This is a genomic window from Methylomonas sp. MgM2 (assembly GCF_054172045.1).
Map to the genome: position 1 here is coordinate 1 of NZ_JBSYXO010000013.1, position 115,343 is coordinate 115,343.

Annotated in this window: 100 protein-coding genes, 1 pseudogene and 1 CRISPR repeat array (1 of these 102 running past the window's edge); of the genes and pseudogenes, 23 read left to right on the plus strand and 78 right to left on the minus strand. The window is 51.9% G+C overall.

The window, feature by feature from the left end:
• A pseudogene (locus ACW73I_RS11400) lies at positions 1-484 on the plus strand (hypothetical protein); the annotation flags it as partial.
• 205 nt (positions 485-689) lie between these two features.
• On the opposite strand, the gene ACW73I_RS11405 reads toward ACW73I_RS11400, so the two are convergent.
• Positions 690-851, minus strand: coding sequence for a LysR family transcriptional regulator (locus tag ACW73I_RS11405; RefSeq protein WP_458029464.1), 162 nt, complete (start codon positions 849-851; stop codon positions 690-692).
• 169 nt (positions 852-1,020) lie between these two features.
• On the opposite strand from ACW73I_RS11405, the gene ACW73I_RS11410 reads away from it, so the two are divergent.
• Genes ACW73I_RS11410 through ACW73I_RS11420 form a run of 3 tightly spaced genes read left to right on the plus strand, consistent with a single transcriptional unit; the run spans position 1,021 to position 3,732 of the window.
• Positions 1,021-2,235 (plus strand): cytochrome-c peroxidase, encoded by a 1,215-nt coding sequence (locus ACW73I_RS11410; protein ID WP_458029465.1) that lies wholly within the window; start codon positions 1,021-1,023, stop codon positions 2,233-2,235.
• Positions 2,228-3,304 carry a metallophosphoesterase gene (locus tag ACW73I_RS11415; protein WP_458029466.1) on the plus strand — a complete coding sequence of 359 codons (1,077 nt, stop codon included), beginning with the start codon at positions 2,228-2,230 and terminating at the stop codon, positions 3,302-3,304. The genes ACW73I_RS11410 and ACW73I_RS11415 overlap by 8 nt, the downstream gene beginning before the upstream one ends.
• Before the next feature lie 17 nt (positions 3,305-3,321).
• A complete protein-coding gene (locus tag ACW73I_RS11420; protein ID WP_458029467.1) occupies positions 3,322-3,732 on the plus strand; it encodes a cytochrome C in 411 nt (136 codons plus the stop codon).
• A gap of 389 nt (positions 3,733-4,121) precedes the next feature.
• Here the strand turns inward: ACW73I_RS11420 and ACW73I_RS11425 are convergent, their stop codons facing one another.
• From ACW73I_RS11425 to ACW73I_RS11435, 3 genes are all read right to left on the minus strand, one after another.
• Positions 4,122-4,865, minus strand: coding sequence for a ParA family protein (locus ACW73I_RS11425; protein WP_458029468.1), 744 nt, complete (start codon positions 4,863-4,865; stop codon positions 4,122-4,124).
• Between the two features lie 8 nt (positions 4,866-4,873).
• Positions 4,874-6,406 carry a CHAD domain-containing protein gene (locus tag ACW73I_RS11430; RefSeq protein ID WP_458029470.1) on the minus strand — a complete coding sequence of 511 codons (1,533 nt, stop codon included), beginning with the start codon at positions 6,404-6,406 and terminating at the stop codon, positions 4,874-4,876.
• 231 nt (positions 6,407-6,637) lie between these two features.
• A complete protein-coding gene (locus tag ACW73I_RS11435) occupies positions 6,638-7,891 on the minus strand; it encodes a glutamate-5-semialdehyde dehydrogenase (protein WP_458029471.1) in 1,254 nt (417 codons plus the stop codon).
• A 661-nt stretch (positions 7,892-8,552) separates the two neighbouring features.
• Here ACW73I_RS11435 and ACW73I_RS11440 point away from each other — a divergent pair.
• On the plus strand, positions 8,553-10,232 hold the full coding sequence (locus ACW73I_RS11440; protein WP_458029472.1) for a hypothetical protein: 1,680 nt from the start codon (positions 8,553-8,555) through the stop codon (positions 10,230-10,232).
• Between the two features lie 149 nt (positions 10,233-10,381).
• Here ACW73I_RS11440 and ACW73I_RS11445 read toward each other — a convergent pair whose 3' ends face one another.
• Both ACW73I_RS11445 and ACW73I_RS11450 read right to left on the minus strand, forming a co-directional pair.
• On the minus strand, positions 10,382-10,651 hold the full coding sequence (locus ACW73I_RS11445; protein WP_458029473.1) for a hypothetical protein: 270 nt from the start codon (positions 10,649-10,651) through the stop codon (positions 10,382-10,384).
• A 24-nt stretch (positions 10,652-10,675) separates the two neighbouring features.
• A complete protein-coding gene (locus ACW73I_RS11450; RefSeq protein WP_458029474.1) occupies positions 10,676-10,804 on the minus strand; it encodes a hypothetical protein in 129 nt (42 codons plus the stop codon).
• A gap of 6 nt (positions 10,805-10,810) precedes the next feature.
• Here ACW73I_RS11450 and mfd point away from each other — a divergent pair, with 6 nt between their 5' ends.
• Positions 10,811-14,254 carry a transcription-repair coupling factor gene (gene mfd / locus ACW73I_RS11455; RefSeq protein ID WP_458029475.1) on the plus strand — a complete coding sequence of 1,148 codons (3,444 nt, stop codon included), beginning with the start codon at positions 10,811-10,813 and terminating at the stop codon, positions 14,252-14,254.
• Positions 14,255-14,328: 74 nt separating this feature from the next.
• On the opposite strand, the gene ACW73I_RS11460 is transcribed toward mfd, so the two are convergent.
• The gene (locus tag ACW73I_RS11460) at positions 14,329-15,207 is read right to left on the minus strand and encodes a hypothetical protein (protein WP_458029476.1); all 879 of its coding nucleotides are present in this window, start codon (positions 15,205-15,207) and stop codon (positions 14,329-14,331) included.
• A 654-nt stretch (positions 15,208-15,861) separates the two neighbouring features.
• On the opposite strand from ACW73I_RS11460, the gene ACW73I_RS11465 reads away from it, so the two are divergent.
• Positions 15,862-16,491, plus strand: a complete 630-nt coding sequence (locus ACW73I_RS11465) for a PEP-CTERM sorting domain-containing protein (RefSeq protein WP_458029477.1) — start codon at positions 15,862-15,864, stop codon at positions 16,489-16,491.
• A 123-nt stretch (positions 16,492-16,614) separates the two neighbouring features.
• Positions 16,615-17,145, plus strand: a complete 531-nt coding sequence (locus ACW73I_RS11470) for a hypothetical protein (protein ID WP_458029478.1) — start codon at positions 16,615-16,617, stop codon at positions 17,143-17,145.
• A 124-nt stretch (positions 17,146-17,269) separates the two neighbouring features.
• Here the strand turns inward: ACW73I_RS11470 and ACW73I_RS11475 are convergent, their stop codons facing one another.
• Positions 17,270-17,686, minus strand: a complete 417-nt coding sequence (locus ACW73I_RS11475; protein WP_458029479.1) for a hypothetical protein — start codon at positions 17,684-17,686, stop codon at positions 17,270-17,272.
• An 89-nt stretch (positions 17,687-17,775) separates the two neighbouring features.
• The gene (locus ACW73I_RS11480) at positions 17,776-22,053 is read right to left on the minus strand and encodes an Ig-like domain-containing protein (protein WP_458029480.1); all 4,278 of its coding nucleotides are present in this window, start codon (positions 22,051-22,053) and stop codon (positions 17,776-17,778) included.
• Positions 22,054-22,664: 611 nt separating this feature from the next.
• On the opposite strand from ACW73I_RS11480, the gene ACW73I_RS11485 reads away from it, so the two are divergent.
• Positions 22,665-22,967, plus strand: coding sequence for a hypothetical protein (locus ACW73I_RS11485; protein WP_458029482.1), 303 nt, complete (start codon positions 22,665-22,667; stop codon positions 22,965-22,967).
• Positions 22,968-23,210: 243 nt separating this feature from the next.
• Here ACW73I_RS11485 and ACW73I_RS11490 read toward each other — a convergent pair whose 3' ends face one another.
• The 8 genes from ACW73I_RS11490 to ACW73I_RS11525 all read right to left on the minus strand — a co-directional run bounded on the left by ACW73I_RS11490 (position 23,211) and on the right by ACW73I_RS11525 (position 30,669).
• Entirely contained in the window at positions 23,211-23,834 is a 624-nt protein-coding gene (locus ACW73I_RS11490) for an inorganic pyrophosphatase (protein WP_458029483.1), read from the minus strand.
• Between the two features lie 165 nt (positions 23,835-23,999).
• Positions 24,000-25,172 carry a molybdenum ABC transporter ATP-binding protein gene (locus tag ACW73I_RS11495; RefSeq protein WP_458029484.1) on the minus strand — a complete coding sequence of 391 codons (1,173 nt, stop codon included), beginning with the start codon at positions 25,170-25,172 and terminating at the stop codon, positions 24,000-24,002.
• Between the two features lie 85 nt (positions 25,173-25,257).
• Positions 25,258-25,686, minus strand: a complete 429-nt coding sequence (locus ACW73I_RS11500; protein WP_458029485.1) for a TOBE domain-containing protein — start codon at positions 25,684-25,686, stop codon at positions 25,258-25,260.
• 27 nt (positions 25,687-25,713) lie between these two features.
• Positions 25,714-26,787 carry a molybdenum ABC transporter ATP-binding protein gene (gene modC, locus ACW73I_RS11505; protein ID WP_458029577.1) on the minus strand — a complete coding sequence of 358 codons (1,074 nt, stop codon included), beginning with the start codon at positions 26,785-26,787 and terminating at the stop codon, positions 25,714-25,716.
• Positions 26,787-27,473 (minus strand): molybdate ABC transporter permease subunit, encoded by a 687-nt coding sequence (modB, locus tag ACW73I_RS11510; RefSeq protein ID WP_458029486.1) that lies wholly within the window; start codon positions 27,471-27,473, stop codon positions 26,787-26,789. Before modB ends, modC begins: the two co-directional genes overlap by 1 nt.
• 3 nt (positions 27,474-27,476) lie before the next feature.
• Positions 27,477-28,241 (minus strand): molybdate ABC transporter substrate-binding protein, encoded by a 765-nt coding sequence (modA, locus tag ACW73I_RS11515; protein WP_458029487.1) that lies wholly within the window; start codon positions 28,239-28,241, stop codon positions 27,477-27,479.
• 59 nt (positions 28,242-28,300) lie between these two features.
• On the minus strand, positions 28,301-29,149 hold the full coding sequence (locus ACW73I_RS11520) for a sulfite exporter TauE/SafE family protein (RefSeq protein ID WP_458029488.1): 849 nt from the start codon (positions 29,147-29,149) through the stop codon (positions 28,301-28,303).
• A 32-nt stretch (positions 29,150-29,181) separates the two neighbouring features.
• Positions 29,182-30,669: an alginate export family protein gene (locus ACW73I_RS11525; RefSeq protein ID WP_458029489.1), complete on the minus strand. Its 1,488-nt coding sequence runs from the start codon at positions 30,667-30,669 to the stop codon at positions 29,182-29,184.
• A 268-nt stretch (positions 30,670-30,937) separates the two neighbouring features.
• Between ACW73I_RS11525 and ACW73I_RS11530 the strand changes: the two genes are divergently transcribed.
• On the plus strand, positions 30,938-31,828 hold the full coding sequence (locus ACW73I_RS11530) for a TOBE domain-containing protein (protein WP_458029490.1): 891 nt from the start codon (positions 30,938-30,940) through the stop codon (positions 31,826-31,828).
• 194 nt (positions 31,829-32,022) lie between these two features.
• Here the strand turns inward: ACW73I_RS11530 and ACW73I_RS11535 are convergent, their stop codons facing one another.
• The 16 genes from ACW73I_RS11535 to ACW73I_RS11610 all read right to left on the minus strand — a co-directional run bounded on the left by ACW73I_RS11535 (position 32,023) and on the right by ACW73I_RS11610 (position 50,759).
• Positions 32,023-32,310 carry a hypothetical protein gene (locus ACW73I_RS11535; protein ID WP_458029491.1) on the minus strand — a complete coding sequence of 96 codons (288 nt, stop codon included), beginning with the start codon at positions 32,308-32,310 and terminating at the stop codon, positions 32,023-32,025.
• 262 nt (positions 32,311-32,572) lie between these two features.
• Entirely contained in the window at positions 32,573-35,611 is a 3,039-nt protein-coding gene (locus ACW73I_RS11540; RefSeq protein ID WP_458029492.1) for an efflux RND transporter permease subunit, read from the minus strand.
• A complete protein-coding gene (locus ACW73I_RS11545) occupies positions 35,608-36,702 on the minus strand; it encodes an efflux RND transporter periplasmic adaptor subunit (protein WP_458029493.1) in 1,095 nt (364 codons plus the stop codon). Before ACW73I_RS11545 ends, ACW73I_RS11540 begins: the two co-directional genes overlap by 4 nt.
• Before the next feature lie 51 nt (positions 36,703-36,753).
• The gene (locus ACW73I_RS11550) at positions 36,754-37,482 is read right to left on the minus strand and encodes an esterase family protein (protein ID WP_458029494.1); all 729 of its coding nucleotides are present in this window, start codon (positions 37,480-37,482) and stop codon (positions 36,754-36,756) included.
• Between the two features lie 2 nt (positions 37,483-37,484).
• Positions 37,485-38,372, minus strand: coding sequence for an acetylxylan esterase (locus ACW73I_RS11555; RefSeq protein ID WP_458029495.1), 888 nt, complete (start codon positions 38,370-38,372; stop codon positions 37,485-37,487).
• Between the two features lie 190 nt (positions 38,373-38,562).
• Positions 38,563-38,868, minus strand: coding sequence for an integration host factor subunit beta (locus tag ACW73I_RS11560; protein ID WP_458029496.1), 306 nt, complete (start codon positions 38,866-38,868; stop codon positions 38,563-38,565).
• Positions 38,869-38,927: 59 nt separating this feature from the next.
• Positions 38,928-40,589, minus strand: coding sequence for a 30S ribosomal protein S1 (gene rpsA / locus ACW73I_RS11565; protein WP_458029497.1), 1,662 nt, complete (start codon positions 40,587-40,589; stop codon positions 38,928-38,930).
• 90 nt (positions 40,590-40,679) lie between these two features.
• Complete coding sequence (gene cmk / locus ACW73I_RS11570) at positions 40,680-41,342, minus strand: (d)CMP kinase (protein ID WP_458029498.1); 663 nt, start codon at positions 41,340-41,342, stop codon at positions 40,680-40,682.
• A 2-nt stretch (positions 41,343-41,344) separates the two neighbouring features.
• Positions 41,345-42,661: a 3-phosphoshikimate 1-carboxyvinyltransferase gene (aroA, locus tag ACW73I_RS11575; RefSeq protein WP_458029500.1), complete on the minus strand. Its 1,317-nt coding sequence runs from the start codon at positions 42,659-42,661 to the stop codon at positions 41,345-41,347.
• 10 nt (positions 42,662-42,671) lie between these two features.
• Positions 42,672-43,550 carry a prephenate dehydrogenase gene (locus ACW73I_RS11580; RefSeq protein WP_458029578.1) on the minus strand — a complete coding sequence of 293 codons (879 nt, stop codon included), beginning with the start codon at positions 43,548-43,550 and terminating at the stop codon, positions 42,672-42,674.
• Positions 43,543-44,646, minus strand: coding sequence for a histidinol-phosphate transaminase (gene hisC, locus ACW73I_RS11585; RefSeq protein ID WP_458029501.1), 1,104 nt, complete (start codon positions 44,644-44,646; stop codon positions 43,543-43,545). The genes ACW73I_RS11580 and hisC overlap by 8 nt, the downstream gene beginning before the upstream one ends.
• Before the next feature lie 6 nt (positions 44,647-44,652).
• Entirely contained in the window at positions 44,653-45,738 is a 1,086-nt protein-coding gene (pheA, locus tag ACW73I_RS11590; RefSeq protein ID WP_458029502.1) for a prephenate dehydratase, read from the minus strand.
• Positions 45,739-45,744: 6 nt separating this feature from the next.
• Positions 45,745-46,824, minus strand: a complete 1,080-nt coding sequence (gene serC, locus ACW73I_RS11595) for a 3-phosphoserine/phosphohydroxythreonine transaminase (protein ID WP_458029503.1) — start codon at positions 46,822-46,824, stop codon at positions 45,745-45,747.
• Positions 46,824-49,412: a DNA gyrase subunit A gene (gyrA, locus tag ACW73I_RS11600; RefSeq protein WP_458029504.1), complete on the minus strand. Its 2,589-nt coding sequence runs from the start codon at positions 49,410-49,412 to the stop codon at positions 46,824-46,826. Before gyrA ends, serC begins: the two co-directional genes overlap by 1 nt.
• A gap of 123 nt (positions 49,413-49,535) precedes the next feature.
• Complete coding sequence (locus ACW73I_RS11605; protein WP_458029505.1) at positions 49,536-50,255, minus strand: dienelactone hydrolase family protein; 720 nt, start codon at positions 50,253-50,255, stop codon at positions 49,536-49,538.
• 15 nt (positions 50,256-50,270) lie between these two features.
• Positions 50,271-50,759: a low molecular weight protein-tyrosine-phosphatase gene (locus ACW73I_RS11610; RefSeq protein WP_458029506.1), complete on the minus strand. Its 489-nt coding sequence runs from the start codon at positions 50,757-50,759 to the stop codon at positions 50,271-50,273.
• A gap of 522 nt (positions 50,760-51,281) precedes the next feature.
• On the opposite strand from ACW73I_RS11610, the gene ACW73I_RS11615 reads away from it, so the two are divergent.
• Together ACW73I_RS11615 and ACW73I_RS11620 are read left to right on the plus strand one after the other, a co-directional pair.
• Positions 51,282-52,373 (plus strand): trypsin-like serine protease, encoded by a 1,092-nt coding sequence (locus ACW73I_RS11615; protein WP_458029507.1) that lies wholly within the window; start codon positions 51,282-51,284, stop codon positions 52,371-52,373.
• Between the two features lie 349 nt (positions 52,374-52,722).
• Positions 52,723-54,426 carry a methyl-accepting chemotaxis protein gene (locus tag ACW73I_RS11620; RefSeq protein WP_458029509.1) on the plus strand — a complete coding sequence of 568 codons (1,704 nt, stop codon included), beginning with the start codon at positions 52,723-52,725 and terminating at the stop codon, positions 54,424-54,426.
• A gap of 139 nt (positions 54,427-54,565) precedes the next feature.
• Here ACW73I_RS11620 and ACW73I_RS11625 read toward each other — a convergent pair whose 3' ends face one another.
• The 8 genes from ACW73I_RS11625 to ACW73I_RS11660 all read right to left on the minus strand — a co-directional run bounded on the left by ACW73I_RS11625 (position 54,566) and on the right by ACW73I_RS11660 (position 62,033).
• Positions 54,566-55,765: an NAD(P)/FAD-dependent oxidoreductase gene (locus ACW73I_RS11625; protein ID WP_458029510.1), complete on the minus strand. Its 1,200-nt coding sequence runs from the start codon at positions 55,763-55,765 to the stop codon at positions 54,566-54,568.
• Positions 55,766-55,800: 35 nt separating this feature from the next.
• The gene (gene bamE, locus ACW73I_RS11630) at positions 55,801-56,211 is read right to left on the minus strand and encodes an outer membrane protein assembly factor BamE domain-containing protein (RefSeq protein ID WP_458029511.1); all 411 of its coding nucleotides are present in this window, start codon (positions 56,209-56,211) and stop codon (positions 55,801-55,803) included.
• An 87-nt stretch (positions 56,212-56,298) separates the two neighbouring features.
• Positions 56,299-57,033 (minus strand): beta-ketoacyl synthase chain length factor, encoded by a 735-nt coding sequence (locus ACW73I_RS11635; protein ID WP_458029512.1) that lies wholly within the window; start codon positions 57,031-57,033, stop codon positions 56,299-56,301.
• Positions 57,033-58,235, minus strand: coding sequence for a beta-ketoacyl-ACP synthase (locus ACW73I_RS11640; RefSeq protein ID WP_458029513.1), 1,203 nt, complete (start codon positions 58,233-58,235; stop codon positions 57,033-57,035). Before ACW73I_RS11640 ends, ACW73I_RS11635 begins: the two co-directional genes overlap by 1 nt.
• Positions 58,232-60,529, minus strand: coding sequence for an MMPL family transporter (locus tag ACW73I_RS11645; RefSeq protein WP_458029514.1), 2,298 nt, complete (start codon positions 60,527-60,529; stop codon positions 58,232-58,234). Before ACW73I_RS11645 ends, ACW73I_RS11640 begins: the two co-directional genes overlap by 4 nt.
• 3 nt (positions 60,530-60,532) lie before the next feature.
• A complete protein-coding gene (locus ACW73I_RS11650; protein WP_458029516.1) occupies positions 60,533-61,153 on the minus strand; it encodes a LolA family protein in 621 nt (206 codons plus the stop codon).
• Positions 61,150-61,773 (minus strand): hypothetical protein, encoded by a 624-nt coding sequence (locus ACW73I_RS11655; RefSeq protein WP_458029517.1) that lies wholly within the window; start codon positions 61,771-61,773, stop codon positions 61,150-61,152. The genes ACW73I_RS11650 and ACW73I_RS11655 overlap by 4 nt, the downstream gene beginning before the upstream one ends.
• The gene (locus ACW73I_RS11660) at positions 61,770-62,033 is read right to left on the minus strand and encodes a phosphopantetheine-binding protein (protein ID WP_458029518.1); all 264 of its coding nucleotides are present in this window, start codon (positions 62,031-62,033) and stop codon (positions 61,770-61,772) included. The genes ACW73I_RS11655 and ACW73I_RS11660 overlap by 4 nt, the downstream gene beginning before the upstream one ends.
• Before the next feature lie 132 nt (positions 62,034-62,165).
• Here ACW73I_RS11660 and ACW73I_RS11665 point away from each other — a divergent pair, with 132 nt between their 5' ends.
• The 6 genes from ACW73I_RS11665 (at position 62,166) to ACW73I_RS11690 (ending at position 67,358) form a co-directional block, all read left to right on the plus strand.
• Positions 62,166-62,666, plus strand: a complete 501-nt coding sequence (locus ACW73I_RS11665; protein WP_458029520.1) for a methyltransferase family protein — start codon at positions 62,166-62,168, stop codon at positions 62,664-62,666.
• Between the two features lie 84 nt (positions 62,667-62,750).
• Entirely contained in the window at positions 62,751-62,993 is a 243-nt protein-coding gene (locus ACW73I_RS11670; protein WP_458029521.1) for an acyl carrier protein, read from the plus strand.
• Positions 62,990-64,258, plus strand: a complete 1,269-nt coding sequence (locus ACW73I_RS11675) for a hypothetical protein (protein ID WP_458029522.1) — start codon at positions 62,990-62,992, stop codon at positions 64,256-64,258. Before ACW73I_RS11670 ends, ACW73I_RS11675 begins: the two co-directional genes overlap by 4 nt.
• A 3-nt stretch (positions 64,259-64,261) precedes the next feature.
• Complete coding sequence (locus ACW73I_RS11680) at positions 64,262-65,695, plus strand: AMP-binding protein (protein WP_458029523.1); 1,434 nt, start codon at positions 64,262-64,264, stop codon at positions 65,693-65,695.
• Between the two features lie 76 nt (positions 65,696-65,771).
• The gene (locus ACW73I_RS11685; protein WP_458029524.1) at positions 65,772-66,887 is read left to right on the plus strand and encodes an acyl-CoA dehydrogenase family protein; all 1,116 of its coding nucleotides are present in this window, start codon (positions 65,772-65,774) and stop codon (positions 66,885-66,887) included.
• Positions 66,888-66,980: 93 nt separating this feature from the next.
• Positions 66,981-67,358 (plus strand): rhodanese-like domain-containing protein, encoded by a 378-nt coding sequence (locus tag ACW73I_RS11690; protein WP_458029525.1) that lies wholly within the window; start codon positions 66,981-66,983, stop codon positions 67,356-67,358.
• Positions 67,359-67,389: 31 nt separating this feature from the next.
• Here the strand turns inward: ACW73I_RS11690 and ACW73I_RS11695 are convergent, their stop codons facing one another.
• From ACW73I_RS11695 to ACW73I_RS11715, 5 genes are read right to left on the minus strand one after another with little or no spacing between them, the layout of a single operon-like run.
• A complete protein-coding gene (locus ACW73I_RS11695) occupies positions 67,390-68,136 on the minus strand; it encodes a DUF2182 domain-containing protein (protein ID WP_458029526.1) in 747 nt (248 codons plus the stop codon).
• 7 nt (positions 68,137-68,143) lie between these two features.
• Entirely contained in the window at positions 68,144-68,755 is a 612-nt protein-coding gene (locus ACW73I_RS11700) for a DUF1326 domain-containing protein (RefSeq protein ID WP_458029527.1), read from the minus strand.
• The gene (locus ACW73I_RS11705) at positions 68,755-69,489 is read right to left on the minus strand and encodes an SDR family NAD(P)-dependent oxidoreductase (protein ID WP_458029529.1); all 735 of its coding nucleotides are present in this window, start codon (positions 69,487-69,489) and stop codon (positions 68,755-68,757) included. Before ACW73I_RS11705 ends, ACW73I_RS11700 begins: the two co-directional genes overlap by 1 nt.
• Positions 69,489-70,067 (minus strand): beta-class carbonic anhydrase, encoded by a 579-nt coding sequence (locus ACW73I_RS11710; RefSeq protein WP_458029531.1) that lies wholly within the window; start codon positions 70,065-70,067, stop codon positions 69,489-69,491. Before ACW73I_RS11710 ends, ACW73I_RS11705 begins: the two co-directional genes overlap by 1 nt.
• A 10-nt stretch (positions 70,068-70,077) precedes the next feature.
• Complete coding sequence (locus ACW73I_RS11715; RefSeq protein ID WP_458029533.1) at positions 70,078-70,731, minus strand: DUF938 domain-containing protein; 654 nt, start codon at positions 70,729-70,731, stop codon at positions 70,078-70,080.
• Between the two features lie 186 nt (positions 70,732-70,917).
• On the opposite strand from ACW73I_RS11715, the gene ACW73I_RS11720 reads away from it, so the two are divergent.
• The gene (locus ACW73I_RS11720; RefSeq protein ID WP_458029535.1) at positions 70,918-72,501 is read left to right on the plus strand and encodes a sigma 54-interacting transcriptional regulator; all 1,584 of its coding nucleotides are present in this window, start codon (positions 70,918-70,920) and stop codon (positions 72,499-72,501) included.
• A gap of 191 nt (positions 72,502-72,692) precedes the next feature.
• On the opposite strand, the gene ACW73I_RS11725 is transcribed toward ACW73I_RS11720, so the two are convergent.
• The 7 genes from ACW73I_RS11725 to ACW73I_RS11755 all read right to left on the minus strand — a co-directional run bounded on the left by ACW73I_RS11725 (position 72,693) and on the right by ACW73I_RS11755 (position 81,523).
• A complete protein-coding gene (locus ACW73I_RS11725) occupies positions 72,693-73,130 on the minus strand; it encodes a type IV pilin protein (RefSeq protein WP_458029537.1) in 438 nt (145 codons plus the stop codon).
• A gap of 22 nt (positions 73,131-73,152) precedes the next feature.
• The gene (locus ACW73I_RS11730) at positions 73,153-77,022 is read right to left on the minus strand and encodes a pilus assembly protein (RefSeq protein WP_458029538.1); all 3,870 of its coding nucleotides are present in this window, start codon (positions 77,020-77,022) and stop codon (positions 73,153-73,155) included.
• 184 nt (positions 77,023-77,206) lie between these two features.
• Complete coding sequence (locus ACW73I_RS11735) at positions 77,207-77,803, minus strand: pilus assembly PilX family protein (protein WP_458029539.1); 597 nt, start codon at positions 77,801-77,803, stop codon at positions 77,207-77,209.
• Entirely contained in the window at positions 77,800-79,083 is a 1,284-nt protein-coding gene (locus tag ACW73I_RS11740) for a PilW family protein (protein ID WP_458029540.1), read from the minus strand. Before ACW73I_RS11740 ends, ACW73I_RS11735 begins: the two co-directional genes overlap by 4 nt.
• Positions 79,080-79,532, minus strand: coding sequence for a type IV pilus modification protein PilV (gene pilV / locus ACW73I_RS11745; protein WP_458029541.1), 453 nt, complete (start codon positions 79,530-79,532; stop codon positions 79,080-79,082). Before pilV ends, ACW73I_RS11740 begins: the two co-directional genes overlap by 4 nt.
• Positions 79,526-80,065: a GspH/FimT family pseudopilin gene (locus tag ACW73I_RS11750; RefSeq protein ID WP_458029542.1), complete on the minus strand. Its 540-nt coding sequence runs from the start codon at positions 80,063-80,065 to the stop codon at positions 79,526-79,528. The genes pilV and ACW73I_RS11750 overlap by 7 nt, the downstream gene beginning before the upstream one ends.
• A 594-nt stretch (positions 80,066-80,659) precedes the next feature.
• Entirely contained in the window at positions 80,660-81,523 is an 864-nt protein-coding gene (locus ACW73I_RS11755; protein WP_458029543.1) for a PEP-CTERM sorting domain-containing protein, read from the minus strand.
• Positions 81,524-81,878: 355 nt separating this feature from the next.
• Here ACW73I_RS11755 and ACW73I_RS11760 point away from each other — a divergent pair, with 355 nt between their 5' ends.
• On the plus strand, positions 81,879-82,169 hold the full coding sequence (locus tag ACW73I_RS11760; RefSeq protein WP_458029544.1) for a hypothetical protein: 291 nt from the start codon (positions 81,879-81,881) through the stop codon (positions 82,167-82,169).
• A gap of 271 nt (positions 82,170-82,440) precedes the next feature.
• Here the strand turns inward: ACW73I_RS11760 and ACW73I_RS11765 are convergent, their stop codons facing one another.
• The 25 genes from ACW73I_RS11765 to ACW73I_RS11885 all read right to left on the minus strand — a co-directional run bounded on the left by ACW73I_RS11765 (position 82,441) and on the right by ACW73I_RS11885 (position 111,777).
• Complete coding sequence (locus ACW73I_RS11765; protein ID WP_458029545.1) at positions 82,441-83,757, minus strand: NAD(P)/FAD-dependent oxidoreductase; 1,317 nt, start codon at positions 83,755-83,757, stop codon at positions 82,441-82,443.
• The gene (locus ACW73I_RS11770; protein WP_458029546.1) at positions 83,747-84,322 is read right to left on the minus strand and encodes a hypothetical protein; all 576 of its coding nucleotides are present in this window, start codon (positions 84,320-84,322) and stop codon (positions 83,747-83,749) included. The genes ACW73I_RS11765 and ACW73I_RS11770 overlap by 11 nt, the downstream gene beginning before the upstream one ends.
• Before the next feature lie 73 nt (positions 84,323-84,395).
• Positions 84,396-85,352: a sulfite exporter TauE/SafE family protein gene (locus ACW73I_RS11775; protein WP_458029547.1), complete on the minus strand. Its 957-nt coding sequence runs from the start codon at positions 85,350-85,352 to the stop codon at positions 84,396-84,398.
• Entirely contained in the window at positions 85,342-85,758 is a 417-nt protein-coding gene (locus tag ACW73I_RS11780; protein ID WP_458029548.1) for an acyl-CoA thioesterase, read from the minus strand. The genes ACW73I_RS11775 and ACW73I_RS11780 overlap by 11 nt, the downstream gene beginning before the upstream one ends.
• Before the next feature lie 8 nt (positions 85,759-85,766).
• Positions 85,767-86,726, minus strand: a complete 960-nt coding sequence (locus tag ACW73I_RS11785; RefSeq protein WP_458029549.1) for an LpxL/LpxP family acyltransferase — start codon at positions 86,724-86,726, stop codon at positions 85,767-85,769.
• Positions 86,723-87,466 (minus strand): glycosyltransferase family 2 protein, encoded by a 744-nt coding sequence (locus tag ACW73I_RS11790; protein ID WP_458029550.1) that lies wholly within the window; start codon positions 87,464-87,466, stop codon positions 86,723-86,725. Before ACW73I_RS11790 ends, ACW73I_RS11785 begins: the two co-directional genes overlap by 4 nt.
• On the minus strand, positions 87,450-87,821 hold the full coding sequence (locus ACW73I_RS11795; RefSeq protein WP_458029551.1) for an ApeI family dehydratase: 372 nt from the start codon (positions 87,819-87,821) through the stop codon (positions 87,450-87,452). Before ACW73I_RS11795 ends, ACW73I_RS11790 begins: the two co-directional genes overlap by 17 nt.
• Positions 87,822-87,826: 5 nt before the next feature.
• Positions 87,827-88,408, minus strand: a complete 582-nt coding sequence (locus ACW73I_RS11800) for a hypothetical protein (RefSeq protein WP_458029552.1) — start codon at positions 88,406-88,408, stop codon at positions 87,827-87,829.
• A gap of 6 nt (positions 88,409-88,414) precedes the next feature.
• Positions 88,415-88,663, minus strand: coding sequence for an acyl carrier protein (locus ACW73I_RS11805; protein ID WP_458029553.1), 249 nt, complete (start codon positions 88,661-88,663; stop codon positions 88,415-88,417).
• The gene (locus ACW73I_RS11810) at positions 88,660-88,929 is read right to left on the minus strand and encodes a phosphopantetheine-binding protein (RefSeq protein WP_458029554.1); all 270 of its coding nucleotides are present in this window, start codon (positions 88,927-88,929) and stop codon (positions 88,660-88,662) included. Before ACW73I_RS11810 ends, ACW73I_RS11805 begins: the two co-directional genes overlap by 4 nt.
• Complete coding sequence (locus ACW73I_RS11815; protein ID WP_458029555.1) at positions 88,916-89,695, minus strand: lysophospholipid acyltransferase family protein; 780 nt, start codon at positions 89,693-89,695, stop codon at positions 88,916-88,918. The genes ACW73I_RS11810 and ACW73I_RS11815 overlap by 14 nt, the downstream gene beginning before the upstream one ends.
• Positions 89,685-90,443 carry a beta-ketoacyl synthase chain length factor gene (locus tag ACW73I_RS11820; protein ID WP_458029556.1) on the minus strand — a complete coding sequence of 253 codons (759 nt, stop codon included), beginning with the start codon at positions 90,441-90,443 and terminating at the stop codon, positions 89,685-89,687. The genes ACW73I_RS11815 and ACW73I_RS11820 overlap by 11 nt, the downstream gene beginning before the upstream one ends.
• A 13-nt stretch (positions 90,444-90,456) precedes the next feature.
• Positions 90,457-91,692 carry a beta-ketoacyl-ACP synthase gene (locus ACW73I_RS11825; protein ID WP_458029557.1) on the minus strand — a complete coding sequence of 412 codons (1,236 nt, stop codon included), beginning with the start codon at positions 91,690-91,692 and terminating at the stop codon, positions 90,457-90,459.
• Positions 91,686-92,414, minus strand: coding sequence for a 3-oxoacyl-ACP reductase FabG (gene fabG, locus ACW73I_RS11830; protein ID WP_458029558.1), 729 nt, complete (start codon positions 92,412-92,414; stop codon positions 91,686-91,688). The genes ACW73I_RS11825 and fabG overlap by 7 nt, the downstream gene beginning before the upstream one ends.
• Positions 92,411-92,902 carry an ApeP family dehydratase gene (locus ACW73I_RS11835; RefSeq protein WP_458029559.1) on the minus strand — a complete coding sequence of 164 codons (492 nt, stop codon included), beginning with the start codon at positions 92,900-92,902 and terminating at the stop codon, positions 92,411-92,413. The genes fabG and ACW73I_RS11835 overlap by 4 nt, the downstream gene beginning before the upstream one ends.
• Positions 92,874-94,037 (minus strand): beta-ketoacyl-ACP synthase, encoded by a 1,164-nt coding sequence (locus ACW73I_RS11840; protein ID WP_458029560.1) that lies wholly within the window; start codon positions 94,035-94,037, stop codon positions 92,874-92,876. Before ACW73I_RS11840 ends, ACW73I_RS11835 begins: the two co-directional genes overlap by 29 nt.
• 498 nt (positions 94,038-94,535) lie before the next feature.
• Positions 94,536-98,827: direct repeats of the CRISPR family, unit length 28 nt; unit sequence TTTCTAAGCCGCCTGTGCGGCGGCGGAC.
• Between the two features lie 132 nt (positions 98,828-98,959).
• Positions 98,960-99,598: a type I-F CRISPR-associated endoribonuclease Cas6/Csy4 gene (gene cas6f / locus ACW73I_RS11845; protein WP_458029561.1), complete on the minus strand. Its 639-nt coding sequence runs from the start codon at positions 99,596-99,598 to the stop codon at positions 98,960-98,962.
• A 12-nt stretch (positions 99,599-99,610) separates the two neighbouring features.
• Entirely contained in the window at positions 99,611-100,639 is a 1,029-nt protein-coding gene (cas5fv, locus tag ACW73I_RS11850; RefSeq protein ID WP_458029563.1) for a type I-Fv CRISPR-associated protein Cas5fv, read from the minus strand.
• 9 nt (positions 100,640-100,648) lie between these two features.
• Positions 100,649-101,638: a type I-Fv CRISPR-associated protein Cas7fv gene (gene cas7fv, locus ACW73I_RS11855; RefSeq protein WP_458029565.1), complete on the minus strand. Its 990-nt coding sequence runs from the start codon at positions 101,636-101,638 to the stop codon at positions 100,649-100,651.
• A gap of 2 nt (positions 101,639-101,640) precedes the next feature.
• The gene (locus ACW73I_RS11860; protein WP_458029567.1) at positions 101,641-104,568 is read right to left on the minus strand and encodes a CRISPR-associated endonuclease Cas3''; all 2,928 of its coding nucleotides are present in this window, start codon (positions 104,566-104,568) and stop codon (positions 101,641-101,643) included.
• 52 nt (positions 104,569-104,620) lie between these two features.
• The gene (cas1f, locus tag ACW73I_RS11865) at positions 104,621-105,595 is read right to left on the minus strand and encodes a type I-F CRISPR-associated endonuclease Cas1f (RefSeq protein WP_458029568.1); all 975 of its coding nucleotides are present in this window, start codon (positions 105,593-105,595) and stop codon (positions 104,621-104,623) included.
• Between the two features lie 250 nt (positions 105,596-105,845).
• Complete coding sequence (gene glgC / locus ACW73I_RS11870) at positions 105,846-107,111, minus strand: glucose-1-phosphate adenylyltransferase (RefSeq protein ID WP_458029569.1); 1,266 nt, start codon at positions 107,109-107,111, stop codon at positions 105,846-105,848.
• 121 nt (positions 107,112-107,232) lie between these two features.
• Positions 107,233-107,706 (minus strand): discoidin domain-containing protein, encoded by a 474-nt coding sequence (locus ACW73I_RS11875; protein WP_458029570.1) that lies wholly within the window; start codon positions 107,704-107,706, stop codon positions 107,233-107,235.
• Positions 107,707-107,981: 275 nt separating this feature from the next.
• Positions 107,982-109,877, minus strand: a complete 1,896-nt coding sequence (locus ACW73I_RS11880; protein ID WP_458029571.1) for a transketolase C-terminal domain-containing protein — start codon at positions 109,875-109,877, stop codon at positions 107,982-107,984.
• Positions 109,878-110,559: 682 nt separating this feature from the next.
• Positions 110,560-111,777 (minus strand): NAD(P)/FAD-dependent oxidoreductase, encoded by a 1,218-nt coding sequence (locus tag ACW73I_RS11885; RefSeq protein ID WP_458029572.1) that lies wholly within the window; start codon positions 111,775-111,777, stop codon positions 110,560-110,562.
• A gap of 79 nt (positions 111,778-111,856) precedes the next feature.
• Between ACW73I_RS11885 and ACW73I_RS11890 the strand changes: the two genes are divergently transcribed.
• The 3 genes in view from ACW73I_RS11890 to ACW73I_RS11900 are tightly spaced (at most 15 nt apart) and all read left to right on the plus strand, a layout consistent with a single transcriptional unit that may run on beyond the window.
• The gene (locus ACW73I_RS11890; protein ID WP_458029573.1) at positions 111,857-113,176 is read left to right on the plus strand and encodes an AMP-binding protein; all 1,320 of its coding nucleotides are present in this window, start codon (positions 111,857-111,859) and stop codon (positions 113,174-113,176) included.
• The gene (locus ACW73I_RS11895) at positions 113,173-114,783 is read left to right on the plus strand and encodes a phytoene desaturase family protein (protein WP_458029574.1); all 1,611 of its coding nucleotides are present in this window, start codon (positions 113,173-113,175) and stop codon (positions 114,781-114,783) included. The genes ACW73I_RS11890 and ACW73I_RS11895 overlap by 4 nt, the downstream gene beginning before the upstream one ends.
• 15 nt (positions 114,784-114,798) lie before the next feature.
• Positions 114,799-115,343: the 5' portion of a hypothetical protein gene (locus ACW73I_RS11900; protein WP_458029575.1), read on the plus strand. The gene runs 229 nt beyond the window's last position; 545 of the gene's 774 nt are visible here — the first part of the coding sequence; its start codon is at positions 114,799-114,801; its stop codon lies beyond the right edge, outside the window.

Genomic DNA, 115,343 nt, shown 5'->3' on the forward strand with positions numbered 1-115,343 from the left:
TCTGCACGCTCTGGTTTGGGTATGGGATGGGCAAGAAGAAAACGCGCGCTGCTGGCATTTGTTGGTACGTCGTGAAGCCGGCGCCGAGACGATATCGCACTATTGCTTATCCAATGCGCCGCAGGATACACCCTGGCAAGAGCTGGCGCGGGTTCAGGCGCAGCGCTTCTTCATCGAGCACAGTTTTCGCGAAGCCAAAAGTGAATGCGGTATGGCTGACTACCAGGTTCGCCGCTGGGACGCTTGGCATCACCATATGGCCTTGGTGATGCTCGGAACCTTGTTTCTGGTCAAACAGAAAAAGGCGGGGCGCCAACAGTGGCCCATGCTGTCATTCAACGATTTAGTGACGGCACTGGAACATCTGCTGCTTCGGCGCCAACTCACCGCCGAGGAATTGGCGGACATTATCAGCAAGCGCCATTATGTGAGGCGCAAGACCAAGGAATCTCACTCCAGGCGGTCTAGGGTGGCTCTGGAATGAATCTGACAAAGTAGAACTAAGCGTTGTTCGGATTATGCGTCAATACCAAACGACTCGGCGCTGCGTCTTCTCGGACGACAATACGGGAAAAAATTAATGCCCGGCCGGCTCATACCGTTTGCCGTAAGGTTCCAGTCGGAGGCGCGCATCCCGGTCATCTTCGCTACCGCTCAGCCGGCAAATTTGCAAAGCCTGTAGGCGTAAACTATAAGCTTTTATTTTGACGCTCGAAAATCATTACAGTTAGCCTACCCTCTAACATGTTAACCTGTGTACCTAGAGTCGGTTGGCTAACGTGACGTTCTGCAACGGCTAGCGCAAAATCGTATCGCTGGGTTATTGCTATCAGATATAGCAGATAACCCAAGCTCGCGTTCGGAGCAGTCTGTTGATTTTATCGTTTGATCTAACCGACTTCGACAAGCATGATGATGTAGGATTGGTTATTCGGACAACGCTTATATTCGAATCCGCTGTTTAGTCTAATCCCGATCCCGAGTCGGTAATCAAAAAACGCCTGAAAAAGGAGGTGTCTTATGCGCCGCTTACTCTTATTCACGTTGGCTGCCATAGGCTTGGCAGCTTGCGACCAATCAAGCAACAATCAACAGACCAATGCGGCCGAATCGGCGGTGCCGCCGCCTGCGACGTCGCCGGAACTGACAGCAGCGGCTGAGACCGACCCATTGCTAGGCCTCCCCGCCGTGCCTCAGCCGGCCGACAATCCACAAACGCCGGCCAAAATTGCCTTGGGCGACAAACTGTTTCACGACCGGCGGTTTTCCGTCGACGGCACTATCAGCTGCGCATCCTGTCACGACGACGACCGGGGCTTTACCGATAATCTAACGGTTTCGGTCGGCCACAACGGTTTGACCGGTACCCGCAATGCACCTACCGTCATCAATGCGGCGTTCTATAAATCGCAATTTTGGGACGGTCGGGAGCCGGACTTGGAAAGCCAGTCCAAGCAGCCATTCGTGAATCCGGTGGAAGGCGGCTTGGCCAATCATGACCCGATTCTGGAAATCGTGCGCAGCGACCCGGACTATCAGGCCGCATTCAAAGAGGTGTTTGCCGTGGCAGGGGATCAGCTCAACATCGATCACATAGCCAAAGCCATCGCCAGTTTCGAGCGCAGCATTGTGGCCGGCAATTCGGCCTTCGATCGTTATTATTTTAACGGTGATCAAGCGGCGTTGACCGAGCAGCAAAAACGCGGATTTAATTTGTTTTTAGGACAAGGCCGCTGCGTGTCTTGCCACACGATAGAACAAGATCATGCCTTGTTTACCGACAGCCGCTTCCATAATATCGGCGTTGGCATCACTGCGATTCAAGACGATATCCCGCGTCTGGCCCAGGCATTTTTGCAGGCAAAAGCCAAAGGCGGCGAGGTCGATCAAATGGTTTTAAGCGATAAAAAATCCTCGGAACTGGGCCGCTTTGCCGTCACCGATCGCTTCGACGACCTAGGCGCCTTCAAAACCCCGACTTTGCGCAATATCGCATTGACGGCGCCGTATATGCACGACGGTAGTCTGAAGACCTTGAAAGAAGTCGTCATACATTACAACAACGGCGGCGTGACGCCGGCCGGTGCCAAGGTCAACGATTTTTTGAGCGGCGGCATTCGTCCGCTTAATATGACCGACGCTCAAGTCGATGATCTGGTGGCCTTTTTACAGGCATTGACCAGTCAGCAATACATTCAACAGGCCGCATTGGCCGCGGGAGGCAGCCATGAGTAACACCCATTTCAGTCGGCGCAATTTCTTGAAATCCGGCGGCGCGTTGGCCTTAAGCTCGGCCTTACCGGTCAGCCTGGTGGAATTGGCTTTCGCCGAAACCGATCAAAACTTCACGTTCGCCTATATTTCCGACGCCCATATCCAACACATCAAAGGCAATCGATTCGTCAGAAATTGGGACAGAGGCTTGATCCGCGCGGTAGCCGAGGCTAACTTGCTGACGCCGAAACCGGACTTCGTGATGTTCGGCGGCGACTTGGCCCAACTCGGCAGCAAGGAAGAACTGGATCACGGCGCGGAAATCCTGTCGGGCTTGAAGCATCCGCTCAAATACGTGATGGGCGAGCACGATTATTATCTGGACTTGGGCGAATATTGGGAAAATCTGTTCGGGCCGCAGTATTACAGCTTCGATCACAAAGGCGTGCATTTCATCGTGTTGAACAGCATCCGCACCTACGACGATTGGACTTACAAGCGTTGGCCGACGCCGGAACAGCGCATGTTGGAGATGGCCGGTTTGGATAATCCCAACGGTTCGCCGTTCATGGTGGGCGACGAGCAGCGCCAATGGCTGAAAGCCGATTTGGATAAAGTGGACAAGGCCACGCCTATCGTGGTGTTCTCGCACTCCCCTTTGCAAAAAATCTTTAAGGGCTGGAATTTCTGGACCGAAGACGCCGATGAAATTCAAGCCTTGCTGAAGCCGTATCAGAAAGTCTCCGTGCTCTACGGCCATGTGCATCAGATTCAATACAATCAGATCGGCAACATCAGCTTCAACTCGGTCATGGCGACCGCCTGGCCGTGGCCGTATCCGCAAGCTTATGCCCAGGCCGAACAATATCTACCGAAACTGACGGTGCCGATGAACCGGGCCGATCCGTTCTTCGAACGCGACGCGACCGGCTGGCAGTTCATCAACCTGGCCAACGGCGATATCGATGTCAACTTTACGCTTTATAACAACAAAGACCGGGTAGTTCGTTTTAACAAACTCAAAAAGCGCCCCGAGGATACCGAATATCAGGACGAAAGCGCACGCATCAATCCGCAACGCCACTATTGACCAGACCGGAGACGACCATGACACCTTTCAAAACATTGACGAGAACGCTGTTGGCTTGCGGACTGACTGCTGCGATCACTGCGGCGCACGCGGATGAATTCACCGCGGAAGACGAACAGCGCTGGCAACAACAATTCATGGACGTGGTCAAACAAGGCCGTGAGCTATGGACCAGTCCGGAACTGGGCAGCAACGGGGTAGCCTGCGCTCAATGCCATCCGAACGCCGCCAATACCCATCCGGAGACCTATCCGAAATTCCAGAAACAAATCGGCAAAGTGGTTCCGCTGTGGGAAATGATCAATTGGTGTTTGCGCAATCCTTTGGAAGGCCAAGCCCTGGCCGCCGATGATCCGAGGATGATCGCGATTCAGGCCTATGTCACTCACGAGCGGCGCGGAGTGAAGCTGGAGCCTGGAAAGCATTGAAACATTCGACCCGGCCAGCCCTGCGATTACGGCTGATTTAGACCATTTCACACCTGCATTCCATAGAACCCGGGAGGTCTCGGGCTCTTTAGAAGTCGGACCTGATGAGGTCGGACTGTGCGAAGTCCATCAGGGCCAGCGGCCGTTTAAACTCACCCAAAGACCGGATATACGGGCGCAATATTTTTTTATGTCTCTTTCTTGCGATACGAGGCGGACCATAAATGCCCCCCTTAGCCGTGCCGGACCGCGGCGTCGTTGACCGCCGGTAAACTGGCTCCGTATAAGCTAGGCAAGATCGATTACCAGCGCTAGCGCGCATGCGATTGAAGAACGGGTTGAATGGGAATTGATGGTTAAGCCTTATAATATCGCAAGTAAGCGCTGAGTTAAGCTAACGCCGATTCAATCTCCATCCATAGTCCTCGATAAGCATCGATAGAACGGCTTCGTTTGACGAAACCGCCGAGGGGCTTGCGCTCTAAGCCCATGCGTTCGATATCGCTGGCATAAGGGATCACGGTCGCCAACAGCTCGGGATGTTCGTCGGTCAGCGCGGCCATGATGTCGCGGTGCATCTTTTTACGGCGATCGGCCATCGAGAAGAAAGGCAATAATTTCAGCTTGTGCAATTTATTTTCGTTGATGAATTTTTTCAATTGTTGCAGCGTACGCAGCGATAGCGTGGTCGGAATGACGGGCGAGAGCAACACATCGGCGGCTTCGAACACCGCTTCTGACAATAAGGAGATATTCGGCGGGCAATCCAAAAATATCAAATCGTATTCTTTGCTGAGCGGCTTCAGCAGCTTTTGCAGGCGCCGGGTAGGATGTTTGCGCGCATCCAACACCAAATCCAGATTACGGAAAGAGAAATCGGCCGGCAACATGTCCAGGTTGTTGAAATCGGTGCCCTTGATCAAGTCATCCAGCTCGCGTTCGCCGGCAATCAGCTGTTTGCCGCCGCCCTTGATCTTGGGCTTGATGCGGAAATAATAGCTGCTGGCTCCTTGCGGGTCCAAATCCCAAAGCAAGGTTTTATAGCCTTTTTCCGCCGCCAAATGCGCCAGATTGACCGCGGTCGATGTTTTTCCGACTCCGCCCTTGATATTGTATGCTGCGATAACCGTCATGCTCTCCCCTACTCCTTGTTGGCAAACAAGGCGTGAAACAACACGCCGTTCGCCGGCTTTTTGAATTGCGCGAAACTGCCGGCGAAATGCCGCCGCGCCTGCTCGCGTTTCTGATGCAGATTCTGCATCAATATCCCCATCGAAATAAAGGTTTCGGCCGGCGTTCGTTCTTCGGCCATTTCCTCGGCAAACTTTTTCAAGGTTTGTTCCTGAACCTGATAATCCTGAAAATCCCCGAGGATGTTTTGGAAATTTTTCAATGCCTTGATCAATTTGCCGATTTTCTTTTCCGGATACAGATTCTGGAAAAACTCCATCAAGTAACGCAGCTTCTTACAGGTTTTACGAAGTTCGTGCAAGGCTTCGGGCGGCGTATCGTCGGTAATGGCCTCTCCCTGTTTCAACACCCGCTGATAGAGCCGCAAAATCCGTTTATCCGCGACTTGCTTGATCGGCAGCGCTGCGTTCGTTTCATCAGGCGTTACCGCAATCGGTTCGTTCAAATAACTTTCCCATTGCCGCATACCGGATACGTAGTCGGACGAATTCAACTTTGCCGCCAATTCCCGGTAAATCTTATGTTGTTTACGCTGAAGAAAACGATATAAGGGATCCAGACTATTACGCATATCGGCAGGCAAACTGCGCTGATATTCAGGGAAGTTCAAAAGATACACATCCAGATCGCGCGCTTCGCCGGTGATTTGGCCAAGCCAGGCAAAAAATGGTTTGTATTGCGCGGTAACCCGCCCGGGCAAGATGTTTTTCAATTGGCTTAAACCCGAGCGCGTTCTCCTGACGGCCACTCTGAAATCATGTAAAAACTCACTGTCGATATCGTCTTTGGTGCCGCCCTCATTCGATCGCATCGTCCGCGACAAGGTGCGGTAAATGGTTCTGCAGGCGACATCCGCCCGCATCCCCGGTTCCAGATCGATATTCAATTTCGACGAATAGTCTTTGGGTTTACGGCCATGCAATTGCAAAGCGCTTTCCAAAAGCGATTCTTCGACCCGATTGAGTGCCAGTTTATGTTCGAATAATTGCCTAAGATGTTTGGCGGCCTTGTCGTAACCTCTGATGGACTGTATCCGCACGCGCGTCGGCAAGCTTTCGTAATCCTCTATCAATAAACGCGCCGTGGTTTTTTGTTCCTCATTCAGAACATTGACGCAATAGGCCTGACAGGGTATCGATGCCATCGACATCAAGGCGCGCATTTCCAATAGCGAAGCCAATTTGTTTTTGATCATTTCGTCGCTGAATTGATCGGCAAATTCCGGAACTTTCGGTAAGTCGGCCGTTACGATCACCCCTGCACCATGTAAATCAATCAGGCATAACCGAGAAATCGATTTGGAATAATCGAATTCACACAGAAGGCCGGCATTGAACAGCCGCCAATCGAAGCTGTCGTAAAATTCCCTCAAAAAAGCTTGCTTGGACACGACTTGCAATGCTGTTGTGTTTTCCAATTCAGCGATAAAGAGTTCCGCTTTGAGGTCCTCAGGCAACTGAAAATGTAATTTAGTCTGAAGCATGAGATGGTTTACGGGCTCCCTGAGTAGGGTCGTTATGATTCTCAAGATGCAAGCACGCCCGATTGTCCGGCATAATCGATTGCATCGTCTTAATCAAGGATACACTAATTGGCAGGCTTGAATTGTTACACGGCCGGAAACAGACATGCGCATCTTCGCATGCGCCATATCGGTCGCGGCCGGCTGCTCCGCCACTTACTTTCGGCATCGGCAAGGCGACCGCTTTGCGCTCTATTTCCTTAAATGGCCGTTGCCGTAGGCCACCCACTTATAAGTAGTCAGCTCATCCGGACCGACCGGGCCGCGGGCATGCAGCTTGTCGGTGCTGATGCCGACCACCGAACCCAAACCGTAATCGCCGCCGCCCGACAAACGGGTCGATGCATTGATCAACACCGACGCCGAATCGACTTGCTGCTCGAATGTCTGCGCCAGTTTCAAGCTTCGGGTGACGATGGCGTCGGTATGCCCGGAACCGTAATGGTTGATATGCTCTATCGCCACGGCGATGCCGTCGACTACCTTGACCGACAACACCGACGCCAAGTATTCGGTGTGCCAGTCTTGCTCTGTGGCCGGCCGGATACCGGGCAATACGGCTTGTGTCCGTTCGCAGCCGCGCAATTCGATCCGCTCGGCCTCGAATGCCGCGCGCAGCAGCGGCAACATTTGTTCGGCGCACTGTTCGTCGACCAAGAGCGTTTCCAGCGCGTTGCAAACCTGCACGCTTTGGCATTTTGAGTTGACCGCCAACTCGACGGCCTGCTTGGGATCGGCATCCTCGGCGATATAGAGATGGCAAATGCCGTCGTAATGCTTGATCACCGGAATGCGGGTGCCTTCGGCGATGCGTTTGATCAAATCCTTGCCGCCGCGCGGAATCAATACGTCCACATAATCGTCCATCTTCAGCAATTCGCCGACGGCTTCGTGGCCCGGCGTGCGGATGATCTGTATCGCATGTTCAGGAAGTCCCGCGGCGACGGCGCCGTCTATCATCGCGTCCGCCAAGCACATATTGGTTTGCAAGGCCTCGCTTCCTCCTCGCAGGATGACGGCGTTGCCGCTCTTGATGCAAACGCCGGCGGCGTCGGTCGTGACGTTGGGACGCGATTCGTAAATGATGCCGACGACACCCAATGGCACCGACTTTTTGTAAACCTGCAGACCGTTCGGATTGGTATGACCTTGCAGCACGCGATTCAAAGGATCAGGACGCCCGGCCACCTTTCCGAGCCTGGACCGCATGTACTGAAAAACTTTATCGTCGATGGTTAAACGCTTGACTATCGCGTCCGCTAATCCGGCCTGCCGCGCTTGTTCGACTTCCTCCGCGTTCACGGACAACACCGTTTGTTTGGCCGATTCAAGCGACTCGGCCATATAGGCAAGCGCACGGTTACGTTGCGCTTCGGTGGTTGATGCTAATTGGCGCGCAGCCAGGCGGCCTTGTTTGGCAATGGTTTGGACCGAACTGATATCCATGATTTCGCTATAGTCTTATTGGAACGGAAAAAGGGTAACAACAAATCGCAAGCCGTACAAACTGAGTCCGGGTGTTGAATGATTACTGAACGCTTTGCGGGGCGGCTCGGAATCGATTGCGGCAAAATCCATTCGAATAACGGTTGAAACAAACCGTTGCTATCGTTGATTTCAACCGATACCTATTTACTTTCGCCGAAACCGCCGGAGGACGTCTCTTTATGCCGTTGATATTCCTAATATATATTCGGAAAACAATGTTGGCACGAGAATCGCTTTCACTGGACCGTACGCTATCGAAAAATAGCGACTGGTATCTTCATCTCAGGGGGGCCTCATCATGGTTATAGACTTTTTACTGGTCGGCGTATTCGGCGCATTGGTCGCTTACGCTTATGTGTTCGTCAAAGATTTCATGGATAAACACTATTGAGCGCGCAGGCCGGCGAAAGAAAGCGCCGATCCGAATGCTATTCAAGTGCCCCTCAATTAGCTTGGGGGGCATCCCGTCGTTCTTCCCTCATCGCCGATACCAGCGTATTCACGCACTCAAAATAGGGTTGCCATCTCTAAAAAATCGGGATTCAATAGCGCCTCCGCAATCTCGGAATTCGTACCGATCGTTCCCCACGCCTATCATCCTGGAAATCGGAGGACAGCGATGCAGACCGGCAACACTTCCAACATAAACATCTTCCTTGGCGCCGTCTTAATTTTATCGATCTCGCTGCTCAACGCTTGCCGGCCCACGCACGAGGACATTAAAGAGCCGGAACCGGTTCCGGTGTTCGACAACCTAGGCGCGCACCATTATCCGATATCGACGCAGAGCCGTAACGCGCAACGTTATTTCGATCAAGGACTGATTTTGGCTTTCGGCTTCAATCACGCGGAAGCGGCCCGCTCGTTTCGGCAAGCTTACCGTATAGATCCGGATTGCGCGCTGTGTTATTGGGGCGAGGCTTTGGTGCTGGGCCCCAACATCAATGCACCGATGGAACCGTCCGCAATCCCAACGGCCTTGGCTTCGATACGTCAGGCCGGGCTGCTGGCCGAATCGGCGACGGACAAAGAACGCGCCCTGATCGAAGCCTTGGCGACGCGTTATGCGGACCCGGCGACGGCGGACCGTAAAAAGCTGGATGCGGCCTACGCCGACGCGATGGGTGAGGTATTTCGGCGTTATCCCGAGGATGCGGTGATCGCATCCTTATACGCCGAGGCACTGATGGATTTGCATCCCTGGGATTTCTGGAGCAAGGACGGCCAAGCGCGGCCCTGGACTTCCGAGATCGTCTCGGTTTTGGAACACGCGCTGCAACGCGATGCCGACAATCCGCTTGCAAACCACCTCTACATTCATGCGCTGGAAGCCTCGCCTGTTGCCGAAAAAGCCCTGGCCAGCGCCGAGCGTTTACCTAAGCTGGTGCCGGGTTCCGGGCATCTGGTACACATGCCCGCCCATATCTACATTCGAACCGGGCGTTATCGAGATGCGATCCTGGCCAATCAACACGCGGTCGAAGTCGACCACCGCTATTTGGACCATCATCCCGCCGAAAGCATTTACACCCTGGCCTACGTACCGCACAACCATCATTTCCTGTGGGCCGCCGCGATCAAGACCGGGCGCAAGGCCTTGTCAACGCAGGCCGCCGCGCACACCGCGTCCGAAATCAAGCCGGAACTACTGCGCGACTCGGCGTTCGGCGGCACCATGCAGCATTTCCTGTTGCTTCCGCTCTATACCAAGGCCTTGTTCGGCGATTGGGACGCCGTGCTGAACGAAACGCCGCCCGCCGCCGATTTGGTTTATCCGACAGCAATCCGGCATTACGCGCGCGGCTTGGCCTGGCTCAGAAAAGGCCGTACCGCCGAAGCCCAAGCCGAACTCGACAGCCTGGAGCAAGCCATCGACGATCCGGCCGTCGCCGATCTGAAGGTATTCGACCTGAATCCGGTCAAACAGCTACTCGAAATCGGCGCGAACATCCTGCGAGGCGAATTGGCGGCGCAACAAGGGGATTTCGACCGAGCGATCGCCTTTCTGCAACAAGCCGCCACACTTGAAGACCGGCTGAACTATACCGAACCCAAAGATTGGTATCTGCCGCCGCGCCAGGTGCTAGGTGCGGTGCTGTTGCAAGCGGGGAAGGCGCGCGAAGCCGAACAAGTCTATCTTCAAGACCTGCGTTATCACCCGCAAAACGGCTGGTCCTTGTTCGGCCTGATGCAAAGCCTCGACGCAATGGGCAAAACGCAGGAGGCGGAAAGCGTCCGTCGACAATTCGACGACGTTTGGGCCGAAGCCGATGTCACGCTGATTGCTTCGCGGTTTTAGGAAATTGCCGGACAGGTCGGGCCGAATGCGATGAAGCCCGACAGATTGACTTTGCGGGCTTCGCTCCCTATGCCCAAGCTAGATTTTGACTTCTACGACACCCTGTTTAGGGGAAAAGCAACTCGACGATCACCCGCTTTCGCGGCCGATCAAACCGGTTCGACATCGACAATTTCGCCGTCGCCCCCCAATTTCAAGCGCAAGCGGCCGTAACACGGTTTTTGGTCGCACTGGCAACCGGAACCTTCCATGATGCTTTCAAGGAAAGTCACATAGATCAGCAGACTATCGGGTTGTCGTTCGAGGACTTCGTAGCGGATCGAGTCGTCGATGATCCAGCCGTTTTGCGTGCAAAAGGCACTGAGCTCCTTACACTTAAGCAATAGCTTGCTGATGGCGATATCCTCGGACATGGGCATATTCGACTCGGTATTTCGGCTTATTCAGGGATGCGGCACGCAAACGCCGGCCGCCCGGTAGATCGTAGAACCGCCGGACAAACCCGGTTCCGCCAACCTTGGTCCGGCAACGGCAAGCATCGGGTTATAATAAGCCATTTTTCGTCTAGCCATAAACCCATGCAGACCTCGCTTTTTGATCCACCGATTCCGCAAACAAACGAAAGGCCGATTTACTGGAGCGGTCTAACCGGCTGCGGCGATTCGCTGGCACTGGCCAACGCCATCGCTCAAGAAAAACGCCTGCTGGTGATCGTCACGCCGGACACGCAGACCGCACTGCGCTTGGAACACGAACTCAGCTTTTTTCTGGACGGCGCCTACCCTATCCTGCAATTCCCGGACTGGGAAACCCTGCCCTACGACGTTTTTTCGCCGCTGCCGGAAATCATCTCCGAGCGGATACGCACGCTGGCGTTGCTGCCGGCAACCAAACGCGGCGCATTGATCGTGCCGGTTTCGACCTTGATGCAGCGCCTGGCGCCGCGTGAACATATCCTGGCCTACAGCTTTGCGATAGAAGTCGGCGGCAGCTTGAGCCTGGAACTGACGCGCGCCCGATTGGAAGCGGTCGGTTACCAATGCGTGTCGCAGGTTTACCAGCATGGCGAATTCGCCGTCCGCGGATCGATTCTGGATTTGTTTCCGATGGGCAGCAAACAGCCCTACCGCATCGAATTGTTCGACGACGACGTGGAATCGATACGCAGCTTCGACCCCGATACGCAAATGTCGCTGGAGAAGATGGACAAAGTCGAGTTGTTTCCGGCCCGCGAATTTCCGTTTTCCGACGACGCCATCAAACATTTCCGCCAATCCTTTCGCGAGCAATTCCCCGACGCATCGCCGAAAAACCCGCTGTATTTGGACGTCACCAAGCAAATCGCGCCGGCCGGCATAGAATATTATTTACCGCTGTTCGTCGACCACACCGAATCGCTGTTCGCCTATTTGCCGCAATCGGCTTTGTTCGTACTGCCGGCCAAATTCGTGGAGAACGCGCAGCGCTACTTCAACGAGGCCGAAGAGCGCTATCAGCAGCGCAAATACGACGTGGACCGTCCCTTATTGCCGCCCGCCCGCTTGTTCCTGTCGGCAACCGAAATTCAAGAGCATACCGCCGGTTTCGATCGTATCGTGTTGGATAATGACGCCGAGGATGCCGACCGTTTCGCCTGCAAAGCGCTACCGGAGCTTGCGATAGACAATAGACTGAAAGAACCCGCCCAGCATTTGCGCCGGTTTATCGAAGGTTTCGACGGTAAGATTCTGTTCGTGGCCGAAACCGCCGGCCACCGCGAGGGCCTGATCGAAAGGTTGAAAAGCATCAAACTCAAGCTCAAACAAATTTCCAGCTGGCCGGAGTTTCTGCAAGGCGATCAGTCCCCCTGCATCGTCGTCGCACCGATGGATCAGGGCTTGTGGCTGGAACATCAGCAAATCGCTATCGTCACCGAAAGCCAGCTCAGCGGCGCCAAGGCTCAACAGCGCCGGCGCCGGCGTTTGTCGGCCGCGCGCGAACTTGAAAACGTGTTCAACAACCTGGACGAACTCGACATCGGTTCGCCGGTAGTGCATCAGGAACACGGGGTCGGCCGCTACCAGGGCTTGCAAATGCTCAACGTCGGCGGCATAGACGCCGAGTTTTTGATGCTGGAATACGCCGGCGGCGACAAGATTTACGTGCCGGTGGCCTCGTTGCATCTGATCGGACGCTATAGCGGCGTCAGCGCCGAAAACGCGCCACTGCATAAGCTCGGCACCGAACAATGGAGCAAGGCCAAGAAAAAAGCCATGGAACGGGCGCGCGACGTCGCGGCGGAATTGTTGGACGTGCACGCCAAGCGCGCCGCCCGGCAGGGCTTTGCCTTCGACGTCGAAAACAGCGAATACGAAGCCTTCGCCGCAGCCTTTCCGTTCGAGGAAACGCCGGACCAGCTCAGCGCGATCGACGCAATATTGCACGACATGGCGGCAACGCAACCCATGGACCGGGTGGTGTGCGGCGACGTCGGCTTCGGCAAGACCGAAGTGGCCATGCGCGCCGCTTTCGTCGCGGTGCAAAGCGGCAAACAGGTGGCGGTGCTGGTACCGACCACCTTGCTGGCACAACAGCATTACCAAAATTTCCGCGACCGTTTCGCCGATTGGCCGGTGCGGGTCGAAGTGATGTCGCGTTTCGTCACCGCCAAACAGCAAAAGAGCGTCGCCGATGAATTGGCCGACGGCAAGGTCGATATCATCATCGGCACGCATAAATTGCTTTCGAAAGACATTCGGTATCAAGCTTTGGGCTTGGTGATCATCGACGAAGAACACCGTTTCGGCGTAAGCCAAAAGGAACATTTCAAGAAACTGCGTTACGAACTGGATCTGCTGACGCTGACCGCAACGCCGATTCCCCGCACATTGAATATGGCGATGTCCGGCCTCAGGGACATTTCGATTATCGCAACCCCGCCGCCGAACCGCCATGCCATCAAGACCTTCGTCACCGAATGGATAGACTCGCAGGTCCAAGAAGCTTGCCAGCGCGAAATCAAGCGCGGCGGCCAGGTGTTCTTCCTGCATAACGACGTCAAGACCATGGACAAGATGGCCCGCGAACTGGAAGGCTTGGTGCCCGAGGCGCGCATCCAGATCGCTCACGGCCAGATGGCAGAACGCGAACTGGAGCAAATCATGCTGGATTTTTACCATCAGCGCTTCAACCTGCTGGTGGCAACGACCATCATCGAGAGCGGCATCGACATTCCCAGCGCCAACACCATCGTCATCAATCGCGCCGACAAGTTGGGCCTGGCGCAATTGCATCAGTTGCGCGGCCGGGTCGGGCGTTCGCACCACAGGGCCTATGCCTATTGCATCGTGCCGCCCAAATCGCTGATGACCAAGGACGCCGTCAAGCGGCTGGAGGCCTTCGAAACCTCGGGCGAACTCGGCGCCGGCTTCATGCTGTCCTCGCACGACATGGAAATCCGCGGCGCCGGCGAGTTATTGGGCGACGAGCAAAGCGGCCAGATCCAGGAAATCGGCTTTACTCTTTATACCGAACTGCTGGAACGGGCTGTCAAAGCGTTGAAATCCGGCAAGCAGCCGGAGCTGGACGCGCCGCTGGATTTGGGGCCGGAAGTCGACTTGCAAGTCGCCGCGCTGATTCCGGAAGATTACCTCCCGGACATTCACGCCCGTTTGGTGCTGTACAAACGCATCGCCAGCGCCGAACACGAAGACGATTTGCGCAAGCTCAAGATCGAAATGATAGACCGCTTCGGCCTGCTGCCGGACCCGGTCAAGGCTCTGTTCGCGATTACCGAGTTGAAACAGCAGGCGGCAAACTTGGGCATCAAGAAAATCGAAAGCCACAGCGGCGGCGGACGTATCGTCTTCAGCGCCAACCCGCAGATCGACACCGCCGAATTGATCAGGATGATCCAAAGTCAGTCGCAGGTCTACAAGTTCGACGGCGCCGACAAACTGAGGTTTAGCTATACCTTCAAAGACATGGAAGACAAGGTGGCGTTTTTGCAGAAGCTGCTGGTTCGCTTGGAATCGAAAACGTGATTACTTTGTTCCGGCTGTTATCCGTTGGGACGGGCAAGTAACGCCCGCCCCGCAAGACGATCGATCGGCTGCGTTCAGTCCTCTAATGGTGGCGCAGCGCCGTGTAAACTTATCCGAAAATTGTCGAAGTGAGCCTTGTAATCATCCCGAGTGCTGTCCGGGCCGGTCGTTTGGTCGCCGTCCGGGCGCGCATAAACCACCAGGGCGCCGCGTGAAAGAATGTTAGATTCACTCGGTGCCGGAACCGCCCCTAAGAAGTGCTGGTCGATGAAATACGAAGTGGTTCGATGTTCGAAATCGATTAACATGGCAACGTGATACCACTTGTTGAAGTGAATACGCTTATGAAATGCCGCTGGAGAGCCGGGAGCCGCATTGAAGGGGAACGCTTCGACGATCCCTGCAGAAGACAACCCAACTTCGCCTAGGGTTTCGCCATCACCGGAGCGCGCGGCAATGGTCAGGGAGAAGAATTCGCCGAGAGTCTTTGGCGCATCCGTCTCCAACAACAAGTCGGCGTCGATGCGCGCCATTTTGTTATCTTCAGTCAGCGTTTGATCGACCGGTTTCCGGTATGAGCCGACGGCATCGTAGGGACTAGTGATGCCATCCGAACCGATCAAATCCTCGCCGCGGACTTCAACGGATTGACGAAAGCGCCGGTGATCCCCCCTGGCTTCGTTACGGGTAATTATCGCCGCCGAAGGATTCAAGAATGGCGGAATGGCGGTCGACCACCCATCCAGTCCCAACAGCTCATCGCCGGCTTGGAATGTCGGGCGCTCGAAGCCGGTTTGATAGACCGTTTCATCCGCACGCGCAGTCTTGATTACGTCGGCGGTTATGCCAACGATCGCGAGCGCAATGGCAGCCAAGCCGACATAATGATTTTTTTGAGTAAACATTCCAACGATAGCCGCTCCATCGCGTCGAGTATTTATATTTGGTTTCATAGCAGCCTCCGCATTTGATAATGTGCCCGCTATTCATAACGAGCCAGTTTTACCTGCTTGATTTGATTTTTTCCTTTCACCTCTCTAATAAGAACATAACTTGTAACCCGAGTTGACCTGCAACATGCCTGGCTGAATTTCGTTCAGGCGGCCCCTTCTCCTTGTCGAGTTGACCTACAACCGGAAACGGTTTGCGTTGATAGTAAAATAGATTCATCGTGGGGAAAGCCATGTAAGTATCCTGTATTCGACTTTTATCTTGGATTCTTAGGCAATTGCTTACTCGACTCTTGACTGCCGCAACATAGGCAATTCCGCCGTCTATCTACCATAAAAAGTCATTCGCCTCAATATTATTTATATATGCCGAATTTTCGTTTTCTGCTTATTCCAGCTTACGGCAATCCAAACTTAACCGGATTGCTAAGGATATCCGGCCACCTTGAATCGCTAGCGTGCTTGCAGACGTTGCAGATGAGCTTGGAAATTAGTTTTTTATAGGTTAGACCTCGCGAACAACCGGTCTAGAGCTAGCCTTATACAAAAGCCGCCAAATGTGTCTAGCGGCCCAGAACAGGCGATTTTTTGCATGACCGACAAATCCGCTTCTGCTACACTCCGCTCGCCATCGTTCATCCATTCGAGGAGATAGCCATGCACAAGCCGCTGTTGCCCCTGCTGTTTCTTACCCTTGCCCTGTCCGGGCGAATCGTCCAAGCGGATACGCCCGCCTACATAGACATAGGCGGCAACGATAACCCGCCTATTCATCTGTTCGCCGAAAACGGCGACGCCGGCGACGTCTACTCAGCCCAGGCGATAACCGGCGCCTACCAAGGTTTTGCCGGCAACCTGGACGTCGACGACACCGCCGACGCCTTCCTGTTTTACTTCGCGGGCGGCGACTTCGGTGCAACCGGCCTTTTTTATCCAGGCGACCCCATCTCGCCGGAAGCCTTGTTTTTCGCGCTGTTCTATCCACCTGATCCCATTCTCCCAACCGATCCCATCGCGCCGATTGCGACCGCCGACGCCAACGGCTTATTATCGGTACTGAACCTGGCGGCTGGCAATTACATCATCGAAGCCGCGCTAAGCCCCGCTTTCGACCCGCCGTTTACGATCCAACTAATCGGCCCGACCACTGCCCAGCCGATCACGGTGACCGCGCCGACCTCGGTGCCGGAACCTGCTACCTGGACGTTAATTGCATTAGGAATATTGGGATGGCGGTGGGGCACAAATCGCTGTCATAATCCGCAGGCCTTTATGACCGCTAGTTAGGTTCAACTCGACCGAGTGACCGGGTTGACTGAAAAGAAAGGGATATTATTGCGGCGGCTATCTTGACAATCATCCGCACCGCAGCCAGACTCAGGCCTCAGAATAATTATAAGGAGGTGTATTATGCGACTGATTTACTCGATCATCATCGGCCTATCGTCTTTGCTGAGCGCAAACGGCAACGCCGCAAGCAACGACCAATTCGAACCGGGCGATACGGTTTTAACCAATTGCCGGCAAATTTATACTAAAGGAACTGTCATCGCCAAAGTCGATGACGGCTATACCATCCATTTCCCCAAAAAAAGCGGCCCCATCAATTGCCCGCCGTTCCGCTGGCACTCCGAGTTTGTCCTACCCTTTCAATCTGTGCCCGAATATCATTTGCAGTTTTTTGGCGGGTTTAAACGCGACTTGGTGTTCCGGGTCGGCGAACCGGTTACCTTACAATTCGAAGCCGACAAGCGCATCATTAAAAACAAAAGCATCGTAAACATCGAGGCCAAAATTACCGATATCAGCAGCAACGGCGCAATCGCTGTCGAACTGTTAAGTAACGATCCTGAGTCTGCCGCGATGTTTTGGAAAATGGTGGGCAACAACTATGTCGACTTGCGTCATGATGCGCTGGAAGCCGAGCGCGATAAACGTTAGCCGAGCTCTTTTGTCAACACGAATATTTTGATATTTGCCCATGACCCTGCTAGCCATAGTCTTATACATTCGAGCGTTTTTTCTGCAATACGACTCCACGTAAATGGTAGGATTACGCCCGCTGTCACTTGGCTGTGCGCTTTTCAACACGCAATGTTATCGAGTAATCTTTTTCTGAGAACGATTCACCTTCCACTCTTTGCGGACTTAGTGAAACTAAAGTCAACTGATGATCCATTACGATTTTGGACCTAGGTTCCTCGGTAGTGCTTAACACGACCGACTTTGGATTTCGATGAGCATCAATCACTTCAAGTTCTATTCGACCGTTGCCAGGCAATGTACAAAACGCATTAACCGGGCAACGCGAATCTTCCAGAACCGCTTTGAATTTGATCATCAGATTTGTGTTTTCAATCGCCGCGGATTGACCGATAGCAATTGAAAGATCATGCTTCGGTTGAGAATTGACTACGGCGGCAAACAAGACTATCCAACCACTGAGAGCAGTGACAAATAGCGTTTTAAACGTCTTTTGCATTGTTACCTCCTAAGTGCCTTTTGTCGGCAGCGATTGGATTTGAGCGCGGAAAGCCGCAAAGACGCGGCCTTCCGATCATTGCGTCGCTATCAACGATTCAACGTGAGTGTATAAGTTTCCGTTTGACTATGAGCGCCGCCGAAAGCAACAACTTTCAGGTAATAGCTGGCGCTGGACGAGCCAGAATTGGTATAACTCAAGGATTCGGTAGAGCCGACATTTGTGCTGGTTCTGAGTCTACTGCCACCACTGCTCATCAAATACAGGTCGTAGTCTCTCGCTGGCCCTTTCATATTCACGCTGAGGGTACCTCCGGCAGGGATATCGATCTTAAAGTAATCTTGATCGACGGAATTACTAATATAACCCACGATTTTCGTGACATTCCCGCTGATGATATTCGCAGTCGTGGTTGTGCCATTATTCTCAACCTCGTTGTAGGTGCTAGATGTGGAGCCCGAGTTATCGATACTGAAGGCAACTGCGGTAGAGATGCCCATGTTGCCGGCGGCATCGTACGCTTTTCCGACCAATGTATGAACACCATTCGACAAGGTAAGCGAATCGAGCACCATAGCATAGGGTTCAATCGTGTCGGTGCCTTTCAGAGAACTATCGACATAAAACTCAACCCTGGTAACACCAACGTTATCAGATGCCGAGGCCTCGAAAGTAATTGAACCACTATTACCCGTTTCACCAACCGAAATCACCGGTGATTCCTTGTCGACTCCACTATTGTTGATCGAGAAGATGACAGGACTGGAGATACCCACATTAGCAGCATCATCGTAGGCCTTGGCCACCAGCGTATGATTTCCATTGGATAACGTGTTGCTATCTAACTTAAAGCTATATGGCGCATACAAAACAGTACTCTTAAGATCACCGTCGACATAAAACTCGACTTTAGCAACACCCACATTGTCAGTGGCGACGGCAGACAATGTAATACTACCGCTGGTTCCACTCTCACTGACGCGAACGCTGGGTGCCTCCTTGTCAGTGTCGCTGCCGCCGCTTCTTTGCATGGTAAGGGTGTAAGCCTCTGTATTACTATGAGCACCTCCAAAGGCGACGACCTTGAGATAATAACTGGCGGTCGACGAACCGGAATTGGTATAACTGACTGACTCCGTAGAACTCACATTACTACTCACCCTCAACCTGCTGCCGGAGCTGCTCAACAAATAAAGGTCGTAGTCTCTGGCTGGCCCCTTCATATTGACGGTCAGTGTTTGGCCAGCCTTAATATCCAGCTTAAAGTAGTCTTGATCGGTCGAATTACCGATAAAGCCGACGATGGTAGTCACACCACTGCCGATTACATTTGCCAATGTAGTAGTGCCGTTGTTCTCCGCCTCGTTGTAGGTCGTAGACGGCGGCGCGGAGTTATCGATACTGAAGGTCACGGCTGAGGATATTCCGATATTGCCGGCCCCATCGTAGGCTTTTCCAAGCAAGGTGTGATTACCATCGGCCAACGACTTAGAATCTAGCTCCATGCTATAAGGCGTGGTCACATCGGTGCCTTTCAAGGAGTTGTCGACATAGAACTCGACTTTTGTGACCCCAACGTTATCGGTTGCCGACGCGTTGAAAGCAATGGTGCCACTGCTTCCGGTCTCGCTAACGGAAATAACCGGGGCTACCGTGTCGACTATCGTATTGTCAACCGTGAAAGTCACCGCCTTAGATGTGCCGACATTGCCGGCCGCATCATACGCCTTCGCGATCAGCGTATGGATTCCGTTGGTCAAGGTATTGCTGGCTAGCTGTATGCGATACGGTGAATATAAAACCGAGCCTTTCAGAATATTGTCGACATAAAACTCCACTTTAGCGACGCCGACATTGTCCGTGGCAACGGCGGATAATGTGATGGTGCCGTTAATACTGCTCTCGCTTGCACTGACATCCGGGGCGACGTCATCAACTTCCCCACCGCCGCTAACATCGAGATTTACCTTGTCCAAGATAAAGCCGGTAGCCATCCCCGAATCCTCGGCTCCGAAAAAATACACTTGAATGGTTTGGCCTTTATAGGCGGCCAGATCATGGCTATGGATTTGATAACCCGTTGCGGCATTCAAGTTACTGTGGGTGGCCAGCGTCTTCAAGACGGTGCCGGAACTGTTACGTATTTGCACGGTCAGGGTATCGCGGGCCGAACTTGTCGTCGTCTCTTCGGTTTCGATATGCAAAGCGTAACTTAAACTTGCCGACGAAGCGCTCGCCGGAATCGTTACGTATTGATAGAGCGCTACGCTCATTTGCGAGCCGGTACCGCAGAACTTCGCCATTTTTGTGCCGTCAAAGGGTGTTTCGTTCAGAATGGCACCAATTTGCATGCCGGTGGTATTTGACCACCCCACACCGTAACCCTTCTCAAAACTACCATTACGGATTAACTGACCGTTGTTAATCGTAAATGTCATCGAGACGTTGGTGTATTGGCCGGTAGTATCTGTGGCCTTGGCCACCAAGGTATGTTGGCCGTCATCCTCCATCCGAGAATCGTAAGTCATTGAATAAGGTGCCGAGGTCTTGGTGCCAATCAATGAGCCATCTAACAGAAACTCAACTTTTACTACACCTTTATCGTCTGTCGCTGTAGCGCTGAAGGTTAATACGCCTTTTTCACCCGATTCGCTGACGGTAACCCTGGGCGGAGTATCGGGCCCACTCCAAGGATCGCCGACATTAATCGCGGCGAAAGCATTCCAGACGGCGATTTCTTCGGGCCCGGATACCGGGAATAGATCTCTTACGGCTTGGATATTGGCAACTCTGGCACCGAGATAATCAGTCGAAGCGATCATATAGGTGGTCAAGGCCCGATACCAAATTTTTGCGGCTTTGTCGTTGCCTATACCTTTCATGCCTTGCGGCAAGTAAGACGATGATGTGTCGCCACTCGTGGTGGCACCTTGGCTTAGAAAATAGAAAGCACGATTCATCGGGCCGGAGCTGTAATGCACGTCCAGATTTTGCAAGCTCGGACTCCAGGCATCTGCGCTTTTGCCATCCTTGCTGGGTTTGTACAGAAAGCGCATCATTAACGGATAGGCTGGCGTGGTCATCTGCTCACCGTGCGTCCAGTTTCCGCCGGTATCCGGGATAATATTGCCTTTACCGTTAGCACCTCTGGCATAAAACTCCGCCATGGTACCCATGATGTCGGAATTGGCCTCATTCAAGCCGCCGGATTCCTTGTTGTAAATCAGACCCGCCGATGTCGAGCAAACACCATGCGAAAATTCATGCGCGGCCACATCCATAGCGGTCAACGTTTGCAATTTAGTGCCGTCACCGTAGGTGATACACATGCAATAATCCGAGTAGAAGGCGTTATCATAGGCATTGTCGTAATGGACACGGGCGTAGGTCTGTGTTCCTTGGCCATCGATACCGTTACGCCCGAAAACGTTTTTATACATATCCCAGGTTACTTGCAAGCCATAAGCGGCATCGACAGCAGCGGTCTGACCGTTAGCGGATGTCGTCGGCTCGGGATCCTCCTTGAAATTGTTACCGTCGCCCCAGGTATTGTCAGCATCGGTGTATATGGTGCCGGTTCCAGAGGTGGCATGATCTAGGTTATAAACCTTGTTACCGCCGCTACTTGGCCGAGTCGAATCAATCAACTCAAAGCCGCTTGATATCCTATTGGTATTCAATTGCACCGTGCCGCTATATTGGCTTTTTCCGGTGCCAACCGCGTTAGCTGTAGTTAAGCTGTCCCATTTTTCGATGATCTCGCCATTATCGGCATCGATCAAGTAATCGATGTGTTGGGTGTCGCCGGGATTTTCGCGCTCGGTATGAACGTAGTAGGCTAGTTTGTAACCTTTAGTTTCGGTGACGAAATCTTGCGCATTCGGCTCTTTTCCAGGAGCCAAGGTTTTACGCGGGATCAGACGCCTTTCTATTTGCGGATAGATCACCAATTCCGACACGGGTTTTATCGCAAGAGGAACACGGGGAGCGATGTCTTTCTCGATAACGCTTAGCGCATCCGCCGTGGAAAGCTCCGGCATGGTATCGACCTGAATATCTTGCTTAAGCATGGAAGTTGGCGGCTGAGCCATCCTATCTTCTTGTGTATGGGTAATGACTTCGCCACCCCAAATCCGTATGCCGTGATAAAACTGCTGGAAGCGCACATGAATCTGCCCTAAGGAGTCCTGCTGCATGCTTTGTGCCTGAAAGGAATGATTTTCATCCAAGCCCAAGGTTGCTCTCATCCCATTAAGTTGTTGTTGGAATTGCACCGTCCGTTCGGCTATCGTCGGGTTAGCGGCTTGAGAAAATATGGGTGTCAGAATGAATGCGGCTAGAATAACCGAGGACCAAAGCGACTTCATAAAACACCTCTCTTTATAATTTTAATAATAAGAGTCTGCGAATAAGCCCTAAGGATTTGGCCAAAAACAACTTCCCGTTTTGCCGGTGCGAAACCCTGGGGCATACCGAATGAGGAACGCCGTGAACCCTTCCATGGAGGCTTGACGGCAGCGTCCTTGCTGCCGACATCCTCACTCGGTACCTCCCCTGTGACTATTGCCATATCGGGAAGTTATTTTGGACGATACCCTAAACCTCCTTGTTTTGTTGCATATCTCTGTACTTGTATAAAACATCTTTTCAGCTGAATTATAAAATGATGATATTTGTCAATAGCTAGTGTAGTCTTTTTTATGAATAGGCACACATTTTAAAAACATTAAGCACATTCGCGTCCTAAGTCGATCGATCCGAGTGTTATTTACCCGCTAATCTATGCGGTAATACCGGCAAATTGTTCTAAAAACAACAGTAATCACCATTAGATAGCACAAAAAGTACATTATAAAACATAGAGTTATATCTTCTGCAGGATGGCATTTTATTTGCTCTGGACAAGGCCGACCTTTGCGAGTTATCCGATTGATCGAATATTGCAGGTCCGCTCTTTTTATAGTCCTGAGGTATTGATATGTTAGAACTTATTTTGCTGTTTATGATCTTGTGTTTCTTTGCGGCTGCCGTTTTTTCGCCATTGAAAGGCAGCAAGCCGTATTTTTCTAAATCAAACTTATCGGAAAACGCTCTACCCGTCTCTTCATCAATCAGTGCAAAGCGACCGGCGCATAAAGAAACGGTCAGCTTCCTAAGCTACCTGAAAGATGAGATTGAGGCCGATTTGTTTCCACGCCCCACCTGTTCCGTGTTGCAGCGCCACTATGATTCGTTGGTCGCGGCAGAACTGGAAAACCGCTTGGCATTAATGGCTGAATAAGTCCGTCGACGGTTTGCCGCCTGCGGGCGGCAAACCGTCCTCAAGCTTTGCCGACGTGTATGGTTAACATGCGATCATCGCTATTCGGAGCAACTTTCCCGTGCGCTTGGTATTGTAGTAATTCCGTGCAAAAAGCATTCGCTATAACCGCTCCGCTTAACCGGCTTGCCGCACCGTTACTCATCAGAAGCGGTCAAGCCGGATTTCACATTGAAACCAACGCTTATCATTAGGAACCAGGATCTATTCCACGTCCTGGCAGCTGAAATGGTATTGGTAATCGGCTATCGAACGTCTGATGACTTCGTGAGCTTCGTCACGACCATAAACATGGGTAATCTCGCAGCTACTTTTTTCGTGAGGTAAATGTTTATAAGTTAGAAAATAATGTTTCAAGCGATTGATATACGACTCGGGAGCATCTGATACGTCCCGCCATTGCCGGTAAAATTCGTCGCCTTTCATCACCGCAATAATTTTATCGTCCGCTTCGCCTCCATCCAGCAGACGAAATCCGCCGATCGGAATCGCCTGTACCAGAATATCGCCATGCGTGACGCTGCGCTCGCTCAATACGCAAATATCCAGGGGATCGCCATCGCCTCTGCCGACGGTTCTGCCTGACATCATTTGCGCATATTCGGCCACTCTCTCGGCACAATACGTTTGCGGGATGAAGCCGTAGAGGGTCGGAATCATGTTGGAAAATTTTTGCGGACGATCGATTTTCAAATAGCCGGTGGCTTTGTCGACTTCGTATTTGACAGTGTCGGAAGGAACGATTTCAATGAATGCTGTAACGGTATCTGGGGCATTGTCGCCGGGCGTAATCCCATGCCAGGGATGGGCTTTTTGTTGAATAGTCATTATTGCGTTGTGTGGTGAAAGAATGGAAACAATCTACCACGGTTTTAAGGGCTAATGGGAGGGATTTCAAGCGTATGCGGCAAATTTGGATCGGTATCCGTATCATGTTGTTACGCAGATTTTCCCATAACGGCATCCTTCTTCGACCCGGCGATAAAGCCACCGTCATGCTAAGGAGTTGCGAATGAGCGGCTGCCCACCGGAATTCGTGGCGCTCAAATAATAATAGCCATCCCGATGGCTGACCACGCGCTGATACGGCATGTCGTCAAGCTCGGCAAGATAAACTATCGCATGCGTTTTGATCAAACAGTGAACCATGTCGCCTTCTTGCAAAGCCATGCTGTGTAGCGCTCCCGGCGTGATTTCCGCCAGCAATGTACCACCGCAATCGATTTGAACGACGACGCTGTCGTCACTGGGTATCAGCGCGCAAATGCGACCTTTCAGTTGGTTTTGGATGGAAATGCCGTCAATGAACCGCCGCGACAAAGCGATATCTTTCGCACGTATCGAAACTTGAGTCCGGCTACCAACGACAAAATGCGGACGTAACGGCAACATGAGCGGTAAACCAAAGCTATCGGCTAAACTGCAGCCCGACGAATAATCGTGCTCGCGTATCGTTACCGGCAAGATATTGTCAATCTGACGTATTCCAAGATAACGCAAAAAATCTTGTTGTCGGGCAAGTTCGCGTAGGGAACCGTTCCGTATCACCTTACCTTGATCCAATACGACGACTTGGTCGGTTAATTCCAATATGTCTCCAAGAGACTGACTGGCGTACACTATCGATAGGTTAAATTCACACTGAAGCCGCTTGAGTATCGGCAGCATTTGCATGCGGTAAGCAGCGCCGACCGTCGCAAAGGTATCGTCTAACAGCAAAAGTTTGGGGGATTTCAATAATGCGCGTCCAAGCGCGACGCGTTGCCGTTCGGCGACCGAGAGTAGTTTTAGCGGCTGATCCAGAATGCCGCCTATCTCCAAAAGCGCAATCAGAAAATCTAATTTAAACAGACTGCGTTGTTGCTTCGCTCGGTGATAAGCCGCTGTTAAATGATCGCGTACGGTTTCATCCAAACCGAGCGAGTCAGCTTGCAACACCGCACCAACCGGTCGCAGCTCACGAGGCATCACTATTCTTTTGCGACTATCGAATAGCGTTTTGCCGTCCATTACGATGTGTCCGCTATGCGGTTGAATGGTGCCGGCAATCGAGCCTAACATCGTGCTTTTCCCTGCACCGGATTTACCATACAAACCGATACTTGAATCTTGCAGCGAGATTTGCGTACTCAGATTGAAATGCCCTCGCCGTATTTTGATATTCATATCCAACAACACGACAACCTCCGTCTATAGTTGAACTCGGCCGCAAATCCCAGACCGGTTGACGGCCGAGCACAGATTGGGTTGATTAACCGGCTATAGCCAATATCACCGCACCGGCTTTAAACGCCGCGGTTGCGGACTTGCCTTTGGCCAAGCCTAAGCTTGCAACACTGTCGTTGGTTATGGTGGCGGCAATCGTATCTCCGCCGGTTAGCTCGATATCGATTTCAGAGTTAACCGCGCCCGGTTTGACTTCGGTGATCGTTCCGCTCAGCTGATTGCGAGCCGAGAGTTTATAGCCGCCGAAATCGGTAACGATGATGATTTGCGGCGCTTTAACCATAGCAATGACATCCATGCCGGCTTTCAGGCCCAAATCGTCAACGGCTTCTTTGGTGACGTTGGCGGCGATGGTATCGCCGCCTTTCAATGTGACATGCACTTCGGCATTGACCGCACCGATGATCACGTCCTTGATGGTACCGGTGAATTGATTACGTGCACTTGCTTTCATGTGTTATCTCCTTTTTGAGGTGGGGGGTTAATTCAAGATGGACGTGCCTTTGATTTGCACATAAACCGACATCCCGGGCTGTAATTGCAACAATGTTTTGGATTTTTGCGTGATATGGGCCAAAAGGGGGTGAGTACCGACTCGCAGTCCGATTACACTGTGACCGCTGTCATCATCGATCATACCGGTAATTCTGGCGGGTAAAACATTCAGTATGCTCGTAGCGGCGGGCGCCTGTAGGGTGATACTCACATCGCGGGCGAATATTTGCAGCCTGATGGAAACACCGATTTCGCCTACTAGACTCGGCAGGCTGATTATAGCACTGTCGAATTCGACATGTGTTAAATGGTATTCGGCTTCATGTCCGCAAACGCTTACCTGCCAGACGGTCGACGCATCCCGGTCTTGAGCCAACGGCACATCAAGCCGGCTCAAGGTTTCAGATACGGGACCGGACGCCACGACGCCGTTCTCGTTCAGTATGACCAAATGGTCGGCCAATTGCGCCGCTTCCTGCTGCGAATGCGTCACGTAAAGCACCGGTATATGTAGTTCCCGATGCAATTGGTTCAAATAAGGCAGAATTTCCTGCTTGCGCTTGAAATCCAGCGCGGCCAGAGGTTCATCCATTAACAAGATTTTCGGGTTCAATGCTAGCGCTCTGGCTATGGCAACCCGTTGCCTTTCGCCGCCGGACAATCGATCCGGTGTCCGATCCAATAGATGTCCGATTCCGAGCAATTCCAAGATATGCTGCAAATCATTGTTTCGAGAATTGCCGGCACGTTTGATGCCGAATTCTAAATTGCCTTTAACCGTCAGGTGCGGAAACAGATTGGCTTCCTGAAATACATAGCCCAAGGAACGTTTATGAGCCGGTAGAAATATCCCGCGATCGCTGTCCTGCCAGACGTCGCCGTTAAGTGCTAGAAAACCTTCCGGCGCCTTCTCCAGCCCGGCTACGCAACGTAGCAGTGTAGTTTTGCCGGATCCGGACGGACCGAACAACACGGTGATGCCGGCGCCGGGCAACCGCAGATCGGCATTCAGTTGAAAAGCCCCGTAGCGGAGGCGAAAACGGGCGTTAATCGGTGTCATCATTTCAAAGTATGGGCTACAGGCTGAGTTTTTAAGGCGGTATACATTACCAGCAATACGGTAAAGGAAAATGCCAGCAAGCCGCCTGCCAGCCAGTGGGCTTGGTCGTATTCCAATGCTTCTACGTGATTGTATATTTGTACCGACACCACCCGCGTTCTATCGGGTATATTGCCGCCTACCATCAGCACGACACCGAATTCGCCGACCGTGTGAGCAAAACCCAAAATAGCCCCTGTCATGAAACCGGGCTTGGCCAGCGGAATAACGACGCTAAAAAAAGTATCCAGAGGACTCGCCCGCAAGGTTGCCGCGGCTTCCAAAGGCAGGTCGCCGATTGCGCTGAACGAGGCTTGCAGGGGTTGGACGACGAATGGCAGCGAATAAAACACCGAGGCTACTACCAATCCGGCGAAAGTGAAAGGCAATGTTCCCAGTCCCAATTCGCTAGTCAGCTTGCCGATAGGGCCGTTCGGCCCCATCATCACCAACAAATAAAAGCCCAATACGGTCGGCGGCAACACTAACGGCAAGGCCACCAGTGCATTACAAATACCTTTCCAGCGCGAGGTGGTGCGAGCTAACCACCAGGCCAGCGGCGTACCGATAACCAACATGATGCCGGTCGCCAGACTGGCTACCTTAAAAGTCAGCCACAATGTGGCGATATCGGAAGCGTTTAACATAGTTTATTGGGCCAAGCCGTAGCCGTATTTCCGGATTGTCGCTTTAGCCGAGGCGGATTTTAGGTAATCCAGCAACGCCGGCGCGGCGGGATTTTCCTCGCCGGTTTTCATCAACACGGCATCCTGGCGAATAGGCTGATGGAAGGACGCCGGAACGATCCAACCCGAGCCTTCCGCGATCTTGCCATCCGAGATCACTTGCGATAAGGCCACGAAACCCAGTTCGGCGTTGCCTGTGCTGATGAATTGATGGGTTTGGGAAATGTTGTCGCCTTCTACCAGCAATGGCTTTAATTGATCTTGTACGCCAAGATTCTTCATCGTTTCCACGGCGGCTTCGCCGTAAGGCGCCAGCTTTGGGTTAGCGATGGCTAAATGTTGAAAACCGCCTTTACTGAGGATTTGCCCTTGATCATCGACATAGCCGGGTTTAGCCGACCACAGCACCAAAGTACCCAAGGCATAAGTAAAGCGGCTGCCGGCTACCGTCAAACCTTGTTGTTCCAGATTGGCCGGCTTGACGTCGTCGGCCGACAAAAATACCTCGAACGGCGCGCCGTTTTCCAATTGCGAAACGATCTTGCCGGAAGAGCCGAAGGACAGCTTGGCGGTATGACCGGTGTCTTTATGGAAAGACTCGGCGATTTCGGTCATCGGCTTTGTAAAATTAGAGGCGACAGCCACTAATACCGTTTCCGCGAAAACCAACTGACTAAATAAGACCAAGCCGGCCGAGATGGTCAAACGAAACAAGCGATGATTAAACATAAAACACCTCTAAGGTAGTAATTGAGTAATAGATTAAAATAATGACAATTTGATGTTGCTCAGAGAGTTCTTTGGGTTTCGTCAGGCTTTGCGTGCCGCCATACCTTCACTGCCGAAATCAGCAAGATCAACGACAACAATGACAATAAGGGGCCGGCCGAAACGATACCGACCAGTTGGCCGCCCACATAACTTCCAAGCAGAGAACCGGTCGCCATGATCAGCACGAAATCACGATAATGCTTAACCGTGATAAAGCGCTGATCTTTGCTGTAACGGGCGATGCCGGTCAGCATCGTCGGTAGGCTAATGAACAATGACAAACTCCCGGCCAGTTTGATGTCCGCTCCGAACAACAACATTAATGTCGGAACCAGCAACTCGCCGCCTGCCACGCCTAATAAAGAGGCGACCACTCCGATACCCAAACCTGCAGCGACACCGGCAATCACTAGAGCACTTCCGGTCAAGATGGGCTGGTGAATACTGCTTGATTGATGGCCGAAAGCGAGTACCAAGGCAATCGTTAGCAGCAACACGGCAATGATCCGATATAGGGTTTCGCTACGTAATCGGGTTGCCCAACTTGCGCCTGCCCAAGCACCTAGCAGACTGCCCGCCAGTAGATTCAAGATCACCGGCCAATGTTCGATAAGTTGCATAATCGGAACGGTGCCGGCACGGAAAGGTAACGCCGACGCAACCACAATCATACTCATAACTTTGTTCAAAACCACTGCTTCCAGCGAACCGAAACCGAACAGGCCAATCAGTAACGGCAATCGGAATTCAGCACCACCCAGACCGATTAGTCCACCCAGTGTACCAATCACGGCGCCACTAACAAACACGTTAGGCCAGTTCTTTCTATCAGGTCGGACAGGGATCATTTGGATTTTTTCTGACATTAGATACCTTAAATGATCAACATTCCGTTCGATTAAAACCGCAGCATGCTTTCCACATAGAAATAGTCGACATCCTCCGGTGGCGGCGCACCCGGAGCCTCTTTGGCGAATGCGCCTTTGAATAAATGTGCCCAACCGGTTTCGAAATTCAAGCTGCTATTGAAATTCCAACGCGCGCTCATTTCCAGTTGCTCACCGATGTGGTCAGCCGTATTGCCTGTCGGATCGCGCAAATTGGCGGTCACCCAAGCATCCTTATCCGCGGCCAGCCAGAACGCGCGATAATTGGCATTGAACGTGAGATCGGAGCGCGGAGCGAATTTGACCGCCAGGCCGGGTGTATTGATGTTACTGCGGGCGAACGCACCGTAGATACCGGTCGGGCCGAATTCGAAACGACGAGCGCCGTACAAGGTATCGAACCGTTGGTTCTTGTCGTCGTTAGGGTTCTCGTCTCCGCTCGCATAATCGTATTCCAAAGCAAGACGGGGCTTCCATGGCACATCAAAAGTGTAACCGACATCGAGATGCACATACCAAGCCTCTTGATCCAGCTCGGTAGTATTTGTGTTACTTGCTTGAATCGTACCTAACTGGCCAATGGTTTCCAATTGAAAGTCGTATTGAGACACTTTGGGTTTTAGAAAAAATCGCATACCGGGTGTAAAGTATCGCCGATTACGCGTTGGACGATCCAATGTATCGCCTTCGTTAAGGTAGTACAAATACACCTCGGAATTGACGCCTTTGTACAGGTCGTTTATTTCCAAAATACCGCCGGAAAACCAGGTATGGGTATCTTCCTCGTCCCACTCGTGGACGCCGTCCAGTATTTTCTCGGGTTCGGCCGGAAGACGAAGTACCGGCATCGTGACAAATCCGTTAAATTGCCATTTTTCGTAATCGACCAATCTTAAACGGACACCGGTGAAGCTGTTAATCGTATTTCGAAACACATTCCGCGCTACCAAGCGGCGGCTGCCTAAATTCAAGGTTTGCCGGCCCGCGATGACTTCGGCTCCAAGACCGCTATAAAAGACATTCTGATCGGCCCAAGCCAAGTAGCCTTGTATAAAATCCGCCGTGTCGACTTGCGTATTATTGACATAATCGCTTTCATCCGCCGCCCGTGCGTCTAAAAATTCCGTGCCGAATCTGAATTTGCCCAAATGTGCTTGTAAGAAGACGTCGGTTTGCAAGGGAATTTGCTGATTGCCGCCCGTGCGTCCCTTTATGAACTGGCCGTCCATAGTTTCGTAGCGCGTGCGCTGCTCGATCGATAAGTCCAACCATTTCGGTAAATTTATGGCGTCGTGCAAGTTCCAGACGGGCTTTTCATATTTACCGCCACCTAGCAATGCATCCGACATTTGACTGGAAAATGAGCCAAAAGGTGGGGCAGTATAACTTTTCTTTTCCGCAGCTTCCGATATTTCGTTAACCGATATCGATAAGCTACCGGCAATTACAAGATTGAATGCAAATTTGGTAGTGATTCCTATTGCTTGCTGTCTGGCCATCTAATTTCCCGTTATAAATACATATGGAACACATCATCCGGTATTAAGAATCGAATGCCGTCTAAAGTACGGCCTTAGTTTAATTCGTTATGTACAAAAGTAAATAATGAATTAAGCTAATAAATTATTGCCAAGCAAGAAACAATACCCCTATATTTCTTGTAATTATTTGTCTTTATTCTGTAGCTTCGTTTTCTCTCGTCACCGTGTCGACTAATAGGTTTAAAATGCGCAAAGTTCCGAATCAGACCGAAATCTAGATAACAAAATGCCGCAAAAATTTGGTAAAAACGTCTCGTCAGAATGGGTCGAGGGTGAAATAAGACTGGCCGGCACGTTGGACGGCCGCATGATTGCCCTGTTAACGGCTATAGCCCAAACAGGCTCGATTAATCGTGCCGCAAAGCAAGTTGGCTTAAGTTATAAAGGCGCATGGCAGATCATAGAACGCGCCAACAATGGAGCGCCTAAGGTATTGGTCAGCACGGCCACCGGCGGCAGTAAAGGCGGAGGTACTCATTTAACCGACGCCGGCCATGCATTGTTAAAGTTGTTCACTCGATTAGAAAAGCAACATAAGCAGTTTCTGGCCGAATTGAACCAGAGTCTCATCGCGGATCCGGACACCTTGCTGCTATTACAGCGCTTGGTCGTTAAAACCAGTGCACGCAACCAATTATTCGGCAATATAAGCGCTATTCAAATCGGTAAAGTACATGCCGAAGTAACCTTAACTTTAAAAGGCGGTGAAAAAATTAATGTCACTGTGCCTTTAACGGCAATCGAATCGACTGGCTTGAGCGTCGGCCTTGACGCTTTATTGTTGATCAACGATAGTGATATTACGTTGACGACGGAAGCCGACCATGAGCGTTTCATAGCCAGCAATCATCTTCCATGCCGGGTACTTAGAATTCAACAGGACGGCCTGAACGCGGAAGTCAAGGTTTTATTACCTGGCGGAGAAATACTTGCGGTTACTATGACTGAGCATAGCGTTGAAGACATGGGTATTGAGCCGGGGCAAGCGCTATGGGCGATATTCAGCAACAATGCGGCCATCTTGGGCGCGCGCCTACAATTCCCGGACACGGCGCATATAAAAAGCGGCGAAACGACTACGGAAGCTAGCAATCAGACAGAAGTCCAGCGACGCTGATGTAGTTTCGGGTAACGATACACCGCCTCATTGGGAAAGAAAAAGGGATAGCTCGGCTCGCATCGTACTCGAAAGAAAGAACAGAACGTTTTTTAAAATTCCGGATTGTTCCTTTTTCCGATACGTACGCCGCTTGACGCGGCGTTGCTCAAGAAATACTTCGAACCGTTAACGAATAACCAAATGAAGTCCAATCAATATTCTCTGCCGGTATTGTCTAAGGACGGGCTGCCGTACGGATCGGTTGGAATCAACGGCGATTCGGACTCGTAAGGATTATTAGTCAGTTCATTGCCAAAAGAATCACCAACGCCTTCCTGAAAACCTTCGGCTTGAACTGGGCCGAAAGCCTCGTCGGAAGCATCGGAAGGCAGCATTAAAGCCCGATAATCCTTACCTATGCCCGATTCGCTCGAATTATCAGCATACACCGAGCCCGCAAATAAAATAAGCAATGTGAAAATGATATTTTTTATGTTCATAGAAGACCAATTCCAATTCAGAGTTTTTACACGAACATTCCACGTTGAATGGTTTTATCAAAACCGCCGCCGCGTATCGCCGCTAGATGAACAACGCGGCGGCAATGTTACGCTTAAATTTTTTATAGTCAATGATGCGCTACTTTTATCGCGTACGGGGTCAGACGATAAGCGGATCGAATTTGCAACGCCGTATTAAACCGCGACTCTATTCGCGAAACGGAAGCGACCTACATTTGCGGTGCCGCATTAACACCGGCGCTCATGGAATATGGCGATCGCGCGCCAAAAGTACATAAAACGCCGGCACCACGAACAGAGTAAACAACGTCCCGATACCTAAGCCGGTCGCAATGACCAAGCCGATGTCGAAACGGCTGGCCGCGCCGGGACCGGACGCCAGCAACAGCGGCACCATAGCAACGATCATCGATACGGTGGTCATCAAAATAGGCCGCAAACGTATCGTGGCAGCCTGCTCCACAGCCGTGAATTTGTCCAATTTTTCTCGAACTTGCAATTGATTGGCAAATTCGACGATCAATATACCGTTTTTCGCAATCAAGCCTATCAGGGTGATCAAACCAACCTGGGTGTAAATATTGACCGATGCGAAACCCAACATAATAAAAGCCAAGGCGCTAGCTATCGACAACGGTACTGAAATTAGAATGATCAGCGGATCGCGCCAACTTTCGAATTGTGCCGACAATACTAAATATATGATCAGCAAAGCCATGAAAAAGGTGAGAATCAGCGCGCTACCCTGCTGCGCATACTGCCGCGAAGCGCCGGTATAGTCATAACTGAAACCGCGAGGAAAAATCTCGCCGGAAAGATTTTCCAAATAATCCATCGCATCGCCCAGCCCCACGCCGGGAATCATCATGCCATTAACCGTGAGGCTATTGAGCTGTTGAAACTGGGTTCGCTTGCTCGGCTCGACCGAGTCTTTCAGCGCCACCAGCGACGACAGAGGCACCTGCCCGCCCGATGCCGCGCGCAAATAATAGTTATCCAGTTTGCTAATGTCCATGCGCGATAAATCATCGACTTGCGGGATCACCTTATAGCTGCGGCCTTGCAAACTAAACCGGTTTACGTATTGACCGCCGAGTAAGGTTGCCAAGTTGCGCCCGATCTCTTGCATATCGATGCCTAAATCGGCGGCGCGATCACGATTTATGACCAAGGTGGTTTGCGGCCGATCGAAGCTGACATCTTTGTTCAAAAACGCAAATTTCCCGCTTTGCATGGCTTTGCCGATCAATTCGTCCGCCACTTGGTCCAATGCAGTGTATTCGGCGTCGGTCACGATGACGAATTGCAACGGCAACCCGCCTCCGGATCCCGGCAAACTCGGACGCGGAACGACGGCGGTTTGAAAGCCGGCAATTTGCCCGACTTTCGCTTGCAACTCGGGTTGAATATCGGATTGGGATCGCTCCCGTTCGAAAGTCGACGGTAATTTGAAACCGCTGAAAACGCGGCTGGTATCACCGCCAAATCCCATGATCAAAAAGCTTTCCTTATATTCCGGAATGGACTCGAATTGCTTGATCAACTCACGCGAATAGGTTTCGTTGTATTGCAAGGTTGCGGTTTGCGGCGCAGTCGCGATGGCAAACAGGATGCTTTGGTCTTCAGTCGGCGCCAGTTCTTTATTCGAGAGCATGAACATAAAATAAATACTGATCAATACCATTAAAGCAAACACCGCAATGGCTGCAGGATACTCCAGTATTTTATGCAACAAACGTTGATAATAATTCGCTAAGCCGCTGAAAATACGTTCTACCAAGAGTTCAAAACGCCCCGGATGCCCGGCTTCGGCGAGTACTCTTGAGCTCATCATCGGCGATAAAGTCAACGCCACCACGCCGGAAACCAATACCGCTCCAGCCAACGAAAATGCGAATTCGGTAAACAAGGTGCCGACCAAACCGCCCATAAAACCGATAGGCGCGTAAACCGCAATCAACGTGGTGGTCATTGCAATCACCGGCAAGCCTAATTCGCGCGCACCTAATATTGCCGCCTGCATTCGGGGTTGGCCTTCCTCGATATGTCGATGGATGTTTTCGACCATCACGATGGCATCGTCGACCACCAATCCAATCGCCAAAACCAAAGCCAACATCGTCAGCAAATTGACCGAAAACCCCATCAGCAACATAAGAAACGCGCCGCCAATCAACGAAAGCGGCACAGTGACCGCCGGCACCAATGCGGCACGAAGCGAGCCTAAGGTTAAAAAAATCACCACTAAAACAATCAATACCGCTTCGACCAAGGTCCGAATGACCTCATTAATCGAGTCTTCGATAAATTGGCTGGCGTCATAAGGCAGTAAGACGTGCATGGCATCCGGCAGATCTCGCTCTATTTCTTTCAGCAGTACCTTGACGGATTTGGCCACCGTTAACGGATTGGCGCCGGGGGCTTGTTCTATGCCCATAAAAATGGCCATTTTACCCTTGTACCAATTCACGGCATCGTAGTCCTCGCTGCCTAATTCAATAGTCGCTATGTCTTGCAATCTCACTAAGGTACCGCCGCGATTGCTTACGACCAGATGTTTGAATTGTTCTTCGTTAATCGCATCGGTCGTCGCGCTTAAATCGATCTTGACAAAATCGCCCTTGGTGCCGCCGACGCCCGCCAGATAATTGTTCGCCTTGAGTACTTGATTAATATCGGCCGCAGTAACGCCGAGCGCCGCCATGCGTTCGGGTTCCAGCCAAACGCGCATCGCAAAGGTTTTGTTACCGAGCACCTTGGCTTTACCAACGCCCGGTACCGCCTGAATCTTGGGTTGTATCACCCGCAGCATATAATCGCTGAGTTGAGCCGCTTTAAGGGTATCGCTGTACAGGGCGATATACATCAGCGAGGTGGTCTCGCCGGTTTGCGAGGTAATCACCGGATCCTCCGCCTCAGCCGGCAACACATTCCGCTGGCTCGCCACCTTCGCTTGAATTTCGGCGACAGCCGCATTCGGATCGTAATTTAAGCGCATGTGAGCTTCAATTGCCGAACTGCCCTGTTGGCTGATGGAAGACAAATAGTCGATACCGTCCGCTTCGGCAATGGCTTGTTGCAGTGGATTAGTAATGAATCCTTTGACCAATTCGCTGTTAGCGCCCGGATAGGAGGTGGAAACCGTCACCACCGTGTTTTCGGTTTCCGGATATTGCCGCAGCTCTAATACCGTGATCGCCCTAAGGCCCAACAGCAGTATCAGCAAACTGACCACGCTAGCCAAGACTGGACGATGAATGAATAAATCAGTAAATTTCATTGCTTCGTCCCCCGTTCACCGGGGGCTGCCTGACTATCGATGGCCACCGCCATACCATTGCGTAATTTAATTTGACCGGCGCTGACCACCCTGTCCCCCGCCTCAAGTCCACTGACTATCTCGACTCGGCCCTCTCGACTTTGTCCCGTAACTACTTGCCGGCTTTGCACAAGCAAACTGTCATTCGATGCTTCAATTACAAATACGGAATTACCATAAGGATTATAAGTGATGGCCGTATCCGGCAGCGTCAATACCGACAATGTGTCACTCGAGTCGATCCTTACTTGGACAAACATACCGGGACGCAGACGCTTATCCTTGTTATCGAGCCTGGCACGTACATGCACGGCGCGGGTATTGTCTTCTATAGCTGGATCGATCGCGATAATACGGCCGGTAAAGATCTCGTTGGGATACGCTTGTACTGTTGCTGTTACCGTCTGATTGTTAACGATTGTTTTTAATTGGCGTTCCGGCAAGGTGAAATCCAGATTGATTGGATCCAATTGCTGTAGACTGACCATAGATTCGCCTTCCTTCAAATACCAGCCTAAACTCACTCTGCGTATTCCCAGCTCGCCGCTGAATGGCGCACGTATATACTTCTTGTCGATGCGAGCTTGTTTGGCTTCCACCGCTGCTTGAGCCTGTTCCAACATCGCTTTTTGCTGGTCATAATCGGCTTGCGATACGTATTTCTTTCCGATCATTTTCTCGCTGCGTTGCAATTGTGACCTGGCCAATTGCAGCTCTGCTTGCAGACCTTTCAATTCCGCTTTATCCGTATCCGCATCGAGTTCGACCAATAATTGGCCTTTTTTAACCGATTGACCCGAATCGAAATGTAACTTTTTGATCTTTCCGGGCACCTCGCTACTGACTTCCACACCCGCGACCGCCGTTAAGCTGCCAACGGCCGACAACGAAGCCGTCCATTGCTCTTGAATTACCTTAGTGGCGGCAATCACAGCCGGAGGCGGCGGTTTTATTTGACTGATCGCCTGTTGAATTTGATAAAACTTAATACCAAATAAACCGCCCAATAATAGAGAGGCAAAGAATAAAACAATAAATATGCGTTTAATCATCGAGGGGGGAGTTAAAAATTGAACGCTTCCCTTGCTTCTTGACTGAGGGGATTAAAGATAAAGGCGCGCCATCTGACGCCAGTAATGACCTTGATGAGCGCGTCCATTCCATTCATACATCGCATGGCGTATACGTTTTTCTATTAGTATATGGCTGAGTTCTCTATTATTTTGCAAAAAAGGATCTTCTTTGCCAATAGTGAATGTGATCTCCATGTTGCGTATATGGTTCAATTGCGTCGTGCAGCTTAAATTCGGTAGGAAATGATTTGGCGTGTGAAAGTAAATATTTTCATCGTAATGTCCGTCGAACAAATCTTTGAAATGTTCTACCTCCAGCGTTAGGTCAAAACGGCCTGAAAACGCCACTAGCTTTTGAAAACGATGCGGATGTCTGAAGGCGATATTCGCCGCATGATAAGCACCTAAGCTACACCCGTGTACTATGGTGCATGGGTGAGAGTTTTTGGCATCCATGAACGGCACCACCTCATTCAGGATATATTTCTCAAACCTGATATGACGCTGAATTCTATCCTCCGGCCTGCACCAAAAACAATAAAACGATTCGTGGTCGACACTATCGACGCAAAATAGTTGTAACAGACCGGCTTCGATTTTGTCTCTTAAGGTATCAACTATTCTGAGATCTTCATATTCGTAGAAGCGCCCGTCGCGAGTCGGAAATATCAACACCTTGGCTCCCGCGTGGCCATACACCAGGAATTCCATATTGCGCTCCAAATGAGCGCTATGCCAATGATGGTATTCTCGATTCATAACTAATTAGTCGACTCTCCGAAAAATCGTCTCAGTTCGCGTAACAGCTGTTGGTTTTGTTCATCTTGCCCGGAATATTCAAAATGTCCGGCATCAAGCACAAATAACGATTTTGGACCGGACCAGGCATTATAAACAGCGAATTGACCAGGCGGCGCCACCACCGGATCGAACAAGGCAGCGGCGATATGCACGGACTGTGTTGCAAAGGTAGCAGCAATCGCCGCATCATAATAGGACAAGGTTATCGGAATATGACCGTGTTCATCCACATATTGCGTCACCGCGGCACCGCTCCCGGCAGTCGGAAGCATCAATCGCAGTGCCTGATGCCCAAAGGTCGGCACGTTCAAATGAGCACGCTGTATGCGTTCGTCCCAGGGTATGGCCAAAGCGCCAATTCCGCCTCCAAAACTAATTCCCATATAACCAATCCGACCCGCGGTATTAGGATACAGTTCCAACATAATGGTAACCGCCAACCATAAATCATCAACGCAGCCGCCTATGATGTAGTGCTCCGGGTTTTCGATTCCATGTACTACGTGTAGACGCGGTTGGTCCGATACTCGCGCACACCGACTACGCGAAATCCCGCGAAAACAGGGAAATAGAAAAGCGGTTCCGGGCATATGGAAATGGTAATCCGGCTGATCCCTTCCGCCATAACCATGACCGACCACTATACACCGATCGACGGCGTCATGTTTCGGCTCCAATAGCCAGCCACCGATATTAAACCCGTCTGTTGAGCGGTAACGGATATCAAAAATTCTGTAGCCTGCATATGAGCCTGAAATAAAACGTTCAAACTCTGGATGCTGCAACAGCGCCTTTTTGTAGCGCGCCGACCAAAACCCCTCAAAGTCTGCCGGGGCCGGGGGAGGCATAACCGCTAACAGTCGCTCAAGATCGTAACCGTAACTGGGATCAAAATGAAAAGGATGATGAATAATCACGACTTACAAGACAATTTTCAAGTCGCAATTTTAAGCTAGAAACAGTCAAAGAGACAGGCAATGCGTCGCTTAAATACAACACCGATATTGCCCGACTCCATGATGTGTTGATATCGATAATTCAATCGACTATTTTGTACTTTTCTCTGGAAGCATCGACTATGTCGCGTAATTCTTTTCCAGGTTTAAAATGCGGTACGTGTTTTTCCGTCAACGAAACCGATTCACCGGTTTTTGGGTTTCTGCCCATCCGCGCGGCACGATGATGCAAAGAAAAGCTACCAAACCCGCGAATTTCGATCCGCTCGCCACTTGCTAAAGTATCGCTCAAGTGATCGACCATACATCTAACAGCCAACTCAACGTCTTTAAGAGGCAGATGCGGCTGTTTGCGCGCCAACGCCTCGATCAATTCTGATTTTGTCACATCAAACCCTGAGTTAATAATCGAAAAAGGGCGGTGTGGCACACCACCCTAGAACGTATTTATTTGTCCATTTGTTTAAAGATATCGCCCAATGTCGCGGTAGCCGCAGGTTGTTGGGAGTAATCTTTAATCGCACTGGACTCTTCGTCAGCGTCCTTAGCCTTGATAGACAAAGAAATGGATTTGGTTTTTTTATCGACACCGACAAATTTGGCTTCTATTTCATCACCTTCTTTCAACAAGGTACGAGCATCTTCGACACGGTCGCGCTGGATTTCGGAAGCCTTCAAATAACCTTCGACATTGTCGGCCAATGTGATCACAGCACCTTTCGCATCGGCTTCCTTGACGATGCCTTTAACGATGCTGCCTTTTTCATTCAAAGCGATGTAGTTTTGGAAGGGATCCTGTTCCAGTTGTTTGATACCCAACGAGATGCGCTCACGCTCCGGATCGACAGCCAAAATAACGGTTTCGACCTCGTCGCCTTTTTTATAGGCGCGAATGGCTTCTTCGTCGTTCTCGTTCCAAGAGATATCGGACATATGAACCAGACCGTCGATACCGCCGTCCAGACCGATGAAGATACCGAAGTCGGTGATGGACTTGATTTTGCCGCTGATTTTGTCGCCTTTGTTGTGAGTCGCGGCGAATTCGTCCCATGGGTTAGAACGGCATTGTTTCATGCCCAGTGAAATGCGGCGGCGATCTTCGTCGATTTCCAATACCATGACTTCGACTTCATCACCCAATTGAACGACTTTGGCAGGGTTGACGTTTTTATTGGTCCAATCCATTTCGGACACGTGCACCAAGCCTTCAACCCCTTCTTCGATTTCGACGAAACAACCGTAATCGGTCAGATTGTTGACTTTTCCGAACACGCGGGTGCCGGCAGGGTAACGGCGGGCGATGTTTTGCCATGGATCTTCTTCCATTTGCTTGATGCCCAGCGATACGCGAGTTTTTTCTTTATCGAATTTCAGAACCTTGACTTTAACTTCCTGACCGATCTCTACGCACTCGGACGGATGACGTACGCGGCGCCATGCCATGTCGGTGATATGCAGCAAGCCGTCGACGCCGCCCAAATCGATAAATGCGCCGTAATCGGTGAGATTCTTGACGATACCGGTGACGATAGCGCCTTCTTGCAGTGTTTTGACCAACTCTTCACGCTCAGCGCTGTACTCGCTTTCGACTACCGCACGACGGGACAACACAACGTTATTGCGTTTTTGGTCAATTTTGATGACTTTGAATTCCAGATCGCGGTTTTCCAGGAACTGAGTATCGCGAATAGGACGTACGTCAACCAAAGAACCCGGCAGGAACGCACGCAGTGCACCAACCGCCACGGTGAAACCACCACGCACTTTGCCGTTGATGCGGCCAATAACGGTTTCTTGTGTTTCGTAGGCCTTTTCCAGCTCTGTCCAGGCTTTGCTCTTCTTGGCTTTATCGCGGGAAAGCAGAGTCGAACCCAAACCGTCCTCAAACATATCGAGCGCCACTTCGATTTCATCGCCGACGTTGACTTCCAGATCGCCATCCGCATTCAAAAACTGCCATTTCGGAATCACGCCTTCCGATTTGGCATGAGTGCTGACGATAACGAACTCGTTTTCGATATCGATGACAGTCCCCGTTAACATGGCACCAGGACGCATTTCAGTCTTGGCAAAACTCTCTTCTAATAACTCTGCAAAGCTTTCGCTCATTTTTTTACTTTCCCAAACTTGTTAAAACTCAAACAAGCTTTTGTTTATCAATAAAATTAAAAAAAGCCGCCGTACGGCGACCGCCAAAAATCAGTTCCTGCGAACCAAATCCATTACCGCTTCGATCACTTGCCGGATGCTTAGACTTGAGGAATCAATATAAGTCGCGCCTTCCGGCACTGTTAACGGAGCCGTCGCCCGTTGGCTATCTCGCCGGTCGCGCTCTTCAATCTCTCGGGTAATCTGCATAAGGTTAGCATCGATTCCCTTCTCGATCAACTGCTTATATCTTCGACTAGCCCGCTCTTCGGCGCTGGCCGTCAAATATACCTTGAATTTTGCGTCGGGAAAAACCACGCTACCCATGTCGCGACCGTCCGCCACTAATCCCGGCGCTTGCCGAAAATCCTTTTGTTTTTGCAACAATACCGCTCTGACCTCGGGATAAGCCGCCACCACCGACGCGACTTTTCCTGTGGTTTCGGTCCCCAGTTGACCGGTGATGTCGATACCGTTCAATCTAACGACCAGCTCGTCGCCACAATCAAATTCCAGCTGCATGTTTTCGGCGACGCTTGCGATATCGGCCACATTTTCCAGCGCCACGCCCGCTTGCAAAACGGCAATCGCCAACGACCGATAAATCGAACCGCTGTCCAGATAATTCCAGTTCAGAAGTTTGGCAACAGCCCGGCTGACGGTACCTTTACCGGCCCCGCTGGGACCATCTATAGTCAATATAGGAACGTGCATATTCAAAGCATGTTTAGTTTCAAGCCCAATTGCGCCGCCAACTCCGGAAACTCTTTGAAAGAGGTATTGACGTTGGCGCAATCCTTGATCGTTATCGGCGCGCTTGCGCGCAGACCGGCAATCGAAAACGACATCGCGATACGATGATCGCCATGAGAATCAACTTCTCCGCCGCCGATATTGCCTCCGCCTTGAATCACCATGCCGTCTTCGGTCGCCTCGGCGTCGACACCGAGAACTTGCAGTCCGTCCGCCATGACTTGAATACGGTCGGATTCTTTGACGCGCAATTCCTTGGCGCCGGTTAACACGGTTCGGCCTTCGGCGCAGGCTGCGGCGACAAACAATACCGGAAACTCGTCGATTGCCAGCGGCACCAATTCTTCCGGAATATTAATTCCCTTCAATTGGGCGGAACGCACCCGAATATCGGCCACCGGCTCGCCGCCGACTTCGCGTTCATTCAACAACTCGATGTTCCCGCCCATCAAACGCAAAATATCGATCACGCCGGTACGGGTAGGATTAATGCCCACGTGTATCAAGGTTACATCCGATTCAGGTGCGATGCTGGCGCCGACCAAGAAAAAAGCCGCCGACGAAATATCGCTGGGCACGTCGATTTCGGTCGCGGTCAATCTGCCTTGATTGTTGATTTTCGCGGTACTGCCTTCGCGTACGATCGGATAACCGAAACCGTTCAACATGCGCTCGGTATGATCGCGGGTCGGGGCCGGCTCGGTGACGCTGGTTTCGCCTTCGGCGTACATGCCGGCCAACAATAGGCATGATTTGACCTGGGCGCTGGCGATCGGCATATCGTAATGCATGCCTTGCAATTTGCCGGCTTGACCCTTGATATGCAGAGGCGCGGTGCCGTCCGACTGGGTCTCGATCACGGCACCCATTTGCGCCAACGGCTGAGTGACCCGCTTCATCGGGCGAGATTCCAAGGACTTATCGCCGGTCAAGGTGCAATCGAAAGCCTGACCCGCCAAAAGACCGCTCAACAAGCGCATGGAGGTACCGGAATTACCCAAATACAAAGGTTTTTCCGGCGCTTTCAAGCCGTGTTTGCCGACACCGTGTATCGTGACTTCGCCGTTCTCCGGTCCTTCGATTTGGACGCCCATCGCACGGAAGGCTTCCAGCGTGGACATGGCGTCTTCGGCATTCAAAAAGCCGCGCACATGAGTAACACCGTCGGCGATTGAACCCAACATGATCGAACGGTGCGACATAGACTTATCGCCGGGCACGCGAATTTCACCGCGCAAACGTCCGCCAGGTTGAACCTGAAAAGTAATGGATTGTGACATAGTAATTTTCTTATTGATCGTCAAAAGTATCGAGAAATCGTTGCCGTGCTTCTCTGGCATAGGTAAAGGTATCGAACAGTTGTTGGACCTGATCGCCCGCCAGTAATTGCTCGATATGGCTCAATTCGTCTTTAAACTGTTGAATCAGCGGAATCAGTTCATGCTTATTGGCCAGACAAATATCCAACCACATGGTCGGGTCGCTGGAAGCAATACGGCTGAAATCCTTAAAACCGCCGGCGGCATATTGAAAAATTTCGCGCTGTTCGTCTTTGCGCCCCAACAGCCCCACCAGGGCAAAAGCCAAAACGTGAGGCAAATGACTAGTCGCCGCCAATACGGTATCGTGGTGTTCCACACTCATACGCGCGACACTGGAGCCGATTCGCTCCCAAAACTCGGTGATTTTAGCGACTGCTAGCGGATCGGTCTCCGCCAAGGGCGTGATGATCAAGCGGCGATTTTGAAACAAATCGGCCTTAGCCGCTTCAACACCGCTACGCTCGGCGCCCGCAATCGGATGGGCCGGGACAAAGTTGGCAGGCACATGGCCGAATACGGCCTTGATTGCCGCCACCACACTCGCTTTAGTGCTGCCGGCATCGGTATAAATCGCGTCCTTATTCCAATACGGCTTGAGTTGCTCAAATATGCTTTTCATGGTGCCGACCGGCGTTGCAACGATCACCAAATCGGCACCAGCCAGAGCCTCACCGATATCGTTATAAAACGCGTCGATAACGCCTAATTGCTTGGCTTTTTGCAGATTAGGCAAGTTTTTTTCGCGCCCATAGGCCACGATGTTCCGACACAGCCCCCGGTCGCGCGCAGCCCGGGCGACCGAACCGCCGATTAGGCCGGTCCCGATAATGCATAAGCGCTCAAACACCACGCAATACCTCGCCTAACGCGGTGATAAATATCCGATTTTCGCGTTGGGTACCAATACTGATCCGCAAATGCCGAGGCATTTCGTAATTGGCCACCGGTCGCACGATGACGCCTTTTTTCAACAGCGCCTCGTAAACCGGCAATGCGTCGCGCTTAATGTCGACCGATACGAAGTTAGCCGACGACGGAATCCATTCCAGCCCCAAGTCTTCGAACGCCGCCGTCAACTGTGCCATGCCGGCGTTGTTGGCCGAAATCGTTTGCGCCAAATAATCGTGGTCGCTTAATGCCGCTTCAGCCGCAGCCAACGCCAGCATATTGCTGTTAAAGGGTTGCCTGACGCGGTTTAACAGGTCGGCCACATCGAACGAGGAAATGCCGAACCCGATGCGCAAACCGGCCAAGCCATAGGCTTTGGAAAAGGTCCGCGTAATCACGAGATTCGGATACTTGTCCGGCCAAGCCAACGATTCCGTTCTGACCGCCGGGTCGACGAATTCATAATAAGCCTCGTCCAACACACAAAGAACGTGAGCGGGCAAAGCAGCGACAAAGCTTTCCAATTCGTCTTGCGGCAACAAGGTACCGGTCGGATTGTTCGGATTGGCAATAAATACCACCCGAGTCTTAGGACTGAGCGCGGCCAGCATCGCCTTTAAATCGTGACCGAAATCTTTCGCCGGTACGACGACGGCTTTTGCTCCTACCGCCTGAGTCAAAATCGGATACAAGGCAAAAGCGTGTTGAGAAAATACGATCTCATGCTCGGGTGTCACAAAAGTACGCATGACCAATTCCAGTATTTCGCTGGAACCGTTGCCTAAAGTAATTTGCTCGGCGGCCACGCTCAGCCTAGCCGACAATGCCGATTTCAATGCGAAGCCGCTGCCGTCCGGATAACGCGTCAACTCAGCCATTGTATGTTGAATGGCTTCGGCCACTTTCTTGCCGGTACCGAGCGGGTTTTCATTGGAAGCCAATTTGACGACTTCGTTCAACCCCAACTCGCGCTGCAATTCCTCAGCCGGTTTTCCCGGTACATAAGGCATCAATTGTTGTACGCCGGCGGTGGCAAGCTCTAAAAAATTATTCATGAAAAATTAAATGACGGCTTTTGGATACGAACCCAATATTTTCAACATCTTAACACTGTCTTGCAGCACTTGCAGCGCTTTGCCGACGGCTGGATCGTCGCAATGTCCTTCGATATCGATAAAAAATACATATTCCCACAGACCTTGTCTGGACGGACGCGATTCGATGTGGGTCATACTGATGCCGTATTGGGCAAAAGGCGCGAGTATCTTATGCAGGGCGCCGGATTGATTGCCGGTGGAAACCAATATCGAGGTTTTGTCCAGGCCTGTCGACAATGGTTGCTGATTACCGATGACTATAAAGCGCGTGGTATTATTGGCTTCATCCTCGATATGTTTCTCGATGACGTTCAAATCATATAATTCCGCAGCCATCAAACCGGCGATAGCGGCCTTGCTGTGATCTAAGGAAGCCAATCGCGCGGCTTCCGCGTTGCTACTGACCGCCGTACATTGAACACCCGGCAAATAGGTATTCAGCCACTGCCTGCATTGGGCAAGGGATTGCTGGTGTGAAAATATTTCGTTGATTCCAAGTAAGGAATCCATTTTACCCAGCAGATTCTGATGCACCCGAATCTCTACTTCGCCGCATATCTTAAGCGGACTATCGATGAATCTATCCAAGGTATGCGCAATAACGCCCTCGGTCGAATTTTCGACCGGCACCACGCCAAATTGGCAATGTCCGGTTTCGACGGATTGAAATATTCCATGAATGGTCGATACAGGAATGCCGTTGACTGCATGCCCGAAATGTTTGTAAGTCGCTTGCTGGGTAAACGTACCCTCCGGCCCTAAAAATGCCACATCCAACGGCTTTTCCAGCGCCAAACAGGCGGACATTACCTCGCGAAACAAATGGGCAGCGGTATCGTCGCTCAAGGGCCCCGAATTCAATTCTTTAATACGGCGCAAGACCTCGGCTTCGCGGTCCGGACGGTAAAAACTGCCGGTTTCGCCTTCGGCTTGCTTGGTACGCGCTACTTCGATGGCGCATTGCGCCCGCTGATTGATCAAGCTGAGGATATGCCGATCGAGCTCGTCGATACGAGCCCGCAACTCCGGCAAAGGGATAATTTCCGCCATGCCGGATTAATGAGTGCGTTCGAATTCAGCCATGAATTCGATCAAAGCATCGACTCCGGCTTCCGGCATCGCATTATAAATACTGGCGCGCATGCCACCAACCGACCGATGGCCTTTCAGCGTACTTAGACCGTTTTTTTCGGCAGAAGCTAGAAATTCTTTGTCTAATTCCGGGTTAGCCAATACAAACGGCACATTCATGCGCGAACGGCATTCTTTAGCAACCGGATTACTGTAGAGACTGGATTGATCGATTGCTTGATACAGTTTCTCGGCTTTAACGATGTTGCGCCGTTCAATAGCCGCAATGCCGCCTTCGGCTTTCAGCCACTGCAGCACCAAACCCAATAAATACCAGTTATAAGTGGCTGGCGTATTCAACATGGAATCGTTTTTGACTTGTTGGGCATAATCGAATACCGACGGAACCGATTTCGGCGCCAAACCGATTAAATCGTCGCGGACGATAACCACGGTAACACCCGACGGCCCCATATTTTTTTGCGTACCGGCATAAATTAAACCGTAACGACTGACATCGACCGGGCGCGACAAGATATTGGAGGACATATCGCAAACCAAAGGCAAACCTTTTGAGTCGGGAATATCGTTGAATTCGACGCCATGTATAGTTTCGTTGGAGGTATAGTGCAGATAGGCCGCATCGGTGTCGACAGCCCAATGCTCTTCACTTGGGATTGTCGTAAACGCGGTATCCTTGGAGCTGGCAGCGATACCCACCTCGCAGTACTTGCTCGCTTCTTCGACGGCCTTGCTTGACCAGGCACCGGTATTGACATAGCAAGCCTTGCGCTTACCGTTCAATATGTTTTGCGGAATCATCGCAAATTGCGCGGTGGCACCGCCCTGTAGGAACAGAACCTGGTAGTTGCTCGGAACCGCCATAAGCTCGATCAGGTCGTTTTTCATGGTCTCGGCAATCGACATAAACGCCTTGCCGCGGTGACTCATTTCCATCACCGACATCCCGGTGCCTTGCCAATCGAGCATTTCTTGTTGCGCTTTCCGCAATACGGCTTCCGGCAACATCGACGGGCCGGCACTAAAATTGTAAATCCTTGCCATTATTCTTCTCCGCCGGAATCGGCTTCATCACTTGATAAATCGTTTTCGTCGTCCGCTTCGTCGTCCAAACCTTCGATGCGATCGACACCGACCACTTTTTCATCCTTATCCAAGCGAATGACGGTAACGCCCTGGGTGTTTCTCCCTACGACGGAAATTTCTTTGACGCGAGTTCTAACCAGAGTACCGGCGTCGGTGATCAACATGATCTCGTCATTATCGTTAACCAATACCGCGCCGACCACCGCGCCGTTGCGCTCCGAAGTCTGAATCGCAATCAGGCCTTGACCGCCCCGCTTATGCTGGGTGAACTCTTCAAGCCGGGTGCGCTTGCCGTAGCCGTTTTCGGTGATATTCAGAACCGTGCCTTCCGCCGAAATAATCAGCGAAATCACTCTAGCGCCTTCCTGCAAACGAATACCGCGCACCCCGGCCGCCGTTCTTCCCATCGGGCGCACATCGGTTTCGTTAAAGCACACCGCCTTCCCGTCGCTGCTGAATAACAGTACGTTTTGCCGGCCGTCGGTCAAAGCGACGCCGACCAGCGTATCGTTTTCACGCAAATCGATGGCAATTTTACCTTTAGCCAGCTGATAAGCAAATTCGGTCAGCGGCGTTTTCTTCACCGTGCCGGACGCGGTGGCCATGAAGACGAATTTATCTTCGCCGTACTCGCGTACCGGCAGCATCGCATTGATTTTCTCGCCCTCTTCCAATGGCAACAGATTCACGAACGGTTTACCGCGCGAAGCCCGACTCGCGACCGGCAATTCGTAGACTTTCAGCCAGTAGACCTTCCCTCGCGATGAGAAGCACAAAATCGTGTCATGGGTATTGGCAATGATCAGCTTGTCGATAAAATCGTTATCCTTGGTAGCGGCCGCGGACTTGCCTCGACCGCCGCGGCGCTGCGCCCTGTAGTCGCCCAGCGGCTGAGTCTTGACATAGCCCTCATGCGACATGGTGACCACCATATCTTCCTCGGTGATTAAGTCCTCGGCCGATAGATTGGAATAGTCCTGAATGATTTCCGTGCGACGCGGATCTTCGTACTGGTCTTTAATCTCTTCCAGTTCTTCTTTGATGACTTCCATCAAACGGTCGTCACTACCGAGTATATGCAAATACTCGTCGATCATCTCAAGCAGCTCTTTGTACTCATTAACTATTTTTTCTTGCTCCAAACCGGTCAAGCGGTGCAGACGCAAATCCAAGATTGCCTGTGCTTGGGCTTCCGACAAACGGTAACTACCGTCATGCAAACCGAACTCAGGCATCAAGTCTTCCGGACGGGAGCGGTCGGCATCGGCTCTATCCAACAGACTGGCGACGAGGCCGGCATTCCAAGTTCTAGCCAATAAACCGGTTCTGGCTTCTTGCGGGTTCGGCGAGGTCTTGATCAGCTCGATCATCTCGTCGATATTGGCCAAGGCTACGGCCAAGCCTTCCAGGATATGCGCCCTTTCCCGCGCCTTGCGCAAGTTGTAAATGGTTCTACGGGTGACGATTTCTCGGCGATGATCGATAAAAGCCAGCAGAATCTCTTTCAAATTCATGCAATGCGGCCGGCCGTCATACAAGGCCACCATATTGATGCCGAACACCGTCTGCATTTGCGTTTGTTTGTACAGGTTGTTCAGCACCACATCCGGCACTTCGCCGCGGCGCAACTCGACGACCATGCGCATGCCATCCTTATCCGACTCGTCACGCAAACCGGAAATGCCCTCCAGCTTGCCGTCCTTGACCAATTCGGCGATTTTTTCCAACAAACGGGCTTTGTTGACCTGATAGGGCAGTTCGGTCGCGATAATCGCTTGCCGGCCGCCGTCGCCGATCTCTTCGAAATGGCAGCGCGCGCGCAAATAAATCCGCCCACGGCCGCTGGAATAGGCTTCGTAGATGCCGTCCGCACCGTTGATAATGCCGGAAGTCGGAAAATCCGGTCCGGGTACGATTTGCATCAATTCCTGAATGGTCAGCTCACCATTGCCGATTAATGCCAAACAGGCGCTGACGACTTCGCCCAAATTATGCGGAGGGATATTGGTGGCCATACCGACCGCGATACCTGACGAACCGTTGATTAGCAGAGTCGGAATGCGGGTAGGCATGACAGTCGGTTCGGATTCCGACTCGTCGTAGTTAGGGGCAAAATCGACGGTTTCCTTATCGATATCGGCCAGTAATTCATGCGCGATTTTCGACATGCGCACTTCGGTGTAACGCATTGCCGCCGGCGAATCGCCATCGACCGAACCGAAGTTGCCTTGGCCGTCGATCAGCATATAGCGCAACGAGAACGGTTGCGCCATCCGGACGATGGTGTCGTAAACCGCCGTATCGCCATGCGGATGATACTTACCGATGACGTCACCGACCACACGAGCCGATTTTTTATACGGCTTGTTCCAATCGTTACCCAGTTCGCTCATCGCGTACAACACGCGCCGGTGCACCGGTTTTAAGCCATCACGAACGTCGGGAAGCGCTCTACCGACGATTACGCTCATCGCGTAATCGAGGTAGGATTGTTTCATTTCATCCTCAAGATGAACGGGAATAATTTCTTTGGCGAAGTCTGACATGTTCCGTGGTTTCAATTCATCCTAGCGTTCTGGCCGGATGGGAAAGCCTCTAGCATTACATCCGTTTAGTGCTAGCGAAGTGTTTTAAGAGCGCGTAATTATAGCAAATGCCGAAGAATCTGCTCAGGCAAATATCTCTTCGAAGAAGTTCTGCATCGCCCGCCAGGACCGCCGGTCCGCGGCCGGCTGATAGACGGTACCGAAGCTTGGGTCGTTGGCAACCGGATTGGTAAAAGCATGCATCGTGTTGCCGTAAACATGGATCTGCCAGTCGGCAGCCGCTGCAGTCAATTCGGTTTGCAAGGCCAAAACCTGTTCGGGCGGCACCATAGGGTCATCATGACCGTGCAAGGCCAACACTTTGGCTTTGATTTTGGGTTCCGGAATATTTTCCGGCGCCACAAACAAGCCGTGAAAGGCGATAACCCCGCGTATGTCGGCGCCGGTGCGGGCCAAATCGAGTGCACACAATCCCCCGAAACAAAAGCCCATCGCGGCGATTTTGCCGTTGTCTGCCCACGGCATTAATTTGACCGTATTCAATGCCGCCAGCAGACGCTGTTGCAGCTTGGCGCGATCTTCCATGAAAGGAGCCATCAATCGGCTGTTTTCTTCCGCCGAGTTGCCGCGTATACCTTTACCGTACATATCGGTGGCGAAACCCAAATAACCCATCTCCGCTAACTTGACGGCCTTGTTGGCGACAAATTCGTCCCGCCCGCCCCAGGCATGATGTATAAGCACTACCGGCCGGACACCTTCTATGGCATCGTCATAAGCAAAAAAGCCCTCTAACAAGGTTTCGCCATCTAAATAATCGACGGTATTGGATACGATCGCCATAACATTACCTCCTCTTCATATTGTCAATAGACCCTCGCGGCGCAAGGTTTCGATAAAACCTGCGGATGCAGCTTCCACCATGTCCAGTACTCGTTCAAAACCGTATGAACCACCATAGTAAGGGTCAGGCACATCACGTTGCTGCAAATGCGGCGCATAATCCAAGAAATACCGTATTTTATGCTTATGATCGTCCGGGCAAGCGTTATACATGATGGCGTGATTATCGCCATCCATCACCAAGATGTAATCAAAATTTTCGAAGTCGTCGCCCTTGACCTTTCGAGCTCTGAGATGTTTCAACTCCACCCCCCGCTCACGAGCGGCCTTTTGAGCCCTTAAATCCGGAGCATCGCCGATATGGTAGGCGTGTGTACCGGCGGAATCGACCGTAAACGCATGAACCAAATCTTGCGCTTCCAATACCGACATGAATACGCCTTCGGCAGTTGGCGATCGGCAGATATTGCCCATGCAGACAAAAAGAACCTTTATTTTATTCATATCAAACAATAACTTGTAACCGAAAACAACAGCAAGCGTTATGATTTAACCGCCGCCCTCAAATCTAATAAAGTCAGACACTTAAGTCATTATTTTTGGGAAAACGACGGCGAATTGCCGTCATTATAACTGTTGCGGCCGAAATCGACTAAATCGCAACGCAGCCGACGGTTTCGTCAAAATGGCCGTTCATTGCATTTTGAGCCCGGCACCGGGAACCACAGATTTAATGATCGTTTGCTTTACGTGGTCGGCGGTAACCGTTGGCCGCGGCCCGACCATAAAGCCGGCAAAAACCTTGAAAGGGGCTGATAGAACGCTTGGGCCAAGCGTTCGGATTCTCGTAGCTTATAGCTCGTTTACCGGCTTCAGCGGCTGCTATATCCGGCATAACGCTTTCCGTCCGGCATTCATTTCTTTCAAACTACGGTCTTCTTTACAAACCAATTACAGTTGACAGCCCCCCATGCCCGTCTAGTATTGCTGATGCAGCATTACCATCGACCGATCAGAGGTATTCAAATGTTTTATCAATTTCTACGGCGTATCTCGTATGCAAGTTCCATACTGTCTCTGGCATCCATCGCTCTATTTCCGAATTTTGCCGGTGCCGTCCCGCCCAAACTGCCGCATCAAGCCCGAATTCACGTGGCGCCCTTCAGAGTCATAAAAATCGAACATCAGGGACTAACTGCCTTAGCACAAGCACGTTACACCACCGTTGATAATCCGGCCAACCATGAAACGACCGCTTTTCCCGGTGTCGCGCAACTTATTCTCGACAGAAGCGATTTTACGGTCGGTTGTACCGGAACCTTATTATCCACTCGTATACATATCCTTACGGCCGCGCACTGCGTCACGGATGAATCCGGATCCGACGTTTTTAACTCGGGCACGGCCACGTTTTCGATAAACGGCGCCGATGAGGTAATCGACGTAATTGGCGTGAATATTCACCCGGATTGGGATGGCGACTTTCTCAGGGGAAACGACATTGCCGTGTTGACATTATCCGCCGAAGCCGGCGTAACCGGCTATGACATCGACAGAAACCCCAAAGACGACGTCGCATCGATCAGCGAGAAAATCGGATTTGGCGTATCCGGTTTCGGGACCGAGGGCTACGACGATTTGACCTATGCTTACGGCACTAAAAGGAACGGACAAAATAAATACGATGCGCTTGCAGATACCATGCTGCAAGCGCTGGGTTTACGCCCACGGCGCGATTTTGTCACAGGTTCCGTGCTTCAATCCGACTTCGATGACGGATTGGACGCTCACGACGCCTTCGGTTTTTTCTTCGGCATTTCGGACTTGGGACTGGGCTATGATGAAGTCATCTCCGCGCCGGGCGATTCCGGCGGGCCGACTATCAAAGGCGGTGTTGTTCAAGGCGTGACCTCTTACGGTATCACGCTTAGCTTCGCCGGCGGATCGACCTCCGACGTCACTTCAAACGAAATAGACAGCAGTTTCGGCGAATTTTCGGGTGACACGCGCGTCTCAAAGTATGCGAACTGGATCGATTCCGTCACCGGAAATAGTTCCGCCGATACCGGAACCGGCGCCGGTTGCAGTCCCGGCCAAGCGCGCAAAGGGAACTGCTAGTCTATCGTCCTACGGTGTGGACACCCTAAGCGGGTGCCCACACCCGACGGTTATCAAGCGAAACGGATATTCAGCCTTCTCCTATCAAACGACACTCATCGAGGCGTCTCACGACCACTTCGAAGATGTATCGCCCAAAGCATACCCGTGAAAACATTCTAATCATCCGCATAAATCGATAAAGTTTTCAACGTAATAGCCGATAGATTGTAAGCTATACTTCTTGTGGCCCGGCTTTGGCGAAGCAAAAGGCCACGGCAAAATAACAATAAATTAAGACAAGTTGGAGGAGTTTGGGATGTTGATGATGAACTGGCATTCAGTGGGAGTAAAAGTAGTGGCTATCACTATGACAGTACTCACCATCGTAGGTATAGGGATTTTGATTGTATTCGCGACCTTCCAAAAACAAGACCTGATCAATCAAAAAATAGAATCGTCGCGCCAGTTGCTTATCGTTTCGGAATCGATCCGGGACAATGTCGTGAAAAAATGGGAAAGCGGCTTGTATTCCCCCGAAAGCTTGGTTAATTTAACTCAAAATAAGAGTTCTGCCGAAGCTCGACGAATCATCCTAGAGACAGTCCCGACCGCAAACGCATGGGCTGTAATCGAAACCAAGGCCAAAGAAGGCGGCTTCCGCTTCAAAGCCCCTGCCCTCAATCCACGCAACCCTCCGAGAAACCTACCCGACGAAACCGAACGCAAAGTTCTGGACCTGTTTGCGAATGACCCGGCGTTGACGGAATACAGTGTCGTCGATGACGCAAAGCAAGAGATTCGTTACTTCCGACCGGTAAAAATGGTCAAGCAATGCGAGCTTTGCCATGGCGACCCCGCCACTTCGCAGGCACTTTGGAATAACGACCAAGGTAAAGATTTGCTGGGTTACCCGATGGAAAACCGCCGCGCGGGCGATTTACATGGCGCCTTTGAAATCATCACGCCGTTCGATGTCGCGCTAGCCGATTATCAAAAAGAAATTTATTACGCCATCGGCTTCCTGCTGCTTGGATTAATTGTGATTGGCTTTACCGGTTATTTCGTCATGAACTCCATCATTATTAGCCCGCTAACCGAACTGGCGCTGAACCTTCAACAAATTTGCAGCGGCGAAGGCAATTTGCGAGCCCGGCTGAACGCCCAAGGTAAATCGGAATTCGCCTGGGTTGCCTCAAGCTTTAACTCCTTCGTCAAAAAAATCGCTAAAACCGTGGACGAAATCAGTGTAACCAGTGAAAAATTGGCCAATGCTTCACATAAACTAGCGAACATCACCCAAACCACGCAGAAAGGAGTGGAACGGCAGCTACAGGAAACCACCTTGGTGGCAAATGCGATGAAACAAATGACCTCGACCGTGCAAGAAGTCGCCCGTAATGCGGTTAGAGCCTCCGAAGCTGCCGAGACGGCGGAACATGTAGCTACTTCCGGCAAAAACATCGTCAAAGATGCGGTCAACGGCATCAACAGCTTGGCCACCGAAGTTGAGAATGCCGCGAACGTGATCCACGAACTGGAAAACGACAGCAATAGCATCGGCGAAGTATTAGGCGTAATCCAAGGGATTGCCGAGCAAACCAATCTGCTGGCCCTTAATGCCGCGATCGAAGCGGCGCGTGCCGGCGAACAGGGGCGCGGCTTTGCCGTAGTTGCCGACGAAGTCAGAACCTTGGCCAGCCGCACACAAAATTCAACCTTGGAAATCCAGCAAACCATAGAACGATTGCAAGGTCGTGCCAAACAAGCCGTATCGGTGATGGACAATGGCCGGAAAAGAGCGGCTTCCAGCGTGGATCAAGCCGCATCGGCCGGGGAATCGATTACCTCCATAAGTGAAAGAATCGATACTATCAACGACATGAACAACCAAATCGCCAGTGCGGCCGAAGAGCAAACTGCCGTTGCGGAGGAAATAAACCACAATATCAGCAACATTGGTCATGTTTCCGAAGAAACTGCAATTGGCGCGAAAAGTACGGCTGAAGCTTGCAACGAACTGCTCGAGCTTGCCAACCAATTGCGCACGACGGTCGGTAGTTTTAGAACATGATGGAGTGCGACCCATTCCGCGGACTTACCAAACCGTAGTAAATCGGCGCGTTTTACTAAAAACCCGGCCCTTCGGTATTTTCCGCTTCATCGCCGACTAGGGCGTCGAGCGGGGCGAGCGCATGCCGGCAATGCGGCTTTTATCCCAGTCCGCCCATTTGTCGTCCGGCTAGCAAACTTCTCTGCAAGGCATTGTCGCTGACCCACAAATCGCCGGACAACAATCTGGCGATTTGCTCCTTCAATTCCGGATTTCTGTTCGCCTCGAAAAACAGGTTGTGCACGATGTTGGATTGATAAAAGCGCTCGACAAACAAACGCATCGTGTTGAAGCCCAATAAATAAGCTTCGTCGTCTTCGGCATGCAGGCCCGGGTCGGATTCGTTGCCGCCGGTCAAGCCTAGGTGCACGCGGTCCGCCACCCGGGCGGCACCGGTGAACGCCAAAAACACCCCTGAAGAAAACACCGGGTCCAGAAAGCCGGCAGCATCGCCGCAGCAAGCGTAGCGCAGGCCGTAACGGTTTTTGTTGCTGTAGCTGAAGTCCGCCTCAACCCTAACCGGGGCCGATTGCTCCGCCCCGGCCAAAAGCTGTTGCAGAACCGGCGATGCCTTCAGATAGCGGTACAGCAGCTCTTCGACCTCGCAGTCTTTCGGCCGTTCTTTTTGCACCACCAAGCCGACGCTCAGGCGCCGGCCGGATAACGGGATGATCCAGATCCAGCCGATATCGACCACCGGCACGTAGATGCTGCCGGAACGAAACAACTCGTCCGCCGCCTCGCCCGGCTGAATATTCTTAAAATGCGTGTAAACGGCAAATTTCCCAAGATTTTCGATGCGGTCGATACTGCGTTCCTTCTTCCCCATCAACGCGGCGCGTCCGGTCGCATCGATCAGATAACGGCAGCGATAGCCGGCCTTGTCCGACAACACGCCGACGCCGTCCGCCCGGCAGTCGACTTCCAGCACTTTTTCTTGTTGATGCGTTTCGACCCCGTGTTTGGCGGCATTTTCAAACAATAACTGATCGAAGGGCGCGCGTTCGAGCTGGTAAGTCTTACGATAAACGCTGAGCGGGAAATACATGCTTTGGCCGCCGGCTTCGTCCATGAACACCGCGCCGCTCTTGAACTGGTTGCCGCAGCTCCAATCGATGCCCAGACGCTGCACCACCGGTTCGCTGAACGGCAGCATCGATTCGCCGATATGAAAACGCGGATGCCGGTCCCTCTCTATCAGCAATACCCTATGCCCGTGTTGCGCAAGCAGGGTTGCCGCGGTCGAACCGGCCGGGCCGCCGCCGACCACTACAACGTCATAATCGAAACCGTTTTGCATATGATTTAATTACCTTCTAAAGCGCAGCTGGTTCGTTATTTGGCAAATCCGTCTTCCGCCGGGTCGTAAACGGCTCTGTGCACTTTCCAATGCACGCCGCCCACGCCGGCACCGGTATAGGTCACGGTGCCCACTCCTTTATAAAATTCGTCGGTACGCATCACGTCCGGGCCGAAATAAAACGGGATCCAGGCTTTGCCGGTTTGATAAGACTTGGTATCGCCAGGCTGTCCCAAAATTTCGTGCACCTGGCCTTGCGTCATGCCCAATTGGATTTTGGCAAAGGCACTATCGGGCGGAATATTGCCGATGATGCCCGCGTCCGGCGCCTTCGCCGACGCCGCGGCCGGTTGAGATGCCGCTTGCGCCGGCGTTTTGTTTGAAGACGCGCAACCCGCGCCGATGGCGAGTGCTAGCAGAATGACCCCATGTTTGTTGTATTGCACGATGACTCCTAATTTTATTTGAACTAAAGGGATGGTTGAACTGATCGCCTAGCGACCGGAGCGCTTGCCGATGCAACCGACCCGTGCCTAAGCCCCTATGTCGACGACCCAAGCGGCCGAAAGCGGCAATGCATCGGTTTCGCATTGATTCGCAACCCTATCCAGCAACGGAATTGCATTCAAGACCGGCATCGCCTCTGCCAAGGCCGTCCAAGACCGCGGGAACTCTGCTGCCTGCCGCCGGGGCCTGCAAAGCCGTGTAATATTACCTTCAACTGCACCTGCCGCCAATATCAGAGCCGTCGCGAAGCCCGGACGACCGCTACCGGGCATCAAATAACCCGGACAGCGCTCGTCGTAGCAAACCAATAATATTTCTCCGCCGTAACAAGCCAGTTGGCACCATGCTTCCAACAGTCCCATCGCAACCGTGTCCCGCCCGGCCGCCAGCGCGCTGGCGGCTTGCGTGCAGCGATGAGCGATGCTCCAATAGCCGGCGGCGGTATTTTGCACCGAATTATGAAAAGCGCTGGGCGAAATCAGGCCGTCGGGTTTAACCAGTTCAGTGCAGATGTGATCGGTAGTTTGAATCTCGCCGGCCACACTGGCGAAAATCGCGGGCAATTCCGCCGGTGAACGGCCGGTAAGATGACAGACTTCGGTCGCCACACTAAAGGTCAATTGCATGGCTTCGCTACTGCGCCGCCGCAACGCGGCGGGAATGGTATCACGCAGAATGTCGCCGCACGGAAACGGCAATTGCCGCCGCAGCTCGGCATCGGGCGAACAGGCGGCGAAGCCCAGCACACTCATGCATCGCATCAAGCGGCCTCCAATAACACGCAGGCATTGTTGCCGCCGAAGCCAAAGGCGTTGCTCAGCAATAGCCGTGGCTGCCGGTTCAGCACCGGCGCGGCGATGAGCGGCAACCCGAACTCCGGATCGGCCTGCAACAAACCGCAGGTACCGGGCAGGAATCCTCGCTCCAGGGCCAACAAACTGACGACCGCCTCGACCGCTCCGGCCGCCCCCAGCGTATGGCCCAGTATGCCTTTTACACCGCTACATAGCGGCGGATGCGGAAATAATCCGGCCACCGCTTTGGCTTCGGATTGGTCGTTCAAGCGACTGGCCGTTGCATGCAAATTAATGTAATCGACCTGCTCCGATTCGCGTCCGGCCAGCGTTAAGGCCCGGGCCATGGCGTCGGCTGCGCCGGCACCTTCGGGATGCGGCGCGCTCATGTGGTAGGCATCCGACGACTCTCCCACCGCCAGTAAGCGCGGCCTGCCGGCAGTGTCCGACTCGGCCCGTTCCAACAAAATCAGCGCCGCGCCTTCGCCGATATTGATACCTTTTCGTTCGGCATCCATGGGCCGACAGGGTTCCGGCGCAACCAATTGCAAACTGTTAAAGCCGCGTAGAGTCAAGCGGCATAGGCTATCGACACCGGCCACCAGCACCGCGTCGCAGACATCGGCCTGAATCAGGCGTTGTCCCGCGCCCAAAGCCTTGGCGCTCGACGAACATGCCGTCGATATCGCGTAACACGGCCCTTGCAGACCCAGTTCCAGCTTCAGGAATTCGGCGGTGGCCTGCGCGGTATGGGTTTTCAGAAATTCGAATTCGACCGGCATCGCGCCGTTGCGGAATAAATCGGCATAGGCGTTCTCGGTATCGTAGATGCCCGAAGTGCTGGTGCCCAGTATCAATCCGACCCGATCCGCCCCGTAGCGGGCAAGTACCTTTTCGACATCCCGGCGGAAACACCCCTGCTCCAACGCCAGCAACGCCAAACGGGCGTTGCGGCAATCGTAAGCTTTCAGATCGGAACGAATTTTCGGTAAAGGCGTTAGGACTTCACCGACCACGGTTTCGAAAGGAAGCTCGAACAATGTCAGCGCTTTCAGGCAGGTTTGATTGGCAATCAGCTTGCCGTATAAAGCTTCCACGTCGTCGCCCGCGGCGCTGGCACATTGATAGGCCGAAACGGCCACCGGACTGAGTTCTGGCTTGATGGTCATGGTGCGTTCGGTTTGGTTATCAGTAACGGACACAATAGAAAGCCCACGCCGACGCCCAGCGTGACGGACAAGGCCAATATCGGCAGGGTCGGCGTTTTGCCCAAACCCAAGGCCCCGAACGATACCAGCGTGGTCAGCGTCGATGCGGCTATGCCATGGTAAGTCACGTCGGCATCGCGTCCGCGGTTTTCGACGAAAAATATACCGTAATCTACGCACAATGAGATCGCCAGCAGCAAACCGATCACATGCAGAAAACTCACTTCTTCGCCGATCAAAGCCCAACCCGCGAAAATAAACAGCGTCGCAGCCAAAGACGGCAACAAAGTCAGCGGCACTTTTCGGATATCGCGTTGCTGACGGGCGATGACTAGCGCCATGACCAAAATCCCGATTAGCAACATCTCAAGCGAGCTATCCCGGTATTGCTCGGCCAGACGGTTCAACTGATCTTTTTGGCTGAAATAACGCACGCCTTCCAAACCGTGCAAGCCCTCGGCCAGTTTGGCGGGATCGTGTTTGCCCAGCCATAAGGCCAAGGCCACGCCCTGCCGGTCTTCCAGGATACGCCCGGACAAGATATGACCGACTTGCGATTTCAGAACGTCTTCAGGCCGCAATAATCGCTCGGACACCGGCGGCAACTCGCCTAGCTTGTCGACCGAAAGGCCGACATGGCTGAGCGCGGCGCGCCAGGCCAAGCGAAACGGCTCGCTGACCGAATTTTCATAAACCACGGCATTACGCTGCTGCAACGATCCGGAGACTAGCCACGGAAACAGGCCATGGTGTTCATCGACCGCGCCTTGCCGATGCAAAATCCGTAAACGGCGCTCGGCGGCTTCCGAACGCTGCAAGGCCGTTTCCATATCGCCGGCTTGTATCAGCACAAAGCGGCCGGGCTCGACACTGGAAAAATGCTCGCGCACGGCGGCGTCCTGCTGTTTGAGCAGGTCCATATTCAACGCCAGTTTTTGCATGTCGTCCATCCAACGCAGCTTGGGCAACAAAACCGGCGTCGCGATGGCCAGCAGGCCCAACAACAGCCACAGGAATTTTCCGCGGCGCCGGCAGAAGCCAACCCAAGCGGCAACCCCCGGCAAGTCAGCGACATGCAACCTCTTTTCGGACAGCAAGGCCGGCAGCAGCCAACGGGTCAAACTCAGCGAGGTCGCTATGCTGAACAGGGCAAACACGGCGATTTGCTCGAAGCCCGGAAAACCGGTCGCCCCCAATGCCAGATAGCCGATGATTGTAGTCAAGCCGCCCAAGAACAGACTAGGCCACAGCAATTGCGCCACGTTTTGCAGAGGCCTGCGATGTTTGACGCCATGCACCATCACATGAATGGGGTAGTCGATGCAGATGCCGATCAAACTAGCGCCCAAAGCCAGCGTCAGACTGTGTACATAGTTAAAACTCAAGGCCACGGCCAGTGTGCCGATCAAAAAGGCGGTGGCCTGTATCATCATGATCCAATGCAAGGCCACGAATGAGCGGAATAGCCATAAGAACGCCAGCACCACCGCGACACTGGATACCGTGGAAACCAGGGTTACGTCGCGATTGATTTCGTCGTGGGCGGCAACGCTCACCACCGGCACGCCCGCCATGCTCAAGCGAAAGGCCAGACCGGATTCGGCGTTCAATGCATCGAATGTTGCCCGGAGTGTCGCTTGCAAGCTCTTATGGGCCACAGAATCCAATGCCGGCGGCCGGCTTTGCAAAATGATGGCAACGGCTTTTGTGTTCGCCTGGTCCTGCCGCTGAAACCGGCTATTCAAGCCCTTGAAACCATTCATGGAAAGCAAAAGCGGATCCTGTTTGGCGACCGCCTTGATGAAACCGCCTTGCGGAGACAGCAGCGCTTGCTTGAGCGCTTCGGCACGACTGTTTAATCCTTGCAGATCGAACAATTCGGCTCCCTCATCTTCCGGGCTCAAGCTGAACAGCCGGGCATGGTAAGGCGCATAAGCCGCCACGGCATCTATCCAGTCCAGCGGCGGCTGATCAGCCCGCCACACCTGCTCGGCGTCGCCGAGTTCGGCCAATCGCCGCAGGAAATCGCTACTGAAACGGCCGATATCGGGAACGCCGTCCTTCTCCACGACCAACAAATAGCGGCGAGACAACTCTCCGGACTGCAACAGCCCGGACAATAATCTGGAATCTTCGTCATCGGTGGCGGTGAAAAAGGCGTTGAGGTCGCTTTCGATCCGGATTTGCCAAACCGTCAAAGCCAGCAACAACGGAAACAGCAGCAAAAACCAGCGTTTTCGGACAACGAACGACACCCATCAGTCTCCCGTGACTTCCCGCAGCAGCGCGGGGATGGTGTACTGCGCGGCATTATCCTCGTTGGCTTTGCTGATCAGATATTCGGTCGAATCGCCGTCGGCTTGGCGGATGAAAATCTTGCGTTGCCGATCGTCCGTATCACCGAAAATTTCTATGCCGGACGCATCGGCATGATTCGGCTTCGGTATCAGGCGCAATGTCCATTGTTTGCCTTTGGTTTCAGCGGCGAAGTCGTAAACGGATTGCAGCTCATCGATACGGCCATGCAAAATGGCGCGAAATACTTCGATTTGTTGCGTCGCAACACCGCCACGGCTCAACGGCGCCGTGTGGCGCTGTTTCCGCGCGGAATCCCAATAAAACATGCTTTGACCCGCGATGGCCATGATTACCCTGCTCGGCTCCAGCTGCAGTTTGACCAAGGTTCCTTCGGCGTCCGTCAGCATGTAGCCTCGGGTTTGAACCGGCGCATCCAACAGCTCCATTTGCCGGGTTTCCCGGTACTGGTATTTGGCCGGCCCTGCGTGGCGGAGACGGGCCAGAACCTCCGGCCTTATCGTATCGTCGGCCCAACTCGCTATCGATAACACCATCAGCAGCACGAACCAACGAAATCTCATCGTTCAGGCGCCTTAAATGCCTTATGACCGTTTACCACGAAAAACTTGACGGTGTCCATCACCGGCGGAATCTCCAAATCCGGAAAACGCCTGTGCCGGTAAAACCATTCGCCGACTACCAGCAAACTCATCAATACATACACCAACACGCCGGTATACAAGGTCCAAATCTCCGGCCCCGCCATTATAGGTAGCAGCGCGCAGATAAAAATATTCGCAAAGAAGAACAGCGTCCAAACCCAGGTTACTTGATGCAGGTATTCGGCGATACCCGGTTTGAATTCAGGAAACAGCAAGCGCACCAGACGTTCGCACAGCGACGGCGGCGAATACAAGGTATGTCCGAACAAGAAGGTCAAGCCCAGATAAATCAGGGACGGAATCAGCCAAATCACATAGCCATTGGCGAAGTAGGCGCCCAGCAACAACAGAACCGCCAACATGAAAGCACCCAAGCGCCACGATATTTGCGTCGCGCGCAAGCCCCGCCACAGCAACAGGCAGGCAAATAAGGTCAAAGTCAGACCGGCGAATCCTTTCGCGGCCAAGTACGCGCTCAGGAACGGATAATAGAGGAACAGGACGGCAACACTGCCCGTCTTGATGGCTTTTGCCATCATCGGGTACGATTGTTCGCGACGAAATCGGCCAGCGAACTCAGCGACGCGAAGATTTGATTGTTACGCTCGTCGCCGGAGGTAATTTTGACGCCATATCGCCTATCCAACATGACGCCGATTTCCAGTGCGTCGATGGAGTCCAGCCCCAAACCACCGCCGAATAAAACTGCATCGTCCGAGAGATCATCCGGGGAGATGTCTTCCAAACGTAGACCGTCGATGATCATGGTTTTCAATTGGCTGATCAAGTCGTCTGACATGGCTGATTTAAATCCGTTGACAAAAGCGGGATTCTACACAATATACCCGTCCCATTCAAAAACGCTTAGAATGAGGCGCGAGACATCAAAAATGTTTGACGCTTCCATACCAAACTTCCGAACAAACGAAACGTGCGCCTTCTTCTCGCGGTAAAAGTCCTGCTATTTACGCTACTCGTGCCCGGCAGCGTGGTTGTGTATTTCCCTTACTCATTTGTCACGAAGGCAGGCGCGCAACTGCAAACGGCTAATCCGCTGCTTTTTAGCTTCGCGATCGTATGCTTAGTACTGGGTACGATGACTTATATCCGCTGCGCCTGGGAGTTTGCGATACGCGGCTTGGGTACCCCCGCCCCGATAGACCCGCCGAAAAAACTAGTCGTCACCGGCTTTTACCGGTACAGCCGCAACCCGATGTACCAAGGTGTAATGCTGTTATTGATCGCCGAATGGTTGCTGTTTCCAAACGCGGGTTTATCGTTCTACGTGCTGAGTATCGCTACGGTATTTCATCTCTTTGTGATATGGCATGAAGAACCGGCGCTTGAACGCCGGTTCGGCCCGTCTTACCAAGACTATTGCCGGAAAGTGCCTCGCTGGGGTTTTGCGTTGCGGCCGTTTCAAACTCGGTAAACGGAACAGGCGGCTGTTGCCAAATTGTTATCAGTAGAACAAGGCTGTGTATAATCGTTGCCATTTGTAAGCGGTCGCGATGCCATGAAGGACACACTCAAAACATTCATCTTTTCCGAAATCATTTATCACGAAGACCCATCCTCCTTCGGCGATGACGACGATTTATTAGAAGCAGGGCTCGACAGCATGGGTATCATGCGCTTGATCATGTTTGCCGAGAAGGCGTTCGGCGTCACCTTGCCGGACACCGAGATCGAACCGGACAATGTCAAGAGCCTGAATGCGTTGGAAATGTGGATCAAACAAGCCGAACAGGCGCAATGACCGAGTTTTTCAACCCGGCCGACTACTTCACCTATGTACTGGATCGGGAAATCCGCGATGCCGGCATGCCCGGCGGTTATTGCGGCTTCGCCTTGCAATTGACCGCCGAACCCGATCTATACAGTCTGCAGCGGCGCCTGGACTTGTTGGTGGAAATGTTTCCGAAAGCATCCGCCCGTATCGAACGGCAAGGTAAACGTTACGCCTGGATTCCGACCGGCCTGCGCATTCCGGTACAGTACTATGCCGCCGAAGGCGAAGCGGACACCCGGCGCATTCTGCTGGAAATTTTCAATCGGCACGAAAGTCTGCCGTTGACTCTGCATTGGATAGGCGGCGCCGGCGGCGGCACATTGCTGTTGAGCTGGAATCATCCCTTGCTGGACGCGCGCGGCGCCAAAATCCTGCTGGATTTTCTGGCGGCCGAGCATCCGGAAAAATTCAAGGAATCGCCTTCGTTAATCGACAGCAAATTGGCGCAATGGGGCTTCTGGAAAAAACTGCAATTGCTGCTCAAGGCCAAGCGTCACAACAACCAGGCCAACAGCGTCGATAGTTGCTTACCCACCACGAAAACGGACGGCCCGCAAACGCTGAAACTCAAGACTCGACTGTTCGATACCGCGCAAACCAAATGCATTTCGGCATTGGCCAAGCAATACACCGGCCTGGCCGGGCGCACTTTGTATTATTTGGGCTGTTTCATGCGGGCGATGGAACAAGTCGGCCCGCCGCATGCGAAAGCCGGCTATTGCATTCCCTACGCCTTCAATCTGCGCCGGCAAAATGCGCCGACGCCGGTATTCGGCAACCATGTCGGCTGCTTGTTTGCCCGCGCCTCACGCGATCAAATCCGGGATAGAAACGGCTTGTTCGAGCATTTGCTGAGCCAACATACCAAAGCCGTGCGCGACGAGCTCGATCTTGCCTATCTGCCATTGATGTGGCTGGGCCAGTGGCTGACGCCCTCGCGCTACGCCCGATTCCTGCGCAAGCAACATAGCGGTAACGAATTGAGCTCGCTATGGTTTTCCGACGTCGGCGACTTGAATTGGAGCAACAAAGGTTTTTTGGAAGTACCGGTTACCGGCTTGACCATGATGTGCTGGATGACCTTACCGCCAGGCTTGGCTTTGCTGATGGGGCAAGTCGACGGCCGGTTAACCTTGTCTTATAGTTATCTGTCTCCTGCGGTTGACGAGACCTGGTTAGAAGCGGTAATCGCAAAAATGGATGACGAATTGCTGGAGCGGAAACAGGCCTGAATCATGCTGCTGCAACCTTTTCTACAACAATGCCGCATTCGCCCGGACGCGACTGCGTTAACCGAAAATGACCGCCGCTTGAGTTACGGCGAATTGCTGAGGCAAGCAAGAAACGTAGCCGCCGGCTTGCAAGCTGGCGGCGTAAGAACGGGCCGGCCCGTGGCCATTCATCTGGATAGAGGAATAGACGCCACGATTGCGGTGTTCGGCGCACTGTTGGGCGGCGCCTGTTACGTACCGCTGGATTTGAAAAATCCGTCTTCCAGGCTGGCTTTCATCGTCGAAGATGCCGGCGTTGACGCAGTGTTGGGCATAGGGCAATGTCCGAACGACCTAGACCCAAAAACCTGGATAGACATTGCCGACCTGCCGGCAGCTCAACCGGAAGTCCTTGAATACACGAGCGGTTCACTGGCCGCTATTCTGTATACATCCGGCTCGACCGGCCGGCCGCGCGGCGTGGCTTTGAGTCGTCGCGCGGTCTCGGCGTTCGCCACCTGGGCCGCCGATTTGCTGACGCTGGGTCCTAAGGACCGTATCGCCAGCAGCGCGCCGTTTTTCTTCGATTTGTCCACTTTCGATTTATACGGCGTCCTGGGCAGCGGCGCCGGCCTGCATTTTTTGCCGCCGATGTTGACCATGGCTCCCGCCCGGCTCAGCGCTTGGCTCAAGGAAAAAAAAATCAGCGGCTGGTACACCGTGCCGTCTCTGGCAGCCTTTCTGGCCTATAAAGGCAACCTGGCCGAAACGTCGTTGGACAATCTGCGGTTTTTACTATTTGCAGGAGAAGTATTTCCGACGCCCGCCTTAATACAGCTGGCCGCCGCGCTTCCCCATACGGCGCTTTTCAATTTCTTCGGCCCGACCGAGACCAACGTCTGCTGTTATTGGCCGGTGGCGTGCGCACAGTTAAAAGCCGAAGTACCGATCCCGATCGGGCGGCCGGCGGTCGGTTGCGAACTTCGCATTCAAGCCGAAACCGGCGAACTATGGGTACGGGGTCCGACCCTGGCCGACGGTTATTGGAGTCAAGGCGAATTACAGCCCTTTTTAAACGGCGAAGGCTGGTATGCCACCGGCGACCGGGTCAGCCTTGAAGGCGGTCAATTTCAATTCCACGGCCGACTGGGCCGCATGCTGAAATGCTCAGGTTACAGGGTCGAACCGGCCGAAATCGAGGCCATGGTCAATGCAATCCCCGGCGTAAAAGAATGTGCCGTGGTTGGCGTAAGCGACCCCACAGCCGGCCAGCGCCCGGCACTGGGACTGGTGATCGAGCCGGAAACAACTATCTCCGATATCCGCAAAGCTTTGCATCCTCAATTGCCAACCTACATGCAACCTAGCAAGTATCAAACATTTGAAGCCTTACCACGTCTGGCCAACGGCAAGATTGATTACCGGAGGCTGATAGAGGTGTTCGATGTCTCATCATAGCGCCGCGGAAAACAAAGCGAATCCAGATTCGCAGGACAGACTCTCTGCTCAAACGAGTCAATGCAGGTAACGAACGATGAATCCGACGCCGACTTTCGCAAATTGGCCGGCCTATAAAGCCTCTATGGACAATCGCCAACGGCTGTCTCGCTTTCAGTTTGTCGCGAGCCAAAGCGGATTGCGCCACGCCGTTCCCAAAGCATTTGGCGGTTTAGGCGATGGCTTTGCAGACTTGGTCGAAATACATCGCCAAATTGGCGAAACCAGCCGTGACCCGGGTCTGGTATTGATGGTCAACGCCCATTTATGGGGGGCGGTATTTCCGATTCAATTGTACGGCAGCGACGAGCAACGCATGCAATATCTGCCCAAGCTGATCGCCGGCCTATGGCTGGGCGGGCACGCGATTACCGAGCCTTCCTGCGGCTCGGACGTTCAAGCGATGGCCTGCCGCGCCGAAAAAACCGAAACCGGCTTCGTATTGAACGGCGAAAAACGTTATATCACCAACGTGCCCCTAGCAAACTGGTTGGTGATATATGCCAAACTCGACGGAAAAATCAGCGCTTTTCTGGTTTCTAAAGATGATCGAGGCTGTGAATTTAACGCCGAAAACGCGCTGGACGCCTGCCGCGGCAGTGTCACCGGCGGCGTGCATCTTAGCGATTGCCGTCTCGGCGCGGACCGGCTTTTGGGCAAAATCGGCGCAGGCTCCCAGATGATACAAAAGGCGTTGGAGTACGAACGCGCCTTTGTATTTGCCGGTATCGCCGGCGTCATGCAATGGCAATTGGATGAGGTCGTGCGCCACAGCCGGGAGCGGCATTCAGGCGGCGTACATCTGGGCAAACATCAGGCGATCAGCCATCGCATCGCCGATATGAAACTGCGGTTGGATACCATCAATTTGTGGTTAAACGAATGCGCCCGGCTGGCCGACGCCGGGCAACGATTGACTTTGGCTTCCGCGCAAACGAAACTCTATGCCGCCGAAGCTTTTTTGCAATCCAGTTTGGATGCGGTACAAATTTTGGGCGCCTCGGGCCTGGAATCCGAAAATACGATGGCGGCCTTGGTACACGATGCGCTAGCCGGACGCCTATTTTCAGGAAGTTCCGAAATACAAAAAAATCTAATCGCAAGCCTGCTCGGCACAGGCGACGCCTACCGGGGAAACCGCTCCAAACCTTAAGGCATGAAACCTTTGTACGGATCGGAAGTCCAGCTAAAAGGACCTCCTGTCCCTTTTGATGATACCAACCCATACAATGCGGAAATCTTAAATATGAAAAAACTTAGCTTTATGCTGGCATGCAGCCTACTCATCGCCGGTTGTCAATTCCAACAACCGGGTTATCTGCATATGGTTAGCGCAAACGAATTGAACGACATCATGCAAAAACAAGATATCTTGCTGATTGACGTTCATATCCCGGAACAGCGCCACATAAAAGGTACCGACCTGTTCATTCCCTATAACCGGGTCGAACAGTATCAGGACAAATTACCGGCGGACAAAAACACGCCCATTTATTTGTATTGCGAAGGCGGTCCCATGGGTAACGCGGCCGCTCGAACCTTACACAATTTAGGTTATACCAATTTAACGAATCTTGAAGGCGGTTCGAATGCATGGGAAAAAGCGGGATTTGCTTTTGAATAAAGAGGGCGCCGAACGATAAGTCATTCCGACGTCAAATGAGTGCCAGCAAACTAAATACACCCCAGAGCAAAAACGAAAGTCCGATGACATGGCTAAGCTTATTCGGATCGAAGGAAGCCCATTTTTCGATTATGACCAGCAAGGTTATCAACAGCATTCCGGGGAGGCTCATCACTCCGATCGCGAACATGATCAGCATTTGCGCCCAGCAGCATCCCAAGCATGTCAGCCCGTGCTTAAGACCGATTTGTAATGCGCCTTGATTGCCCGGGCGCCAATGGTTTAATAAAAATCCGAAAGGAGACCTGCAATGACTCAAACACATGTCTTTGAACGCCGTGAACTGATAGGCGCCCGCCGTTAATAAAATGAGCGCCGACAGCAATGGCTGGCGATTTTCCATCATTGGCGATAACCACGCCAGTCCGTGAAACAGCCATTGTATAATCGTGAGCACGATACTGAAGGCCAGCCACACGGACAGATAGCCGCTGCCGAACCAGATGATTCGGGTAGCGTTAGCGTCATTATCGCGTTGGCAATGACGTGAAAATGCCGTTAACATCGGCAGCGTCGACGGCAACATCATCGCCGCCATCATTACCGCCCACATGCTGAATACCCAGACAAAATCGCCCGCGGTCCATGCGGTCAAAATTGCCGGCGGCATCCACATTTGCGCCATAGGCAAATGATTCATTTGCCAAGCTTGATAAACCAAATAGGCCCAACTACAAGCAATAATCGCAATCAGCAAAATGATTATTTTTTTAGGCATCCGGTGTTCAAGGTTGGTAGGTAAAAGCGGAATGGTAACCGTTGCGCTCGGAAAACTGCCAATCCCGGCCATGATCACTGTAACGAAAATGCGTTGATTTAGCCACCACTGACGGATGGCTGGTCACGACACAAAGCGGCGGATTCTCGATGAACGCGTCGCCGCCGCTTATACCCCGGATGCTCTGAATCTCGGCGTCGGCAATCTCAGGAATGGACAAGCTGCGGCTATTGCCGTCCTGGCGATAATGAATACCGACTTTATGGATTCCCCACACTTCGCCGACAAAACCAATTAACACGCTTAGATGGCCGCCCGCTTGACCGGTGAAGATGCTTTGCAGCGCCTCGGTCTGCTTGTCATCGGCACGGCTGTCAAGATACAAGGCTGCGCTCCAGTTACCGTTAATCATGGTGCCCATGGCATAACAGGCCAGTGCCACATTCATTCCGTCAAGACGCACATTTTCCAGAAATCCGTTCTCAATGTGCCAGGCAACCAATAATTTGCATTCACCCTCGCTAGGCGGCTGTAACCAAACGCAAGGACACGCCACCTCGCAATTGCAAGTTTCGAAATAATGGCCTTGCAAGCGCCAGTCGATCTGTTTATTACTCATCAAAAAGACTCCTTGAACGGACGTAAATCAATCTCATGGGTCCAGGCGCTCGGATGTTGTTTGTGTAATTGCCAATAGGTCTCCGCTATCGCATCGGGTCTAAGCAAACCATCCTGTCCTTTGGCCGCAACGAATTGCGGAAATTGGGTCCGCGCACGATCACCGTCAATGACACCGTCGATTACCGCGTGCACCACATGCAGACCTTGCGGCCCGAACTCTCTGGCCATGCCCTGGGCTAACGCCCGCACGCCGGCTTTAGCGGCGGCGAACGCGGTAAATGGGGGTTTGGACCTTAATGATGCTGTAGCGCCGGTAAAAAATACGGTGCCGCCGCCATTCGGCAACATGTGCTTGGCCGCTTCGCGGCCAAACAAAAATGCCCCCAGGCCGTTTTGGCGCCATAAGGTCGTAAACATGTCAAGATCGGTATCCAACAATGGCGCCGAAAGATTAACATCGACATTATAGACGGCAATCTCCAGAGCGCGGCCATTGCCGGTAACCGTTTCGAATAAACGCCCGACGTCGGCTTCCGAGGTCGCATCAGCGACAACAGGGCTTGCCGAACCACCGGTTTCGGCGATCGTATCCGCGACCAAAGCCAACTTGTCCGGACTGCGACCGGCGATAAAAACCGTCAAGCCTTCCGCTGCGAAGCGCTTTGCCAGCGCTGCTCCCAGCCCCCGTACCGGGCCGACCCCCAATACCAGCGCTGTAGCCGTCGGCCCCATCAGCCGGCCCGTCCGGCTTCGGTTGCCGCGGGGACTTCCAGTAAACGTCCGGATTTAACGTCGTAAATATAGCCATATACCGGAATATCCGCCGGTACCAACGGATGCGATTTGATGCGTACCACATCTTCTAAAACACTCTCCGCCTGATCTTTGATGGTCAGCCAATTAATATATTTGCCTTCGTCGCTGCCCGGCCCTTCACAGCAATCATGCCAGCCGCTGCTGTCGATACTGGCCGTTTTCAGACTTTTACCCAACAAATCGCTCATAATCTCGTTGTTGAAGGTCTCCATGCCGCAATCGGTATGATGAACCACAAACCACTCGCGAGTGCCTAACAGCTTGTAAGAAATGACCAAAGAACGGATGGCGTCATCGCTGGCACGGCCGCCGGCATTGCGGATCACGTGAGCATCGCCTTCGGACAAGCCTGCGTATTTAGCCGGGTCCAACCTGGCATCCATGCAAGTCAAGATTGCAAAATGACGGCCGGGCGGCATCGGCAAATCGCCTTTATCGAAGCTAGCGCTGTAATCGCGATTGGCGTTCAAAACTTCATTCAGTACTGTGCTCATCGTCGTCTCCTTAGGCTTTACCGAAAATCAATGAAAAATTATTGGCCGGCATATCGATAATCTCTTTTAATTCCATGCCGTGATTGGCTGCTGCTTTTTTCAAATCGGCAACATCTTTCAATCCCCAGTCGGACACTTCATAAGAGGATAGGGTCTTATGGAATTCTTCGTTCGATTCCGTCGTGAATCGGCCTTCTACTTTGAAAGGCCCATATATCAATAACATTCCGTCTTTGTTCAACAAATGCGACGCGCATTCCATCATGCCGTCGGCTATTGATATCGGCGCAACCTGAAAAATGTTAATGCAGAAAATCGCGTCGAAGCTACTTTTATCACCCGGATTGAACCAAGTCTCGGGGTCGGTCAAATCCAAATGAACCGGATCGGCGATATTGTCGTTGCCATGATCGGCCTTCAATTTTTTGATGTTGTCGAATACGTCTTTGTCCTTATCTGTTGGGTGAAAATGCAAGTGTTCGAAATGCGGGGCAAAAAAGTTGATATGCATACCGCTGCCGCTGGCCATTTCCAAAACCCTGCCGGGATCTTTGGGTAACTTCTCTTTTAACACACCGAGTATCGGGTCCCGGTTACGGTTTCCGGCCCAGGCCACATACTCACTTAACGGATGGGGGTTTAAAGGCGGTTTCTCTGTGCTCATGGTGATCTCCTCGAAAGATTTTTATAGTGATAGTTAAAGCCTCTAGCGGACTTTTATTAGAATCACACATAAATGTGATACAGATCACAGCAGCAAGTTCGAGGCCAACTGTCAAGTTTTCAGCCTATTTATAAAAATCAATGAGTTACAAAATATTGATTGGTGAGAATATGAAATTATGTTTCAATGAGTGAAATCAAATTTCACAAACTCGTCATTATGTGCGGTCGCGACTTTTCTCAGATTAACCCGGTATTTTTTTTGCAAACCTTCATTCTGGAGTTAATGCACGCTGCGGAACAAAAGGGCGGAGATTACTGCGAATCGTTAATCGAGCATATTGCCAAAAGCGCAGGATTGTATTTCGAACAGACCTATCGTGACGATTATCAGCTAGCCGGCGACTTGGACAAGGAAAGGTATATCGACCTGATTCTGGCATTGAAAAACCACATCGGCGGCAACTTTTCGCTGGCCTCGGTCGATTCCGGCACCATTACCGTTGTCAACAGCCGCTGCCCGTTCGGCGAACGTGTCACCAATTTTCCGGAACTATGCCGCATGACCTCCAGTGTATTCGGCGGGATTGCCGCGCGTAACTTCGGCTACGCCAAAGTGGAAATCCGCAAGAGCATTGCCCGGCAACACAGCGGATGTGAAGTTTGTATTCACACCGACCGCCATTGCGCCGCCGACAAAGCCGGCCTGGAATACCGGCACGGCGATCAGCAGGACGATAAAACGGAAATTGCCGAATTGCATTCGCGCATAGAAGAACGCATGCGCAATGTCTGGTGGACCAAAGCCAAGCAACAGAAAACGAAGCCCGCACCTGCCATCATCGCCAAGTCGCCGGCCATGCAAAAAGTCTTACAACAAGTGGAAGTGGTAGCGCCGACACGCGCGACCGTTTTGATCAACGGCGAAACCGGCGTAGGCAAGGAACTTATCGCACGCGCGATACATGCCATGAGCGAACGCGGACATAAACCCTTCATCGCGATCAATTGCGGAGCCATCCCGGAAACCTTGGTGGAAAGTGCATTGTTCGGTCACGAAAAAGGCGCGTTTACCGGTGCCATAGAAGTACATCAAGGCGTATTCGAGCGCGCCGAAGGTGGAACCTTGTTGTTGGACGAAGTGGATACCTTGTCCGCCGCCGCCCAGATTCGTTTGTTGCGGGTATTGCAGGAAGGCGAAATGGAACGCGTGGGCGGCAAGCATACCTTGGGCGTCGATGTTCGCATCATCTCCGCGACGAACCGCTCGTTGGAACAACATGTGGAACAAGGCTTGTTCAGACAGGACTTGTTTTATCGCTTGAATGTCGTGCGCTTGTGGATACCGCCTCTAGTTAAACGGCCGGAAGACCTGCCTTATTTAGTACAACTGATTCTAAAGCGCCTCAATGAAAAATACGGCAAAAACGTACAAACCGTAAGCCGGGAAATCATGAATCAAATCCGCGCTTACGCCTGGCCCGGCAATGTACGGGAACTGGAAAACACTCTGGAACGGGCTGTGCTATTCTGCAAAGAAAGCGAGCTGACTCAGTTGGGTTTAGACTCCAAGCCGTCCGATCAAATCAGTGGCAACTGGCAAAGCTACAAACAACAGATTCTGAACAACGCTGAACAGGATTTTCTAGTGCATCTATTGCAAGCTCATCACGGCGACGTAAAACAAGTTGCCGGAGCCATGGGCTTAACGACCAGAGCGGTTTACGGAAAGATGAAAAAATACGACATTAGCGCAATTCAATTTCGATAGGACTGTATTCCAATAGGATCCTCGCCCTGAGTGGAAATACATATCGAGTCGCGCTACGGCTCTCAAGACGCCCAAGCCTCCCATCCGAATAACAAGGTCCAGCGCATGAACGAATCGAAGTGATTCAGGCTAATTGCAAAAATAACAAGGAGTTATGCCAATAAAAATAGTTTGAAGCGCAACAGGTATATCTATTTTCCCCAACAGGTATCGGCGCCCAAAGTAGCGTTTGCGACACTTTTTTGGCCAAGTTGATTGACTGACAAAGCTCCGCATTCGTCACCGTCCATACGGCCACCGGATACAGGAGTTGCCGTTAGGGTATAAGTCGATGCACTAAAATTTGAAACTGAAATATTGTATAAAGTTGTGCCCGATTTTGGCGACACCGTTACGGGTAATCCAACATCGTTTCCGGCGGAATCTTTATGATACCGGTTATTTTCCGTGTAATTTCGTTCCAGAAACTGCGCATTTTCCAACAATATGGCTTTTGCATCTGAACGGTTTGCTCTGTCGATGTAATCCGTATAAGAAGGCACAGCGATAGAGGCCAGAATGCCTACTATCGCGACAGCGATCATCAGTTCAATCAGTGTAAAACCATTGTGACCCGGAATTTTTGACATTTAGTTTAACCCAAATGGATTGTTATTGAATTTGCAACCAGTAACGGCGCTTGACTTCACCCACGGAAACCACGGCGCCTTTGTTTTTCACCGACATGATGTTGCTGCTTGTGCCCGACATTTCTTTCATGGCCGTTCCGGTGCCTTCTTTTTCCAGCCAAACTGTTGATTTTATGATACCGACATTCGATTTAACACCCGATGCCGTATGACCACTCGATAACAGATCTTGCTCATCGAATTTGTCGTCGTTGTTGAAGTCAAATGAAGATATTGATGTTGCTGAGCCAGTTCTCGCATCAAGTTCCATCAGCCAGCTCGTACCACCGGGATTGCAGGGGTCGTCCGAAGGGATTGCGGTTAAAAAGATCACCCGGTCATACCTGATTATCGCCCCCGAAACGACCCTCTCCCCAGCAGCGACGCCCGATGTCGGCACCAAATCCAGATACCAGCCCAGCTTGGTAGAGTAATCTACGGTGTTGGACGAAGTAGCACGTACGTCGTAGACACACTCATTATCGGGGGTCGCCGGGTTATCGGTGCAACCATCGAGCGTTTTGCTTATACCGTCCTCAATAATACTTTGCTGTACCAAACTAGTGCGCGCTACGGTGCCGGGCGACAAGGGGTTGTCCCAAATGGCGTAAAAGCTCTGCACGGTGGTGTCGGAGACATCATTATTCGTTAAATAACTACCGGTGCCAAAATAGACGAGTACGCCGTCGCTGGAATGGTCGCCGATTGTAGGTTGCGCGGTAATTGGCTGAATTTGATTGCTGGCATTGCGGGCAATAAATAAAGGGTTGCCACTGTTTGCGACTGCCCATTCGGATGAGTTTGCGGACGTTAGGTCAAATTTCCACATATTTCCCTGTAAATCGCCGGCGTAGACATAATCAATAATTTTGTCCCCATCGCTGTCGTATAGTCTAGGGGTGGATAAACCATTGGAAACCGAGGTGCTGGTCGGGATTTTTCTGATCAACCCGCCGTTGCTAAGGTTAACAATATATAAAAACGCGCGTTCGGACGCACTGTTATAACCATTGCCGAATATAGCGACCCAATCGCCGCTTTGCAGACGTCCAATTTGCGGCTGACTGAAGGTGTACCCCATGCCGTCGGCGTCGGTAACACCTGTGCCGTCGTTTGCGGTGTCGGGATCACTAGAACCCGAATATTCCCATAACACATTATCTCCGGCGGTATCACCCCCGTAGGAATAGGGGCTGGAAATATCCAAAGCAAAAACGGCTTTTCCGCCTTTACCTAAACCGCCCACTAACAGCGTTTTCCAACTGCCGTTTATATAGGTGTCGCCAACATTAGGCGAGCCGTCGACGTAATATCTATGCGAGTATTCGGGTTCGGTCAAAAAGCTTAAATTGCCGTACACCGCGGCAGGGATATAGGCCATTAGCTCTTTCCCCTTGTCGGCATGACTAATGTCGGCTCGAAATCCATGTATCATGCCATCGTTGGCGCCTTCATAAACCATGGGAGGACGACTGCTTTTTCCAGTGACGAATGCCGCATAAGTGGAACGTTCCGTCGCGGCGGATGGTAGATTTGCGTAACCGAAATCCTCGTTATGGGTATAGATAGGATCCGAATTGATAATATCGCCCAAAATGGTATCTATCCGGTTACGAAATATGCCGTTGACCCGTTCTTCCTTAGAAGTATCCCCCCGCAACCAAGCCAGCCTATCCTGTCCCATTGCATCGGAACCCACTACGCCGGACGAGCTGGTTTTTAAAGCCATTTGTTGTAAGAACGATAAGTTATCCCAAAAAAAAGTAACGCCCGCGCTTCCATTCCAAGTCACGATACGGCGGGTTCCCGCCGCGGGTATCAAGGAAGCCGCATCCCAATTCGCATCAACGGCATTCAATTTGCCATCGCCGTTGATATCCCTGATCGTCCCATCACTGCTGACGGTAAAATTGTAAAGGTGGCCGCTCCAATCATTGGGGTCGAATTGCGCTTGATACAGCACAGTTCCGGTTTGGATGCTGGTCGAGTTGGCGGCGGTTGCGGCGGCCGCCGAGGTGCTATCGCTGATGCCGATTAAAATATCGGCGAAAGCATTTTCCAAATCGCTGGGGCGTTCCACGTTGTAGAACTTACCCCGGCTATTGATAGCGGCATGCCAAACGTCGGCGGTATTACCGTCTACGCCACTCGATGAAACACTAGGCCAGTTTAGCGTCTCAGCGGCAATATCAGGATAACTACCGGTGTAGGTACTGCCGTCCCACGTTAACCCAACGTTACTTAAAAAAGTACTTAAACCTAAACCTACCGTGTAATTGACCATATGCTGCCAAGTGGCTGGATCGTTACGGGGGTTTTGGTAGTTCTCGGCGTCGGTGCCGCTGCGGTCTTTATAGGATGGCAGCAGATCATTGTCCATGCCGGAATCGGTCCTTAAGTCTGTCGCCCAATAATTGAAAGCAATATCCGCCAAGCTATTCGAGTTAGAGTCTTTGTAGGGCGGTATCGGACTATAGCCGACGCCGTCCGGCAGAGTGAGTGATGTATTGTCCTTATTACCGTAGCCGCTGACACTGTCATTCCAAATGCCGTCGGTCATCATTACATGGAAATTTTTTCGGCAAGATAGTTCGCCTGAATTGGATGTACTGAAATCGTTGTCGTAAGGGCTGTTTTCGCCGCTGGTTTTGTAATATTCGCCGACACGCTCCATCGCCTGACGCAGGGGTGTCGACGTATTGGTTTTTACCCGAAACAGCCACTTGAAAAAATTGTCTTTGTGGGTGCCGGCGAATCTATCGATACGATTGCTAAAGTTGGGCGACGTGCTTTCCCAACCCTCGCAGTCGCTGGTCACCAAAGAACTGGTCGAACCACGGCAACTGTTCAGTGATTGCCAGGCGACGCGGTAACTATTCGGCAAATTTGCCATTGCCCGCGATGTCGCGGTCACCGTCATGAGATTGCGCGTGCGGAAAAAGGAATACCAATTGGCAAAGTTCTGCCGCTCGTCGGTACCGCCGGGACCGGAAGTAGCACTGACCATCACAAGATCGTAGCAATCGTTGTCAGTTGAAGTATTGTTGCAGTTGGTATTGTTCTCGTCATATAGATAATAATAGGCGCCGATTGACCTAGCTTTTATTTCTATAGATTTATTGCGCATGGTCGAGCTGTCTCTAAAACATAACGTTGCCGTTGAGCCCGAAACTTGTATTTTATATTTGTAATCGCCGCTAGGGTCATTCGAAGTCGTGCAACTGCCGAACAAAGTACCGGCATTACTGGTATTTGTTCCATTGACTTTGACGCTGCTGATGCTGGTATAGCCGGAGATAGTGAATTTGGGAGGATTGGTATTTGTTGTCGTGCCGGTGATCGTGTTTGTGCCGCTCGAAAAGTCACCGGGGTAATGGTTCATGAATTCATGTGTTGCTGTATCATTATGCAAAAATAAACCAGCGGAGGGTCGGTAATCGCTGCTGAGATCGACAGTGCCTAGGCTAGGATCAAATCCGTTGATATAAGCGCTCGTGTATGAAGTCGTCAAAGGGGCTTGGCTGGCGTTAAGCGGGGGTCTGTAGGTTTTGGTTGGATCGTAATAAATAGGGTTGAAGTAGGCCGATTTTAAGTAGCGAGAATCAAGATCAGAGTCCGGGTTGTTGCTGCAAATGCCATTGGGATTGCCGCATAAGTCCGGTGTAAATGCCCTGGACATACTGCCGGAATCGTCCAGCGTCAATATCATGTTAGGCGGGACGGTAACGGTCAAAAATAACGGCGTATCGGTCAATTCGAGTTGAGTTGCATAAGTTTGAGTGCTGACCACAACCAAGCCAAAGCACAGAGAGATACACCGGGGTAAGTTGATCATATTAGCCAAGGTCGTCATATTGCACCTGCACTTTCATCATTGGGTTGATAGCGTGTTTCAACGGAAACAAATTCATCACTGCTCATCAATCGCTTGTAACCAGCATCGAACACTGCGGGAAAAACTTTGGTTGCTTGTTCGAGTCAATTTGCCCTCTATTTTGCATTGGGTTTTCCACGTTGCTGAATTACGGATTATGGGGTTAAGGAGTGTATTCAAGCATTGTTTGCAGAATGACCACGCTCTCGCCGTCGCCACCCAGTCCTCGCGCGGTGACTCTATATTGGTTTGCTCCTACCTTTTCCACTACATACATCGGTTGTAGCGTGGCATTGACGCTATCGTCCTGATTTAACGTCAATGTATGAGCGGGCTTACGTGCGCTTGTATTGGACCAAACGTACCCTACTTCCGTCCCATTACAATCCAGCGGACAAGCATCAACATCCGGATCGCAGTTGTTCCAATAATCAGCGGTATTGGGAAGACAGGCATTGAATGTCCGCAGGCCCGCGACAGTCCCGTCAAAAACCAGATCTTTTATGTTTTCGCCCGCGTTCAAATTTTGCTCTACATGCTTGAGCGCCGCTTCAGCCGCCTGAAAAGCCAAATCCCGATTGCGATTGTTGCCTGCCATGCGTTCTTCTATGCCGCTCATTTGCGCTGCATTCACACCAAGCAACATCAACATGACCAAAAAAATCAGTGCGGTAAACAACGTTGCGCCGTGTTGGCCTTTGAGCGAATTCCAACTTTTTATCGGTTCGCCGGATCTGTGAAACTCAGTAAAAGCGCTCATGGCCGGTTTTTGATTGCAATGGTGGTGGTGAATACTTTGCGCAGCAAACGATCGTTGGGCGTTACGGTCTCGCCGGTATCGGCCACATCGCCGTCGCCATTCATGTCCAGCGAATATTGTTGCGGCTCGGTGGTAATGCCTTGTTCGTCCTGACGCGAAACCATCAATAAACTGACGCGGATAGCAATCACTCTATTCCAATCGGCAACATTGTTGGCGGTGCGATACACGTCGACTTTATCGATGACATCGAGGGTGTCCTCGCCGTAAAGCAATTGCATGTCTTGTACGCCTTCTACCAATTCTTCGGCGGTGGTGCTTGGATCGCCGCCGGAAGCGTCTAATTTTTCGCGGTAAAGAGACGGTTCTCCGGAACCGTTTTGTCCAATGTAATAAGTGGCCGCACTTAATCGGAAAAGCCTTGAATTGGCACCAAATGTGTCGGCAATCGTTTCACCGTTAACAGGACTTGCCTCAAGGCCAGGACAGGCTCCGAAGTATTCAGACGTCGTGCCGTCGGCACACAAATGCGTGCTGGTGTCTACGGGGCCATTATGAGCATCGTCGCAAAAAAGCTGTTTGCCCAGTCCCTTGCGAAAATTACCGGAATCGCAAGGAGACGTAGCATTATGCTCGATTATTGCGTGACCGCAGCTTCCACTGGAAATAGTGCATGTTTTAGTATTTTGAAAAATAGCAATTCTGGAACAATCAGGTTTGGCGGCAATTAGAATTGTTCCCTGTTTAATGTCATGGTCGGCGGTCAATGTAAATTGTGGCGGATTTGATGATGGTGCATGCGAAGAGACAACAAACTCTTGGCCAGTATCCGCATGAAGTACGGTAAGCGCATCGCCGCTGATCACGCTGCCGACCACGCCGGTTACGCCTGCCGGAAAAGCACTCCAGGCACCGCCGGTTTTCTCATATCCAATCAAGGGTCGGCCTATCAGGCCAATAAAGGATTGATCTATCAGATTTTTATACCAAATGGTCGGGGCGGCCAGCAGATTCGTGTCTGCGTCGCTCGGGGGACATCCCCTAAAACCCGCCATCCTAATATCCTTGGCCATAAATTCAAAGGCGATGCGCGCTCCTTCTTGCATGCGTGACAGGGCGTCCTGCGTGCGAAAACTTTGTTTACTACCCAGATAGGCATATCCAATTCCGGCAACGATAATTAAACCTATCGTTAACGAAATCATAATTTCGATTAACGATACGCCCGACATCCGGCATATGTTGGAACTTGACGGCTTAAGACATGAAAATTTGTTCATATCACGCTCTGTGTGGCAAATACGGTCGGAGTAATCGTGCCATCGCTTGAGGCTTTGACAACTTCGCTCCATTGGATGTTTATCGTTACATTGCCATTACCATCGACACTTACTTGTGCTTGTCCGGAAGGAAGCGCCTGTTCGACATTGGCTTTCCAGTCGTGTAATTCAAGATCTTGAATTGCATTTCCGGTATAACTGGCACTGTCATCAGCGTAGTTCGAATTGAAACTTCCGGCAACAGCTAGTGCGCGATTGAGCCGCAACCTCTCGATAATGTCATAGGCTAACAACGTGGCTTGAGTACGAGCAAAAGCTGAATGATTGACTTTTAGCGAGACCGCAATCAAGTTAGCCTGGCCCAGTAATCCTATTGCGATGATGACCATGGTAACCAATACCTCAATTAAGGTACTCCCTTTTAATTTACAAGCCTTATTCATCAGCATGTCCCTTTTGCGATACGCAGCCGCCCGGTTGTACTGATGACAATGGACCGCTCAACATGATCGACGCAAATTTGCAACGTGCCATTTGATAAATTACCGTTGCCTTTGCTAATGCCACTGGGAAAGTAACTAATATAATCTGAATAATTACTACCGCCATCGATACTAGCACTATTGTTAGCAGGGCCTCCTATTTTCAGGCGCGTATCAGCGTCATCGATTACGCCATCCGAATCCTGATCAACGAAAATGACCCACCCCGAATTCCAAGCCGTAACCGTTGAACAATCGGGATCAACTTCATCAATGTTGGCCGATTTACACATCGTGACCGTTTTACCTCTTTTAATGGCTTCCGAGCGAGCCAAGTTCAGCGACACAACTAATTCATTTACCAGGCTGGTTGCCCGATTTTGATTTAACATTTCCTGAAAGCTGGGAATTCCCAGTGCAGCGATAATCCCCACAATTGCAACGGTTATCATTAGTTCAACTAGCGTGAAGCCTAAATCTTTGACATTCTTTCCATGCATTTTGAACCTGCTTTAAGCGACTTGAATATTGCTAAATCAAATATAGTATAGATGGATTATTAGTGGTCGAAAGAATATGTACTGAGGACTGATTCTAAAAACTGAATATTCGGTTAAGTAAAAAACCTGCGAGTTTTGACAGCCCCTAAGAATAGAGATATGAACAAAGATGTCTGAAGAAACTGAGAAGAAAACCTCGACGGCTTTCAACGCTAAAGTCGCGCTTGCGAGTAACGCCTCTCGCCTGGCGCAATTAACCCAAGATTTCAAAGTATAACAGGGCTAAATTGACTACGAGAAATAGTCAAATTGGTGTATGGCAGATTTGAATCAGGCGGCGATCTGACTACTGTCCCAGACTTTTGTGTAAGGCGTTTAGTGAAATACAATCCGGTCTATCTGCGATGTTAAAATTCAATAACTCAACCTGAAATTTAATCGCGAAATAGTTTGATCGGTATCACGGCTTTCGGCATCATTCCGTCCGAAATCGATAAACGCCTCATCAAGCCTGATCTCGATTGGTTGCTGTCGATTAAATACGACAGCATAACAACTACAGGTTGAGTTTTCTCTTTTAAGCCGTGTCGGTGCTCAAGGCTTTACGTTACCTTTCTTGCGCCTAACAAATACAAGCCCCGTCAAACCAAGACCAAGAAGCGCAAATGAGCTGGGCTCTGGTACGGAGGCAGATGGTGAAACAATAGGGAGATCGGTAAAAACGATGACGTCTTGTGTCTTATTTCGGGTGCCGTCGTTCAAATATGTGAGGTTATAGTGCCCGGTATTCTCTGCGGTCGCCATGTTGCTTAACCAGCTATTGGCTAAACTGACAAAGGATAATGTCGAAGTATAGCTGCTGACTCGGAAATTGATATCCGCTGTATCGATCAGAAAATTTCCAACACTATCCGGCGTGCCATAGGCAATTTCCCAGATCGCTAATTGAAAAGCCGCGGATTCGATTTTTGTATCAACGAAACTGTAGACTTGATTCGCTAATTTAATCATATTGTCTACCCGCATCTGGCCGGATGTGCCCGGACGTAAGCTGGACAGTTCGTTGGCGAGATCGCTGGCCATCTGAACGTTATAAGTGGTGGTTCCGGTACTCATCCAATGATAAATATCCACGCACCAGGCATTGAATTGGCCCGTTAACGAAAAGTCATAGCCTAGATTTCCCGTGGAAAAACCGTTCCCGCCTATCGATACGTTAGCGGCATTGTTATTCGAATTCGGGTTGGGAGTAATAGCGCCGGTTAGGTAGCCGACCGGGCCAACGCCGAAGTCGGCTGAACCGGCATAGGTGGCGTCAATAGTTGCCGCCATCGGAGAACTGCTTGCAAACCCCATTAATGTAACGAGTGGTAAGAAATGTCTGTGCTTCATAGTCTGGTCCGTGCATGGTTGATATGCGCTTAGAGCATTTTTAATGCCAAAACTAGACATAGACATGCACGATTCCAGGAAAAACGCATAACACTATGATTTTTTGGTCTAAGTTTTTTGATAGGGATCACAAAACAGCATGACAAGAACAACTGATCATTACATGTAAACATACAGACTGCCAAAGCTGTCACGTCCTGACGTGGGGTTGTCATGCTGACCGGATGATATCTTGGTAAAGATTCACATGTGTTTCCGGGTTCGGCCGGAAAACGCCCCATTCAACTGATAAAACCAAAGCGTTTACAGCCAATGATCCGCTACATCTGCTAAGATGCATCCGGCTTTTTGGATTTCCGAAGACTATTCTTTTTCAAACCGCAATATATTACAAAGATATGCGATAAATGGGGGCTTTATAGTGTTTAAGGTAGAAAGAATCTATTGCCAATCCAATTTCAAAACGGGCTCAAATGAATGGTTTTTTGTCGCCCGAGAAGGGGAATTCGGCCCTTATGCCAGCAAAGCAATCGCGCAAAAAGCGCTCACCGGAATGATCAAGCATTGCATCGATAACGCCGACGACGGCGGTAGAAATCAAGTAAATGACACCAAGCTAAGCCTTGCCCCGGATAACAGATTTGAAGCTCACAAGAAACAACAACAGATTGCTAAATCCAGATCTAAGTCCAAAGGACGTTGGATATACTGAGATTAAGCGAGCGTTTAAAACAGCCCGAACCAATATCCGTATGCTATCGCGCGTTAAACAGACAGTCTAACGGTTGATACATGACGCAGAGAGTCGAAACGATATCGTCCGCGGCGCCCTATCATCGCTTTCCAATCAAACTTTGCGCAAAACGGTAAGAATTCACAAACCCGGAACCAACCAAATTTTAACTAAAAAACGATTTTCCCGGTCGGGGATTTTGAAAATATACAACGTTGATGTTGCAAATTGCCGTCATTTTTACCAAAGTCTATACACACAAACTTTCCATAAAGTGCGCCTTTATCCGCGCAGGCTGAAGATCAACGCCGGCATCGCTGGCCATTCGATGAAAGTTTTCCGAGCGCTCGGACATAAAGGAGGCCGCCAGCATTAGTTCCAACTCGACCGAGGATACTTGCCGCATGAAGCGGCGAACCAAGCCGGCATCGACGCCATCGCCGCCGAATTCGCCCAGCGCCAGCGAACGGGAGAAACTATAAAACTGGCGGATGCGGTTTTCGCATAACTGCGCGTGCCGGGCTCGGTAAGCAGGTGTTTTCAACGATTCGGCCACCGCCAGCGCCACGATGGAAGCGTTGTAAAAGGCATTCAACACGCCGTGCGAATAGATGGGGTCCACGAAGGATGCCGCATCACCTATGCAATAGAAATTTTCGCCGCACAGTTTAGTCGAGTAATAGGAATAATCCGGCCGCTGACTGAAAGACTCGGATCGATATCTCGCATGCTCCAATAATCGCTCCAGATACGGCGCGTTTTTCAATGTATTCAGATAAAACCGCTCGCGTTCGGCTTTGTCCATCCCGCGAGCCCGGTCGGTATTGATAACCAAACCGACGCTGGCCACCCGGCGCATGGCGATATGCCAGATCCAACCGTCTTCGAACGAAGTAACGAAAGTGATCGGCTTGATTCTGCCAGCCTCGGCGGCCGGGTAGCTGCGGCCATCGGCGGCCACGTACCGCGAATTTTCGAAATGCCCCCACAGCGATAAAAAGCGCATCTTGGAGTCGACCAAGCGTTTGGATTTGAACTGGCCCGCCAACACACCGGACGCACCGCTGGCGTCGATCACGAATCGGCACGAGAGTTCGCTCTCGACCGGATTCCCGCCGCGCCGGTCTTGGTAACTAACAACGGGACGGTCGGTATGAAAATCGACCTCGCGCACCCCAACCTGCTGAAATATCCGGGCACCTTGGTTTTCGGCGTGATTCAGCAACAGATGGTCGAATCTGTCTCGTTCCACATGCAAGGCCGGCCGGTTATAGCCGAATTCCGAAAAAGCGATGCGGTGAATCTTGCCGTTCCAAACCGTGATGCCCCCGGCTTTGGCAACGAAGCCTTCCTGCTCGATTAAAGCCGAAACACCGGTCAGATCGGCATATTTCCAGAAATGCGGAATCAGACTCTCGCCGACTTGCGGCCGCGGGTGTTGCGCGCGTTCCAACAGCACGACATCGATGCCCTGCTTCGCCAACAAGGCCGCTACGCTGGAACCGGCGGGGCCGCCGCCGATAACCAAAACATCGCAACGGCCCGGAACCGCGCCATTATTCGACAATGCTTTCCACCTTGTCGTTTTTGAAGTGCACGATAAAACGATCGAATCGGTTGTTCCAATAAGTCCAATCATTCATCGACAAAGACGGCGTTTGATTTTTCGGCGGATAACCAATAGCGGTGATCACCGCATCGCGGCTCATACCCGCTATGGCCCGGCCCGACGATATGGCGTCGCGTTCGGCGGCGGAAAACCGATTCAAATCGATTTTGGTAGTCGCAAAGATCTTGTCGAAAGCGGTTTGCATGTCGTCCCCGGTATGTTTAGGCACATTCTCGATGGTCAATGTCTGGCCGCTATCGGCCAATCTGACCTCGGCCTCCTTGGCGTTCATCGACACCAAGGTGGCCGCGGTATTGACCGGAATCAGGATGCCCTTGCGATAATTGGTCGTGCGAAAATTATTTTTCTCCTGAAAAAGGCTGAACTGGGTGTAGTAAATCTGCGCCGGATTAATGCTTACCAGCGGCGCCGTATCTCCCCCACTCAATTGTTTTTTACAAGCGGCCATTGAAAAGGCCGTAAGCAATCCGATTAAAACCAAGACGACTTTGTTTCTAAACATCTGCAAATTCCTCTGTGCTGACACTGAACGAAGCCGGTAAACGGCACTACTTACCGCATACCGGCTGCCAGTTTTATAAATAACGCCGCGAACGATACATCCGGTAATACATGCCGGAAAAACCAAGAAACAGTATCGATGCGGCAACCGCTAGCTCCCGCGTCAATGGAATCAAGATTAACGAAGAAAGCAATTCTATCGAAATTAAAAAAATCAAGGTTTGCACTACCCGGATTCTGGACATGCGCGAACAGACATACACGCCCAATGGCGCCCCCATCGCAACGATAGGCACGGCGGCCAACCAATATTCAGTCACCGGCACCAAGAATTGACCGCTCAGGAGCATCATTGCGAAACCCGACCAAGAGGTCAACACCATCATTACGATCACGGTCGGCGTCGCGGCTTTTTCGCATAAACGGAACCACAACACCAGCAAAGAAAACACGATGATTTCCAGGCCGCTACCCAACATGCCGCTGACCAGGCCTCCAACCAAGCCGAAGCACAGCAAGGTAACTTTTTCGAAGTATCCGATGCGCGCCAGGGTTGCATGGCGATCGCAGGCGGAATCGCGGTTATGCCACCACAGCGCCAATGCGAAACTGCTTTGCACCACGGTAAACAGCATGCGTACCGCGCTGGCCGACAACCGGTCCGCCAAAAAGAAGCCGAGCGGCAAGGTTGACACCGAGCCCAATACGACCCAAAACACCGCCCGCCATTCGACCCGAATTCTCAGCAACAAGATCGTCAACAGCGCCGCCCCCATGCCCACGCTTTGCGTGGCCAAGGAAAACTGTTTGGCGTGCAAGGCCGGAATTGCCAAAATCTTGGTAAAAACAGGAAAAGCCACCGCGCCGCCGGCCTCCGCAGTCGCCCCGGCCACGAACGAACCGAACGCCATCGTCAGCGAAACGCGCCAATGCTCGGCTATCGCCCAAAACGGCGGCGATGCCGGCAAAAAATACCAGCCCAGCCAGATAATCGGCGGAATCAAAAAGGCCAGTCTGCGGTCAGCTTGCACCCGGTCCGCTCCTAAGCTTTTCCAGGAAAATGTCGGGGGACGCATAAAGCATTTCACCGCTGCCGCTGTCGACCGCGGCCTGTATCGTCGTGGCTTTGACCATGATTTCGCCCGACGCGGCGTCGCTGATCCGATATTTGATCTTCATGCGGTATTCCCATTCGACCAACTCGGCGTAAACCTTCAAACGTTGTTCGAATTTTGCCGGTTTCACGTATCGCAATTGCAGATCGACGATGGGCCAGATATAGCCGGTGCCGCGCATGACCTCATAGCCGTAATCGATGGTATCCAGCAACGCGCAGCGCGCAATCTCCAGGTATTTGGCATAATGGCCGTGCCAAACGATGCCGAGCGCATCGATATCGAAAAACGGTACGACAACATCCACTTCCGCCCGAATCATGCTGACTCCTACGACTCGACGGCCGGATTCGAATGAGGCCAGTACGGATAAAAATTAAACCATTGCAGAGGTTCGGCCCGGCAGTGCTGCTCTAAGGTTACCGCATAACATTGCGCCATCAAACTCAGCATCTGAGTCCGTCTAGGCTCGCTACGCGGAATGCGGAAAGGCCCGGAAAACGACTCCAGATGGACTTGATAGCGCCCCCGAGTAGGGTAACAAAATAGCGTAAACACCGGGCATTGCAACATAGAGGCTAATAGATAAGGTCCTTGCGGAAAATCCGCTCCTTCGCCGAGAAATTTGGCTTTGACGGTACGGCCGCCCTGCACCGGAACCCGGTCGCCTACCATCACCAAAAATTCGCCGTGATCGATTTTTTCCTGCAACTCGACCGCCATAGCCGGGTTCAATTCGGTGACCTGTATCAGCTTAATCGTGGCGCTGCCCTCTGCGCCCCTGCCCAACAAACGATTGAATTTTTCGGCATGGCGGGTATGCACCAAAATATTCAAACGTATCAGCCCGCGCATATCGGCTATGGCCTGGCATAACTCCAGATTGCCGATGTGACCGCTCAATATCATCGCGCCGCGCTTTTGCTCTATGAGCTTCAGCAGTACCGGACGATTCGGAAAATCGACCTGATTCGGGTCTATGCATCCCATCCAGGCAATAATTTTGTCCAGCAAGGTTTCGCCGAAACTCAAAAAATGCCGGTAACTGAGCCACCAACCGACTTTCAGATTCAATTCCGGGCAATATCCGGCCAAACGGTGCAAATAATCCAGCGATGCCTCACGAGCCACTCGGCCGGTCAAAAAGTAATAACTCACTACCGGCCCTAAAATCAAACGAAACGCCCAACGTCCGAAGATTCGGTAAATCCAGACTAAAACACGAATGCCCCACACCAGGCTTCTTTCCTCTAACGCGGCCCAGTGCCCGGGTGTTGTCTCGGCAGTCATTGAAAATGCCTTATCAATAAGGTCGGCAAGCGTGCCAACATACCGAAAAACAAACGGGCATGGGTCAAGCTGATGCGCAGATTGTCTTCCAAGCCTCGGAAGTGCGATATACCGTCCTGCGGATAACCGACGCGGGTCGGAATGGAAATCATGGGCACGCCCGCCCAATACAAACGCACCAGTATTTCCACATCGAAGGCCATGCGCTCTTCCAAATGCGCATTTTGGACCAGGTCGGCGCAAACCGATACCGGGTAAACCCGATAACCGCACATCGCATCATGAATCCGGAACGACAGGGTATTGATATACACCCAGACATGCGTCAGATAGCGGGCGTAAAAACGGATTTTCGGAATAGAGTCGTCGAATACCGGCCGGCCTATGACTGCCGCTCCGGGGTTTTGGCGTGCGGCTTCCAAAAATTTATTCAGGTCGTTCAAATCGTGTTGGCCGTCGGCGTCGATTTGCACGGCGTGGGAATAGCCTTGGGTCCGTGCCCACAAAATGCCGGTTTTCACCGCACCGCCTTTGCCTCGATTCGTTTGATGGCGCAGCGATTGCAGCCATGAATATCGTTCGGCCAAATTCTCGATGATTTTAGCGCAGGATGCCCGGCTGCCGTCATCCACCAAAAGGCAGGGTAATCCGAAAGAAGCCAAACTCTCAACAATCCGAGGAAGCGGCTGTTCGTGGTTATAAACCGGTATCAGCAGGCAAGGCCTAAATTCTGTCGTCATCGAAATAAATTCTGCCGGAACTGTATTCGACCGAGTCCGAGTGGTAACGAAATTCCAATTTACCGGTCTCCGGGCTATAGCGCAAGCTTAGCTGCAAAGGTTGAGCGGGCAACAGCAGGTCTTTGAACTTAACGGCTTCCATATGGTTAAACACCTTGACCAATTCCAGATACTGCTCGGCGAAGTGCACCGCCCACTGGATTTGCACGACGCCGGGTACTATCGGGATTTGATCGAAATGACCCGCAAAATAGGCTAAATTTTCCGGTATGCGTAAAACCAGGTTAACGCTTTGATCCAATATCGCGTGTTCCAGCACTTCCGGCAACAACACCGCCTCGTCCGAATTCGCCATCCGCTTCAATAACTTGCTTTCACTTTGCGGCGAACCGCCATTTCCGCCGTCATCAGCAGGCCCATCAATATGTAAAACACGCAACCGTTGTATAAACTCCACAACCAGCGGTCACCGTACCAAACGGTAAACAGTGAAACGGCGGCATTGCCCAAAAAAAACGCGCTCCACACCTGAGTCACTTTACGGGTATAAACGATACCTTGGGCCGGCAAATCCGGATCTTCCAGGCGAGCAAGCCGCTCCACCACTGTCGGCGGATAAACCAAGCTGACGGAAAACACAAAAAAAAACGACAAACTAACCAGCACCGGATAAATCATTAGGCCGCCGGTTCGATTAAGCCAGGCGATCGCGAGCAAAAACAACACGCAAATCGGTACAATCAGACGCGTAATACGGTCTGTTGACCGGTCTTTGGCGGACAAAATCCGTAGCGCGAACAAACCGGCCAATATCAATGCCAAAGTGCGGGGTTGAAAATAATCCAGCGAAAGCCAAATCAGAAACGGATAAGCAACCGTCAATCCGGCAATCAATCCGTTCAATACCAGGCGAAACCATTTAAAGAAGCTTTTTTGAGCCATGTCGACCTAGGAAAGCCCGATCCGGTGAACCGTTTCAACCACGTCCCGCACGGTGCGGGCATTTTTAAAGTCTTCCGGATTGATACGTTTGCCGGTGATTTCGCGCAAGCGTACCATTAAATCCACCGCATCGATGCTGTCTATATCCAGGTCCTGACCCAACTTGGCATCCGGCACGATGTCTTCGGGCGCCAGTTCGAACATCTCCGACATAATCTGTCTGATGGAGGTAAATATTTCTTCTTGGGTGTTCATGGCTGTTTTGTGTCCTGTTGCGATACCACAAAGTCGGCCAGATTTTTGACCGACGCAAAGTGCTCGACCAAACCGCTCGATTGGGCATCGATATGAATATTGTATTTTTTCTTCAAGGCCAGACCAAGTTCCAACGCGTCGATGGAATCAAGCCCTAGGCCCGAACCGAACAAAGGCGCTTCGGAAGCGATGTCTTCCGGCCGTATGCCTTCGAGCTCAAATATGTCTATGATCAATCGTTTAAGCTCGGCTTCAAGTTTTTCCATGGTTTGCCAGATGCTCTAAATAATATGCTTCCAATTGCCGGGTTAGCTGCCGGGCCGCGACGGAGCGGCCGGCATGATCGAAAATCGGAGTTAACTGAATATCATCGCCCACATCCATAGTTAAAGTAAACTTCTTTTCGGGGATTTGATACCACTTCTCGTGTTTGGTTAAGGTTGTAGGCGAACAATCAAGTACAACCGGCAAAATCGGTGCATAAGCTTGTAATGCGACCGCAGCTGCGCCGCGTTGGAATTTGAATGGTTTGCCCGGCGTAGTGCGGGTGCCTTCGGGGAATATGATCAACGAACCGCCTTCGTCCAATTCGTCCGCGCATCGGCCGATCAATTTTTCCGGATCTTCGGCATAAATATAGCCCATAGCCCGAATCGGAATCCGCATGAAGGGGTTGTCTATCAAAGCCGGTTTAACGATGCAGGTTGCGTTTGGAATCTGAGAAATCAAAAATACGATATCCAGCAAGCAAGGATGGTTGGCCACGATTACTCTTCCCGGCGCCGAAAGCCGCTCACCGTTAATCACGCGGTAATCCAAAATACCGATGATGCGCATGAACGCCATATAGCTTTGAAAAATGCGACTCATCAGCCAGCGCGCGCGCCGTTTTTTTTCGACGCCATTTCCTAGAAACCGCTCGAACAATGGAAACAACACCCCCCACGTCAACACGCCGCCGGCACCGAACATAAAGAAACTTAAGCCGGTACCGATCAAACGCCAACCGTAGTTAACACATTCAAACACCATCCAAACTCCAACGCCAAACCGACCGTTCGAGTCCGCAGCATCCGCTGCGCCGCCCGCTGACTATCGCTTGCGGCAAATCACTCTTTTCCGCCGCCGATCCGGCATCGCTGACCGATTCCCGCTTAAGACGCAAGCGTAATCCGGCTTCAGCCGGCCTTGCCAACACCAAAGCCAATGCCCAGGTTTTCTCGGGAACCGATAAATAGGCCTGATAGGCTTTGGGTAACGGCTGTTCGTAACAAACCGTCATGACTTGCGCCACCTCGGATAATAGGCCGCGGGCTTCAATAAAGGCCGCGAACAAATCCTCGGTTCCGCCCGCCAAGGACAAATAGGGAAGTACGCTTCCGGTTTGCAAACTATACAGACCGGCAATGGCGTTATGGACGCACAAACTAAAACGGCTGGGCGAAACCGCTTCACCCATGGCCATGGCGTTCAACATCTCGAAGTAGTACTGGCTCTCGCCATGATTGGAGAAAAACACCGCCGGCATTTCACCCGCGGCTTCGCGGCAGTGCCATGCGACAGCGCAAGCCGCCCGAGCCAATGGCGACAGCCGCCGCCTCTGCATCATCGGTAGAAAGCTTACGTCGGCACTGCCGCCATTGCACGGCAGCACTTGTCCCCCCGGCCAGCGATTCGTTGTAGCGGTTTCGTCCGACTGCCAAAGACACCAATATTTAAGAGTAAACGACAACGCGGTCTCAGCGCTATCGACCGCACCGGAAACGCGCAACGCCGCCATTACCGATGCACCTCTAAGCGTCCCAGCGGCGGAAAACCAGACAAGTGTTGATGCCGCCGAACGCAAAATTGTTACTAACAACGTAATCGGCATCGATATCGCGGCCGTCGCCGGCGATATAGTCCAGTTCCGCGCAGCGCGGATCGACACGGTCCAAATTCAGGTTGGGATGAAACCAGCCGTCCCGCATCATTTGAATCGCGGCCATTGCCTCCAGCGCGCCGCTGGCCCCCAAGGTATGCCCGGTATAGCCCTTGATGGTGCTGACCGGAACGTTAGCGCCGAATACCGCCGCAGTAGCCTCGCTTTCGACAATATCGCCATGTTCCGTGGCCGTGCCGTGGGCGCTGATATACGCGACTCGGTTCGGTTCGAGTCCTGCGTCCCGCAAGGCCAAACGCATGACAACCTTCTGGGTTTCCGCGTTCGGCGAAGTCACGTGAGCGCCGTCGGCATTGGTGGCAAAGCCCACCAGCTCGGCATAAATTTTGGCGCCGCGCCGCTCGGCATGTTGCAATTCCTCCAATACCAAGGTACATGCCCCCTCGCCTATCACCAAGCCGTCGCGGTCGCGGTCGAAGGGCCGCGGCGTCGATTCCGGCCTATCGTTACGCGTGCTGGCGGCATACAAGGCGTCGAACAACGCCGCCATGGTCGGACAAAGTTCTTCGGCTCCGCCCGCCAACATCACGTCTTGCTGTCCGAACTTGATGGCTTCATAGGAAAAACCGATGGCCTGGCTGCCAGAGGTACAAGCGCTGACAGCCGGAATCATCCTTCCGCGTACCTGAAAAAACACCGCGATATTGGCCAAGGTGGTATGCCCCATCATCTTCAGATAAGTGGTGGCGTTCAGGTTGCCGATATCGTGATTCAGCAACATGTTGCCGAAATCGGCGATGGCCGAGGTCGAGCCGACCGACGAACCGTAGGAGACGCCGGTGCGGCCGTTGCTGATTACGGGATCGCCCAGCAAACCCGAGTCCAGTAAGGCCCGCTCGGTTGCGCGGGTAGCGAGTAGCGACACCCGTCCCATACTCCGGGTGTTTTTGCGGTTGTAATTGGAAGGCAATTCGAAATACGGAACCGGTGCGCCCAGACGGGTCAGCAAGCCGTTATATTTATCCCATTCCGGCATTCGGCAAATACCCGAGCGTTTTGCCTTTAGATTGGCGCGAATTTCCGCCCAATCGTTGCCTATCGGGGAAAAGCCGGCCATGCCGGTAACAACGACGCGGCGGCTCAACACAGGCCTCCATTGACCGAAATCACCTGGCGCGTGATATAGCCGGCATCGGCCGACATCAAAAACGCCACCAGCGCGGCCACCTCGTCCGGGGTACCCAGGCGCCTTGCCGGTATTGCGGCAATCGCCTCTTCCAGCGGCAGGCCTTCCAGCATATCGGTTTCGATCAAACCGGGCGCCACGCAATTAACCGTAATCTTGCGCTTGGCCAATTCCAGTGCCAGCGCCTTGGTCGCCCCTATGATGCCAGCCTTGGCCGCGCTGTAATTGACCTGCCCGCGGTTGCCGGTCAGCCCCGAAACGGAGGCCAAGGTCACGATGCGGCCGGGCTGACGGCGCTGTATCATCGGCATGATCAGCGGGCTCAACACATTGTAAAATCCATCCAGGTTGCTGCGTAACACCTGATCCCAATCGTCGCCGGTCAACAGCGGGAAGACGTTGTCTCGGGCCAAGCCGGCGTTACAGACCACGCCGTAATAAGCGCCATGAGCTTCCACATCCGCGGTCAAGCTCTCGCGGGAGGCATCGCGGTCGGCAAGATCGAAACATAAAACGCGGCACTGCCGCCCCTTTCGGAGGATTTCGTCTCTGACCTGCCCGGCCTCGGCCATTCGGCTGCGGCAGTGCACCACCACATCGTATCCCTCGCCGGCCAAGCGCAACGCAATGGCTTTCCCGATGCCACGGCTGGAACCCGTGACTAAAATGCTTTTTTGTTTCATATTCCTTTTCCGGCGAGAAACTCTCTCGAGTCCTGCGGCATCAATAAATTCAACTTCGAAGTCGCCTCGATCCCGTCGCCTTCCAGGCAACAATCGAATACCACCATGTCATTGGCCGCTTCAATGATTTTTTCGGCTCGAACCTTCAGTCGCTTCCCACAGGCAAACCGGCCAACCGAACATCGGTAGTAGCGGGTACCCAATAAAAAGCCCAAATCGATATCCAGACCGCGACGCTTGCGCTGATAGCCCGAATAGGCCGCGACGGCTTGGGCCATATACTCCAGCCCGACCCAGGCCGGCACGCAATGATCGGAACCGGAAAACAAACCGTCGTCGCGTACCGTCAATTCAACCACAATGTACCCTTCGCCGGCTTCCAGCACTTTGTCGACCAGCACCATGGCCTGCGACTGCGGCAGCAAGCTTTCAACGGCATACGGGAAAGCCGCCGCAGCATCAGCAGCGCCCGATAAGCAAGGACACATTGTTACCTCCGAAAGAAAACGAGTTACTAAGGCAATATTGTAGTCTTTTGATATGCTGATTTTCCAGCGTAACGAAGTTTAGCTGATCCAGGCTGGAATCGGCTTGGCCGTCCCATAAATGCGGAGGTAAACGTTTTTCCGCATTCAATTCCGACAACAGCAACCAGCACAAACCTGCTTCGATAGCGCCGGCGGCGCCCAGGCAGTGCCCGGTGGCCGGCTTGCTGGAACCGCAACAGGTCTTGTCGCCGAACAAGCGCATCACGGCACGGCTTTCCATCGAGTCGTTTTGCAAGGTGGCAGTGCCGTGCAGATTGATGTAATCGATTTCATCGGAAACCAAACCGGCGTCTTGCAGCGCGGCTTGCATCGCCGCATACGCACCGGCCCCGTCCGGACGCGGCGCCGAAATATGATAAGCGTCCGAACTCGCGCCGGCACCCAGCAAGGCCATTGGCGCCGGCTCGCGACTCATCAAAAACAACGCGGCCCCTTCGCCGATAATTGTCCCGTCCCGGTTCCGGCTGAAAGGATTGCACTGCGTCCGGCTGATAGCGCCCAAGGCCGAAAAGCCTTCCAGCGTCGTGCGGCACAAAGCGTCGGCACCGCCGACGACAACGGCATCGCATACATTTAGATTCAATAGGCGCCGAGCCGATGCCAGCGCGTTGGCGCTGGAGGAACAAGTCGTCGAAATCGTATAAGCCGGTCCGCGGAGATCGAGACAATCGGCCAAAAACGCCGCCGCGCCGCCCAGCTCCTGCTGCTTGTAATGATAATCCGGAGGCATGTTCCCTGTTGCCCGCAAGGCTTGCAACGCGGTTTCGCCTTCGGCAATGCCCGAGGTACTGGTACCGATTACGGCCCCGACGCGAGCCGCGCCGTAACGCTTGAGCGCTTGCCGAACCGGGATTTCGATTTGCGATAAAGCCTCTAGCAACAAGCGGTTGTTGCGGCAATCGTAGCGGTTTAGCGACGGCGGAATGGCAGGCAATCGACCAGAAACGGCAAAGGCGGGAATGTCGGCCCCCGACCACGGTTCGGCCCGCGAAGGCAACCCCGACAACCAGTGTTTCAACACCGAAGACTTGCCATTACCCAGCGCACAGACAATGCCCAGGTCATTTAGATACAAACGCCTTACTCCGTAACAAGAAAATCCGAAAGTCGATTTTAAATCGATTTCTTGGTCTAGGTGGACGGATATTTTCAACTCACACGCCGGAATTTCGACATACGCCCCCTAAACCAAACATTATAGGGATAAACTCCGGCGTCCATTCCTTGCAGGATGGAATAAATGTTCCCGCATTGAAAGCGCCGCGCGGCAATTGAGCTTACGATTATGGGCGCGGAGGAACCAAAACCTTAACATTTGTGCACTTCCGGGGATATGCAAAAACCGCCCCGTTGCCGCTCAACGTATCGGCGCCTTCTTCGATACTTCCGTTGATTTCATCGTAAGGCAAAAACGTATGGCGCAAGGACCATGCTTTTCGCTCGGCCTGTTCTTTCAGCAACGCTCGACAATCCTTCTGCAGAGCTCCACCTCATCTATTTTTGCAAACGATATTTCTTCAGCCGCGTGTGTAGCAGCGAACGTGAGAGCGACGCTTCGCCGCGACTTTCGGCCTTTCTAAGCCGCCTGTGCGGCGGCGGACTCGATGACTAACTGCTCGCCGGTGACATCAAATTTCTAAGCCGCCTGTGCGGCGGCGGACTTGCGGAGCGATTCTCGGTCGTATCGTAACCATTTCTAAGCCGCCTGTGCGGCGGCGGACGACATTAGGCATTTTAGCGTTATATGTTTTATTTTCTAAGCCGCCTGTGCGGCGGCGGACCATGGAAAGCGCTTTTAGATAGGAATCGGTAATTTCTAAGCCGCCTGTGCGGCGGCGGACACCAACTATACGTGCTGAGGTATTTGGAGTTTTTTCTAAGCCGCCTGTGCGGCGGCGGACCAATAGTATTTTTTGAAAACAACATAAGTGTTTTTCTAAGCCGCCTGTGCGGCGGCGGACTCGGTACAAGATGCCGACGGCAATTACTATCATTTCTAAGCCGCCTGTGCGGCGGCGGACTGAATCGGTAATGGTGTCACCATTCTGCAACATTTCTAAGCCGCCTGTGCGGCGGCGGACAGGCTAACTCCGGGCGTAACTCGAACTGTCTATTTCTAAGCCGCCTGTGCGGCGGCGGACTAATCAGCGCCGGAGAAATCGAGCTTAGGATTTTTCTAAGCCGCCTGTGCGGCGGCGGACGTAATACGGGCCAAAAGCCTATGTTTGACTGATTTCTAAGCCGCCTGTGCGGCGGCGGACACCCATGCAGTGCTAGTGATGGGCGGTAAGACTTTCTAAGCCGCCTGTGCGGCGGCGGACTCATTTTCATTTTCAAGATGTGTGTTTGTATATTTCTAAGCCGCCTGTGCGGCGGCGGACGGCAATCCTATTCGCGTCATATCCGGCCAGATTTTCTAAGCCGCCTGTGCGGCGGCGGACTCAAGCTAAAATTCGGGATGGTTGGGTGATTTTTTCTAAGCCGCCTGTGCGGCGGCGGACGCATATTATAGAGCCTGGTACGAAACTAAAGTTTTCTAAGCCGCCTGTGCGGCGGCGGACCACAATGATCTCCATCTCTTTGACGAATTAATTTTCTAAGCCGCCTGTGCGGCGGCGGACTTGTCAAAGCTGAACAAAATCACCGCGCTACCTTTCTAAGCCGCCTGTGCGGCGGCGGACTGGAAGGATATGGAGATTTTAATATGATTGAAATTTCTAAGCCGCCTGTGCGGCGGCGGACACTGTCTTTGGTCTTCGGTCAAAGAGGTAGTATTTCTAAGCCGCCTGTGCGGCGGCGGACTGCACCAAGTTTGGATTAGTTGAAACGTATCATTTCTAAGCCGCCTGTGCGGCGGCGGACTAGCAGCAGACCCCCAGTCTATGTGCGTGTACTTTCTAAGCCGCCTGTGCGGCGGCGGACTGTTAGGCAAAGTGTTCAATATCAAAGTAACCTTTCTAAGCCGCCTGTGCGGCGGCGGACGAATATAAAGTTGATATAAAGATGCCTCGTGATTTCTAAGCCGCCTGTGCGGCGGCGGACTAGTCAAGCGCGACAGGTATGGGACAGGCTAATTTCTAAGCCGCCTGTGCGGCGGCGGACTGACAATAATTTCAGTCTCATCCTCAAATACATTTCTAAGCCGCCTGTGCGGCGGCGGACGCTGCGTGAGTAAACGTTGGACTAGCCTGCACTTTCTAAGCCGCCTGTGCGGCGGCGGACCAACAGTCAAAACTCTATCGAGCGGCCTGTTTTTTCTAAGCCGCCTGTGCGGCGGCGGACCGATATCATCGATATGCTAGACGCCGAAACCTTTTCTAAGCCGCCTGTGCGGCGGCGGACTGTCTTTCCTCGGACATTATAACGATTCCAACTTTCTAAGCCGCCTGTGCGGCGGCGGACAAATGACTCAGAAAAAACTGGGGGAATTGCTATTTCTAAGCCGCCTGTGCGGCGGCGGACGTCTCGTGAAGGCTCCAAATAAAAAGCTGTATTTTCTAAGCCGCCTGTGCGGCGGCGGACGGTTCCGCCAGGATACACGTCGAGCTCCGTTATTTCTAAGCCGCCTGTGCGGCGGCGGACAATAGTTTCCCCGGCAATCCATTTTGGTCAACTTTCTAAGCCGCCTGTGCGGCGGCGGACGACTTGCTTCGGTTTGTGTTGCTTGATAAAGCTTTCTAAGCCGCCTGTGCGGCGGCGGACATTGTAATCAGAGATATTAATATGTCAGACATTTTTCTAAGCCGCCTGTGCGGCGGCGGACGATGATACTGTCATGATAAATTACATAGAAAATTTCTAAGCCGCCTGTGCGGCGGCGGACAAACAGCCGTTCCGAAATATCTTCAAACGTTTTTTCTAAGCCGCCTGTGCGGCGGCGGACGATTCTGGCTCATTGGAGCAGGATGCGGATGTTTTCTAAGCCGCCTGTGCGGCGGCGGACTATTTAGATGAATGCAATGAGCAGGCAATGAATTTCTAAGCCGCCTGTGCGGCGGCGGACCGATACGAATTTAACTCGGTCGGTTTTATTCTTTTCTAAGCCGCCTGTGCGGCGGCGGACCGATCGTTTTTTTACCGGCTGAACAAGGATAATTTCTAAGCCGCCTGTGCGGCGGCGGACAAATGCGGGCGAATAAAGTGGGGTTACGCATTTTTCTAAGCCGCCTGTGCGGCGGCGGACTTTGGTATAAAAGGAAAAATGGCCGTCATTAATTTCTAAGCCACCTGTGCGGCGGCGGACTCGCCGTAATATTCTCGTTCAGCCTGCTCCCTTTTCTAAGCCGCCTGTGCGGCGGCGGACAATTGGGTCGGCTTGAGTGGGTGTTATGCGATTTTCTAAGCCGCCTGTGCGGCGGCGGACTATTTATGGTTATAATGGTGCCGGTTGATTCTTTTCTAAGCCGCCTGTGCGGCGGCGGACAGGGAAAATGTGCCTGCTATTCAATAGTTATATTTCTAAGCCGCCTGTGCGGCGGCGGACTACTCCGCATCGCAGTACCCCATATCGCGAAATTTCTAAGCCGCCTGTGCGGCGGCGGACATACATTGCACGGTTACGCGGACGCTGCACTATTTCTAAGCCGCCTGTGCGGCGGCGGACAGCGCAGTTGTGTCTGCGCACGGGAGCCAGGTTTTCTAAGCCGCCTGTGCGGCGGCGGACAGCTTCATGATGCTGTTGCAAATTCAAAAGCATTTCTAAGCCGCCTGTGCGGCGGCGGACACCAGAGCGTATCTGAGCTAAAGGCTGGGAAATTTCTAAGCCGCCTGTGCGGCGGCGGACTCGAGGCCCGCCTACGCTATCGCATTAAAGAATTTCTAAGCCGCCTGTGCGGCGGCGGACTTTGACAGTTATATCGGTAGTGGTGGTGTTGTTTTCTAAGCCGCCTGTGCGGCGGCGGACTTGTTGTCTCCAAACGCATAACACCCACTCAATTTCTAAGCCGCCTGTGCGGCGGCGGACCGAAAACTGCTGTTGATACGTTGCTCGAAAATTTTCTAAGCCGCCTGTGCGGCGGCGGACGGTCAATTGATGACAAAACAATTATCACCCAATTTCTAAGCCGCCTGTGCGGCGGCGGACTGTGACGGCGGTACGTATCACGCTGACGCTGATTTCTAAGCCGCCTGTGCGGCGGCGGACGGTATTCCGGAACCTAAGGCTAAAACTGAACATTTCTAAGCCGCCTGTGCGGCGGCGGACATAATATACAAACTAGGTTGCCAATAATACTATTTCTAAGCCGCCTGTGCGGCGGCGGACCGCCAAAGCGCCGCCCATGATTTCTATAAACTTTTCTAAGCCGCCTGTGCGGCGGCGGACTAGGATCAGCATAAGATGCGTAGACTTTTTTCTTTCTAAGCCGCCTGTGCGGCGGCGGACAATCCTTGATCCGGCCGACGTAAACACACATTTTTCTAAGCCGCCTGTGCGGCGGCGGACTCCAGCAAATCTTTGGCCCGGTAATTGAACATTTTCTAAGCCGCCTGTGCGGCGGCGGACAAATGAAACTGATTCGAGCATTTTTTACAATTTTTTCTAAGCCGCCTGTGCGGCGGCGGACAAGATTTTTAAACAATTGTACTAACGTACTAGTTTCTAAGCCGCCTGTGCGGCGGCGGACCATAGACGACGCCAAACTGGAAGCCACCGTCATTTCTAAGCCGCCTGTGCGGCGGCGGACGGGCGAATATGCGGTGCATGAGTTGGATGTTATTTCTAAGCCGCCTGTGCGGCGGCGGACTGGTGACAGCGGTACATGACCAATTTGCCTTTGTTTCTAAGCCGCCTGTGCGGCGGCGGACGACGAGAATATGGGTTATGCCGCCAAGGCAATTTTCTAAGCCGCCTGTGCGGCGGCGGACTGATTATATATAAACGGGAAGCCGGTTGTGACAAGGGTTGCGGACGGATTAACCAATTTTTTACCATCCGCAAAACCCTCAACCGTAACTAGCTGATTTAGTTCACATTGTTAAAGAGCGAAAAATTTTGGGTCAAAATTCGGGTACGGTTGCGCTGCTGCTCAGGCCGTAGGCGCTGAAACTGCCGGCGACCGGTGCGGCTACCTCGGTTTTAGCAATCCATAGACAAAACGTCTGCCCACCGCTCAAGCTCTGCAAGCGAATAAACGGCAAGGCCACCGACGGCACGGCCATATCGGCATAGCGGAACGTCGTCGGGTAGCGCGCGTCGCCAGCCGGCTTTTCCAGTGTTACGGTCGTCGACAGCGCCGTTTCCAAGTCCATGCCATGCCGTTTGGCGTAACGCCGGGCCAAGCGTTCCGGGTTGGTCTTGGGCCGCTCGCGCCGGTAAACCGCATAAGCCGCCACTTTGTTCGGCACGGGCCGGATACCGGTACAATGGACGTAATCGCTGAGGCGCGCTAGGCGCTGCGGGGCGTTGAAGCGCTCCAGCGCAGCCTCGTCGCCGGCGAACAGGCGGCATTTGCTACCTAAAACGCCATATTTGTTTCCCATTTTATATTCCGGTAACGATAAGCCGATAGGCACACGCTTTTGATCATCCTGATTTTCTACAAAACCAAGGTGAAGTTGTTCGAATACTCGGGACCAAAGATTGAATAGACTGAAATCAGGGCCAGGCAATAAGGTAATTTCAATGTAATAGTTCATGTTGTATTCCGATCAGCGAATAACATCGACATAAGCCAAACCCTTTTTTCCCAAGTAGAAGCTGGAAACGCCGGCTGCTTCTATCATTTCCCTGAGCTGATGGGCTTTGTCTTCCGGAATATCGAGATGAATGTCCAGCGTACCGTTGGCCTTGGTTAACAAAGAAACTACCTCGCCTTCACCTTTACGTTTTTCCTTCAACTGATATGGATTTCCCCAAATTGGCTTTTTATTACCCGTGGTATATCTATCCATGAAATCTTTAGGCGTAAATCCACGCTTCGAGATTCCGGCAATTCCTCCACTTTTTGTCAAGGCATTAGAAACATCATGTTCTTTACCTAAACGAGAAATCTGCAAATACAAAGCCGAACAATACAATTCTATCGGCTTTATTTTCTCATCGACAACTTTATAGGCTACATCCGGAAAAGCGCTTTGCAATGTTTTGAAAGGAGCTTCTACTGATTCCAAATCAACTGCTTTTAACTTGTTCAGCTCATCCAATCTCTGCAATACAGTAATTGGGTCAAATTGATTTTTTGAATTGACTAGACAGTTTTCATCGCAAATAAATTGACAAAGACTTTCAATATCTAATGACAGAACGCCCCAAAATTCAGCCGAATAAATGGATGTAAAAACCGGGTCATTCGCTTTTATCATACCAGTGAACGAGTTTTGATCGGTATTACCTTCCATATTCCGGATATAAACCGTCTCTGTGTTAACAATATTGCCTGAATTTTGCTGATCATCAAACGATATATGCTCTTCTAAGCCTGAAAAGAAATAATTCGGACAATTTCTGGATTGATACAATTTTCTTTGATCGCCAATAAGTCTATTCAATATCCCCATAACAGTATTATGGGTGATTTCCCGTTTAATAAAATTTGGATAATTGCCGCTAGCATCGCGTTTGCCCAGGGTGGTCATCGAGCCTATAAAGGTCCTACCACCTTTGGGTAAAGGTTCGTTATTAGAACCGTCCAGAAATGAGTTTCGCCAAGACGCTTCGTATTTAATGGTAATACGCATGGCTCGTCCTTATTTGGTGTAAAAATAAACGGCGTAGGGTGACTTGGGTTCTTCGTTAATCCCGGCGGGGTTGCGTTTTATACGCATCATTTTATTGCTGTCATTGTAATCGACCAGTAGGCTATCAACATACATGTAGCCTTTGGCTTGGCGAATGCTCAGCTCTTCGATCATGCGCAAGGTTTCATCGACTAGAATGTCGATGGCTTCGTTATCCAATAGAATCCCGACTTCACCTTCTTTGAATATGGTGCCTCCACGCACGTAGTTTGGATGAAATATTGCTTTTGGATTACGATTAGGGGCAATTGATTTAATAAACTCTTGTACAGCCCACGCGACTTTTTCGCCTTCGTCATCTTTAATAACCATCGCGGCGCGGTCGAATTTTTTATCTAACGAAATAAATTGCAATTGTTCTACACTAATTGAGCCATAAGCCAAATATTTAGTTTCACCAAATGTTGTCTTCGAAAAAATTGAATTTTCACCCCTCTTATAATCCTTAGTTCCATCTGGATTAGTTATTTCTTCAGTAGAACTTGAAGATGATAGTTGTTCAAAATTGCCATTACCTAATTGATCTACAAAATCCTCAAGCAAGAGTGGACTAGTTCGCTTACATTGGCTAGCAGGAACAACGTATCCGCGAATTAAGCCTGTAATAGAGCTTAAAACCGCTAATAAGTTCTTATCTTTTGCGTAATGCAAATCAAAAGCCTGATCTCTGAACAAATGATGCCGAATACAGTTTTGACTGATATACATCGGCGTTTCTTTAAAGTTGATGTCTGTGGCTTGTTTTTTATATTTAAAACCAGTTTCCTCTTTAATTTTTCCGCTCAAATTACTATATCCACGCAGTTTCGGCAAAGTGTGATTATCCTGCTCTTTCCCATCGTTTCCCACTAAAGTGGTCGGGCCATTCCAATTGACCACTCCATAGCCATAAGCAACCACTTTAAAATCCACGCTTTTAATACCGGTAATTTTTTCCATATTTAATCCTCGTTTGTTGTTAATTGCTTGATTGAAAGAGCGCCGATAGACTGTTTATCGCACACGGCATAATAAATGGCATAACTATGCCGCGCTGTTTCACCGCCAACCCGATCCAGACCTTCCGGTGTATAGCTCAGGTAAACGGGAAATTCCGGGTCTCTTGCTTCGTTGAGCAAGATAAAATCTTTAAAGGCTTTTTGGCCGCCAATAACGTTGTGGTGTTTGCTTTTCATATAAGCCAACAAATTTCTTTCGCTGTCGCCGTAGCCCTGGATTTCATCCAACGATGCGGTCAAATTGTCGAATTCTTCGCGGTCGCTGATTGGCGGCTGGTAGGCATATTCGTTTTGAAATTCGATATTCGGCCACTGAGTAACATCGCAAATCGCCATTTGTACAAACCGGTTTTCGCCACGTAGCGACTGCTTGCTGATTCTTGTTCGCCCTTTTTCCGTAGTTTTCTTCGGCGGAATGGTAATCGGATCGACGACTTTGCTTTGAATCAGTTGTACCCCTTGCTTGAAGCAAGCCAATAGATCGGCTTCCATTGCTTGTTTGGCCGCCTGCGTTTCGTGAAAATTTCGGTACAGCTTATAGAGCTTGGGCAATTGCATAGTTTGGTTGTCAATATCTGCGGCTCGCAAGAATTGATACCAAGCCTTGGTTGCTGACAAGCCATATTGCAAACTCAAAAATTTAGTCGCGGCACTTTTCCCTTTGCCTTGATGGATGGCTTCGGGCACGGCCACGCTGTAGATATTGGCAGACGAATTAGCGCCGAATCGGTCGAGTCTGCCTAAACGCTGCAGGAAGTTTTCGGCGCTGGTCAGCTCAGACACCATGTAGTCGCAGGTAATATTTAACGATGCCTGGACAATAGGACCGGCGCGCAAGACCTCGAATTTGCCGGTGCCGTCTTTCTTGAACGATTCGTAAACTTCGTCGAACAGTCTGTGCTTGTCGCTTTTCTTGAACTTGGAATGCAGCAATACCGCGTTTTCGGCGTTTTGGTTACGAATGAAACTTTTTTGCGCGACTTGGGCGGTATTGCTGATCACAATGGCATTGCCGCTTTGGCGCTGATATAGAGGATTACTCTCGTCTTGCCGCTTTTCATCAAACACCTTGAATTCAATGCGGTACTCGCCGGGATTGAAACTGGGCATTTCGATGATGTCTTCCGGCTGAATCTCCAGGACGGTGTTCAGGAAAAAGTAATGCGGTGTGGCAGAAACCAGCAAGGTATTGGCGAGATTGCCCTGCGATTTTTTGCATTCGACCAGTTCGGCAAACAACAGGTTGAACGCCGGCATGGCGACATATTCGTGGAATTCGTCGAACACGACATGAGCGTTCAACACGTTGATTAATGTATTGACTTTGGTATGGCTGATGATGGCACCGAATACTTGATCGATGGTGGTGATGACGATGTCGCCGGAAAAATAATCGTCCTCCGCCGTCATTTTTCCCCATTCCTTGGTGAATTTGAATTCGCCGGTGTTGATTTCGATCTTGGAGTCCGGCAGATATTGCTCGGAAATCAGTTCCAAAAATAAACCCTGGCACACTTGTACGCGCGGACAAATCCAAATGATTTGCTGGGCATTTTTTAACTGCCCCCATTCCAACGCAATTTTGGTTTTGCCGCATCCCGCTGGGCCGGCCAAAACAGCAATATCATTCAATTTGCTAAGCCGAACAGCGATTTCATGCTGTTTGTCGGTTCTGTCGCCGGCAGGAAATTGTTGTAGGCAGGTTTGGATTTGCGAACCCAAGTTGCTTTCTAGAAGCAAGGTTTCGTCAATCAAACGGTGCAAGTTTTGCTGCCTGATATGGTCGTGTAGTTCGTCGGCGGCCAACGCGGAAATCAAACGGTCGGCGGAAATGACGCAAGCCCGCGTCAAATTATGCAAGGCGTTGACGGTAATGTGCCGGCGGTAATCGTCGATGCGAGTTTCCAGCTCATAGGTTTTGTAGCTGGGCAACGGCATTGTCTTGATAGTTTCCAAAGCATCCAAATCCACCGTCTCGCTATAGATTTTGGTAATCAGCGAAGTCTCGGTATTACGATATTTGCAATCGATTTCACCGATTTGTCGTAACAGCCCTTGTGCTTTCTCAACGATTTCAGGAAACGATAGAGACGTTAGGTTAGCGTTAAGCTTTTTGTAAATCCCGCCAAACGTCGAAAACTCGGGATCTTTTTCCTTACGATAAGGCCGGGCATGGTGCCAATACACGCTATGTTTAATCGCGATTTTGTGGCCGGTGTTGATGCCTTTGAACGAAATCGGATCAAGCAATTGGTAGAGCAAAACGGAAATTTCGTTATGCCGAGGATGCTTGTCGAAACTGAATTTAGTGTCGTCTATGTGCTGGCCATCTTCCGCCTGGAAATCCTTTTTCTTCGGGTTTCTCGCCCAATCCTGGAAGGCCGGGTCGATTTTACCGAGATCGTGTAAACAGCCGGCGACGAAAGAAGCCTCCAATTCATTTTGTTTGTCCGGCGTTAAGCGCGCTAGCAACTGTTCCGCGACGTATCCGACTGCGAACAAATGTTCTGCGAGTGTCTGCAAATGGGTGTTTGCATAAAGAAAATTTGGGTTGGGCGCTTGTTTGGGTAAATCCATTATCAGTTCCTTGGTAGTGGTATTGACTGGCACGATGCCTTGAGAATTGAACTGGTCACGATTCCCCACAATCCAAACCAACTCGCTACGGCTTCTGGACCTGATCCAATGGCAGGCGACAGCGGTATTCTTGGTGGCGGTTTTGCGCAGCAGGGTTTTGACGGCGATCAGGCCTTCTTCGGTGATCACGGTTTGCCAAGTGTTGTCGCCGATGCGGTTGGCGAAGGCGTCGAGCACGCGGCGGGTGCGCTGAAGGGCTTTTTTTCGGCATTGGCTGACGAAGGTGACCATCATGGTTGGGCGTCCGTTTGTATTTGGGGGTTATACAAGCCTGGTAGGGGCGACTTTAATCGCCTTGAGCGAATGAATTCGCCCCAACGATGAGAGGATTGAGAGCTTGCTGTTTAACCTGCTCGAACATGAAATCCAAGGCTTTGTGTTCGGTAAATTTTTGCAGGATTTGCTGGCGGAATTCCTGTTCGCTCATTTTTTCCTTGGCGCAAACGAAGGCCCAGGGCAGGACGATGGCGTCCTTGACCAAATCGGCCACGTCAAACACCAAGGCCCCGCGCCGGGTTTTACCGTGCATCACCGCGAAGCCGTGCGGAATGCCCAGCACCCACAACGTGGTGGCGGCCAAGCCGTAGGCCAAATAATTGCCGTGGTTCAAAAAACCGTTGGCCAAGTCCGCAGCCTGATGGTCTCGGGTGAAATCGCTTTGTTGGGTAACCTTGGCGGCGTATCGGTAGAGTTGTTTGGTCAACAGGGCTTCGCGCTGCAATAAGTCGCTGGTTTTTTCGGCGCTATCCAGCGTGGAAAGGTACACTTCCAAGGCCGTCTCGATCGAGTTGTCGTCGCTAAAGATATTCTCGGCTTTGAGTTCTTTGTCCTTGTCCCAGACTCGGCGGATATAGCCGATGCGGGAACGTTGAAACGCCTTGGCGACGGCCAAGCGCTGGCTGTCGTCGAACCAGAATTTCAGCCAGCCTTGCACGTATTCGGTCGGGCGGTATTCGCTCTGCGGCGTCAGCCATTCGATTTCGGTCGCCGCAAGCAAGGGCGTTGCTCCGCCGCCGCAAAAGCCGACCAATACGCCGGCACTAGCCAACATGCGCATCGCCGCTTGCGTAATCGAGGTGCCGGTACCCAGCAGAATGACGGTGGTGTTGGCGATGGGTATGTTCCAATAAAGGTTTTCGTCCTTGGCTTCGGTCAGATAAAGCACCCGCCCGTCCTTTTGCATGACCCGGCATTTTTCCAGATAGTAAATGTTGGCGCGTTTGGAATGGAGTATGGCTTTTAAGTCCGTCAACTGCTCCATAGTGGCTTGGTTCCGTCAGTAAATTTCCGATTGGCGAAGCGCTGAGGCGATGTTCCGATTGCCTTTGAATCAGCCCCTATCAGCATAGACGAAATAGCCGATCGATACAAAGTGGGCCGATGATTGTCATGTTTGTCCGCATCGTCAGGCTCGACGGCTACGCCCAAGCGGCGGCCGTTATTTATGCCGAAGAGCCTAACGTCTGGAATTCAATCCATCAAATAAAGTTGGCGGCCGGCCGCCCGCCACGCTATCTGACGAAATGCAGTTTTTGCCCCAACATTTCCGGCGTCACCAACACGATTCCGCCTTCACTGACATGAAATCGTTTTTTGTCCTCTTCGAGATTCTCGCCGATGATGGTGCCGTCCGGCACGATACAACCTTTCTCAATGATTGCCTTGGTGATTCGGCAATTTTCGCCTATGGTGACTTGCGGCAATAACATACTGTCTTGGACTTCCGAATAGGAATTGACGACGACGTTGGAAAACACCATGGAATGCCGAATCACGGCACCCGAAATAATGCAGCCCCCCGAAATCATGGAGTCGACGGACTTTCCGCGGCGCCCGTCGTTGTCGAATACAAATTTCGCCGGCGGGGTTTGTTCCTGGTAGGTCCAAATCGGCCAACCGGAATCGTATAAGTTTAACTCCGGCTTCACTCCGATCAATTCCAGATTGGCCGCCCAATAGGCATCGATGGTGCCGACGTCACGCCAATAGCTCTGTTGGCCGCTCTGCAGATCCAAAAACGGGTAGGCGTTGACGATGTAATCGTCAATCACGGCCGGAATGATGTCTTTACCGAAATCATGGCTAGTCCGCTCGGATTCGTGATCTTTAATCAATTGATCCCAAAGAAACTCGGCGTTGAATATATAGATACCCATCGAGGCGAGCGCAGTGTCGGTCCGTCCGGGCATCACCGGCGGGTTTTTGGGCTTTTCGACGAAGGCTCTGACTCTGCGGTTCGCGTCGACATCCATGACGCCGAAGGCGCTGGCTTCTTCTAGAGAAACTTCGAGACAGCCTATGGTTAATTGGGCATTCTTTTCAAGGTGATCGATCAGCATCGTGCCGTAATCCATCTTGTAAATATGGTCGCCCGCCAAAACCAGAATGTGCTCGGGTCTGCGCGCCCTGAGAATATCGATATTCTGTAACACGGCGTCGGCCGTGCCTTTGTACCAGGAGGTTTCATCGAGACGTTGCTGGGCGGGCATTATGTCGACGTATTCGCCGAATTCACCGCGCATGAATCCCCAGCCTTTTTGTATATGCCGAATCAGCGAATCCGATTTATATTGCGTCAGAACGCCGATCTTTCGAATGCCTGAATTAACGCAATTGGATAATGGAAAATCGATGATGCGGAATTTTCCGCCGAATGGCACGGCGGGCTTGGCCCGCCAGTCGGTCATGTTCTTAAGCCTGGAACCGCGGCCTCCGGCTAATATTAGAGCGACGGTATTTCGAGTGAGGTGATGAATATTATAATCGGTCGATGACATGTCGGTAACACTCGGCTTTAGTTCAAAATGATCAATGCACTTGGGGAATCAAGCGTATCTCTTCAAATTGGTTCCGCTACCGGAACCTAATAATCCCCACGCCCGCAAATGCGGTTAAGGATCACGCAACCCGAAGTCTCTCCAAAGACGCAATGGCTTGCCGGTGCTGAATGTCCGGAGTAATAATCAGCTCGACCTGGGTGACGTTGTCCTTATCCACACGATGCGATTCGGACTCCGACGTTGAACCTTCCGGGCTGAAGTTCCATTGTTGACGTACCATCTCCTGAAAAATATGGCCGTTGTCTTGAGACACGCGCAACACGTATTCCTGGGTTCTTTGGCACTCGGTTTCTCGAAACTCCAAAGAAATACAATGAATTTGTTGCGGTTGCGTAAATAACAAGCGTATGGTCTGTTTACCTGGCCCAGCGGCACGCCAGCCTTTTACGCGGTCTGATAACAATGCGGACTCGATTGGATAATCCGGGTTTTCAGACGTCACTTCGACATCCGCAATGGCCTCCAAATCGAGCCATTCGCCAGACGGCCGAAGTGTTTCCGCTGTATCGTTATTCAGAACGCGCTTTCGCATCACGTGCCTTTATTAATTTACGGCTTATTCAGCAGGATCGAACCATAGCGAGGGAATTTTAATTTGACATATTCGTCAACCTCGCGGCGGTGAACTGTGTAGACAACGTATATAAAATAGATAACCGTTGAAATATAAATGATTTCAGACATGACTTATGACTCCATAAAAATTAATTATTATATTTTTTATTATTCCCTTGCCGTAAATCCCTTTACTAAATATGAATTAAACGCTAGAAAAGAGCACGTCCTGTGCTCAGTTATTTAGGAGGATCAAGCGTTTAAAAAGCTGGACATAATGCCCGATGGATCAATGCCTTGGTGCGGGAATTGCTCCCATAAACCGCCGCAACCTTCTTTGTGAGTACCAATATGGGAATATTTCGGTGCGTAGCCGCGTTCCAATAGCCAAGTACCCATGCGGCTACCCAAGCCGGTTTTACGGTTGAATGCTTCGACAACAAGTACTTTCGGGGATTTGCCGATTTTAGCCAACATGTCTTCGTCCACAACATTTAGCGTCGGCTTGTTAATCAATCCGACGTCAACACCCTGTTTTTTCAAGCGTTCGACGGCATCCAACGCTCTATACAAAGCTTCGCCGAAACTGACGACGTAACCCGCCGTTCCTTCGCGAATGACTTCGTCTTTGCCGGCGACAAATTTGTAGTCGCCTCCGAAAAACTCCCGGCCGTTGGCGTCGAGAATGATAGGCACCTTGGACCGGGTGGAAAACACGAAGCGCAAGCCCGGATCGAAGAATATCGCTTCCACGCAGGCCTTCATTTGCAGCGGATCGGCCGGAAAATATAATTTGGTATCGTACCCGTCGCTCAGACCGTTGTCGGCGAACATGTTGTTCAAGCCGAAATGGCAGGTATTGTCGGCCATATCGTCTATGCCGGAATGCGAGAAATGACTCAGCACGTTGGAATTGTTAAGGCGCGCCATGGTGATTTCCGAAATACACATTTCCAAAAATGCGCTGAACGTGCCGAAAATCCCCTGCTTGCCGGCCTCCATGCCGAAACCGGCCGCCGCAGAGAAGTTACCGCGCTCCATGATGCCCGAAGAGATAAACACTTCCGGGAAGGCTTTATGAATTTTGATCAGACCACAGGATCCTTCCAGGTCACTATCGATAACCCTTACTTTCTCAATGCGCTCCGCTTCGCTCATGCGGCCGAGGATATCTACGCAGGCGTCGCCGAAGACGCTGCGATTGGCATCCCACTTGTCGCTGGAACCCAAAAATTCCGCATCGTTTTTCGGCGCCTTGACCTCCCGCAAATGATCGGCTGCGGCTTGCCGGCCATGCGACTCCAAATATTCGAGCGCTACTTTGACCGACACCACATCGTGGCCGTGGGTCGACCCCTCCAAACCGACAATGCCGGGGCACATCGGACGATGATTGATCACCGCTACCGGGCCCGGAGTATTGATCGCGGCGCAAATACGTTTATACAGATCGTCCAAATCCTCGCCGTCGCCTTCCAGCACGGTAACGCCATGGCCGGTTAGCGTTTTTGCGGTACTGCAACCTTTTAAATAGTTGGAGGGATGCCCCGCAATGGTTACATCGTTGTCGTCGATAATCAGCTTGACGTTTAATCCTTGCGCCACCGCTAGCCGTGCGGCCTCGGCATCGTTGCCTTCCTGTTGCGAACCGTCGGATCCTAGGCAAAAAACCACTTTGTCCGGATTAGCGACGGCTACGCCATTAACATAAGGCCACATGTGCCCCAATCGGCCGGAACTGAATTTGACGCCGGGCGTCAAGCCCAGTTCGGGATGACCGGGTAAGTGCGAGTGGGCGGCGCGATACTCCATCAGGCGTTCGGCCGGCAAATCGCCATTCAATACAGACATTAAATATTGCGTAGCGACGCGATGACCGGCTTCATCGAAGAAAACGGGCACAAATCCTTTTGCAGAGCCGCGGAACAATGCATCCATAATCATCACTTCCGGCACGGTATCGTAAGGCCCGCCGGTATGTCCGCCGACTCCGCGCGCGGCACCGGTCGCGGTAAAAAACACGATCGCATCCCGGCAAAGCTGGATATTGGCTTTCAGGCTGCTGCGCTGCTCTTCTGTTAAGGTTGGGTTGTTAGGCGTTAACGTGATGCGCTGGTAAGCGCCGAGGTCGATTGGAAATGTTGACATAGCAAATCTCTTGGTAAGGATATTATTGTTATAGTTATGCCGGATTAACGAGCATAATCACCTTTTACCGTTATTACGGCAAATATATTCCCTTTAAATAAGGTCGTTGCTTATTTATAAAAAATTGTTGCTTTTATACAAAAAAATACACTCTATTTTGCTTCCGCAACAAAATTATTTATGCCGTTGAAAATACTTTACACCCATAGAATCAGGTGTTGCAAGCGTTTTAATACCACAAATTATTTAGAGTTATTAACCTTAACGCCGAACAATAAATATTCATCGATCTGATTACATCTTAATACCGTTTAATTATTTTTCAGACTAAAAAGGGTGGTTATTTATTCGGCCCAGAACAAACAATCTAACGATTAAATTATTTATAAGGCCGAACGAAAAACGGATATTCACTAAAGCAATAAGTCGGCTTACATTAACTGCTCATCCATGAGCACCGGATTTCGGCAAATCCGCCCGGAGCAGATTTGGATTTACCCTAAGGGTGAAAATGGCCGGACAGCCTTGCGTTAATCCTTGCCGGAATGACAAGCACGATTTGCCGCAGGACTTTCCGCCAGGCGCTTACATGGCGATTGAACATTCTATTAAACGGTCCGACAGAAACAACCGGAAAAACGGAGATAAACAGCCCCTCAAAAAAGACCGCCTCAAACGATTATCACAATGACGGACAAATATCGGAAATCGCCTTGAGTTTATTGGCGCAGCGCTGGGTCATTGGATTGGTTTGGTCCCATGCAAACCCGGCCAAAATAGCGCAAATCATCGCTTTGATATGACTTAACTGACGGGAATCGAAAATGATGCGTTGGAAACTTCCGTCGTACCATGCATTGACATAAGCCCTGAATACTTCGATACCGCTACGCAATGGCTGTTCGTATTCGGACTGCCAGTCCACCGGTTCGCCGCGCAGCTGCCTGTCGGTTAACGGCACCGCCAGCGAAGCGGATTTCAGAGCGATCGTTACGCCCGATGAAAACACCGGATCGAGAAATTCGCCCGCGTTTCCCAGTAACGCAAAATCGCGACCGTATAGAGACTTGACATTGGCCGAATAACCGCCGATATGATTGGCCGGCGTATCGAAGCGGGCATCCTTCAAGAGCTCCGCCAGCCGAGGCTCCTCGAGCGCCAAATTCCGCAACACATCCAAAGGCGCACCCGCCCTATCGTCCAAAAAACCCAAAGGCACGACTACGCCGAGCGAGCTTCTACCGTTGCTGAAAGGAATCAGCCAATACCAAACCTGATGATGTTTGGGATGAACCGCTATTAGGATTTTATTGCGGTCGTAATCCGCCGTCGCGATCCGGTCTTCCAAGTGTGTGAATAACGCTAGCCTGGGAGGCAATAAAGACGGCGTCTCCATATTCAACAAACGCGGCAACACCCGGCCGAACCCGCTGGCATCCAGTACGATTTTCGCATTCCATTCGCGTTTGATGCCCTCGGCGTCGACACTCGTCAATCGAGCTTTACCGGAAACACCAAAGTCGGCCGCAATGATGCTGTGCCGGTAATGGATAGGCACGCCGGCTGCATCGGCCAATATTTGATCGAAATGAGCCCGGGGGACTTGATAAGTCGTACTCCAGCCCGTCGAAAATTTCTGCGAAAAATCGAACTCGGTCAGTTTGCCGGCCCGCGAGAATGCCGCCCCGTCTTTCAATTGAAATCCGGCCTGTGCGACCGCGTCCAACAAATCGGCGTCTTGTAAAAACTCCATGCAATGCGGCAGCAAGCTTTCGCCGATGGAAAAACGCGGAAACCGTTCCTTTTCCAATATCGCGACCCGATGCCCCAAATTTTTCAACATTCGCGCCGCCACGCTACCGGCCGGGCCGGCTCCGATAATCAATACATCCGCATCCATTTCGTTTTTGGCCCTCTCGACCGGTTAAAATAATCAAGAAAATAGCGATTGAAGTCATCCCTAACAATCATAGCGCCACATGTCCGAAATTCCGAACACCAATCATCCGCTCGGCTTGATCGCCGGCGACCAGCCTTTCGCCATCCATGACGGCAACATCATCAGCCGCGGCCGCTTGTGGTCCGATGTGCGAAAGCTGGCGGCACAATTACCCGACCGGCCCTATCAGTTCAACCTTTGCGAAAACCGCTATTTATTCTGCATTTGCTTGTTGGCGGCCGCAGCGCGCAAACAGATATGTCTTTTGCCGCCATCGAGCCAAATTGCGGTGATCGAGGAAATCCTGCGCGACTACCCCGATGCCTATCTGGCCGCCGAAAAACCGCAGCCCGATCAAGTCGAATGCTTTGAGCCGAAAGCGCCGGAGATGCGCAATTCCGCTTCGCCGCCCAACTTCGACTGGGAAGCTTCCGCAATCACCGCATTCACCTCGGGTAGCACCGGTCGCCCCAAACCCTGTACTCATAGCCTAAAAACGTTTGCAATTTCGGCGGACATGGCAGTCCGGGCACTCGGCTTGTCGAAAACACGCCGTGCGATGATTTCAACCACTCCACCCCAACACATGTACGGACTGGAAACCTCGGTATTTTGGCCATTGTTTTCAGACTTGGTGCTTTACGACGTTCGCCCTTTCTTTCCGGAACAAATCCGGCAAACGATCGCAAATTCACCCTTTCCGGCCATGTTGACGACCACGCCGACTCATCTCCGCGCGCTAATCAAAGCCGGCGGCAATTGGGAAAATTTGGCCGGCGTCATTTCAGCAACGGATACCTTGACCGAACGGCAAGCCCGGGAAACGGCGGCCATTCTAGGCCAATCTCCGCATGAAATCTACGGCAGCACGGAAACCCTGTCTTTCGCTCGTCGAGAGCAATTGCGCGATCGCCTATGGCAGCCCTATTCCGATGTTCGAATAAGTCAAAGCCCGGCGGGGCAAACTCAAATCGAATCAGCGCATCTGCCGTCGGAAGCAACCTTACAGGATAGCATCCGGATCCGGGAAGACGGTCGCTTCGAGATATTGGGCCGCGATTCCGACATGGTCAAAATCGGCGGCAAGCGCAGCTCCTTGTCCGAACTTAACCGGCGCCTACTGGACGTGGAAGGCGTTGAAGACGGTTTTTGCTTTCTGCAACATGGGGGACGCGTGGCCGCGGTGGTCGTAAGTGCGCTCGACAAACAAAGCATACGGGAAAAATTGAGGCCGTTTGTCGACGAAGTGTTTTTGCCTAGAAAAATCCATATCGTCGATGCCATTCCTCGCAATGCAACAGGCAAGCTAAGCGCGGCCGGATTAGAATCGTTGATTAGCGGCCTGAGCGAACGGGTTTGAAGGCCGGCTGGCCATCTGCTAATCTGTTTCGATTTTACGATTACTCCGACTCCATGCGCGGCATACATAGGGAATCAAAACAAGAACGGTACGATGTTATCGTCATCGGTGCCGGCATCGGGGGCTTGAGTACGGCGGCTCTTTTGACCAAGGCCGGCAAATCGGTCTTATTGATAGAAAGGCACGACCGGCCGGGCGGTTACGCTCACGGTTTTCGGCGTAAAAAATACCAATTCGATTCGGGCGTACATTTGGTCAGCGGCTGCGGCGCGCAAGGTTACCAAAACGGCAGTACGATACACAGAATCTGCCGGGTCGCCGGCATGGACCCCGAGGCGCTATTCAGCCCTGTACCCTCCTATGCCCGATCCGTATTTCCGGATTTCGAAGTCCGCCTGCGAAGCGGTGAAGCCGCATTCGTGGATGGTTTGACCGAACAATTTCCTCGGGAAAAAGACCGGCTGTTGAAACTCATCCGGCTGAGCAAAACCCTGGCCGAGGAAGCCATGCTGGCGGATGAAATGGTGGAATACAGCCGGCTAACGCGAATTCCGCCATCGCAGCTGTACGCCAACTTATTCCGTTATCGCCGCGCCACATTGGCGGACGCTCTGGACGAATTCTTAAGCGACGAACGCCTGAAAAGCGCCTGCGCTTCGCTATGGCCTTATATGGGGCTACCGCCGAAAGAATTGTCCTTTCTGTACTGGTCCAGCATGATGGCGGGCTACACCTACGAGGGCGGCTATTATTGCCGCGGCAGCTTCCAGAGTTACGCCGACGGTCTGGCGTCCGCTATCGAATCGTCGGGAGGCGAGGTTTTATTGAATGCCAGCGTGCGCCGCATCCGGGTTCGGGACGGCAAAGCCTGCGGCGCGATACTGGAAAACGGCCAAGTCATCCGTTCCGATGCCGTTGTATCCAACGCCGATGCCCGCCAAACCGCCGAGCTTTTGATCGGGCGAGAGCATTTACCGAGCGCCTATTACGACGGCTTGCAGCGATTAAAACCGTCCGCATCGATTTTTGCCAGTTACATCGCCACGGATATGCCTATCGATCATGAATCGCATAGCCATGAATCCTTTTTTTACGAAACCCTGGATCATCAAGCCGCTTTCGCCCTAACCCAGGACGGCCGCCCGAATTGGTTTTCCGCGACCTTGCCCTGCATGAGCGATCCGTCATTGGCTCCCGAAGGTCACAACGTCATGCTGCTGACCACCCTTTGCCCGTTCGATCTAGGCGCGAGCTGGCGTCAACATAAAAAAGACTTCGAACGGCGTTTGCTGGACCAAGCCGAACGCCACTTTCCCGGCTTGAACGAACATTTGATATTGGTCGAATCCGGTTCGCCGCGGACGTTGGAAAGATACACGCTTAACCATCAAGGCGCGGCCTATGGCTTTGCGCCCACGCCCGAACAGATCGGCCCTGGCAGGCCGGACGTGCGCAGCCCCTTACCCGGCTTGTATCACACCGGCCACTGGACCCGGCCCGGCGGCGGCGTGGCCGGCGTCAGCATTTCCGCTCAGCTTGCAAGCCAAGCCATCTTGAATATACCCTTGCAAGCAGAGTTTTGGTCTTTTTTAGGTGTCACGGATTGATTTGTCCGGGAAATAATGATGAAACACAGCTTTAATTATCTAGTTCTACTATTGACGGCAATCGGGCCGGCGTCTCCGGCAGGCGCCTCAACCTTCGACGATTTCAACGACGGCATAGACGACGGCTGGAAACTTTACAATCCGATTCCGGGCAAGGTTTCGTTTCCGGTCGAATCGGGAAGCGTGGCGTATAAACTGGAAAGCCCCTGGGGTAGCGTTTTCAACCCCGGCCGGATCGGCAGCATCAACATGAAGGAACCGCCGCACGCGAAATTTCACGTGGAAGTGGATTTGTTGAATTGGACCTATAACTGGGGTGAAGATATCGGGCTGCTGGCGCGCATGCAGGAGCCCATCCCTTCCTTTTTTCTACCCAAGGGTTATGCGCTACTCCTCAGGAACGACAAAAACGGCCAGCCGCAATCACGCAAATTAATGATTGTGAAATGTTTGGGCGGAATCTTTCCGCCCGTATTCCTAACCGGCGAGCAAGGCCGACTAATGAAGCCGGCACCCGATCCTTCCGGCGACTACCGATTAAAGTTCTGGTCCGCCGACGG

What these genes read in the sequence shown, in the direction of transcription:
- ACW73I_RS11410 (WP_458029465.1), top strand. Translation starts at nt 1,021, where the DNA reads ATGCGCCGCTTACTCTTATTCACGTTGGCTGCCATAGGCTTGGCAGCT.
- ACW73I_RS11415 (WP_458029466.1), top strand. Translation starts at nt 2,228, where the DNA reads ATGAGTAACACCCATTTCAGTCGGCGCAATTTCTTGAAATCCGGCGGC.
- ACW73I_RS11420 (WP_458029467.1), top strand. Translation starts at nt 3,322, where the DNA reads ATGACACCTTTCAAAACATTGACGAGAACGCTGTTGGCTTGCGGACTG.
- ACW73I_RS11425 (WP_458029468.1), bottom strand. Translation starts at nt 4,865, where the DNA reads ATGACGGTTATCGCAGCATACAATATCAAGGGCGGAGTCGGAAAAACA.
- ACW73I_RS11430 (WP_458029470.1), bottom strand. Translation starts at nt 6,406, where the DNA reads ATGCTTCAGACTAAATTACATTTTCAGTTGCCTGAGGACCTCAAAGCG.
- ACW73I_RS11435 (WP_458029471.1), bottom strand. Translation starts at nt 7,891, where the DNA reads ATGGATATCAGTTCGGTCCAAACCATTGCCAAACAAGGCCGCCTGGCT.
- ACW73I_RS11440 (WP_458029472.1), top strand. Translation starts at nt 8,553, where the DNA reads ATGCAGACCGGCAACACTTCCAACATAAACATCTTCCTTGGCGCCGTC.
- ACW73I_RS11445 (WP_458029473.1), bottom strand. Translation starts at nt 10,651, where the DNA reads ATGCCCATGTCCGAGGATATCGCCATCAGCAAGCTATTGCTTAAGTGT.
- ACW73I_RS11450 (WP_458029474.1), bottom strand. Translation starts at nt 10,804, where the DNA reads ATGGCTAGACGAAAAATGGCTTATTATAACCCGATGCTTGCCGTTGCC.
- mfd (WP_458029475.1), top strand. Translation starts at nt 10,811, where the DNA reads ATGCAGACCTCGCTTTTTGATCCACCGATTCCGCAAACAAACGAAAGG.
- ACW73I_RS11460 (WP_458029476.1), bottom strand. Translation starts at nt 15,207, where the DNA reads ATGAAACCAAATATAAATACTCGACGCGATGGAGCGGCTATCGTTGGA.
- ACW73I_RS11465 (WP_458029477.1), top strand. Translation starts at nt 15,862, where the DNA reads ATGCACAAGCCGCTGTTGCCCCTGCTGTTTCTTACCCTTGCCCTGTCC.
- ACW73I_RS11470 (WP_458029478.1), top strand. Translation starts at nt 16,615, where the DNA reads ATGCGACTGATTTACTCGATCATCATCGGCCTATCGTCTTTGCTGAGC.
- ACW73I_RS11475 (WP_458029479.1), bottom strand. Translation starts at nt 17,686, where the DNA reads ATGCAAAAGACGTTTAAAACGCTATTTGTCACTGCTCTCAGTGGTTGG.
- ACW73I_RS11480 (WP_458029480.1), bottom strand. Translation starts at nt 22,053, where the DNA reads ATGAAGTCGCTTTGGTCCTCGGTTATTCTAGCCGCATTCATTCTGACA.
- ACW73I_RS11485 (WP_458029482.1), top strand. Translation starts at nt 22,665, where the DNA reads ATGTTAGAACTTATTTTGCTGTTTATGATCTTGTGTTTCTTTGCGGCT.
- ACW73I_RS11490 (WP_458029483.1), bottom strand. Translation starts at nt 23,834, where the DNA reads ATGACTATTCAACAAAAAGCCCATCCCTGGCATGGGATTACGCCCGGC.
- ACW73I_RS11495 (WP_458029484.1), bottom strand. Translation starts at nt 25,172, where the DNA reads ATGAATATCAAAATACGGCGAGGGCATTTCAATCTGAGTACGCAAATC.
- ACW73I_RS11500 (WP_458029485.1), bottom strand. Translation starts at nt 25,686, where the DNA reads ATGAAAGCAAGTGCACGTAATCAATTCACCGGTACCATCAAGGACGTG.
- modC (WP_458029577.1), bottom strand. Translation starts at nt 26,787, where the DNA reads ATGACACCGATTAACGCCCGTTTTCGCCTCCGCTACGGGGCTTTTCAA.
- modB (WP_458029486.1), bottom strand. Translation starts at nt 27,473, where the DNA reads ATGTTAAACGCTTCCGATATCGCCACATTGTGGCTGACTTTTAAGGTA.
- modA (WP_458029487.1), bottom strand. Translation starts at nt 28,241, where the DNA reads ATGTTTAATCATCGCTTGTTTCGTTTGACCATCTCGGCCGGCTTGGTC.
- ACW73I_RS11520 (WP_458029488.1), bottom strand. Translation starts at nt 29,149, where the DNA reads ATGTCAGAAAAAATCCAAATGATCCCTGTCCGACCTGATAGAAAGAAC.
- ACW73I_RS11525 (WP_458029489.1), bottom strand. Translation starts at nt 30,669, where the DNA reads ATGGCCAGACAGCAAGCAATAGGAATCACTACCAAATTTGCATTCAAT.
- ACW73I_RS11530 (WP_458029490.1), top strand. Translation starts at nt 30,938, where the DNA reads ATGCCGCAAAAATTTGGTAAAAACGTCTCGTCAGAATGGGTCGAGGGT.
- ACW73I_RS11535 (WP_458029491.1), bottom strand. Translation starts at nt 32,310, where the DNA reads ATGAACATAAAAAATATCATTTTCACATTGCTTATTTTATTTGCGGGC.
- ACW73I_RS11540 (WP_458029492.1), bottom strand. Translation starts at nt 35,611, where the DNA reads ATGAAATTTACTGATTTATTCATTCATCGTCCAGTCTTGGCTAGCGTG.
- ACW73I_RS11545 (WP_458029493.1), bottom strand. Translation starts at nt 36,702, where the DNA reads ATGATTAAACGCATATTTATTGTTTTATTCTTTGCCTCTCTATTATTG.
- ACW73I_RS11550 (WP_458029494.1), bottom strand. Translation starts at nt 37,482, where the DNA reads ATGAATCGAGAATACCATCATTGGCATAGCGCTCATTTGGAGCGCAAT.
- ACW73I_RS11555 (WP_458029495.1), bottom strand. Translation starts at nt 38,372, where the DNA reads ATGCCTCCCCCGGCCCCGGCAGACTTTGAGGGGTTTTGGTCGGCGCGC.
- rpsA (WP_458029497.1), bottom strand. Translation starts at nt 40,589, where the DNA reads ATGAGCGAAAGCTTTGCAGAGTTATTAGAAGAGAGTTTTGCCAAGACT.
- cmk (WP_458029498.1), bottom strand. Translation starts at nt 41,342, where the DNA reads ATGCACGTTCCTATATTGACTATAGATGGTCCCAGCGGGGCCGGTAAA.
- aroA (WP_458029500.1), bottom strand. Translation starts at nt 42,661, where the DNA reads ATGTCACAATCCATTACTTTTCAGGTTCAACCTGGCGGACGTTTGCGC.
- hisC (WP_458029501.1), bottom strand. Translation starts at nt 44,646, where the DNA reads ATGAATAATTTTTTAGAGCTTGCCACCGCCGGCGTACAACAATTGATG.
- pheA (WP_458029502.1), bottom strand. Translation starts at nt 45,738, where the DNA reads ATGGCGGAAATTATCCCTTTGCCGGAGTTGCGGGCTCGTATCGACGAG.
- serC (WP_458029503.1), bottom strand. Translation starts at nt 46,824, where the DNA reads ATGGCAAGGATTTACAATTTTAGTGCCGGCCCGTCGATGTTGCCGGAA.
- gyrA (WP_458029504.1), bottom strand. Translation starts at nt 49,412, where the DNA reads ATGTCAGACTTCGCCAAAGAAATTATTCCCGTTCATCTTGAGGATGAA.
- ACW73I_RS11605 (WP_458029505.1), bottom strand. Translation starts at nt 50,255, where the DNA reads ATGGCGATCGTATCCAATACCGTCGATTATTTAGATGGCGAAACCTTG.
- ACW73I_RS11610 (WP_458029506.1), bottom strand. Translation starts at nt 50,759, where the DNA reads ATGAATAAAATAAAGGTTCTTTTTGTCTGCATGGGCAATATCTGCCGA.
- ACW73I_RS11615 (WP_458029507.1), top strand. Translation starts at nt 51,282, where the DNA reads ATGTTTTATCAATTTCTACGGCGTATCTCGTATGCAAGTTCCATACTG.
- ACW73I_RS11620 (WP_458029509.1), top strand. Translation starts at nt 52,723, where the DNA reads ATGACAGTACTCACCATCGTAGGTATAGGGATTTTGATTGTATTCGCG.
- ACW73I_RS11625 (WP_458029510.1), bottom strand. Translation starts at nt 55,765, where the DNA reads ATGCAAAACGGTTTCGATTATGACGTTGTAGTGGTCGGCGGCGGCCCG.
- ACW73I_RS11635 (WP_458029512.1), bottom strand. Translation starts at nt 57,033, where the DNA reads ATGCGATGCATGAGTGTGCTGGGCTTCGCCGCCTGTTCGCCCGATGCC.
- ACW73I_RS11640 (WP_458029513.1), bottom strand. Translation starts at nt 58,235, where the DNA reads ATGACCATCAAGCCAGAACTCAGTCCGGTGGCCGTTTCGGCCTATCAA.
- ACW73I_RS11650 (WP_458029516.1), bottom strand. Translation starts at nt 61,153, where the DNA reads ATGAGATTTCGTTGGTTCGTGCTGCTGATGGTGTTATCGATAGCGAGT.
- ACW73I_RS11655 (WP_458029517.1), bottom strand. Translation starts at nt 61,773, where the DNA reads ATGATGGCAAAAGCCATCAAGACGGGCAGTGTTGCCGTCCTGTTCCTC.
- ACW73I_RS11660 (WP_458029518.1), bottom strand. Translation starts at nt 62,033, where the DNA reads ATGTCAGACGACTTGATCAGCCAATTGAAAACCATGATCATCGACGGT.
- ACW73I_RS11670 (WP_458029521.1), top strand. Translation starts at nt 62,751, where the DNA reads ATGAAGGACACACTCAAAACATTCATCTTTTCCGAAATCATTTATCAC.
- ACW73I_RS11675 (WP_458029522.1), top strand. Translation starts at nt 62,990, where the DNA reads ATGACCGAGTTTTTCAACCCGGCCGACTACTTCACCTATGTACTGGAT.
- ACW73I_RS11680 (WP_458029523.1), top strand. Translation starts at nt 64,262, where the DNA reads ATGCTGCTGCAACCTTTTCTACAACAATGCCGCATTCGCCCGGACGCG.
- ACW73I_RS11685 (WP_458029524.1), top strand. Translation starts at nt 65,772, where the DNA reads ATGAATCCGACGCCGACTTTCGCAAATTGGCCGGCCTATAAAGCCTCT.
- ACW73I_RS11690 (WP_458029525.1), top strand. Translation starts at nt 66,981, where the DNA reads ATGAAAAAACTTAGCTTTATGCTGGCATGCAGCCTACTCATCGCCGGT.
- ACW73I_RS11695 (WP_458029526.1), bottom strand. Translation starts at nt 68,136, where the DNA reads ATGCCTAAAAAAATAATCATTTTGCTGATTGCGATTATTGCTTGTAGT.
- ACW73I_RS11700 (WP_458029527.1), bottom strand. Translation starts at nt 68,755, where the DNA reads ATGAGTAATAAACAGATCGACTGGCGCTTGCAAGGCCATTATTTCGAA.
- ACW73I_RS11705 (WP_458029529.1), bottom strand. Translation starts at nt 69,489, where the DNA reads ATGGGGCCGACGGCTACAGCGCTGGTATTGGGGGTCGGCCCGGTACGG.
- ACW73I_RS11710 (WP_458029531.1), bottom strand. Translation starts at nt 70,067, where the DNA reads ATGAGCACAGTACTGAATGAAGTTTTGAACGCCAATCGCGATTACAGC.
- ACW73I_RS11715 (WP_458029533.1), bottom strand. Translation starts at nt 70,731, where the DNA reads ATGAGCACAGAGAAACCGCCTTTAAACCCCCATCCGTTAAGTGAGTAT.
- ACW73I_RS11720 (WP_458029535.1), top strand. Translation starts at nt 70,918, where the DNA reads ATGAGTGAAATCAAATTTCACAAACTCGTCATTATGTGCGGTCGCGAC.
- ACW73I_RS11725 (WP_458029537.1), bottom strand. Translation starts at nt 73,130, where the DNA reads ATGTCAAAAATTCCGGGTCACAATGGTTTTACACTGATTGAACTGATG.
- ACW73I_RS11730 (WP_458029538.1), bottom strand. Translation starts at nt 77,022, where the DNA reads ATGACGACCTTGGCTAATATGATCAACTTACCCCGGTGTATCTCTCTG.
- ACW73I_RS11735 (WP_458029539.1), bottom strand. Translation starts at nt 77,803, where the DNA reads ATGAGCGCTTTTACTGAGTTTCACAGATCCGGCGAACCGATAAAAAGT.
- ACW73I_RS11740 (WP_458029540.1), bottom strand. Translation starts at nt 79,083, where the DNA reads ATGAACAAATTTTCATGTCTTAAGCCGTCAAGTTCCAACATATGCCGG.
- pilV (WP_458029541.1), bottom strand. Translation starts at nt 79,532, where the DNA reads ATGCTGATGAATAAGGCTTGTAAATTAAAAGGGAGTACCTTAATTGAG.
- ACW73I_RS11750 (WP_458029542.1), bottom strand. Translation starts at nt 80,065, where the DNA reads ATGCATGGAAAGAATGTCAAAGATTTAGGCTTCACGCTAGTTGAACTA.
- ACW73I_RS11755 (WP_458029543.1), bottom strand. Translation starts at nt 81,523, where the DNA reads ATGTCTATGTCTAGTTTTGGCATTAAAAATGCTCTAAGCGCATATCAA.
- ACW73I_RS11770 (WP_458029546.1), bottom strand. Translation starts at nt 84,322, where the DNA reads ATGTTTAGAAACAAAGTCGTCTTGGTTTTAATCGGATTGCTTACGGCC.
- ACW73I_RS11780 (WP_458029548.1), bottom strand. Translation starts at nt 85,758, where the DNA reads ATGATTCGGGCGGAAGTGGATGTTGTCGTACCGTTTTTCGATATCGAT.
- ACW73I_RS11785 (WP_458029549.1), bottom strand. Translation starts at nt 86,726, where the DNA reads ATGACTGCCGAGACAACACCCGGGCACTGGGCCGCGTTAGAGGAAAGA.
- ACW73I_RS11790 (WP_458029550.1), bottom strand. Translation starts at nt 87,466, where the DNA reads ATGACGACAGAATTTAGGCCTTGCCTGCTGATACCGGTTTATAACCAC.
- ACW73I_RS11795 (WP_458029551.1), bottom strand. Translation starts at nt 87,821, where the DNA reads ATGGCGAATTCGGACGAGGCGGTGTTGTTGCCGGAAGTGCTGGAACAC.
- ACW73I_RS11800 (WP_458029552.1), bottom strand. Translation starts at nt 88,408, where the DNA reads ATGGCTCAAAAAAGCTTCTTTAAATGGTTTCGCCTGGTATTGAACGGA.
- ACW73I_RS11805 (WP_458029553.1), bottom strand. Translation starts at nt 88,663, where the DNA reads ATGAACACCCAAGAAGAAATATTTACCTCCATCAGACAGATTATGTCG.
- ACW73I_RS11810 (WP_458029554.1), bottom strand. Translation starts at nt 88,929, where the DNA reads ATGGAAAAACTTGAAGCCGAGCTTAAACGATTGATCATAGACATATTT.
- ACW73I_RS11815 (WP_458029555.1), bottom strand. Translation starts at nt 89,695, where the DNA reads ATGGTGTTTGAATGTGTTAACTACGGTTGGCGTTTGATCGGTACCGGC.
- ACW73I_RS11820 (WP_458029556.1), bottom strand. Translation starts at nt 90,443, where the DNA reads ATGGCGGCGTTGCGCGTTTCCGGTGCGGTCGATAGCGCTGAGACCGCG.
- fabG (WP_458029558.1), bottom strand. Translation starts at nt 92,414, where the DNA reads ATGAAACAAAAAAGCATTTTAGTCACGGGTTCCAGCCGTGGCATCGGG.
- ACW73I_RS11835 (WP_458029559.1), bottom strand. Translation starts at nt 92,902, where the DNA reads ATGTGTCCTTGCTTATCGGGCGCTGCTGATGCTGCGGCGGCTTTCCCG.
- cas6f (WP_458029561.1), bottom strand. Translation starts at nt 99,598, where the DNA reads ATGAACTATTACATTGAAATTACCTTATTGCCTGGCCCTGATTTCAGT.
- cas5fv (WP_458029563.1), bottom strand. Translation starts at nt 100,639, where the DNA reads ATGCGTATTACCATTAAATACGAAGCGTCTTGGCGAAACTCATTTCTG.
- cas7fv (WP_458029565.1), bottom strand. Translation starts at nt 101,638, where the DNA reads ATGGAAAAAATTACCGGTATTAAAAGCGTGGATTTTAAAGTGGTTGCT.
- ACW73I_RS11860 (WP_458029567.1), bottom strand. Translation starts at nt 104,568, where the DNA reads ATGATGGTCACCTTCGTCAGCCAATGCCGAAAAAAAGCCCTTCAGCGC.
- cas1f (WP_458029568.1), bottom strand. Translation starts at nt 105,595, where the DNA reads ATGGAGCAGTTGACGGACTTAAAAGCCATACTCCATTCCAAACGCGCC.
- glgC (WP_458029569.1), bottom strand. Translation starts at nt 107,111, where the DNA reads ATGTCATCGACCGATTATAATATTCATCACCTCACTCGAAATACCGTC.
- ACW73I_RS11875 (WP_458029570.1), bottom strand. Translation starts at nt 107,706, where the DNA reads ATGCGAAAGCGCGTTCTGAATAACGATACAGCGGAAACACTTCGGCCG.
- ACW73I_RS11880 (WP_458029571.1), bottom strand. Translation starts at nt 109,877, where the DNA reads ATGTCAACATTTCCAATCGACCTCGGCGCTTACCAGCGCATCACGTTA.
- ACW73I_RS11885 (WP_458029572.1), bottom strand. Translation starts at nt 111,777, where the DNA reads ATGGATGCGGATGTATTGATTATCGGAGCCGGCCCGGCCGGTAGCGTG.
- ACW73I_RS11890 (WP_458029573.1), top strand. Translation starts at nt 111,857, where the DNA reads ATGTCCGAAATTCCGAACACCAATCATCCGCTCGGCTTGATCGCCGGC.